Here is a 95,624-nt window from a genome sequence, read left to right as displayed (position 1 = left end):
TGGTGCCTTTGGTCTTGTCTTTGGTTGTGTGGGGGGGGGTGGTGTGGCCTCCCCCCCCCCGCGCGGGGGGGGGCGCGGGCGGGGGGGGGGGGGGGGGGGGGGCCCCCCCCCCGCGACCGGCCGTCCGTGCGGGCGGCGGCGGTGGTGGTGTCGGAGACCCGGGCGGTCTCCTGGGCGCGGTCCCCGGCGGAGTTCTGGTGCGGGGATGCGGAGCAGCCGACGGCGAGAAGGAGGGCGGTCACGGCGAAGGCGGGCATGAGGGCATGCCCGGGCCTCGTGCGTCTGCGCAAGGTCAGTCCTGAGGGTGGGGGGTGACGAAGAGACACCGACGATGGCTACTGGCGGGTAGAACCGGCCGGTAACTCGGTGTGGGCCCGAGCATGCCACGCCCGCGGACACCTGGCCTCCACAATCCGGCCACAGCCCAACGTGACCTGAACCACGGCGACTTCAGGCCGCCGTGGCCGCTTCCCGGAGGGTCAGCCCCGCTGCGCGGCGGCCCGGCGCTGCCGCTTGCCGAGGGGCGCCTGCGAGAGGTCCTCCGCCTTGGACCGGAGGTTCTTGTAGCCGTAGCCGTAGCCGCGCTCGCCGAGCCACGCCCTGGCCGCCTCCTCGGCGCGTTCGGTCGCCGCCAGGATGTCCTCCGCTTCCTCGCCGGCGTCCAGGAAGCGGAAGGTGAAGGCGGCCCGCGCGGCGATGTCGTAACTGAGATGGCCCTCGGGGGTGAAGGCCGCGCGCAGCACGTCGTGGTCGGCGGCCCGGGACAGCAACTCGGCGCGCTGCTCGGCGCCGAGGCCGTCGAAGACACCGCGGACGGTGATGCGGAAGGTGCGGGTGGTCATGGCGGGACCTTAGGCAGGGCGGGGCGCGCCGTTCCAGCGGATTTACCGCACCTCGCCGGAGGCTCCCTGACCGCCGACCTGGCCGAGCCGCAGGTTCCAGCGGCCGGGGCCGCCCGTCACCTCCGTCGCCGTCAGCGGTGGGACGTCCACACGCCAGAACGCCGTCTCGGGCGCCCCGAGCGCGTGCAGCACAACTGCCCGTACCACCTCCGGCTCCACCACCGCGATCGTCCGGCCGGTGGTACGGCCCGTCGTCTCCAGCCACTCGGTGACCCGCGCGCAGAACCCCCGGACCGATTCGCCCCCGTGCGGCGCGGCCCCCGGGTCGGACAGCCAGTGGACCAGTGCCTCGGGCTCGGCGGCGCTGACCTCCTCCAGTGTCCGGCCCCGCCAGCGGCCCGCGTCCAGGCCCGACAGCCCGGGCTCCGCCGAGGCGTCGAGGCCCAGTGCGGTCGCCGTCTCACGGCAGCGCACGCTGGGGGAGCTGACCGCCCGGCCGGCGGGCAGGGACAGCGCCACCGCCTCCGGGTTCTCGATGGAGTCACCGTCGTCGAAGCGGGCCCGCCGCAGCGAGGGTGTGATCGCCGGGGCTATGAGAATGACTCGGCAGGTCACGGGGCGGTTCCTCCTGGGGCGTCCATCGGGGGGTGCCGGACGGGCACGACAGTACGCGGTTCAACGGCGAGAGCGCGGGGGCGACGTCCGGTCACCGGCCGGATCGCAGCGCGCGGGACAGGCCCAGGGCCGCTGTGCGTACCGCCGGGGCTGGGCCGGGCGGAAGCGGTCGCAGGGCACCGCTACCGACAAGGCCGCTACCGCCGTGGGGCCGCGAAGACGGGAGCCGCGATACAGAAGACGGAGGCCGCGATACAGCTGACGCCCGGTGCGGCCTCTTCCTCCGCCTGTACCTGTCGGCATGAGCCCCGACCTCGTGACGAAGGTGGCCGACGTCCTCGACCGGACCACCCGCACCGGCACCCCCTGCGCCCTGTCCGGGCCCTCCTCCCCGAGGGCGACATCGAGACCGCCTACGCGGTACAGCGGCGGTACGTCGAGCGGGGCGTGGCGGCCGGCCGGCGGCTCGTGGGCCGCAGGATCGGGTTGACCTCGCCCGCCGCGCAAGCCTCCGAAGCTCCCGATGCCTCCGAAGGAGCCGGCGCATGACCGTGCAGGGTGCCGTCGAGAAGGTCGGCGGCGCGGCCCTCGGCAGGGCGATCATCGTGCTCAACCCGGCCGAACCTGATCACCGCATCGCCCTCGACCTCACCGCGCGCCGACCACGGCGAGGGGAAGCCTCGTTGTCAGTACCGGCTGACAGACTGGGCCTCGTGGACACTCGACGTCGGGAACTGGCCGCACGCTTCGTCGAGTTGCATCGGGAGGGCTGCTTCCTGCTCCCCAACGCCTGGGACGCGGGAAGCGCCCGTGTCCTGGAGCCGGCCGGTTTCCCGGCCGTGGCCACCACCAGTGCGGGGGTGGCCTTCTCCCTGGGCCGCCCGGACCGCGACTACGCCGGCACAGCGTCGGACGGCGACCGGGTCGACCGTACGACCATGATCCGCCGGATCGGCGAGATCGCCGCCGAGGTGCGGATCCCGGTGAGCGCGGACCTGGAGGACGGGTTCGGCGAGGTGGGCTGAGCGGTTCCGGGGGATGCCCGAGGTGGGCTGAGCCGTTCCGGCGGCGCCGGCGGTGGGACGGCTCAGCCCCTCTCGTCGGCGCCGGCGGCGCGCGGCTGTCAGTGACTCACCCAGCATCGACTCACCCGGCGTCGACTCACCCGGCGTCGCGTTCCTGCCGCCGGCCTCGGTACGCGCCGACGAGGAACACCCAGATCTCGCTGACCGTGGGGAACGGCGCGATGGCGTGCCGGAGCCGCTTCAGCGGGACCTCGCCGGTGACCGCGATCGTGGCCGAGTGCAGCAGCTCGCTGACCCCGGACCCGACCATGGTCACCCCGAGCAGCACATCCCGGTCCACGTCCACGACCAGCCGGGCATGGCCGGTGTAGCCGTCGGCGTACAGGTTGGCGCCCTGGGCCGCGTTGAAGTCGAGGTCGACCGTCTCGACGCGGTGCCCGGCGGCGGCCGCCTGCTCGGCGGTCAGGCCCACCGCGCCCGCCTCCGGGTCGGTGAAGAAGACCTGGGCGACGGCGTGCTGGTCGGCGGTGGTCGCGTGATCGCCCCAGTCCCCGTCGTCCAGCGGCCGCCCGGCGGCCCGGGCACCGATGGCGTCCCCCGCCGTCCGCGCCTGGTACTTGCCCTCATGGGTGAGGAGCGCGCGGTGGTTGACGTCCCCGAGGCCGTACAGCCACTCACCCTCGACCCCGTCGACCAGGCAGGTCGTGTCCACGTCCAGCCAGGAACCGGGGGTCAGGCCCACGGTCTCCAGGCCGATGTCGTCGGTGCCGGGGGCCCGTCCGGTGGCGAACAGGATCTCGTCGGCCTCCAGCTCGCTCCCGTCGTCCAGCGTGACGGTCACCGGCCCGGCGGGGTCCGGCCGCCGCACGGCGGTCACCTGGACGCCGGTCCGCACATCCGCGCCCGCCTCGGTCAGCCCCTGCGCGACCAGCTCCCCGGCGAAGGCCTCCATACGGGGGAGCAGCCGGCGGCGGACGAGCAGGGTGACCTGTGACCCCAGCCCCTGCCACAGCGTGGCCATCTCCACGCCGACCCCACCGCCGCCGACCACGATGAGCCGGGCGGGCACGGTGCTGGAGTCGGTACCGTGCCGGTTCGTCCAGGGCCGGGCCTCCTCGATGCCCGGGATGTCGGGCAGCACCGGGCGGCTGCCGGTGGCGACGGCCACCGCGTGCCGGGCGGCCAGGGTCTGCCGGGAGCCGTCGTCCCGGGTGACGGTGACCCGGCGCGGCCCGTCGAGCCGGCCGTGCCCGCGGAAGAGGTCGGCGCCGATGGACTTGACCCACAATGCCTGCCCGCTGTCGTCCCAGTCGGTGACGTAACGGTTGCGCCGGGCGAAGACGGCGCCGGTGTCGAGCCGGCCGGTGACGGCCTGCCGGGCGCCGTCGACACGGCGGGCGTCGGCGACCGCGATGACCGGACGCAGCAGTGCCTTGCTGGGGACGCAGGCCCAGTAGGAGCACTCGCCGCCGACGAGCTCCCGCTCCACGACGGCCACCGAGAGGCCGGCGGCCCGGGCGTGGTCGGCGACGTTCTGTCCGACCGGTCCGGCGCCCAGGACGATAAGATCGTAAGTACCGTTTGTGCTGGTTTGGTGTGGTGCGCTCAATTGCTGCCTCACATGACGATCGGTGCCGGTCCGAGCTGCTGGGTCACCACCTCGGAGGCGGCGACTCCCTGTGCCGTACGGGTGATGTAACCGCTGGGCGCGCGGAGTTGATCGCCCTACCGCCATACGCCTCACAAAGACCCGCCATAAGCGCAACCTCTGGCCGCCCGGCTCCCCTGACCGGCGCAAACGCGGTACGGCCGGGGCGGTGACAGCCGGGACGGCAGGCCGGTCCGCGCGCTTATGGAGGCCATCGGATCCGCCGATGGCCGGACCGGAATCCGCGGTGCGCCCGGGTGCTTGAGGACTCCCGTCACCTCACGGACGAGGCGACGGGACGACCGGATCGCCCCTACTTTTCACACCTGAGGACATCTCATGGGAACTGTTGATCTGACCGGACGCGTGGCCCTGCTGACCGGCGCCACCAGCGGTATCGGCGCCGCGACCGCGACCCTGTTCGCCGAACGGGGCGCCCACGTGCTGGTCGCGGGACGGGACGCGGAGCGCGGTGACAAGATCGTCGCGGCCGTCCGGGAGCGCGGCGGCAAGGCCGACTTCCTGGCGGCCGAGCTGCGGGACGTCGACTCGGTGCGGCAGCTGGCCAGGCGGGCCACCGAACTGGGCGGCGGCCGCGTGGACATCCTCGTCAACAACGCCGGCATCTTCCCGTTCGGCCCGACGGCCGAGACGCCGTCCAGCGATGTGGACGCCGTCTACGACCTGAACGTGAAGGCGCCGTTCTACCTGGTGGCCGAGCTGGCACCGGGCATGGCCGAGCGCGGACAGGGTGCGATCGTCAACGTCAGCACGATTGTCGCCGAGTACGGTCTCGCGGGCATGGCGCTGTACGGGTCGAGCAAGGCGGCGGTCAACCTGCTGACCAAGGCCTGGGCCGCCGAGTTCGGCCCGCGGGGCGTACGGGTGAACGCCGTGGAGCCCGGCCCGACCCGCACCGAGGGCACGGCCGCCATGGGCGACGACCTGGACGCCCTGGCCGCACAGGCGCCCGCCGGACGGCCCGGCGAGGCACGGGAGATCGCCGAGGCGATCGCCTACCTGGCGAGCGACGCGGCGAGCTTCGTACAGGGCGCGATCCTGCCGGTCGACGGGGGCCGCACGGCCGTCTGACACCCGGGGCGCCGGCACATGCCGGCCGGCGCACCGCCCCGCCCGTGTCGGCTGACGCGCCGACGGGTCGGGCAATGTCAGCCGCGGTTCGGCGGCGCCCCGAAGGGGCGCGGGACTGTGTCCATGTGTGGTTCCGCCGCGTGGGCGCGACCGGTCACCACGGCGCCGCAGCCGAACGGCGGCGCATCACGGCAGCTACGCGGAGCGCTCAGTCGCGCGCGGACTCGGCGCCGAACGATTCAGCCCCGCACCGCCCGGTCCAGGGCCGCGACGAAGCGGCCCAGGTCACGCCGGCGGGAGCTGGACGGCCATACCGCCCAGGTACGGCGCACCAGTGGGTGGCCGATCAGCGGTGACCACGTCACGTGGTCGGGCAGCGGCTGCTGCCAGCCCGGCGGAGCCAGCGCGAAGGCCTGCCCGGAGGCGACCGCGGCCAGCTTCACGTCGGCGATCAGGGCCTGCCCCTCGGGAGCCTCCGGACCGAGGTCGAGGCCGTGCCCGCGCAGGATCGCGGTCAGCTCGTCGTACCAGGCGGGGCTTCCGGCCCGTGGGAACCCGACCCACTGCAGGGTGTCGAGGGCGTCGAGCGGGATGCCGTCGGGACCGGCCAGCTCGGCGGCCTGTTCGACGGAGATCAGCACACCGAGCCTCTCCCGTACGACGAGCAGCGCGTCGAACTCCGGCCCCGACGGCCGTTCCCGGAGAAAGCCGACGTCGAGCTCATCGGTGCGCAGCGCGGTCAACTGCTCCGCCGTGGACAGGTGCCGGGCCTGCACCCGCGTCTCCGGATGCGCCTCGGCCAGTTCGGCGAGCGCCGGGTCGAGCAGCCCGGACGGCAGCTCCAGGGGGATCCCGACGCGCAGCGCACCGCCGCCCGGACCGGCGTACCCGGCCATCACCCGCAGCGCCTGATCGTGCCGGGCGAGCACCGCCCGTGCCTCGCCGGCCAGCGCGGTCCCCGCCTCGGTGGCCCGCACCCCGCTGTGCTCGCGCAGCAGCAGCCGCACACCCAGCTGCCGCTCCAGCCCGCTGATCGTCTGGGAGAGGGCGGGCTGACTCACATGCAGCCGCCGGGCGGCGGCGGACAGCCCGCCCTCCTCCACTACTGCCACGAACGCCCGCAACTCCCGCAACTCCATGCCGCCCATGCCATCACGCCCGCCGACGGGAGTCACGCGCTTACATGATGCTCACGCGACCTATCTTTTATGGCGATAACACTTATCTACGACCATCTACCCCAAATGGGAAACAGCGGCACTTCCCGTGCGTTGGTATCTATGACGGCGAATAACCGGGAGGCTGGTAATCGGCGTCGATGGAAACCGCAATCGAGGATCGGAGTGCTGTCATGTCGCTGACGTCATCCGAACGGACGTATGCCGCTCGCCCGGGCATCGTGAACGACGAGATCAGGAACCCCGCCGAGCGCGGCGAGCGGACGCGACACGGCGACCGCTCCGGTGCCCTGCGCGCCGCGGTGTTCGGTGTCAACGACGGCCTGGTCTCCAACACGGCCCTGGTGATGGGTTTCGCCGGGTCCGGCGTCTCCGGTACGTCTGTCCTGTTCGCCGGAGTCGCGGGGCTGCTGGCCGGTGCCTTCTCCATGGCCGCCGGCGAGTACGTCTCCATGCGCAGTCAACGCGAGGCCTACGAGCGGGAGATAGCGGTCGCCGCCCACCGGCTGCGCGCGGACCCGGGCGCGCAGGAGGCGGAACTGGCCCAGGTCTACCGGGACAAGGGGCTGGACGCGGAGGACGCCCGGCATGTCGCGGCGACCATCATGCGGGACCACGACACGGCGCTGAACACCATGGTCCGCGAGGGACTCGGACTGGACCCGGACGAGTTGGGTTCGCCGTGGTCGGCGGCGTTCTCCAGCCTCGCCTCGTTCGCCGTCGGTGCCCTGGCCGCCGTCCTGCCCTTCCTCTTCCTTTCGGGAACGGCGGCGCTGTTCCTCGCCGTCGCTCTGGCGGGCAGCGCCCTGTTCGCCGTCGGCGGCGCGATCGGCCTGCTCAACGGCCGGTCCCCGCTGCGCTGCGGGGCCCGCCAGCTCTTCGTGGGCGCCCTCGCCGCCGCGGCCGTCTTCGGGATCGGGCACGTGATCGGCGCCCGAGTCGGCTGATCTCGACCGCCGGTCCGAACTGACAGCGATTTGATCATGAAGGCGACCACCCCCGGTCGCCGGACCTTCCCCGGGAGAGTGTGTGATGACCCAACGAACAGAACGAAGAGAACTGGCAGAACAAACCGAACAGGCAGGGACAGGGAGGACCCGGGTCGCCGTCCTCGGCACCGGTGTCATGGGCGCCCCCATCGCGCGCAGTCTGCTGCGCGCCGGGTTCGACGTGACGGTGTGGAACCGGACCCGGCAGAAGGCCGAGGCGCTCGCCGGTCAGGGCGCACGGGTCGCCGGCACCCCGGCCGGGGCGGCCGCGGAGGCCGAGTTCCTGATCACCATGCTCACCGACGGCGACGCCGTGGAGAGTGCGATGACCGGCACCGACGGCGCCCTGACAGCGCTCGGGCAGGACGCGGTCTGGATCCAGATGAGCACGGTCGGCGTGCACGCCACCCGGCGGCTGGCGGAACTCGCCGAGGGGGCGGCGGAGTTCGTCGACGCCCCGGTCTCCGGGAGCTCCGAGCCCGCGGAACGGGGCGAACTGCTCGTCCTCGCCTCCGGGAACCCGGCACTGCGCCCCCGCGTGCAGCCGCTGTTCGACGCGCTGGGCCACCGGACGCAGTGGCTGGACCGTCTCGGCGACGGCAGCCGCTTCAAGCTCGTGCTCAACAACTGGCTCGCGGTCCTGGTCGAAGGCATGGCCGAGACCGTCAGCCTGACCGGCGTGCTCGGGCTGGAACCCGGTCTGGTGCTCGGCGCCCTCACCGAGAGCCCGCTGGGATCCGCGTATGCGACGGCCAAGGGCCGTGCCATGGTCGAGCACGACTTCGCCCCGGGTTTCCCGCTGCACCACGCCGGCAAGGACGCGGCTCTCGCCCTGGCGGCCGCCGATCAGCGAGGGCTCGAACTGCCGCTCACCGAAGCGCTGCTGAAGCGCTGGGACGAGGCGATCGCGTCCGGCCATGCCGCGGACGACGTGGCCTCGGCCATCACCGCGGCCGGCCCGGCCCGGCCCTGAGTCCGGTGCGGCAGGGGCCGGGCGGGGCCGCGGTGTCCGCCCTCTCTCGGCCCGTCCTGGATGATCGGACGCGGACCGCCGCCGCAGCCGGCGGCCAGGACGCGGTCGGCGGAGTCCCCGGGACGGCCGGCCGTCGGCACCCGGTGCGGGTGTGCGGAGTGAGCCCCGGCCGCGGGAAGGGGCGTGCTTCGTCGGCCGGGGGTGCGGTGTTCAGGCGTGGAGCAGGAGGTCCAGTTCGGCCGGCAGTCCGGGGGCGTCGCCGTGCGGAGACGTCGTGCCGCTGACTTCGAAGACCCACCGGTGGGAGGGGGCGCAGCCGAACATCCGCTCGGAGATGGCCGGAAGGGAGAGATCGGCGCTGGCCGCCGAGTCCCAGATCAGTGCCAGTCCCTGAAGGTCCGCCACCGGGTGGGTGATCCACTGGCTGGTGCACAGCCCGGGAAAGTCGCCGGCGAAGGCGCCGGCCTTCCCGGACGGGTATGGCCGGGCGGTGCCGGCCTCGGCGTTACGTCGGGTGTCCCACCAGGCGATGACGACGTGCATGGGGCCTCCAGCTGCAGAGTGTCTGGCGTGCGTGTGGTCACGGTGTCCCCGTTGACACCCGTGCGTGGCGTTGGTCCCGTCCGGGAGAGCCGGTCGCCGGTCAGAGCTGGGAACCGCCGGTGGCGTCGATGACCTGCCCGGTCACCCAGCGGGCGTCGTCGGAGGCGAGGAAGGCGACCACGTCGGCGACGTCCTCGGGGCGGCCCACCCGGCCGAGAGCCGAGAGTGCCGCCGCGGACTCCTCGGCGGCGGTGTTGCCGCGCAGCCAGGAGGCGTTGATGTCGGTGTCGATGATGCCGGGCGCCACCGAGTTGACCGTGATGCCGCGACCGCCGAGCGCCTTGGCGAGCGTGAGGGTGAAGGCGTCGACGGCCCCCTTGGTCATGGCGTACGCGATGATGTCGGTGAGTGCGATACGGGTCGCTCCGGACGAGGTGTTGATGATCCGCCCGCCGTCCCGCAGGCGCTTGAGTCCGTGCTGCGTGAGGAAGAAGGGCGCGCGCATGTTGACGGCGACGGCCTCGTCGAACGCCTCGGCCGTGGTCTCCGCGATCTCGCCGCGCGGTGTGACGCCGGCGTTGTTGACCAGGATGTCGAGGTCGGTGCTGCCGGAGAGTTCCAGGACCTGGCTGTCGTAGCGCTCCCAGAGGGTCTCCACGTCACCGGCCCTGCCCAGTTCGGCATGGACCGCGAAGGCGGCGCCGCCCTTGGCCCGGATCGCTTCCACGACCTCGTCGGCGGCCGCACCGTTCCGGCCGTAGTGCACGGCCACCAGCGCCCCGTCGCCGCCGAGTCGCTCGGCGATCGCCCGTCCGATCCCGCGGCTGCCGCCCGTCACCAGTGCCGTCTTCCCCGTGAGCGTGCCCATGAGCTCCCTTTCGCGTCTAATTTTTGTAGCGATGACTACGTAATAAGCCTACCTCAATTTCTTAGCGATCGCTGTAAAATCCATGTATGACGACGACCAAGCGCGGCAGGCCGCGGAGTTTCGACCGTGAGACCGCACTCGTGCAGGCCACGCTCCTGTTCTGGCAGCACGGTTACGAGGGCACGTCCATCTCCGACCTGACCGCCGCCATGGGGGTCTCGCCGCCGAGCCTGTACGCGGCCTTCGGAGACAAGCGCACCCTGTTCGGCGAGGTCGTCGACCGCTACGGCAGCACCTTCGGCGCGTTCATGGAGAACGCGCTCGCCCAGGAGAGCGACGCCCGCGCGGGTTTCGCCCGGATGCTGGACGAGGCGGCGGTGTCCTACACCGACCCCGAGCACCCGGCCGGCTGTCTGGTCATCACGGCGGCGACCAACTACTCCCCGCAGACCGCCGACGTCGAGCGGGACCTGCGCACCCGCAGGGCGGCGAACGTCCGGTCCTTCGAGGAGAGGCTGAAGGACGCCAAGGCCCGGGGGTCGCTCCCCGAAGGGGCCGACACCCGGGCCTTGGCCGTCTACTTCGCCGCCGTCGTCCAGGGCATGTCACAGCAGGCGCGGGACGGGGCGACCGCGGAGGAACTGCGGCACGTGGCCGAGTACGCCATGGCTGCCTGGCCCGAACCGGCGTCCTGAGCCGATGGGCGCCCCGCCGCCCGCCGGCTAACGGGCGGGCGGGTCCTCTCCCGCCCGGCACAGGCGGGCCACGACGTGCGCGTAGTTCTCGTCGAACCTCAACTTCTCGAAGGCCAGGTCGAGTTCACGTTCGAGTGTCTGGTTGGCCCGGCTCCACAGACTGAGACCGGAGTCCGTGGCCGAGATCCGGGTGGTCCGGCGGTCGCAGGGCCAGGCGATCCGGATCGTCCAGCCCGAGCGTTCCAGCTGGGTGAGCATCCGGCTCGCGGTCGAGACGCTCACGCCCAGCTGCCGGGCGACGGCGCCGACCGTCACGGACCCCGGCCGCTCGCGTACCAGCACTCCCAGGGCCATCAGCGGTCCCACGCCGACGCCGTGACGGTTGGTCAGCGTGCGGTCCAGCTGCGCTTGCAGCAGGGAGAACATGGGCACGACCCGCGTCCACAGCCGGGAGACGTTGTCGGGATCGGCGGCATGGTGTTCCTTGTCGTGCGGCTCGGTCACAGCTTCGCTGTCCTCGGTCTTCCGGGTTCTGTCTCTGGGTGCCTCCCGCGCTCCGGGCGGCTGGTCAGGGCAGCAACAGGAGCTTGCCCCGCACGCCGCCGGCGGCCAGCAGACGGTGGGCCTCGGGCGCGTCCTCGAACCCGAGCTCCTTCGCGGTGCGCAGCCGCAGCCCCCCGCCGTCCACCAGGGAGCCGAGCGCTGCGAGCCCCGGGCCGTCCTGTTCCACATGGGAGACGGCGACGTGGATGCCGCGTTCCGCCGCGGGCACCCGGGTGGGCACGACCGAGACCGCGCGTCCGTTGTCCCGTACGGCGCCGATCGCCTCGGGCAGGCCGGCGGTCTCCAGCAGGCCGTCGACGCCCGGCACGGGGATGCGCGCCGCGCTCACCACCCGGTCCGCTCCCAGCGCGCGGGCGTGGTCCTCGTCCCGGGCGGAGCGCACCTGGGCCACCACGGTCAGACCGCGCAGCCGGGCCAGCTGTACCGCCAGGCCGCCGACCGCGCCGAGGGCGCCGGTGACCAGCAGCGTGGCCCCGTCGGGCAGTGCGAGGGCGTCGAGCGCCTGCCGTGCGGTGAGGGCGGCGAGCGGCAGCCCCGCCGCCGTGGTCAGCGGAACCGACGCGGGAGCGGGTGCGACGATGTCCGCCGGGAGGGCGACCGTCTCGGCGTAGGTGCCACGGCCGGTGGCCATCTGCGCGGACATCGCCACGACGGGGTCGCCGACGCGGAAACCGGTCACGTCGTCGCCGACCGCGGTGACGGTACCCGCCACGTCCCAGCCGAGGATCATCGGCGGCCGGAAGGCGCTGTGTTCGGCGTGCGCGCCGGCGCGGGTCTGGAGGTCGACCGGATTGACGGCGGCCGCGGCGACACGGACGAGAACGCCGTCCGGTTCCGGTACCGCCGGTTCCGGGACGTCGGAGACCGACAGCCGCTCCGGGCCTCCGTAGGTCGTCAGGACTACAGCACGCATGGATCTGCTCGCTTTCAGGACGGGACCAACTCGGGGATCCGGGGCGGCAGCCGGTCGGTGACGGAGGCGGCGAGCGTACGGACGCTGATCAACCGGACCGCGTCCCGGTCCGCCACGAGCCGCGCCCGGCAGCCGTGCGGGATCAGCGCCAGCTGTCCCGCCCGCAGGGCCCGTTCGCCGGAGGCCGTGACGAGCCGCGGCTCGCCCTCCAGCACGAGCAGCGCCTCCTCCACCCCGTGCCGCGGGTCCGCCGTGAGGACGGCGCCCCGGGGGAGCGACCAGTGCTCCACCGCCTCGCACTCGCTGTGCAGCATCCCCCGGCGCACCAGGCACGTCCAGGCAGCCGTCGCGTCGGCACCCGAGTCGGTGTCGACGGAGGTCCGCACCGCCTCGGCAGTGGTCGAGATGATCACGACGCCTCCGCGCGGTGGCCGGGCAGCGCCAGCGTCACGATCAGCAGCCGCAGCGGGGTGACCGCCTCGAACTCGGTGGACGTGCCCGCGCCCAGGGTGACGCAGGTGTCCGGCGACAGGCCGGCCGTGGTCCCGTCGGCGGTGGCCCGGCCCTCGCCGCTGTGCACGAACACGGCGAGTTCCGCGTCGGAGGCGCCCAGTTCGGTCCGTCGGCCCGGGTCGAGCTCGACGCTCTCCACCCGGCGCAGGGGACCGGTGAAAACGCCGGCCGTGGAGATGGTCCTCTCCTCGAAGAGGTCGTGGATGACTGCGTCGCCCATGGGGGGAACTCCCGGGTGGCTGAGATCGGCTCCGGACAGGACGGCGTCGGTGCCGGGTGCGAGCGTTTCGATGACCCACCAGTCGAGGTCGGCGTCCCCGGTGTTGCGCAGCCCGTGCACGTTGCCGGGGGCGGTCAGGGCCAGCGATCCCGGTCCGACGCGGTGGGGGGCGCCGTTGAAGAGGAACTCCCCGTGTCCGCGCAGGACGAGGTAGATCTCCTCGGTACGGGTGTGGCGGTGTTCTCCGCTGAGTCCGCCCGGTGGGACGGAGGCCCATTCGACGGCCTCGGTGGCGGAGTCGAGCTGGCGGCGGCCCGCGAAGCACTTCCAGCGGGTGCGCCCGACAGCTCCGTGGACTCCGTGGACCGTCGCGGCACCCGCGACGGTCCCCACCGAACGGAAGGCGAGGGGACGGCCGCTCGCCGCCGAGCCGGTGACCGCCCGGTGGTGGGCGGTGGTGGGGGTGGTCACCGGGAGACTCCCGACGCGAGCGTTCCGAGCGCTTCGGCCGCCGCGCCGAGTTCGGCCTCGGTGACGTCGTTGACGAAGACGGCGCTGCCGATGCCGACCGGGAGCGGCAACCGCTGCTTGCCGTCGCGGTGCCGCACGGTGTCGCGCAGCGCGTCCCCGAGCACCTGAGGCGTGCACAGGGCGTGCCGGGTCGGCAGTCCGAGCCGTGCCATCACGTCGAGGATGCGGTCACGCTGGTAGGCGCTCACGAGACCGCGGCGCTCGGCCAGGACGGTGGTCAGCGCCATGTCGACGGCCACGGCCTCACCGTGCAGCAGGGCCGGCAGCGCGTGCATCTCGATGGTCGGGCTGAAAGTGTGGCCGTAGTCGACGACCCGCTCCAGCACCTTCTCCCAGAGGTTGGGCTGGAGCTCCTCCAGCATGCCCTGGATGGCCCGCTCGACCACCTCGGTCGCGGGGTCGAGGTGCAGACCGCGGGCCGCGAGGCGCTGATCCACCGGGACGTCGGCCGGTGTGGGGCCGGCGGCCGCCGGGCTCTGCAGCTTGGTGCCCAGGAGGTCGGCGCCGTGCTGCTCCAGCAGATCGAACAGGCGGGCGTCCTTGATCAGGGCGATCTTGAGGATCTCGGCCAGGCCGTTGCTGATGTGCCGTTCGCCGAGCGTGGCCAGGAACGACCGGTCCAACAGGGTGCGATCCGCCGGGAAGTAGGTGCCGAGGCGGTTCTTGTGTCCGTTGTGGTTGACCCCGGTCTTGGCACCGACTCCCGCGTCCACCAGGCCGATCAGCGTGGTGGGGATGCGGATGAACGGCGTGGAGCGGCGGTAGAGGCTGGCGGCGAAGCCGACGATGTCCATGAGGACGCCGCCGCCGATCGCGATGACGGGTTCCCGCCGGCGGTCGATGCCGAAGGCGTCGAACTCCTCGGCGACCCGCAGTACCGCGCTCATCGACTTGTGTGTCTCGCCGTCGTCCAGGACCAGCACGCGGTGGTCGACACCGTGATGCTCGAAGTACGCGCGGATACGCTCGCCGTAGAGGGAGTCGACCGTGCGGTCGGTGACGACGAAACGACGCTGGCCGCCGCTGCCCGAGGCGTCCTCCAGGATGGTGGAGTCCTCGGGGTCGAGCAGGTTCTCGCAGGCGCGTATCTCGTATTGGACCGGGTTGCTGGTCTGAACCGACCAGTGGGTGACCGGGCTGCCCACGGCAAAGAGACCGTCATTTTCCCGGGTGGTCTGGGTTTCTTGCTGCATCAGGCTTCCGCCTCCGACGAAGAGTCTCGGTTCGGGTCCGTCGCGAATCCGGTCGGGGCAGCTCGCTCGAGTGTCCGCGCGGCAAAGCCCTCCGGGCCGCCTGCGCAGGATCTGGCCACTTCACCGTGGCCTGCCCCCCGTCGCCGACACGACCCTGACACACCGTTCGATGCGCACGCAAGAACATCTTGGGGTGGTCAGGGCGGCTGCCGTCCGAAAAGAGGCTGTAAGGCGAAGACGGATCCGGATCTATCAGTGCTTTTCCTTGGGCAGTGGCATCTCGGGATGGCTGGAAGTACTCGGACTATGCATGCTTTCGCAAGGAGGTGGGTCGGCTGTCGTGCCGTCGCGCGGGGCGGGGGGACAGGAAAAGCCCCCGTCGGTTCGACGGGGGCGCGGCGGGGGGTCGTACGTCCTACTGGCCGAGGGTCGGCGCGTACCGCAGCCTGGCGACGACCGAACTGGTCCTGCTGTCCACGGAGGCGACTTCCAGCGCCATGCCGACCTCGTGGCGGAAGAGATTTCCGATGTCCGCGACCATGGACCGGCCGGCGTCCGTGACGCGCACCACCACGCCCCTGCGGTCCGTCACATGGGCCCCCTTCTCGGCGAGCCCCCGTCCCTCCAGGCGCTGTGCGGCGCGCGTGGCCGACGACTGGTTGAGGCCGAGGAGCTGGGCGAGTTCATTCATGCGGATGCCTGCCGGATCGCCGTTGCTCAGCGCCCGCAGGGCGAGGAAGTCCGTCAGGCCCAGGTCGAAGTCCTCGGAGAGTCTCCTGTCCAGCGTCGTCCCGACCTCCGCGACGAGGACGGACAACTGGCTCCAGAGTTCGACGCTGTCTTCCTTACGCGTTCGCATGATGTCGCCTTCTTCAGGGTGCCCGAGGTTCCGTCCCCCGCCGAAGGGACCTTCGGGCACAGTGAGGGGGAGGCAGGCCCGGTCCCACGGGAGAGCGGGACGGCCAAGCCATTGCCAGGGTACGAGGCGGTAGCAACCAAGAAAACCCTTCGGCAGTCCGGCTTTTACATGCCTGCACAAAGAGATCCGCAGGGCTTGAATCCGTGACGGTTCGACGGCTTGCCTCTGATCTGAACAAGCCCTGGTCAGACGTGATGCGAGGGCTTGAGATCGGCTTGAGTCCTCATGGGTGATCCTTGCGTGCGCATCGACATTGCCGTTACTGTCGCCATCGGCCGGCCCCGTTCGTGAGCAGGTGGCCGGAGTCCGAGCATTCGTGTGCCGCGCGGTGCCCCGCACCCGGCACGCCATTCCAAGGGGGAACCATGCTCAACGCCGCCATGGCGTCGTCATCCGCGCCGGTGCTCTCCGGTCTGCCCACCGCACGAGCCGTGGACCACTACGCCTTCACCGTGCCGCACCTCGACGAGGCCATCGCCTTCTTCACGGGCGTGCTCGGGGGTGAACTCTGCTACCGCGAAGGGCCGGTCGAGGATCCCTCGGGCGACTGGATGACCCGGAAACTGGGTGTACATCCCCGGGCCTGCGCTCAGGTCGCCCTGGTCAGGCTCGGCCCGTACACCAATCTGGAACTCTTCCAGTACAGCACCCCGGACCAGATCGTCTCCCCGCCCGGCCCGAACGACGTCGGCGGGCATCACCTCGCCCTGATGGTGGCGGACCCGGACACCGCCGAGGAGCACCTGCGCCGGGCGGGCACCGTCCGCCTCGGCCCGTCGGACGTCCTCGACGGGGCCCGCCGCTGGTTTCTGACGCCCTGGGGGACGCTGCTCTCGCTGCGCGGCCCCGGGCAGCGGACCGGCCGGAGTTTCGTACCCGCGCTCGCGCCGTACCCGAACACCGTGCAGCGATCGCTGGGCCTGCTGGGCGTGGAGCACGTGAGTTACACGGTCGCCGATCTCGACGCCGCCACCGCCTTCTTCACCGAAGTGCTGGGAGCGGAGCCGGTGGAGAACTCGGACGGGGCGGCGGACCGGTCGGGCGGACACTGGCCGCCCGGCGCCGAGCAGTCGCGGCGCACACTGCTCCGTACCGGCCCGACCGCCAACTGCGAACTGATCCAGAGCGGCACGAGCGCCCTGCGCTCCCGGCCCCCGCGCAACAGCGACATCGGCGGCCACCACCTGGCCTTCTACGTCGACGACGTGGACGCCGCCGCCGGCTGGCTGCGTGCGCAGAAGGGCGTGGTGCTGATGGGCGAGCCGGAGACGATCACCCAGGGCCCGATCGCCGGCGACCGCTGGCTCTACTTCGGCACCCCGATCGGCATCCAGATGGAGATCATCAACATGCCGGACGGATCGCTGCCGTACGAGACGCAGACCTCGGCCCGCCGCGCCACGCCCGGCGACCTGCGCTGGCACGACCGCCCCTGACAGGAGGGGCCCGAGCGGTCCGCGCTCGTCGATGAAACGTTTCCGCAAAGTCGTCCCGAGCGCTCGGCCACGGGGGTGCTCCCGCCTGTACCCGCCCACAACGGGCCCGCTCGGCGCTCGTTCGACGACTTTCCACCACCCAGGGGGAATCTTCATGAACACACTCGCCCCGTTACGCCCGGCCGGCCCACTGCGCGGAGCGGCCGCCGACGTGGCGCTCTGGCTCGACTGCCGGCGCACGTCCCGGGAGGGGGCGCACCGGGCCCGCGCCGAAGCGGCGCACCCGGTCCACGACATGCTGCCCCCCGTCTCCGGAACCGCATCGCCCGAACGCCGGTCCGCGGACGGCACGGTCGTCGCCGGTCCCGTCCACGGAGTTGCCGCCTACCGGCGGTTGATGGACGAGCTGCTCTCCGGGGCCACGGCCTCACCCGCGGCGCGTCCGGTCGCCGTCGAGTACTCCCTCCCGGCCGTCGACGCCCTGGTCAACGCACGCCTCGACCTGATAGGCGGCTGTGAGGCCAAGGCCATGCGGTTCCGCGCCGGGATAGCCGGGGCCCACCTGCTGTACGAGACGCTGCGGCGCGACCTGTGCTCCCCCGACTGGATCCGGGCAGCGGACCGCGGGGTACCGGCGCCGTTCCTGTTGTGGACCACCGAGCCCGGCGCCGGTCCCGACCAGGGCGCCGAGTACGCGGGGAAGTGCCTGTTTCCCGGGACGGCCGTGGCGCTCTCACCCGGCGCGCTGCGGGCCTTCGCGCAGCACGCCGCCGTCACCGGACCGACCGCCGCCGACCTGGTGGAGGCCCGTCGCGTGGCAGGCGTCCTCGACTGGTTCGGCATTCGCCTCGACGCACTCGTCGGCTCCGGCACACCGGGCACGCCGCCCGGCTGACCCCGACGGCCGGTTCTCCGGTCACGCCTCACTCGGCGGCACCGGGCACGCCGCCCGGCTGACCCCGACGGCCGGTTCTCCGGTCACGCCTCACTCGGCACGCCCACGCCGCCGACGCCGTAGGGCGCGCTCTCCGCTGTCACTTTTCCTCATCGTCCCAAGGACTCACTCATGCCTTCGCCTGCTCCCCTTCCCCCGGACTCCTCGGCCGCACCGACTGCCGCGGTCCGTCCTCAACCCACCGGAACACCGGCGCGCCCAGGAGTGCACCGCCGGACGATCCTGTCCGGCACGGCCGCTGTGAGCGGTGCCCTCGCGGTCACCGCCGCCGGTCTGGGCCCCGCGGCCGCGGCCGGGACGGAGCGCGCGTCCGCCTCCGTGGATCCGGCCCCCGCCACGGTGCGTCCGGCGGACCAGCGCTACGCCGACCTGCGGCGCGGCACCAACCAGCGCTGGGTCGGCAGCCCCGAGCAGATCGTCCTGGCCACCTCCACGGCCGACGTCGTCCGCACCGTGCAGCAGGCGGTCGACTCCGGCAAGCGCCTGGCCGTGCGCAGCGGCGGCCACTGCTACGAGAACTTCACCACCGACCAGGACATCGCCGTCGTCCTGGACCTGTCCCGGATGGACGACATCTCCTACGACGAACGCCGCCGGGCGTTCTCCGTCCGCCCCGGCGCCACCCTCGGCCGGGTCTACGACCGCCTCTACAAGGGGTGGGGCGTCTACCTCCCGGCCGGCAACTGCCCCACCGTCGCCGCCGGAGGCCACATCCAGGGCGGCGGCTACGGCTCCATGAGCCGGCGCGACGGGCTCGCCGTCGACCACCTGTACGGCATCGAGATCGTCGTCGTCCAGGCGGACGGCACCGCCCGAGCGGTCACCGCCACGCGCGAGCCCGACGACCCCAACCGGGAGCTGTGGTGGGCGCACACAGGAGGGGGCGGCGGCAACTTCGGCGTGGTGACGCGCTACTGGCTCCGTTCCCCCGATGCCACGGGCAGTGATCCGGCCGCCCAACTGCCCACGCCTCCGCGTGAGGTGTGGCTGAGCGAGGTGGCCTGGCCCTGGGAGCAGCTGACCGAGGCCCGCTTCACCCGGCTGATGTGGAACCACGGTGACTGGCACACCCGCAACAGCGCACCGGACTCCCCGTACACGGCACTGTTCAGCCAGCTCAAGCCGTTCCACAAGTCGGCGGGCGCGGTCGTGCTCGACTCCCTGGTGGACGCCGGTGCGCCGGGCGCCGAACGCCTACTGCAGAACTACATATCCGAGGTCGGCGCCGGTCTCGGCATCACGCCCGAGGTCCGCCAGTACCGGCGGGTGCCGTGGCTGCACGCCACCCAGTGGCCCGGGTTCACCGGCCCGGACCCCACCATCAGGTTCAAGGGCAAGTCCGTCTACGGCCGGCGCACCTACACCGACGACCAGATCGCCGCCGCCTACCGTCACCTGACCCGCGACGACTTCCACAACCCGAGCGCGCTGCTCATGATCGCCTCCTACGGCGGCAGGGTGAACCGGGTCGCCCCCGACGACACCGCGGTGCCGCAGCGGGACTCCGTGCTGAAGTACCAGGTCGTCTCGCTGTGGAACGACGCGGCCGACGACGAGGCCAACATCGCCTGGGTCCGGGAGTGCTACCGCGACATGTTCGCCGCCACCGGCGGTGTGCCGGTGCCGAACGAGATCACCGACGGCTGCTTCGTCAACTACGCCGACGTCGACCTGGGCGACCCCCGGTGGAACAGCTCGGGCGTGCCGTGGCACGACCTCTACTACAAGAACGGCTACCGGCGGCTGCAGAAGGCCAAGGCCGGCTGGGACCCCACAGGGTTCTTCCGGCACGCCCAGTCCGTGCTGCCCGCGTGATCCCGTCCACCACTCCCACACGTCGAGGTGAACCTCGTGTCCGCTGAATCCGCCGTGCCCGGGCGCGCGTCCCGGCTGCCCTCACTGACCGGAATGCGGTTCTTCGCCGCCTTCCTCGTCTTCCTGTTCCACCTGTCGCTGCTGGACGCCTACTCCACCGCCGGCGAGGGCCACGGCCCGTTCGCCGCCGCCCTGAAGAACGGCGGCTGGGCGGGCGTCACCTTCTTCTTCATCCTCAGCGGCTTCGTCCTGACCTGGTCCGCCCGGGACAACGACACCTCCCGCGCGTTCTGGGGACGCCGGCTGGTGAAGATCTATCCCAACCACGTCGTCACGTTCTTCCTCGCCCTGTTCTCGTACGCCTACGCGTCGGCCACCTGGGGGCGCGGCATCCCCAACTTCCTGCTGCTGCAGGCGTGGATACCGCACGACTACGTGTTCTTCAGCATCAACAACCCGAGCTGGTCGCTCTCCTGCGAGCTGGTCTTCTACCTGCTGTTCCCGGCCCTGCACCGCGGGGTGCGCCGGATTCGTGCCGAGCGGCTGTGGTGGTGGGCGGCCGGAACCGCCGCGGCGATCGTGCTGCTGCCGCTGGTCGTCCAACTGCTTCCGACCGGCGAGACGTTCGGCCCGAACCATGCCAACTCGCCGCTGTACGGCCACTCGATCGTCCAGATGTGGCTGGTCTACATCTTCCCGCCCCTGCGGGTGCTCGACTTCCTGCTCGGCATCCTGATGGCCCGGATCGTGCTCTCCGGCCGGTGGGCCGGCCTGGGCGTACTGCCCGCGCTGGCCCTCACGGTGGTGGCGTACGTGGTGAGTCTCCACGTGCCCTTCCTCTTCTCCCTGAACGCCGTCGTCGTGGTGCCGTTCGCCCTGCTGATCTCCGCCGCGGCGGCACGCGACGCCCAGGGCCGCGACACCGCGGTGAGCGGTCGCGTATGGGTCTGGCTGGGTGAGGTGTCCTTCGCCTTCTACCTGGTCCACCAGATCCTGCTGTCCGTCACACAGGAACGCTTCGGTTTCCGGGAGACGGACTCGCCCGCCGCACTGGTCGGCGTGGCCGCGCTGGTCGCCGCGGTGAGTCTGCTGCTGGCCTGGTTGCTGTACATCGGCGTGGAGCGGCCCGCGGTGCGGGCCTGGGCGCGCCGGGCCAGGGCGGCGCGGACGGCCCCGACGCCGGACCCGGTCGTCCAGCCGCCGCGGGACGACAGCGACCGGCCCGTCACCGTCGGCACGACCTGACCCCTCGCGTCCCGGCAAGGGGACCACGGACAAGGAGACCACCGACACGGGGCCACCGACACGGGGGGCCACCGACAAGGAGACCACCACCCATGCCGCTTCCCGTCTTCGCGATGATGCTCTGCACCTTCTGCATCGGTACCGCCGAGAGCGTCATCGCCGGCATCCTGCCGGCCATCGCGCAGGACGTCGGCGTCTCACTCACCGCCGTCGGCACGCTGATCAGCGTGTACGCCGTCGCGGTCGTCCTCCTCGGTCCGTTCGTCACGGGGATCACGGTCCGGTTCCGCCGGAGCGTCCTGATGCCCTGCATGATGGGCGTGTTCGTCCTCGGCAACGTGCTCGCCGCGCTCGCGCCCGGCTTCGGCTGGCTGGTCGTCGGCCGGGTGGTGAGCGCGCTGGTCCACTCCACGCTCATCGCCGCCTTCGTCGCGACGGCACGGGACATGGCGCCCGTGGGCCGCCGGGCCGCGTGGGGCGCCAAGGTCACCCTCGGCATCGGGTTGTCCAGCGTGGCCGGTGTCCCCGCCGGCACCCTGATCGGCAACGCGTTCGGCTGGCGTGCGACCTTCTGGGCCCTCGCCGCGCTGAGCCTGGCCGCCGGCGCGGCGCTCATGCGCTGCGCGGTGCCCGGCCCCGGGCCGACGGCCGTCCCGAGCAGGGGTACGGCCACCGGCACCGGCCCGCGGAAGCTCGCCGTCCCCGGGCCGATGCTGCTCGTCGCCCTGGTGATCGTGTTCGGCACGGGAGGGGTGTTCGCCCTCTACACCTACGCCTCGCCCTACCTCACACAAGCCGCGGGTTTCGGCCCGCAGGCCGTCACCGTGCTGCTTCTGCTCTACGGCGCCGGCGGCATCGTCGGCAACACGGTCGGCGGCCGGGCCGCCGACCGCTCCCCGCGCACGGCCGTACTCGTCATGCTGGGCACGGCCACGGTGAGTCTGCTGTTGCTGTCCCTGCCGGTCGCCGGCAAGGGGACCGTGGCCGGTCTGTTCTGCCTGCTGGGAGCCGCCTACTTCGCCACGATCCCCGCGCTCAACACCCAGATCGTGACCGCGGCGGGGCAGGCGTCGCCGACGATGGCGCTGACGGTCAACAACTCCGCCTTCTGCGTGGGGATCGCGCTCGGCAGCTGGCTCGGCGGCTTCCTGCTGGCGCGTGGCCACGCCCTGCCGTCGGTGGCCGCCGCGGGCGCGGCACTGACCGGCACGGCCCTGCTCCTCGCCCTCGCCGCCGCGCGCCGCCGCGGTGCGGACCCGACTTCCGAACCGGCGGTCCGGGAGACGACGGCCCCCACACCCGTCCCGCCTTCGCACGGCCCCCGATGACCCCGTTCCTGCGCCCGCTGCGGGGGCCGGCCCGCGACGAGGCGCTCTCGGCACCGCCTACCCTTGAGCCATGACCATCAGCAGCGACCGGAGCCCGGCAGTGGACATTCGTTCATCCAAAACGTACGAAATCCGCACCTACGGGTGTCAGATGAACGTCCACGACTCCGAGCGATTGTCCGGGCTGCTGGAGGAGGCGGGCTATGTCCGCGCCCCCGAGGGCGCCGACGGCGACGCGGATGTGGTCGTCTTCAACACCTGCGCCGTCCGGGAGAACGCCGACAACCGCCTCTACGGCAACCTCGGCCGCCTCGCCCCGATGAAGACGAAGCGCCCCGGCATGCAGATCGCGGTCGGTGGCTGCCTCGCGCAGAAGGACCGCGACACCATCGTGAAGAAGGCCCCCTGGGTCGACGTCGTCTTCGGCACGCACAACATCGGCAAGCTGCCGGTCCTCCTGGAGCGCGCCCGGGTGCAGGAGGAGGCGCAGGTCGAGATCGCCGAGTCGCTGGAGGCGTTCCCCTCCACGCTGCCGACCCGGCGCGAGAGCGCGTACGCGGCCTGGGTGTCGATCTCCGTCGGCTGCAACAACACCTGCACCTTCTGCATCGTCCCGGCCCTGCGCGGCAAGGAGAAGGACCGGCGCACCGGCGACATCCTCGCCGAGATCGAGGCCCTGGTCGGCGAGGGCGTCTCCGAGATCACCCTGCTCGGCCAGAACGTCAACGCGTACGGCTCCGACATCGGCGACCGCGAGGCCTTCGGCAAGCTGCTGCGCGCCTGCGGGAGCATCGAGGGCCTGGAGCGGGTCCGGTTCACCTCCCCGCACCCCCGTGACTTCACCGACGACGTGATCGCCGCCATGGCCGAGACGCCGAACGTGATGCCGCAGCTGCACATGCCGCTGCAGTCCGGTTCGGACACCGTGCTCAAGGCGATGCGCCGCTCGTACCGGCAGGACCGGTACCTCGGGATCATCGAGAAGGTCCGGGCCGCCATCCCGCACGCCGCGATCACGACGGACATCATCGTGGGCTTCCCCGGCGAGACCGAGGAGGACTTCGAGCAGACCATGCACGTGGTCCGCGAGGCCCGCTTCACCCAGGCCTTCACCTTCCAGTACTCCAAGCGGCCCGGCACCCCGGCCGCCACCATGGAGGACCAGATCCCCAAGGAGGTCGTCCAGGCGCGCTACGAGCGTCTCGTCGCCCTCCAGGAGGAGATCTCCTGGGACGAGAACAAGAAGCAGGTCGGCCGCACCCTGGAGCTGATGGTCGCCGAGGGCGAGGGCCGCAAGGACGGCGCCACCCACCGCCTCTCCGGCCGCGCCCCCGACAACCGCCTGGTCCACTTCACCAAGCCCGACCAGGAGGTCCGCCCCGGCGACGTCGTCACGGTCGAGATCACCTACGCCGCCCCGCACCACCTCCTCGCCGAGGGCGCCGTCCTGGACGTGCGCCGGACCCGCGCGGGCGACGCCTGGGAGAAGCGCAACGCCGTCGAGGCGGCCAAGCCGGCGGGCGTGCTGCTCGGGCTGCCGAAGATCGGCGTGCCGGAGCCGCTGCCGGTGGCCTCGGGGAGCGGCTGCGGCTGCGACTGACGGGAATAGGCTCGCCGGGCCGGTCCGCGCATCGACCGACCCGGGTGATGCGCCGATCGGGGTCTGACCTCGGGCGGCCGTCGCCGCTACCCTGCCGATCATGCTTGTCGCCGCAGCAGTATGCCCCTGCCCGCCGCTCCTCGTGCCCGAGGTCGCCGCGGGTGCCGCCCCCGAGCTGGACACCGCCCGTGCCGCCTGCGCCGACGCGCTGGGCGTGCTCGCGGCCGCGCGGCCCGACCTGCTGGTAGTGGTCGGGCCCGCCGAGCAGTCCGGGCGGGGCGTGTTCCCGCAGGGCAGCCGGGGTTCCTTCCGCGGCTTCGGCGTCGGCGTCGACGTACAGCTCGGAAGTGGCGAGGCCGGTGAGCGGGAGCTGCCGGCCTCGCTCGCCGTCGGCGCCTGGCTGCTGGAGCGCACCGGCTGGGCCGACGCGCCCGTCGAGGGACTGGGCGTGGGCGAGCCCCTGGAGGCCGAGCGGTGCGTCCGTACCGGCCGGGAGATCGCCGACCGGGCCGCGCGGGTGGCGATGCTGGTCATGGGCGACGCCAGCGCCCGCCGTACCCTCAAGGCGCCCGGCTACCTCGACGAGCGGGCGGCCCCCTTCGACGCCGAGGCGGCCCGCGCGCTCGGCACCGCCGACCTCGCCGCGATCAAGGCCCTCGACGCCGACCTGGCATACCGGCTCAAGGCCTCGGGCCGGGCCCCCTGGCAGGTCCTGGCGGGCGCGGCCGAGGACGCGGGCCTCGCCGGGGCGCTGCTCCACGACGAGGCGCCGTACGGCGTGGGCTACCTCGTGGCGACCTGGTCCTGACCTGAGCCGGCCTGTCCTCGCCTGACCGCTGCGCAAAACGGCGGACGGCCGGGAGTCGGGTGACTCTCGGCCGTCCGCCGATCTGCGTGGTCCGCCCGGCTCAGGGAGCCGGTGGCGGGTCGTCCGGCCGGGTCGGGGCGGTGGGGTCGGTCGCGTCCGGGTGCACAAACCGGTCCATGGCGTCCTTGGCCCTGCCCGTACCCGTCTGGATCTTGTCGCTGTACTTACCCTTGGTCTTCTCGTCGACGACCCGCGCGGCCTTGTCGATGCCGTGCTGGAGTTTGTCGATCTTGTCCTCGTGCTGGTGCGCGAGATCAGAGACCCGGTCCTTGGCCGGGCCGAGCTTGGCCTTCAAATTGTCCAAAAGACCCATGGCTACCTTCCCTATGGCTTCCCTCGCGGGCCGCTATGTGCGGGCGCCCTCGCCGACCTCGTTGTCGGCGGCCTCCTTGGCGGACTGCTGCTGGGGGATCTCGGTGCTCTCGGCGCCGGCCACCGCGACGGGCTCCGGTTCCGTCCGCGCATCCACGCTTCCGTCGCCGTCCTCGCCCGGCTCCTTCGCCGCCGAGGCCCCGGCCGTCTTCTCCACCGCGGTCTCCGCCGCGTCCTCCGCTGCGGACCCGTCCGGTTCGGCAACGGCCGGTGCCTCGGTGCCCGGCTCCTCCGTGACCTTCGGCTTCTTTCCGAGGAATCGTGCAAAAACGCCCATATCCACTCCATACGTTACTCGTGCGAGCGAAATCCCGCGTGACCCGGTGCGTCCGTTTGCGCCACCCCGGTCACCGCCTCTCGCCGGCGGCAGGAACCTCGCAACGGGCAACGAAGCCGGACACGGACTGTCACGTAACTCGTTCGAGACCCGCCGCCGAGGTTTGCGAGACTGGTGCGGTGAGCAGCGCACCCCCCGCCCCCCGTGTCATCGCCGTCGTCGGCCCCACCGCGGCCGGAAAGTCCGACCTCGGCGTCTTCCTGGCCCAACGGCTCGGCGGTGAGGTCGTCAACGCCGACTCCATGCAGCTGTACCAGGGGATGGACATCGGCACCGCCAAGCTGACGCCCGAGGAGCGCGCCGAGGTCCCGCACCACCTGCTCGACATCTGGGACGTGACCGTCACGGCCTCCGTCGCCGAGTACCAGCGGCTCGCCCGCGCCCGTATCGACGCCCTGCTCGCCGAGGGCCGCTGGCCGATCCTGGTCGGCGGTTCGGGGCTCTACATCCGCGGCGCCGTCGACAACCTGGAGTTCCCCGGCACCGACCCCGAGGTCAGGGCCCGTCTGGAGGAGGAACTCGCGCTGCGTGGCTCCGGCGCCCTGCACGCCCGGCTGTGCGCCGCCGACCCCGAGGCCGGCCGCGCCATCCTGCCCAGCAACGGGCGCCGTATCGTCAGGGCCCTGGAGGTGATCGAGATCACCGGCCAGCCCTTCACCGCCAACCTCCCGGGCCACGACTCGGTCTACGACACCGTCCAGATCGGCGTCGACGTGGGCCGCCCCGAGCTCGACGAGCGCATCGCGCTGCGCGTCGACCGGATGTGGGAGGCCGGGCTCGTGGACGAGGTGCGCGCCCTGGAGGCGCACGGGCTGCGCGAGGGCCGTACGGCGTCGCGTGCGCTCGGTTACCAGCAGGTCCTCGCGGCGCTCGCCGGGGAGTGCACGGAAGCGGAAGCGCGGACCGAGACCGTCCGTGCCACCAAGCGCTTCGCGCGCCGTCAGGATTCATGGTTCAGGCGCGACCCCCGGGTGCACTGGTTGAGTGGGGCCGCGGCGGACCGCGAGGAACTTCCGCGGCTGGCCCTGGCGTTGCTCGAACGACCGGTCACAGCCTGATCACGTCATGGCATCGGGATGCGCCACCGGTCATCGAGGCCTCCGGCGCCGTGCCATCATCGAGCTCCGATCGCAAGTGGAGTCCTAGTTGGGAGGGCGCGTGGCGATGGAGGCCGGCCCTCGCGACACCGCACAAGACACCGAGCACGTCGCCGTGGCACCGGGTGATCCGGACGAGGGCGAGGACCGACTGACGCCGGACGGTCCGGACGACACGGTGGGTGGCGGGGTGACCGCCGACGGCCCCGAGCCGGAGGAGATGTTCACCAGCGGCCCCGAGGTCGAGGTCGAGCTCCGCCCGCAGCGCCGGCTGCGACTGTGGCAGCTGGCCCCGATCGTGGGGCTGGCCGCGGTGGGCTCCCTGATGTTCGCCTTCCCCCTGGCCTTCGACTTCGGCGACAGCGGCGCGGTGATCGCGATGCTTGGTCTGCTCATCTGCTCCTGTGCGGCAGGCTGGGGCATGATGGCGGCCCGCCGGGTGGGCTACACCCTGCCGGGCTTCCCCGCGAGGGGCTCGGACCGCAGGCCCGACTGGCGTGTGGTGCTCGGATACGTGGTCCTGGTGGCGCTCGTGGTCGTCCTGGCCGTCTGGCGAGTGGCGCGACTGCGCTGAGAGGCGTCTGGCGCCACTGCGCCGAGATTCGACCGCGCTCACCGGGGCGCCCCGTCAGGGGCGCGGGGCTGTGTCGATCTGTGGCTCCGCCGCGTGAGCGTGACCAGCCCCCACCGGCCCGCAGCCGAACCACCGTGCACCCCTCCCTTACCCTCGAAGAATGAGCATCCCCTTCCTCAAGGGCCACGGCACCGAGAACGACTTCGTGATCGTCCCGGACCCGGACAACGCCCTGGACCTCACCCCGGCCGCCGTGACCGCCCTGTGCGACCGCCGGTCAGGCATCGGCGCCGACGGCGTGCTGCACGTCGTCCGGTCCGCCGCGCACCCCGAGGCCAAGGGGATGGCCACCGACGCGGAGTGGTTCATGGACTACCGCAACGGCGACGGCTCGATCGCCGAGATGTGCGGCAACGGCGTCCGCGTCTTCGCCCGCTACCTCCAGCACGCCGGTCACGTCACGGAGGGCGACCTCGCCGTCGCCACCCGCGGCGGTGTGAAGACCGTCCACATCGCCAAGGACGGCGACGTCACCGTCGGCATGGGCCGCGCCCGCCTCCCCGAGAGCGACGTCACGGTGAGCGTCGGCGACCGCACCTGGCCCGCCCGGAACGTGAACATGGGCAACCCGCACGCCGTCGCCTTCGTCGAGGACCTCGCGCACGCCGGCGACCTCTACACCCCGCCCCCCTTCAGCCCGCCCTCGGCCTATCCCGAAGGGGTCAACGTCGAGTTCGTCGTGGACCGCGGCCCCGGCCACGTCGCGATGCGCGTGCACGAGCGGGGCTCAGGCGAGACCCGCTCCTGCGGCACCGGCGCCTGCGCCGTCGCCGTGGCCACCGCCCGCCGCGACGGCGCCGACCCCGCCGTCACCGGAACCCCGGCGACATACACCGTGGACGTGCCCGGCGGGCGCCTCGTCATCACCGAACGACCCGACGGCGAGATCGAGATGACCGGCCCCGCCGTGATCGTGGCCGAGGGCGAGATCGACGCCGAATGGCTGGAAAACGCCGCGCGCTGAACCGGCCGGACGTCATGAACCGTGGTCCGGGGCGTCCCGCAACACCCGGATCCACGGTCGGCGTTGCCCCCGGTGGCGAGAAACGTCGGCCACCCCCCGAACAGGTGGCGCAAAATCGTAAACCTCCAAGTCGTCGCTCGAATGGGTGATCCGTTTCACGCTCGGCGAGAGGCGGTCAGTCGGGCCTGTTGGGCTCGGTAGCATCAAGCACCGGCACGGACGGGGGAACGTCACCAATCCCTGAGCCATGTATGCCCTGGGGCCCCGTCCGCCGGTCCACGAGCCGGAGGTGCCCATGAGTGCGGAGGCCACGAACCCTGCGACGCCCGGACCTGTAGTGCCCACAGCGGCCCGCAGGAAGGCCCGCCCCCGGATCGACCTGCGTCGGCTCGGCCGGGCCGCGCTCCTCGGCAACGCGGCCCGCGGCAAGCTGCCCGACGCCATCGGCCATGTCGCCGAGGCGCACCGTGCCCACTACCCCGACGCCGACCTCGAACCCCTGCGCCGCGCCTACGTCCTGGCCGAGTCCTCGCACCGCGGCCAGATGCGCAAGAGCGGTGAGCCGTACATCACCCACCCCCTCGCGGTCACCCTGATCCTCGCCGAACTCGGCGCCGAGACCACGACCCTGACGGCCTCTCTGCTCCACGACACCGTCGAGGACACCGATGTGACCCTCGACCAGGTGCGGGAACAGTTCGGCGAGGAGGTCCGTTATCTGGTCGACGGGGTGACGAAACTCGAGAAGGTCGACTACGGGGCCGCCGCCGAACCCGAGACGTTCCGGAAGATGCTCGTCGCCACCGGCAGTGACGTCCGGGTGATGTCGATCAAGCTCGCCGACCGTCTGCACAACATGCGCACCCTCGGCGTGATGCGTCCCGAGAAGCAGGAGCGCATCGCCAAGGTCACCCGCGACGTCCTCATCCCGCTCGCCGAACGGCTCGGCGTGCAGGCCCTGAAGACCGAGCTGGAGGACCTGGTCTTCGCCATCCTGCACCCCGAGGAGTACGCGCACACAAGGGAGTTGATCGCCGAGAACGCGGCCCGCGCGGACGACCCCCTGGCCGAGATCTCCGACGAGGTGCGCGGGGTGCTGCGCGAGGCCGACATCCCCGCCGAAGTCCTCATCCGGTCACGCCACTTCGTCTCCGTGCACCGCGTCAGCCGCAAACGCGGCGAACTGCGCGGCGCCGACTTCGGCCGGCTGCTGGTGCTGGTCAACGAGGACGCGGACTGTTACGCCGTACTCGGCGAACTGCACACCTGTCTGACCCCGGTCGTCTCGGAGTTCAAGGACTTCATCGCCGTACCGAAGTTCAACCTGTACCAGTCGCTGCACACCGCGGTGGCCCGCGCCGACGGGCAGGTCGCCGAAGTCCTCATCCGCACCCACCAGATGCACAAGGTCGCCGAGGCCGGTGTCGTCGCCCTCGGCAACCCCTACGCCCCGGCCGCCGACGCACCCGTCTCCGACGCCCCGGCCGACGGCGAGCGCGCCGACCCGACCCGCCCCGGCTGGCTCTCCCGCCTCCTCGACTGGCAGAAGGCCGCCCCGGACACCGACACCTTCTGGTCCACCCTCCGCGAGGACCTCGCCCAGGACCGCGAGATCACCGTCTTCCGTCCCGACGGCGGCACCCTCGGCCTCCCCGAGGGCGCCACCTGCGTCGACGCCGCCTACGCCCAGTACGGCGAGGACGCGCACGCCTGCATCGGCGCCCGGGTCAACGGCCGCCTCGCCACCCTCAGCACCGTCCTCAAGGACGGCGACACCGTCCAGCTGCTGATGGGCCAGGACCCGGCCTCCGAACCCTCCCGGGAGTGGCTGGAGCACGCCCACACGCCCGCCGCGCGCATCGCCATCCAGCGCTGGCTCGCCACCCACCCGGACAGCACCGAAGAGCCCCACGCCCCCGTGGCCGTACCCACGCGCCCGATCCCGGAGCCCCAGGCCGCCACGCCCCGCACCGCGAGCGCCGTGGTCGTCGACCGGCCCGACGCGACCGTACGGCTGGCCGGCTGCTGCACCCCCGTACCGCCCGACGAGGTCACCGGCTTCGCGGTGCGCGGGGGAGTGGTCACCGTGCACCGCGTGGCCTGCGCCGCGGTGGCGCACATGAAGGGCACCGGGCGCCCCGAGACCGCCGTGAGCTGGGGCGACAGCACCGCCTGCCGGGTCACCCTGGTCGCCGAATCGTTCGGCCGCCCGCATCTGCTCGCCGACCTCACCGAGGCGATGGCCCAGGAGGGCGCCGAGATCGTCTCGGCGACCGTGGAACCCCCCAGCCAGCAGCGGGTCCGCCACACCTACACCGTCGAGCTCCCCGACGCGGCCCACCTGCCCGCCCTCATGCGCGCGATGCGCAACGTGGCCGGGGTGTACGACGTCGACCGAGCGCAACACCAGTAGGTACCCGTTCGAGTGGATCGGGCGCGCGGCGTCGCCGTGGGCCGGGAGCGCGCTGGTAGCGGTGGTTCATGTCGCTCACCCTCCGCGCCCGTCGGCCCCGGCGCCGGCACACCGCCCTGCTCGCCTCCGCCGTCTCCGTCGCCCTGCTCGGCGCGAGCGCCCCGCCGGCGCCGCTGGGCATCGGCGACCGGCTCTTCCCGTACCTCGGCAACCCGGGGTACGACGTGGCGTCGTACGACCTCTCCTTCACCTATCCCGGCAGCAACGACAAGCCGCTTCAGGCCGTCACCACCATCGACGCCTGGGCCACCACCGACCTGGACCGGATCAACCTGGACTTCGCGCACGGCAAGGTCGAGTCCGTCGAGGTCGACGGCCGGGCCGCCGCCTTCGACAGCGCCGGTGAGGACCTGGTCGTCACCCCGGACCAGCCGCTTCGGCTGGGCAGCTGGACGCGGATCACCGTGAAGCACACCAGCGACCCGGTGGCCGCCAAGGGCCAGGACGGCGGCTGGGTGCAGACCACCGACGGGCTGGCCATGGCCAACCAGGCCGACGCCGCCCACCTGGTCTTCCCGTGCAACGACCACCCGTCCGACAAGGCGATGTTCACCTTCCACATCACCGCCCCGAACGGCTACACCGTCGTCGCCAACGGCCTCCCCACCGAGTCCGCCCGGGTCGGCCGGCAGACCACCTGGACCTACCGCACCGAGCACCCCATGGCCACCGAACTGGCCCAGGTCTCCATCGGCCGCTCCGCCGTACTGCACCGCACCGGCCCGCACGGTCTGCCCGTCCGGGACGTCGTCCCGAGCGCCGCCGCCAAGACCCTGGAACCCTGGCTGGCCAAGACGCCGGACCAGATCGCCTGGCTGGAGAGCAAGGTCGGGACGTATCCCTTCGAGACCTACGGCGTGCTCATGGCACAGGCGTCCACCGGCTTCGAGCTGGAGACCCAGACCCTCTCCCTCTTCGAGAAGAACCTGTTCGCCCAGCCCGCGTACCCCAAGTGGTACATCGAGTCGATCATGGTGCACGAGCTGTCCCACCAGTGGTTCGGCGACAGTGTCAGCCCGCGCGTCTGGTCGGACGTCTGGCTGAACGAGGGCCACGCCACCTGGTACGAGGAGCTGTACGCGGAGGAGAAGGGCCACCAGCCCATGATCAACCGCATGAAGGCCGCCTACGGCGCCTCCGACCGCTGGCGCGCCGCCGGCGGACCGCCCGCGCTGCCCAAGGCGCCCGACCCCGGCCAGAAGATCAGCATCTTCCGCCCCAGCATCTACGACGGCGCCGCCCTCGCCCTCTACGCCCTGCGCCAGGAGATCGGCAAGCCCGCCTTCGAGCGCCTGGAGCGGATCTGGGTCCAGCGCCACAAGGACGCCACCGCCACCACCGCCGACTACGTGAAGCTGGCCTCGTCGATCGCCAACCGCGACCTCACCGGCTTCTTCGACGCCTGGCTGTACGGCGAGAAGACCCCGCCGATGCCCGGCCACCCGGACTGGAAGCAGGTCCCGGCCCCGGCCAGGCAGTCCAAGAAGTGACGGCGGCGCGGCCCCGGAATAACACGGTGCCGGGACGGTGCGTACCGTGCGACCATCATGGGGTCGGCGCGGTACGGGTCGCGGGGAATCTCCCGGGGTACTCGTACGTTGAGAGAGTGAACGCCGATTTCGGCATCCCCATCGACGTAAGGACCCAATGACCTCCTCTTCTTCCCCTTCCCAGGACACCAGGCGCCTCGCGCAGGACTACCCCGAAGGTCTTCGGGCCGATGCCCTGATGGAAGAGGACGTCGCCTGGAGCCACGAGATCGACGGAGAGCGGGACGGCGACCAGTTCGACCGCTCCGAGCGCGCGGCCCTGCGCCGCGTGGCGGGCCTCTCCACCGAGCTCGAGGACGTCACCGAGGTCGAGTACCGACAGCTCCGTCTGGAGCGGGTCGTGCTGGTCGGGGTGTGGACCACGGGCACCGTGCAGGACGCGGACAACTCCCTCGCGGAGCTGGCCGCCCTCGCCGAGACGGCGGGCGCGCTGGTGCTCGACGGTGTCATCCAGCGCCGCGACAAGCCCGACGCGGCCACCTACATCGGCTCCGGCAAGGCCCTGGAGCTGCGCGACATCGTCATCGAAACGGGCGCGGACACCGTCATCTGCGACGGTGAGCTGAGCCCTGGCCAGCTGATCCAGCTGGAGGACGTCGTCAAGGTCAAGGTCATCGACCGGACCGCCCTGATCCTGGACATCTTCGCCCAGCACGCCAAGTCCCGAGAGGGCAAGGCGCAGGTCGCGCTCGCACAGATGCAGTACATGCTGCCGCGACTGCGTGGCTGGGGTCAGTCGCTGTCCCGGCAGATGGGCGGCGGCTCGGGCGGCGGCCTCGCCACCCGTGGTCCCGGTGAGACCAAGATCGAGACGGACCGGCGGCGGATCCGCGAGAAGATGGCGAAGATGCGCCGGGAGATCGCGGAGATGAAGACCGGCCGCGACATCAAGCGCCAGGAGCGCAAGCGCCACAAGGTGCCGTCCGTCGCCATCGCGGGCTACACCAACGCCGGCAAGTCCTCCCTGCTCAACCGCCTCACCGGCGCCGGTGTTCTGGTAGAGAACGCGCTGTTCGCGACCCTGGACCCGACGGTCCGCCGCGCGGAGACCCCGAGCGGCCGCCTCTACACGCTGGCCGACACCGTCGGCTTCGTGCGCCATCTGCCCCACCACCTGGTCGAGGCGTTCCGCTCCACCATGGAGGAGGTCGGCGACGCCGACCTGATCCTGCACGTGGTCGACGGCTCACACCCGGTGCCGGAGGAGCAGCTGGCCGCCGTGCGCGAGGTGATCAGGGACGTCGGTGCCACCGACGTACCCGAGATCGTGGTGATCAACAAGGCGGACGCGGCCGACCCGCTGGTCCTCCAGCGGCTGCTGCGCAACGAGAAGCGGTCCATCGCGGTCTCGGCCCGCAGCGGCCAGGGCATCCAGGAGCTGCTGACCCTGATCGACGACGAGCTGCCCCGCCCGTCGGTCGAGATCGAGGCGCTCGTCCCCTACACCCACGGCAAGCTGGTCGCCCGCGCCCACAACGAGGGCGAGGTCCTCTCCGAGGAGCACACCGCCGAGGGCACCCTGCTCAAGGTCCGGGTCCACGAGGAACTGGCAGCGGAACTGACGCCGTACGTTCCGACTCCGGCTGCGTGACGACTGCTCGGTGAAGGGCCCGCCCCCTTTCAAGGGGGCGGGCCCTTCATGCTTCTGGGGCGCGGGGCCGAATCGATACGCGGCTCCGCCGCGTGGGCGCGACCAGCCACTGACGGCCGTCAGCCGACAACGCGACAGACCCCACAGTGGGACGACTGCCCCTCTACCGTCCCGCGAACTCCTTGCTGACCCCCTCATACACACCCTTGGCCACGTCACCGAACCGCGGCCCGGCCAGCCACCCCGAGCTCACCGGCCCGATCGACGTGTTGGACACCAGCGCCGGCTTGCCGTCGGCCCCCGTCTCCACCCAGCCGCCACCCGACGCCCCACCGGTCATCGTGCAGCCGATCCGGTACATCGTCGGCGCCGACGCATCGACCGACAGCCGCCCCGGCTTGTCCGCGCACTGGTACAGCAAGGACCCGTCGTAAGGCTTCGCCGCCGGATACCCGGTGGCCGTGATGCTCGACACCTTCGGCACGGCCGGCCCGTCGAAGTTCACCGGAAGCGCCGAACCGACCGTCTCCTCCAGGGACTTGCCGCCACTGCCCTGCTCCGGTGTCACATGGATCACCGCGTAGTCGTACGACGCACCGTCGCCGCCCGTCTCCCCGCCCTGGTCGATCCACTGCTGCGAGGTCTGCGCCCCGTCACCCCACCAGACGCCGTACGGCGCGATCTGGGAGCGCGTCGCCTGCGTGAGCGCCGTGCCCGTCAGCCCCTGGTCGTTGTAGGACGGCACGAACGCGATGTTCCGGTACCAGCCGCCGTTCTTGCCGGCGTGCACGCAATGTCCCGCCGTCCACACCAGGTTGGACTTGCCCGGGTGGGCCGGGTCCTCGACGACCGTCGCCGAGCAGACCATCGTGCCCTCGGGGGAGTCGAAGAACACCTTCCCGGCGGTGGCCGCGTTGGCGTGGTACGCCGGCCGCACGGCCTTCGCCTCGACCGGGTCCGGCGTCGGGTCGGTCACCCCCTGGTCACCGGAGAGGTCGTTGTCGTCGACGCCCTTGTCCTTGTCCGGGTCGTTGGCGTCCCGCATCCGCTCCGGGTCCCACAGGCCCTTGATGATGGGGTTGATGAAGTCGTTGGCCTCGCGCAGCCACTCGTCCCTGTCCCAGTTCTTCCAGGCGCCGTTCTTCCACTTGTCGATGTCGATCCCGTGCTCTTTGAGCTTGTTCTTGATGTCGTCCGGGATCTTGATCTTGCCGTCGCCGGTGTCGGCCGTGGCGGACGCGGACGCCGGGCCGCCCGCGTTGTCGTCTCCGGAGCTGTCGCAGGCGGTGGCGGTCAGCGCCAGCGCCGAAGCGAGGGCGACGGCCGCCAGCGCCCGGGGCGTGCCCCCTCGAAGGGTGGACGACGGCCGGATGGATCGCATGCTGGTGACTCCCCCTGTTGGTAAGGAACTTGAGCGTCACACTATGCGCTCGCTGTGAGGGCCCGCCCATGGAAGGGCAACGGTTTCGCTACGGGCGGTCCGGTGCGGCCGTCCCCGCACTCCCGTCACTCAGACCCGGCTGACCTCGTCAAACCGCGCTGCCCCGGACCGGTGAGTTCCCGTTGGGTCGCCGGCCGAGGGACGAGTGTGCGGCCGCCGGTACCAGACGACGATCGGCATATATCACGGTGTGTCAAACGGTGGGCCGGTGCCGGTGCCGGTGCCGGTGCCGGTGCCGGTGTCCGTCGGTCTCGGCAAGGCAAGGATCTTGAGGCAACCCGTAACCCGCTGGCCGGTCCGGGGTTGGTAGCGGTGGGGGTCCCGCTGCCTGTGCCCGGTGCCCGCCGATCAACTCGCCTCTGGACAGCGGGGAGGACAGCGAGCCGTGGCCGTGACGGAGTCGGTGACCGGGGACACGTTCGGGGGAGCGCGCGCGGCGCATGAGGGGATCCTGAGACGCCAGTCGGCGCGAGAGTCGCGGGCGCGGACCTACGCGCGCGCCCTCCCCATCGTGCCGGTGCGGGCCCGTGGCCTGACCATCGAGGGCGCCGACGGCCGCCGCTACCTGGACTGCCTCTCCGGCGCCGGCACCCTCGCGCTCGGCCACAACCACCCGGTCGTACTGGAGGCGATCCGCAAAGTCCTCGACTCCGGCGCCCCGCTCTCCGTGCTCGACCTGGCGACCCCCGTCAAGGACGCCTTCACCACCGAGCTGTTCCGCACCCTGCCGCCCGGCCTCGCCGACCGCGCCCGCGTCCAGTTCTGCGGGCCCGCCGGGACGGACGCCGTCGAAGCCGCCTTCAAACTGGTCCGGGCCGCGACCGGCCGCACCGGCATCCTCGCCTTCACCGGCGCGTACCACGGCATGACCAGCGGCGCGCTGGCCGCCTCCGGCGGGGCCTGCGATGTACGGGTCGCCCGGCTGCCCTACCCCCAGGACTATCGCTGCCCGTTCGGCGTCGGCGGCCCGGGCGGCGCCGAACTCGGCGCCCGCTGGACCGAGTCCGTCCTCGACGACCCCAAGTCCGGCGTCCCGCTGCCCGCCGGGATGATCCTCGAACCCGTCCAGGGTGAGGGCGGAGTGATCCCGGCGCCCGACGACTGGCTCCGGCGGATGCGGCAGCTCACCGCCGACCGCTCCATCCCCCTCATCGCGGACGAGATCCAGACCGGGGTGGGCAGGACCGGAGCCTTCTGGGCCGTCGACCACAGCGGGGTCACCCCCGACGTGATGGTCCTGTCCAAGGCCATCGGCGGCAGCCTCCCCCTCGCCGTCGTCGTCTACCGCGACGACCTCGACGTCTGGGAACCCGGCGCCCATGCCGGCACGTTCCGTGGCAACCAACTCGCCATGGCCGCCGGCACGGCCACCCTCGCCCACGTCCGGGAGAACGGCCTCGCCGAACGCGCGGGCCTGCTCGGCTCCCGCATGCTCTCCCAGTTGCGAGGCCTCCAGGAGGAGTTCGCGTGCGTGGGCGACGTGCGGGGGAGGGGGTTGATGATCGGGGTGGAACTGGTGGATCCGGAGGGGGAGCAGGGCACGGGAGCTGCGCAGGACGGGTGCGCGCGGGCCGCGGGGGAGGGCGAGGGATACGCGGAGGCCCTGCAGGACGGCGAGGTCCGGGACTCCGGTAGGGGCAGGGCGGTGGAGATGCGGGGTGGTGCCGTGGACGGAAGCGACTCGGACAGCGGTGCTGTGCGCGGGGTCGGCTGGCGCGAAGGTGCTGTGGGCGGGGGTGGCGGGCGCGGCGGTGCCATGGGCGGGGGCGGCTGGGGCGGCGGTGCTTTGGGCGAAGGGGGCGGGGGTGGCGGTGTCGTGCCCGGCGGCGGGCGGGGCGGCGGTGCGGTGAGCGGGTGGAACGGTGCGGGCCGTCGCCGGCCGCTCCCGGCCGCTCCCGAACTGGCCTCCGCCGTGCAGCGCGCATGCCTGGAACGCGGGCTGATCGTCGAGCTCGGCGGCCGCCACGCCGGTGTCGTACGACTCCTGCCGCCGCTGACCATCACCGACGAACAGGCCGCCGCCGTCCTGGACCGCCTCGCCGACGCCGTGGCGGCGGTGGCCCGCGATCCGGCCGCCCACGGCGTACGGCCGCCCCGCCGACCGGGCGGCGGCAAGGAGCCGGCCGGTTAGCCCGCCCAACCGGAACGGGCCGACCGGCCACCGTGCCCGAGGCGACCGAGCCGAACGGATCGCCCGCAGCGAACCCACCCGCCGGACCAGCCGGAAGGCGCCCGCCCACCGGACCGCGGCCGGCAGGCCGGCTCCCCGGCGCTGCCGGACCGCCGTGAGCAGGCCGGCCGCCCGGCGCCGCCGCACCGAAGCAGTCGCCCGGTGGGCCCGGACCGAATCACCCGGCCCGACCGGGCCGCGCGTGAGATTCCACATCGTCCACACCTCTCTCGTAAGGACAGCCAGCACCCGACTCACCCCCTGGACAGCCGAGTTCGCCGCACACGACGGCCGACGGCCAACGGCCGACCCCGCACCGCCCGAGCCCCTGAGGAACCCTCTTGAACGCCACCCCCGCCCCCGACGACCACGGAGACCAAGGCCCACAGGGACGCCCCGTTCCGCTCGCTGAGTCGGTTCCCCAGCAACGCGGCCGCACATTCCCGCCCGAGCGGTCCCGCGACGACACCGGGGACCTTCTGGAACACCCTGACCCGCACATCGCCGCCCAGGCCGCCGCTGTGGAGAACCTGCTGCGCTGCTGGGCACGCGAGACGAACCTCCCCGCGCCCGACACCGGCACCCTCCGCATCCCGCTGCCCGCCAGCGGTACGGCCCTGATCACTCCGGTCCGCCACTGGTCCCCGACCGGCTGGCACCGCTTCGGCCCACCCCGCCTGGCCGGCACCCCCGACACCGCCCCGCCCGTCGACGCGCTCACCCTCGCGGCCCTGCTCAGCCGGGAGACGACGGGCGCGGCAGGGGGCACGGTGGTCCGACCTGAGGGCGGCCCCGGTCCGGTCGGCGGCGGCCCCGGTCCGGTCGGAGGCATCGTCGCCCAAGCCAACGGCAGCCCCCTCCGCCTCAACGGCAGCCCCCTCCAGCCCGACGGCCAACGCCGTCTCGCCGAAGGCGCCCCCCGCACCCAGGACGTCCCCGATGCCGGCGACCTCGTGGCCCGGGTCGCCGACTCTCTGCGCCGCACGGTCACCTTCATCGCGGACCGGCGTGCCCACCCCGCCGACGGCCCCGACCGTTTTCTCGGCGCCGAGCAGGCCCTCCTCCTCGGGCATCCACTGCACCCGACCCCGAAGAGCCGCGAGGGCCTGACCGACTCCGAAGCCCGGCTCTACTCACCGGAGTTGCGCGGCTCCTTCCCTCTGCACTGGATGGCGGTCGCCTCCTCCCTCCTCGCCACCGACTCGGCATGGACCGAGCGTGGCCGCCACGTCCCCGCGCCGCACCTCATGGAAAGCCTGGCCGGCACGGCTCTGCCTCTGCCCGACGGCTATGGCGCCGCCCTGCCCCTGCACCCCTGGCAGGCCCGTGAGGTCCGCCACCGCGAGACGACCGCCGCCCTGCTCGACGCCGGACTCCTGCGCGACCTGGGCCCCCTTGGCGTCCCCTGGCATCCCACCTCCTCCGTACGAACCGTGCACCGCACCGGCGCCCCCGCCATGCTCAAGTTGTCGCTGGGCCTGTGCATCACCAACTCCCGCCGCGAGAACCTCCGCAAGGAACTCCACCGCGGCGTCGAGATGCACCGTCTGCTGCGCACCGGCCTCGCCAAGCAGTGGCAGGCCGCCCACCCCGGCTTCGACATCGTGCGCGACCCCGCCTGGCTGGCCGTGGACGGCCAGGAAGGCCGACCCGTGCCCGGACTCGACGTGATGATCCGGCACAACCCGTTCACCCCCGCCGACGACGTGTCCTGTGTCGCTGGGCTGGCCGCACCCCTCCCCCTCGACGCCCCGGCGGCGAACGGCGGTCCCCGGCCGTACCGGTCCCGGCTCGCCCGGGTGGTTGCTCGGCTCGCCGAACGCACCGGCCGCCCCGTCGGCGCCGTCAGCGTCGAGTGGTTCCTGCGCTATCTGGAGCAGGTCGTCCGCCCGGTGCTCTGGCTCGACGGCGAGGCCGGTATCGCCCTGGAGGCACACCAGCAGAACACCCTGCTCGTGCTGGACGCCGACGGCTGGCCCGCCGGCGGGCGCTACCGTGACAACCAGGGCTACTACTTCCGTGAGTCCCGGCGGGCGGAACTCGACGCCCGGCTGCCCGGCGTCGGCGAGCACAGCGACACCTTCGTCCCCGACGAGGTCACCGACGAACGCTTCGCCTACTACCTCGGCATCAACAACGTGCTCGGTCTGATCGGCGCGTTCGGCTCCCAGCGGCTCGCCGACGAGCGCCTGCTGCTCGCGGCCTTCCGGCGGTTCCTCACCGACGCGGCCTCCGGACCCGCCCGGCTGCGCACCTCCCTGCCCGGCCGCCTGCTCGACTCACCCGTCCTGCGCTGCAAGGCCAACCTGCTGACCCGGCTGCACGGCCTCGACGAACTCGTCGGCCCGGTCGACACCCAGTCCGTCTACGTCAACATCACCAACCCCCTTCACTCCTGACCGTCCGACCGTCTTGACCACACCGACTTCCTCACCCGCCCACCGCCCACCGCCCAGCGCCCGACCTCCACCGGCCTCCGACCACTGACTTCCACCCACCGCTCTTCAATCACCGACCTCCATTCACCTCACCGACCGAGGAACATGACCCACCTCGTCTCCTGAGAGGAGCGCACCATGCCTCCCACCGACGCGAGCGCCGACGCAGGCCCCGTACCGGTCCACCCCGTCCACCCCGGCCGCTCAGGTCCCGCCGAGGACACCCGGGACTGCGAGGACACCCTGGACCTCCGCCTGCCCGCCGATCTCCTCGCCCTCTTCGCCGGGAAGACGACCGGCCCTGATCTCGGTACGACGGCCCACACCGACGTCGGCGGGACACCCGGCCCCGACAACGGCGGTGGAGGACTGCCCGCACCGGCCGCCCCGGACGGCACTCGCGCCGCCCCGACCAGCGAGTCGCAGGCCCCCGTACTCGACTCTGACCAAGCCGCTGCACTCGGTCATGACCGATCTGCCGCACTCGGACACGACGGAGCCACCACGCTCGCCGATGGACGATCTGCCGCGTTCAGTCCCGACCGACAGACCCCGCTCGGTCATGAACGACCGACCCTGCTGGGCGACGACCGACCGAGCCCGCACACTCCTGACCGGCCCACCGCGCATGTCGACGTCCGACCGACTCCGCACGCTCAGGCCCGACCGACCCCGCTCGGCCAAGACCGGCTCGGCCCACTGGACACGCTCGACCTGCTCGATCAGCTGGCGACCTGGGGCCCCACCGAGACCCCCGTCGGCGCGTTCCACCTCGTACCGGTCGACGTCGAACGCGACCTGCCGATCATCAGCCGCTGGATGAACGACCCCGCCGTGGCCGCGTTCTGGCAGCTGGCCGGCTCACGGGCGCAGACGGAGGATCATCTCCGTGGCCAGCTCGAGGGAGACGGACGCAGCGTGCCCTGCCTGGGCAGCCTCGACGGCACCCCGATGAGCTACTGGGAGATCTACCGGGCCGACTTGGACCCGCTCGCCCGCCACTATCCGGCCCGCCCGCACGACACCGGAGTCCACCTCCTCATCGGCGATGCCGCCGACCGGGGGCGGGGACTGGGGTCCGCCCTGCTCAGAGCCGTGGCCGATCTCGTACTCGATCACCGCCCCGCCTGTGCGCGCGTCGTCGCGGAGCCCGATCTTCACAACACCCCCTCCGTGGCCGCCTTCCTCGGCGCGGGCTTCCGATACGCCGCCGAGGTCGACCTGCCTGCCAAACGGGCCGCCCTCATGATCCGAGACCGATCCCTACGTCATCTGATGTAGCGCTGAGTGATGGCGCGTACACATGTAGTACGAAGCGGCCGCCGATCAAGTTCCCGGCCACCCGGAAGAATTCGGAACAACCCGCTTCCCGGCCACCCGGGAGGAAACGGCACAGGCAAACCCCTTGGCCTGCCCTTCCCTTGGCAGCCCCTTCGCAACTCCTCCTCAGCCCACCTGCCCAGGAGCACCTCGCGTGATCCCGCCCCTCGTCCCCGCCTTGATCGCCCGATTGTCAGTGCCGGGCCGTAGGGTGGTCGCGCTATGACGAAGCCCTCACTCCCTGAACTCCTGCATGCCGCTGTCACAGCTGTCGGCGGTACGGAGCGCCCCGGCCAGGTGACCATGGCCGAATCGGTCGCCGAAGCGATCGACGACGGATCCCATCTGCTGATCCAGGCCGGCACCGGCACCGGAAAGTCGCTCGGCTATCTGGTGCCCGCGCTGGCCCACGGGGAGCGGGTCGTCGTGGCGACGGCGACCCTCGCCCTGCAGAGACAGCTCGTGGAGCGGGACCTGCCGCGCACCGTCGACGCCCTGCACCCGCTGCTGCGCCGACGCCCGGAGTTCGCGATGCTCAAGGGCAGGTCGAACTACCTGTGTCTGCACCGGCTGCACGAGGGCGTGCCGCAGGACGAGGAGGAGGGACTCTTCGACCAGTTCGAGGCGGCGGCGCCGACCAGCAAGCTCGGCCAGGACCTGTTGCGGCTGCGGGACTGGGCGGACGAGACCGAGACCGGTGACCGTGACGGCCTCACCCCGGGTGTCTCCGACAAGGCCTGGGCCCAGGTCTCGGTCTCCTCCCGGGAGTGCCTGGGTGCGTCCAAGTGCGCCTACGGCGCCGAGTGCTTCGCCGAGACGGCCCGTGAGCGTGCCAAGCTCGCGGACGTCGTCGTCACCAACCACGCGCTGCTGGCCATCGACGCCATCGAAGGCGCCCCGGTGCTCCCGCAGCACGAGGTGCTGATCGTGGACGAGGCGCACGAACTGGTCTCGAGGGTCACCGGCGTCGCCACCGGTGAACTCACCCCGGGCCAGGTCAACCGTGCGGTCCGGCGCGCCGCCAGGCTGGTCGACGAGAAGGCCGCCGACCAGCTCCAGACCGCCGCCGAGGGCTTCGAGCGGCTGATGGAGCTGGCCCTGCCGGGCCGTCTGGAGGAGATCCCGGAGGATCTCGGCTACGCCCTGGCGGCCCTCAGGGACGCCGCCCGGACCGTGATCTCCGCGATCGGCACGACCCGTGACAAGTCGGTCCAGGACGAGGACGCGGTCCGCAAGCAGGCACTGGCCTCGGTGGAGTCCGTGCACGACGTGGCGGAGCGGATCGTGAACGGCTCCGAGTGGGACGTCGTCTGGTACGAACGCCACGACCGCTTCGGCGCCTCCGTGCGGGTCGCCCCGATGTCCGTTTCCGGCCTGCTCAGGGAGAAGCTCTTCGCGGACCGTTCGGTCACTCTCACCTCGGCGACCCTCAAGCTCGGCGGGGACTTCAACGGCGTCGGCGCATCCCTGGGCCTCGCCCCCGAGGGCACCGAGGGCGACGACCACCCGCAGTGGAAGGGCGTCGACGTCGGATCGCCCTTCGACTACCCGAAGCAGGGCATCCTCTACGTCGCCAAGCACCTGTCGCGCCCAGCGCGGGACGGTGACCGCGCGGACATGCTCGACGAACTGACCGAGCTGATCCAGGCCGCCGGGGGCCGCACCCTCGGCCTCTTCTCCTCGATGCGGGCCGCCCAGCAGGCCGCCGAGGAGCTGCGCGTCCGGATCCCCGAGTTCCCGATACTGCTGCAGGGCGAGGAGACCCTCGGCGAGCTGATCAAGAACTTCGCGGCGGACCCCCGGACCTGTCTCTTCGGCACGCTGTCGCTGTGGCAGGGCGTCGACGTCCCGGGCCCCAGCTGCCAGCTGGTCGTCATGGACAAGATCCCGTTCCCGCGCCCGGACGACCCGCTGATGAGTGCCCGGCAGAAGGCCGTCGAGGACGCCGGTGGCAACGGCTTCATGGCGGTCGCCGCCACCCACGCCGCGCTCCTGATGGCCCAGGGCGCGGGCCGGCTGGTCCGGGCGTCGGGGGACCGAGGCGTGGTCGCCGTACTCGATCAGCGGCTGGCCACCGCACGGTACGGCGGCTATCTGAAGTCGTCACTGCCCGACTTCTGGTACACCACGGACCGTAACCAGGTCCGGAAGTCGCTCGCGGCCATCGACGCGACGGCTCGGCAGGCGGAGACGGAGTGATGGGGGGGGGGGGGGGGGCCGGGCGCGGGGGGGGGTAAACACCACCAAAAGAGGGGGGGGGGCGGGGGGGGGGGAAGAACCAAAAACCCCACACCGCGCTCGCGCCCCCGCCCTCCCCCGCGCCCCCCTGGGGCGGCGGCCTCTGGGCGGCGGCGCCTCTCCCCCCCCCCCCCCCCCCGCACCCCACCCCCCGCCATCCGAAGAGGCGGTCGCCGGGGGGTCCGGACAGTACAAGACCCCGGAACCGGCGCAGGGGTCCCGGGGCCCGATCGAAGGGCGGGCGGAATGGCCGCCCGCCGCAGGCGTCACACGCGCCGCAGTACCGCGACGACCTTACCCAGGATGGTCGCGTCGTCGCCGGGGATCGGTTCGTAGGCCGAGTTGTGGGGGAGGAGCCACACATGCCCGTCCTCGCGCTTGAAGCGCTTGACGGTGGCTTCGCCGTCGAGCATGGCGGCGACGATGTCGCCGTTCTCGGCGACCGGCTGGCGGCGGACCGTGACCCAGTCGCCGTCACAGATCGCGGCCTCGATCATGGAGTCACCGACGACCTTGAGTACGAACAGCTCGCCGTCGCCGACCAGCTGCCGAGGGAGGGGAAAGACGTCCTCGACGGATTCCTCGGCGAGGATCGGGCCACCGGCGGCGATCCGGCCGACCAGCGGGACGTACGACGCGGCGGGCTTGCCGGCGGTGTCCGTGGGCTGCACGCTCACGGCCTGGTCGGAGCCGCGTACCTCGTACGCACGCGGGCGGTGCGGGTCGCGGCGCAAGAAGCCCTTGCGCTCCAGTGCCATCAGCTGGTGCGCCACCGAGGACGTGCTGGACAGGCCGACGGCCTGACCGATCTCTCGCATCGACGGCGGGTAGCCCCGCCGCTGCACCGAGTCCCTGATCACCTCGATCACCCGGCGCTGCCGGTCGGTGAGGCCCGAGCTGTCCGCCCGGATGCCTGGAGGTCGGCCCGGTAGGGAGCGCTTGTGCCCCTCGGGATTCACGGCTTCGTTCATGGCATGCACCGGGTCGAGTCGGCCCTGGGAGCGGTCCTGGGCGGTGATGGTGGCACTGTCTGCGGTCGTGGTCACGTCGGCCCCTCTCGATGGTCTCCCTGCTGGACAACGGTAGTTGCTTTCGAAAGGTTGCGCCAAACACACGTTCGAGTGAAAAAACGCAGTTCACCGTACGCGATCACATGTCTCGGTGTATGGCTCACGCGACACCCAGCGGACAAAAGGTCTCATTGTTGTACTCTTCACCGCCGGGCTGATGGCCTTGCGGGTGTGTCCAGTCTGCCATCCGGACCCTCGCCGACCGGGAGGACCGCCCCCATCTGCGCCGGAGTCGCACGCGACCTCCGTGCGGCGCCCACGGTATCTCCGTATCCGCCGTAGCGGTACGTGTGCGACACGCGCAACCTGGCGATGTATCAGCCAATCACCACATCTAGTGGTTGGATTGCTACAGCAGCCCACAAGTTGTGGTCCCCCGGGTCTCCGGTCTCTCTGAGATCGCCTATGCTTGGGGCTGCTCCGTGGGGCCCGGGTGGTCCAGCGAGGCCATTGAGTCTGCTGTGAGGAGGGTTGGAGATCATGCACTGCCCCTTCTGCAGGCACCCCGACAGCCGTGTGGTCGACAGTCGTACGACCGACGACGGCACGTCGATCCGCAGGCGCCGCCAGTGCCCTGACTGCTCCCGTCGTTTCACGACCGTGGAGACGTGCTCGCTCATGGTGGTGAAGCGGTCCGGAGTCACCGAGCCATTCAGCCGTATCAAGGTCATCAATGGCGTGCGCAAGGCGTGCCAGGGACGACCTGTCACCGAGGACGCACTCGCCCAGCTCGGCCAGCGGGTCGAGGAGGCGGTGCGGGCCACCGGAAGTGCCGAGCTGACCACCCACGACGTGGGTCTGGCCATACTCGGCCCGTTGCAGGAGCTCGACCTCGTCGCCTACCTGCGATTCGCCTCCGTCTACCGGGCTTTCGACTCGCTCGAGGACTTCGAGGCCGCGATCGCGGAGCTCAGGCAGGCGGCGCAGGACCCCGTCGCGGACGACGAAGACGCGGGAGCGGGGAGCCAGGAGGACGATCACGGGCCGGGCGGTACCACCAGGGCGCCCGAGCCCGTCCACCTCGCCGGCTGACGGGCGGACCGGAACCGGGGGGAGGGCCCGAATCCGGTTGTCGGACGGCGATCCAGGACTTGTCGCGGGTGGCAGCTGAGACTGCCCGCGGCGTCAGTACAGAACAGCGTGTCACGGGAACATCGTGGCATTTCAGGGCGTTTTTGCCCGTAGAGGGAGGCGGCATGACAGAGACGGCGAGCGGTCCGGCACGGAGTTCCCGCGCGAAGGGCACCAAGGCCACCAAGGGGCTGCGTATCGAGCGCATCCACACCACCCCCGGCGTACACCCGTACGACGAGGTGAGCTGGGAGCGCCGTGACGTCGTCATGACCAACTGGCGCGACGGCTCGATCAATTTCGAGCAGCGTGGCGTCGAGTTCCCCGACTTCTGGTCGGTGAACGCGGTCAACATCGTCACCAGCAAGTACTTCCGGGGTGCCGTCGGCACCCCGCAGCGCGAGACCGGCCTCAAGCAGCTGATCGACCGCATCGTGAAGACGTACCGGAAGGCCGGCGAGGACAACAAGTACTTCGCCTCGCCCGCCGACGCGGAGATCTTCGAGCACGAGCTGGCGTACGCCCTCCTGCACCAGGTCTTCAGCTTCAACAGCCCCGTGTGGTTCAACGTGGGCACGCCGCAGCCCCAGCAGGTCTCCGCCTGCTTCATCCTGTCCGTCGACGACTCCATGGAGTCGATCCTCGACTGGTACAAGGAAGAGGGCATGATCTTCAAGGGCGGCTCCGGTGCCGGCCTGAACCTCTCCCGGATCCGCTCCTCCAAGGAGCTGCTCTCCTCCGGCGGCAACGCCTCCGGCCCGGTCTCCTTCATGCGCGGTGCCGACGCCTCCGCCGGCACCATCAAGTCGGGTGGCGCCACGCGTCGCGCCGCCAAGATGGTCATTCTCGACGTCGACCACCCCGACATCGAGGACTTCATCCAGACCAAGGTCAAGGAAGAGGAGAAGATCCGCGCCCTGCGTGACGCGGGCTTCGACATGGACCTGGGCGGCGACGACATCACGTCCGTCCAGTACCAGAACGCCAACAACTCCGTCCGCGTGAACGACGAGTTCATGAAGGCGGTCGAGCAGGGCGGACAGTTCGGCCTGCGCGCCCGGATGACCGGCGAGGTCATCGAGGAGGTCCAGGCCAAGGACCTGTTCCGCAAGATGGCCGAGGCCGCCTGGGCCTGCGCCGACCCGGGCATTCAGTACGACGACACGATCAACCACTGGCACACCTGCCCGGAGTCCGGCCGGATCAACGGCTCGAACCCCTGCAGCGAGTACATGCACCTGGACAACACGTCCTGCAACCTCGCCTCGCTGAACCTGATGAAGTTCCTGAAGGACGACGGCCTGGGCCACCAGTCCTTCGAGGTCGAGCGCTTCGCGAAGGTCGTCGAGCTGGTCATCACCGCGATGGACATCTCCATCTGCTTCGCGGACTTCCCGACCCAGAAGATCGGCGAGAACACCCGCGCCTTCCGCCAGCTCGGCATCGGCTACGCCAACCTCGGCGCGCTGCTGATGGCGACCGGCCACGCCTACGACTCCGACGGCGGCCGCGCGCTGGCCGGTGCCATCACCTCCCTGATGACCGGCACGGCGTACAAGCGCTCCGCCGAGCTGGCCGCGGTCGTCGGCCCGTACGACGGCTACGCCCGCAACGCCGACGCCCACAACCGCGTCATGAAGCAGCACGCCGACGCCAACACCGTGGCCGTCCGCATGGACGATTTGGACACCCCGGTGTGGGCCGCCGCCACGGAGGCCTGGCAGGACGTGGTCCGCCTCGGTGAGAAGAACGGTTTCCGTAACTCCCAGGCGTCCGTCCTCGCCCCCACCGGCACCATCGGTCTCGCGATGTCCTGCGACACCACCGGCGTCGAGCCCGACCTGGCGCTCGTGAAGTTCAAGAAGCTGGTCGGCGGCGGCTCGATGCAGATCGTCAACGGCACGGTTCCGCAGGCCCTGCGCCGCCTGGGCTACCAGGAGGAGCAGATCGAGGCGATCGTCGCCCACATCGCCGAGAACGGCAATGTGATCGACGCCCCCAGCCTCAAGCCGGAGCACTACGAGGTGTTCGACTGCGCCATGGGCGAGCGTGCCATCTCCCCGATGGGTCACGTCCGCATGATGGCCGCGATCCAGCCCTGGATCTCCGGTGCCATCTCCAAGACGGTCAACATGCCGGAGACGGCGACCGTCGAGGAGGTCGAGGAGATCTACTACGAGGCCTGGAAGCTCGGCGTCAAGGCGCTCGCGATCTACCGCGACAACTGCAAGGTCGGCCAGCCGCTCTCCGCGAAGACCAAGGAGAAGGAGAAGGTCGAGGTCACCGAGAAGGCCGAGGCGACCATCCGCGAGACGGTCGAGAAGGTCATCGAGTACCGCCCGGTCCGCAAGCGCCTCCCGAAGGGTCGTCCCGGCATCACCACGTCCTTCACCGTCGGTGGCGCCGAGGGCTACATGACGGCCAACTCCTACCCGGACGACGGCCTGGGCGAGGTCTTCCTGAAGATGTCCAAGCAGGGTTCGACCCTCGCAGGCATGATGGACGCCTTCTCCATCGCGGTCTCCGTCGGCCTCCAGTACGGCGTGCCGCTGGAGACCTACGTCTCGAAGTTCACCAACATGCGCTTCGAGCCGGCCGGAATGACGGACGACCCGGACGTGCGGATGGCGCAGTCGATCGTCGACTACATCTTCCGCCGCCTGGCGCTGGACTTCCTGCCGTTCGAGACGCGCTCGGCGCTCGGCATCCACTCCGCACCGGAGCGCCAGCGTCACCTGGAGACCGGTTCGTACGAGCCGTCCGAGGACGAGGTCGACGTCGAGGGGCTGGCCCAGTCGGCGCCGCGCGCCCAGGAGCTGAAGGCCGTCGCCTCCCCGAAGGCCGAGGCCGCGGTGGCCAAGCCCGCCCCGAAGCAGGCCCACACCAGCGCCGAGCTGGTGGAGATGCAGCTGGGCATCCAGGCCGACGCCCCGCTCTGCTTCTCCTGCGGTACGAAGATGCAGCGGGCCGGTTCCTGCTACATCTGCGAGGGCTGCGGCTCGACCAGCGGCTGCAGCTGACGAGTTGACATGAAGTGACGTAAGGGGCGTCGGCCACGGCCGACGCCCCTTACCGCTGCTCCTGGTCGCTCGCCGTCACGGCCGGCCGAGGCCGCCCATGGCGCGGGTGAAGACCACGGGGTCGTCCTCGAAGCCGTGCAGGCCCGGCCGGAAACTCCAGTCGCCGGACCCGTCGCGCACGAACTCCGCGACCGCGGCCGCGGTCGCCCCGAGGACCGATCCGAAGTCGTCCTCGGCCAGCACGTTGTAGCCCTCCCGGACGCGCACCTCCGGGTTCAGGACGTTCACGAACGTCCGGTGCGCGGACCGCTGTTGGATGACGACCCCGACCACCACACGCGTGTACCGGCCGTCGAGTCGGTCGAGTTCGAGCTTCATCACCTCGTCCCAGCCGAAGCCCTTGCCGTCCTGGCTGTCGCGGTTGAGGAAGATCGTGCCATCGGGCGAGCGGCTGTCGAAGTGCACCAGGTAGGCCGCGGTCCCGTACGGGTCGCCCGCCGTGTAGGTACCGGCGATGATGTCGAGATCGGTGGGCGGCTGCCCGGTCGGGCTGGGATCCCACTTCAGGGCGACCTCGACCTTGCTGATCGCCTTGCTGAAACCGCTCATCACGCGTCCCCTTCCCCCCTGAGGTCCACTGCCCCAACTGATGGGCTGCCAAGGCTTTTTCTCCATCGTGCCACGCGCGCGGGGGCGCATGCGCGGGTGATCTCCGCCGGAGCGTGACCGACGCCACGTCCCATGGCCTTACGATGGCGCGGTGCTGGTCAAGTGGATTCGCTGCACCGTGGTGGACCGCCGCGGGTTCGAGCGGGGGCAGCGGAAATGGGCGGGGCTTCTGGGGGAGCCGGGATTTCGCGGACAGGGCGGGGGCTGGAGTCGGCAGCGAGCCGGAGTGGCGCACACCTTCGCCTTCTGGGAGAGCCGTGCCTTCTACGACTCCTTCATGGCGCGCTCGCACGACCGTCTGGCCGCGTCCCAGTCCGGCACGTACAAGGACCAGCAGGTCAAGTTGTTCGAGTACCGGTTCGATGTGAAGACCGGTTTCGAACCGCGGTTCACGGATTCCGACCTGGTCCGGGTGGCCCTCTGCCGGGTGCACGAGGAGCGCGTCGAGCACTTCACGCTGATGCAGGAGAAGGTCTGGAACCCGGCGATGGCCGGCTCGCCCGGCATGATCCGCGGCATGTTCGCGGAGGCCCCGGCGCACGAGTTCATGATCCTCTCGATGTGGCGGTCGGCCGCCGAACACGGTAAGTACCGCACCGAGCGAGTGGAGCGTCTGGCGCTGCGCGCCCAGACGGAAGCCGACATCGCGGCCCTCACGGGCGACATCGTGGAACTCGAACCGAGCTGGATCGTTTGAATCTCCAACCCTTGATTTGTGTGACCTACGCTGTATGGAGCCCATCCGAGTGCTCGATTTTCCGCCACTCGATCTAGGGTTTTGGCATGGCACGACCACGGCGCATCGTCCTTGTCCGGCACGGCGAGTCAACCGGCAATGTCGACGACTCCGTGTACGAGCGGGAACCCGACCACTCACTGGCCCTGACCGAGCGGGGCTGGCGGCAGGCCGAGGAGACCGGAAAACGCATCCGGGAGATCTTCGGCCGGGAGCCCGTCAGCGTGTACGTCTCCCCGTACCGCCGTACGCACGAGACCCTCCGAGCCTTCCACCTCGATCCGGACCTCATACGCATACGCGAGGAGCCCCGGCTGCGTGAGCAGGACTGGGGGAACTGGCAGGACCGCGACGACGTACGCCTGCAGAAGACGTACCGGGACGCGTACGGGCACTTCTTCTTCCGCTTCCCCCAGGGCGAGTCCGGGGCCGACGTGTACGACCGGGTCGGCGGCTTCCTGGAGAGCCTGTTCCGCAGCTTCGAGGCGCCGGACCATCCGCCCAACGTGCTCCTGGTGACCCACGGCCTGGCGATGCGGCTGTTCTGCATGCGCTGGTTCCACTGGACGGTCGCGGACTTCGAGTCCCTGTCCAACCCCGGCAACGCCGAGATGCGGATGCTCGTTCTCGGGGACGACGGCAAGTACACGCTCGACCGGCCTTTCGACCGCTGGCGGGACCCGGGGTCCCACTGGATGAGCGGCTAGGCTGGCCGAGATGACCGTTTCCTCCGACACTCCGAACGCCGGGCGCCTGGACCGTGCCCTGGCCAGCCTGCGCGGACTCGCCACCGGCGACGCGCTGGGCTCACAGTTCTTCGTTCCGGTGAACTACCCGCTGCTGCAGCGGCGCGAGCTGCCATCGGGCCCCTGGCAGTGGACCGACGACACGGAGATGGCCTGTTCCGTCGTCGCCGTCCTCGCCGCTCACCACCGCATCGATCAGGACGCGCTGGCCCACTCGTTCGCCGCGCACCACGACTTCGACCGGGGCTACGGCCCCGCCGTGAACCGGCTGCTCCGCCTCGTCAGGGAGGGCGGCGACTGGCGCGAACTGGCCGCCGCACTCTTCAACGGGCGGGGCTCGTGGGGCAACGGCGCGGCGATGCGGATCGCGCCCCTGGGCGCCTGGTACGCGGATGATCCGGAGCAGGCCACCCACCAGGCCGAGATCTCGGCCTACCCCACGCACCAGCACCGCGAGGCGGTGGTCGGGGCCATGGCGGTCGCCGCGGCAGCGGCACTGGCGGCGGCGCCCGGCGGCCCGCCGAGTCCCGAGGCGCTCCTCGACGGGGTCGTCGCGCTCGTCCCCAGGAGCGCCGTCGGCCAGGGCCTGCGGCGCGCCCGCGACATGCTCGACTACGACGACGAGGGCACCGTGGCGGCCGTCCTGGGCTGCGGACGGCGTACGAGCGCCCACGACACCGTCCCCTTCGCCCTCTGGTCGGCGGCACGTGCCCTCGGCGACTACGAGACGGCCTTCTGGGCGACCGCCCAGGTGGGCGGCGATGTGGACACCACCTGTGCCATCGTCGGCGGCGTGCTCGCGGGCGGCACGGCGGGAGCGCCCCCGGCCGCATGGACGGAGCGGACGGAGGCGCTGCCGGAGTGGGTGCCGACGGGGACCGGGACCGTGGTCGGCGGAAGACCGCCGGTGTAGGAGGGCCCTGTCGGCCGATGGCTGACGGCGCAGGAAGGTTGCAGTCGGCGGATGGCGGTCGGCGTACGACGGCCGCTGTCGGTGTATGGCCGTCGGCGCGCGAAGACTGTTCGGTCGGGGCATTCGTGGTCTGCGGGGCCTCGGGCTGTAAGCCCTGTGTGGTGCTGCGGGGCGCGTTGGTCCGGCCGTCTCAGCGACGCGGGGGCCCTGTTGATACCCCGGAACGGTGGTGGCCCCGATGCTCTGGGATCCCGACACTCCGGGCACGATCAAAACTCTGTGTGCCCGATGGGAACTCTCCGTGACCGTCGGGCGTTTTCCCGGCATCCGCTCCGCGCTCCGTCCGAGTGCGGACGGCGGAGAAGGCAGCGGAGTCGCGGGGGGCGGTGTTGACGGTGTGGATCGGAGTCTCTGTTCCGGTGGTGTTCGTGGTGCTGTCGGCCGTGGTGCGGATGGCCGGACCACTGCCTCTGCCGGCTGTCCCCTGGCGGCGGTCCGGCCGTCCGCGGCTTCGCGCGGCTTGGTGGGGTCAGCCCAGCCCGGGACCAGCCGTGCCTGCGAGGGCTTCGAGGTCGCTCTTGCGGACCTTGATCACCAGCCAGGCGGTGAGCAGGCCGAGCGCGGCCATCACGGCGGCGGGGACGAACGCGGTCGAGATCCCGTGCGCAAGCACCTCGTGTCCCCAGGGCGCGGGCAACTGGTGGGACTTGGCGAACTCCGCCTTCTGTTCCGGCGAGCCGTCGGTGAGGAACTTCGGCAGCTGCTTCTTCGCCTCGTCCTTGCTGGCCGAGCCGAAGACCGTGGTCAGGATCGACAGGCCCAGCGAACCGCCCACCTGCTGCATGGCGTTCAGCAGCCCGGAAGCCGCTCCGGCCTCGTGCTGGGAGACCCCGGAGACCGCGGTGACGGTCGCGGTCACGAAGTTCAGGCCCATGCCGAAGCCGAAGATGAGCATGGGCCCGAGAACCCCGCCGAGATACGAGCTGTCGGGCTTGATGAATGTCTGCCAGGTCAGGCCGACGACCACGAGGGCGGAGCCGGTCATCATGAACGGCTTCGGGCCGAGGGTGGGCAGGAACCGCTGGGAGAGCCCGGCGCCGACGGCGATCGCCACCGTCACGGGCAGGAAGGCCAGACCGGCCCGGATCGGGCTGTAGCCCAGCACGTTCTGCACGAACAGCACGATGTAGAAGAACATGCCGAACATCGCCGCGGCCAGGCTCAGCATGATCACGTACGTGCCGGAGCGGTTGCGGTCGGCGAACATCCGCAGCGGGGTGATGGGCTCCTTCGCCCGGGTCTCGATGAAGACGAAGGCCAGCAGAAGCACTACCGCGGCACCGAAGGAGCCAAGGGTCAGAGCGTCGCGCCAGCCCTCCTCCGAAGCCCGGATGAAGCCGTACACCAGGAAGACCATGCCCAGTGTGGAAGTCAGCGCGCCCGCGATGTCGAACCGTCCGGGATGCCGTTCGGACTCGTTGATGTACTGCGGGGTGAGGGCGACGATCAGCAGTCCGATCGGCACATTGACGAAGAACACCCAGCGCCAGTCGAGCCAGTCGGTGAGCATGCCGCCGGCCAGCAGCCCGATGGCACCTCCGCCCGCGGACACGGCGGCGAACACACCGAACGCCCGGTTGCGCTCGGGGCCTTCCGGGAAGGTGGTGGTGATCAGCGCCAGCGAGGTCGGCGACGCGATCGCGCCACCCATGCCCTGGAGGGCGCGGGCGGCCAGCAGCTGCCAGGGTTCCTGGGCGAGACCGCCGAGGAGCGAGGCGAAGGTGAACAGCAGGATGCCGGTCATGAACACCCGGCGCCGGCCGAGGATGTCACCGGCTCGCGCACCGAGCAGGAGCAGACCCCCGAAGGTGAGCGTGTAGGCGCTGACCACCCAGGTGAGATCCGTGGTGCTGAACTTGAGAGCGTCTTGAATGTGCGGGAGTGCGATGTTCACAATCGTCGCGTCAAGTACGACCATGAGCTGGCAGGCGGCAATCACGGCGAGCGCGATGCCGGGGCGCCCCTGCCTGCGGGCCGCACCGGGTTTCTGTTCGGGTATCAGCTGAGAGGTTGTCACTATGGGTCCCCCACGAAGGTGTTAGTGAACGCCCGCGTTCACTGTCGCGTCAACGGTAGTGAGTCCTCGGTAGAGAACGCAAGCGTTCACTTAACTGCGCGTCGCGTGCCGCGTCCCCCTTTGTCGTCGCGCGCCGCGCCTCATCCCCCGCTCCGGAATCCCCGCTTCCCCTCGCTCGCTGGAGAAACTCAGATGGTTACCTCGCGCTGGACTGCCGCTCCTCCTCAGGCGGCCTCCCCTCGTCGGCGCGGTGCGGTCCTCGAACGCGCGATCCTGGACGCCGCCTTGGAGCAGCTCAGCACGGTCGGCTGGAACGGCCTCACCATGGAGGGTGTCGCCGCCGGTGCGCAGACCGGAAAGGCCGCGGTGTACCGGCGCTGGTCCTCGAAGGAGGAGTTGGTCGCCGACGCCTTGCAGGCCGGTCTGCCACGCTTGGAGGAGGCTCCCGACCTCGGAAGCGTGCGCGAAGACCTGCTGGCTCTGTGCCGGCAGGCCCGGGACGCGATGTTCTCGCGCCCGGGCTTCGCATTGCGGTCGGTGATTCACGAATGCGATCCGATGCAGGTCGAGCGGTTCCATGGCGTGATCTTCGATGGCGTCGTGGGGCCGACCACCAGGCTGATCGGTGACATCGTCGCCCGCGGCGTAGAGCGGGGGGAGGTGCGCGCCGATGCGGCCAACGACTATGTGCTCGACGCCATTCCGGCCATGATGATGTACCGCAACAAGATTTCTGGAAGCGAATGGAGCGACCAGGAGGTCGAGCAGATGATCGACCAGTACATGCTTCCACTGCTGCTGTCGCGCGGCGTCTGACCCAGCGCTCCGGCGGCCCGCGGTCCGGTCGGGGAAGCCGGGGTGTCGCTCGGGGATCGGCGCGGCGTACCCTAAGGACGCCATGCCGTACGAACCACCTACTCACACCGTCGAGCGCTCCCTCCGCGCCACGACCGGAGCGAAGGTCATTGCCGGTGTCGACGAAGTGGGACGCGGTGCCTGGGCCGGGCCCGTCACCGTCTGTGCCGCGGTCACCGGTCTTCGCCGACCGCCTGAGGGCCTCACCGACTCCAAGCTGCTGACCGTCAAGCGCCGTACGGAACTTGCCGAGGTGCTGCGGACATGGGTCACGGCCTACGCGCTGGGTCATGCCTCGCCGGAGGAGATCGACAGTCTCGGGATGACGGCCGCGCTGCGGCTGGCCGCCGTCCGCGCCCTGGAGGCCCTCCCGGTCCGTCCCGACGCGGTCATCCTCGACGGGAAGCACAACTACCTCGGTACCCCGTGGCAGGTGCGCACGGTCATCAAGGGTGACCGATCGTGTGTGGCCGTCGCGGCGGCCTCGGTGATCGCCAAAGTTCAGCGCGACAAAATGATGGCCGAACTGGGTATCGACCATGCAGACTTCGGATTTGCGGACAACGCCGGGTATCCGTCGCCCGTGCACAAGGCCGCACTGGAGGAGCGGGGCCCCACCCCGTACCACCGGTTGTCGTGGGCGTATCTTGATGCGCTGCCCCAGTGGCAGCACCTCAAGAAGGTCCGCAGCTGGGCGGAGGGAAGCGTTCCGGAAGTCGAGGGTCAGCTCGGCTTCGACTTCTGACGTTCCAGTCGCACTGTTGTGCCACCCAGTTCACGTGACCTGCACCAACGTTTGATAGATATCAGCTCATGCCTCTCATTCCCGAGGAGCCTCAGATTCACGAGAGTGCCCAGGGTCCCCGCGCCACTCCGGCCAGTGGCCGTACCGCGCCGACCCCCCGTCCCGTACCCGGCCCCCGCCCCGCGGCTCCGTCGCGTCCCGGTCGTCCCGGCCCTCTGCGGCCGACGCCGCCGGTACAGCGCGCGCCGCGTGACATGGCCAAGCCAGGCCCGTCCGGCCCGGCCGTGCCCGCCGCGGCAGCGGCGGCCCCGCAGATCCAGCTGATCCCGGCATCGGTCGAGAGCGCTCTCGACTCCGCCGAGGAGGCAGTGGACCTGCTTCTCGACTCGGGCCGTGCCCCCGGTGACGTGCTGGTGATCACCACCGGCGCGCAGCATCCGTGGGCCGACCACGAGCTGACCTTCGGCGAAGCCTCCTACTGGGCGCAGCACGACGCGGGCGACGACGTCTTCTACACGGACGCCGCCGTCGCCTCCCGTGCCGCGACCCGCCCCGTGGTCGTCGTCGCCGTCAACGGCGGTTCCGACGCCGTCGCCGCCACCGCCCTGCCGCTGGCCCTCTCCCGGGCCGGTGCGCTGCTGATCGTCTGCGGCGACCCGCAGCGGATCAACTCGGTGCTGGGCGCCGGCGTCTGAGCCACCTCCGGCGCCTCTGGGACTCCGGAGGTACCGAAGGAGATGTGGCGACGGACTCGCACGGTGGTGCCTTCGGCATGCCCGGACGCCGGGCGAGGGGCACCGGCCGTCGGGGCGCGGCCGTTCGACGGACGGAGGATCCGGAGCGCCAGCACCGGGCCGGATCTGTCGAGTGACCGGACCCGGGGCACGTCCTCCACGGCCCGGAGTTGGGTGAGCGACCCAGCTGAGCACGCCGTACGGCATGTTTGAGGGTGCCGTGCCCGGCGGTGGGTGCTCGGCCGGTGCACCCGCGCGGGGGGCCGGCTTCAGCGGGCGGCCGCGCGGCGCAGAACCTCGGAGACGGCGCCTCCGGTGCGCGGTGGCAGGGGCGCGGACTCGGACAGGGCGAAAGGTCCGGGAGGCGAGTCGGCGTTCGGGCGCCGCCCGCCGCGACCCTCACCGAGTACCTGCCAGCCGTCGTGGGTCAGCGTGATGTACGACCCGCAGCGCAGCCCGTGCAGGGTGCAGGCGTCCCGCAGCCCCCACATCCAGGCACCGTCCTCCTCTGTCCAACGCGCGTCCCCTTCGCGGCAGTAGAGCAGTACGGCGGTCCGCACCGGGGTGCGGCGGCGCAGGTCGTGCGGGATGACCCGGCGCAACTGGGCCAGCAGCGCGTTGCGGAACATCCAGCCGTCGGCCTGCGCCGAGCGCCAGGTGAACGAGGCGCTGGCACACAGCCGTTCCTCCGGGTCGAGGACGGCCACGATCGCCGTCGCCGGCTTGGGACGGTGCCGGGCGTGCAGCCCGCTGACCACCTCACGCGGGTCGCGGAGCAGCGGTATGCCGGCGTCGGACCATTCCGCGGGCTCGAGCAGGCGGCTGGCGGAAGCGGCGGACGCGGACGTCGACAACGATGCTGCCGAGGACGGAGCGAATCCGAAGGTCACGTTCCTCCCTTCGGCTACGCGCCCACACAGCGGGCGAGATCGGATTCGGGGGAGCGCGCACCGCAGTAAGGCCCAACCGGATCACGGACGAGCCGTGCGGGGAGCGGACTTCAATTCTTCCTGTCGAACTTGATTGCGGCAACGAGCAAATGGGGCCACCGACTGTTATCTGGTGGTGCGTGGCTTATATCCCTACCCAGCGGGGCGCCGGAGGACCCGGGGACGTTCGAGTACGACACGTGCGTACGCCGCACCCGGTGCCGTATTCGAACAGCACCGGGTCGATCAGCCCTGTACGGCCAGGACCAGTGGCAACACCCCGCGCGCCCCGGACCTCCGCAACATGCGCGCCGCGACGGCCAGCGTCCAGCCGGTCTCCGTGAAGTCGTCCACCAGCAGCACCGGACCCTGGGCCGCGGCGAACGCGGCGGACAGGGCGGGTGGCACGGTCAGCGCGCCGTCGAGGGCCTTCAGACGCTGGGCACTGTTGCTGCGCGAGACGTGTGCCGCCTCTCCCGCGTACTCCACGGAACCCAGCAGAGGCAGTCTGCCGATCTCCGCGATGCGGGCGCCCAGGGAGTCGATCAGCCGGGGCCGGGAGCGCGAGGCGACGGTGACGACACCCACCGGGCGCGGCTGCGCGTCGGCCGCCCCCGGAGCCCACCCGCCGGGGCCCTTCGCCCAGTCGGCCAGTACGTCCACCACCGCGCGGGCGACATCGTCCGGCACGGCCGTGTCCGGGGCCTGGGGCGCGAGCAGCGGCCGTAGCCGGTTGCCCCAACCGATATCCGACAACCGCCCCAGGGCCCGCCCCGCCGCGGCCTGTTCACCGGCCGGAATGCGTCCCTTGAGATCGATGCCGATGGCCGGCAGGCCGGTCGGCCACATCTTCCGGGGTTCCACCTCGACGCCCGCACGGCCGAGGTCGACCCGTGCGGCGTCCAAAGCGGCCGTGGAGGTGTCAGCCGTGAACCGTGACCGCGCGCAGTTGTCGCAGCGGCCGCAGGGCTTCGCGCCCTCGTCGTCGAGCTGGCGCTGCAGGAACTCCATCCGGCAGTCCGTGGTGGCCGCGTACTCGCGCATCGCCTGCTGCTCGGCCGCGCGCTGCCGTGCCACCCAGTCGTACCGCTCCGCGTCGTACGCCCACGGCTGCCCGGTCGCGATCCAGCCACCCTTGACCCGCTTGACCGCGCCGTCCACGTCGAGGACCTTCAGCATGGTCTCCAGCCGGGAGCGGCGCAGTTCCACCAGCGGCTCCAGCGCGGGCAGCGACATGGGACCGCCGGCCCGGGAGAGGACATCCAGGGTGCGGCGCACCAGATCCTCCGAGGGGAAGGCGAGCGACGCGAAGTAGTCCCAGATCGCCTCGTCCTCCCGCCCCGGCAGCAGCAGTACCTCGGCGTGCTCGACACCGCGCCCCGCGCGGCCCACCTGCTGGTAGTAGGCGATGGGGGAGGAGGGCGAGCCCAGGTGCACCACGAACCCGAGGTCGGGCTTGTCGAAGCCCATGCCGAGGGCCGAGGTGGCGATCAGTGCCTTGACCCGGTTGCCGATCAGGTCGTCCTCGGCCTGCTGCCGGTCGGCGTTCTCCGTCTTCCCCGTGTACGACGCCACGGTGTGTCCGCGCTGCCGCAGGAACGCGGTGACCTCCTCGGCGGCGGCCACGGTGAGCGTGTAGACGATGCCGGAGCCCGGCAGTTCGTCCAGGTGATCCGCGAGCCACGCCATCCGGTGTGCGGCGTCCGGCAGCCGCAGCACACCCAGGCTCAGGCTCTCCCGGTCCAGCGGACCGCGCAGCACCAGTGCGTCCGAGCCACCACCGGTGCCCAGTTGCTCGGCCACATCGGCGGTCACGCGCGCGTTGGCCGTGGCGGTGGTCGCCAGCACCGGCACACCCGGCGGCAGTTCGGCGAGCATGGTGCGCAGCCGCCGGTAGTCCGGCCGGAAGTCATGGCCCCAGTCGGAGATGCAGTGGGCCTCGTCCACCACGAGGAGTCCGGTCGCCGCGGCGAGCTTGGGCAGGACCTCGTCGCGGAAGTCGGGGTTGTTGAGGCGCTCCGGGGACACCAGGAGGACGTCGACCTCGCCGGCCGCGATCTCCGCCTGGATCCCCTCCCAGTCCTCGGTGTTGGAGGAGTTGATGGTGCGGGCGTGGATACCGGCCCGGGCCGCCGCGCCGACCTGGTTGCGCATGAGCGCGAGCAGCGGGGAGACGATGACCGTGGGGCCGCTGCCCGCTGCCCGCAGCAGCGAGGTCGCCACGAAGTACACCGCGGACTTGCCCCAGCCGGTGCGCTGGACGACCAGGGCCCGGCGCCGGTCGGCGACCAGCGCCTCGATCGCCCGCCACTGGTCCTCGCGTAGCCGGGCCTTGCCCGTGTCGTCGCCGACGAGACGGGCGAGGACGGCGTCCGCCCGCGTCCGGAGTTCCGCGTTGCTCGTGTGCTCCATGCGTCCCATACAACAGGACGGGACCGACAGCCGGGTGGGCTGTGGACGCGCGATACGGCTTTGGCGTGTCCCTGATTCGACTTATCCACAGGAAAACCGGAATTCCGAGATCCGCGAGATCGTCGGCGCATGACGAATCACAGCGAAACCACCGGACCCTCCGAAAACGGCGACATCACGGGAGGTGCGCAGCCCCTGGGCCATCCCGCCCACGACACCCAGATCACGCTGCGTACCCCGGCCGAACTGGCCGACGCGCTGCCCTACCTGCTCGGGTACCGCCCCGAGGACAGCATGGTGCTGGTGGCCCTGCACGACCGGGGTGGCCGTGGCCGGTTCGGCGGGCGTGCCCGGCTCGGCATCCCCGCGAACAGGGACGACTGGGAATCGGCCGCACGCCAGCTGGCCCAGGGCCTCACGACGGGCAGCGAACGCCGTGGAACCCGCCCCGAGCAGATGGTCGCCTACGTCTGCCAGGAACCGTCGCCCGGCGAAACGGGCCGGGACGTCATGCACCGGCTGGCCCCGCTCGCCCAACTGCTGCGCACCGAGTGCGGCCGCCTCGACGTGCCGGTGATCGAGGCGCTGTGCGTCTCGCAGGGCCGCTTCTGGTCGTACTGCTGCCCGGCGGACGAGTGCTGTCCTCCGGACGGCGCCCCCATGGGCCTGCCCGGCACCTCCGTGCTCGCGGCCGCCGCCACCTACGCCGGGATCCAGGTGCGCGGCACTCTGCGTGAGCTGCGGGCCAGGCTGCAGCCCTGGGAGTCCGGCGCCGCGCTGGAACAGGAGGGTGCCCTGGACCGCGCCGGAATGGCCCTGGTGCCCCGCATTCTCCACGACGCCTCCCGCGCGGAAGTGGCCGAGGAGACGCTCGCCCTCGCCGAGCAGCTCATGAGCCGGTACGCTGCAGCCGTCCCGGTGGCCGGCGTCCACCAGGCGGACCTCCGCGACGACGCTCTGCTCGCGCACGGCGAGGCCGCGCTGCTGATCCTCGGACTGCAGGACCGCACCACCCGTGACCGGGCGGCCGCCTGGATGGAGGGCGACGAGGCCGGACCCGCCCTGCGCCTGTGGCGAGCCCTGGCCCGCCGGTGCGTCGGCCCCTATGGCGAACACGCCGCCGCTCCCTTGACGCTGGCCGGCTGGGTCGCCTGGTCGGCCGGCGACGACCTGGAGGCGCGGGAGGCCCTGGCGATGGCCCTGGGCGCGGACCCCGAGTACCTCTTCGCCCGCCTCCTGCACCAGGCCTGCAACGAGGGCCTGGACCCGGAGTCGATCCGCCGCTGCCTGCGCACGGAACGCGCGGGGCGCGAGGCGGCCGACAGCGTGGAGGCTGTCGGCGACAGGGCTCCGGCCGACCCGGGCACCGATCACGAGCCGACCGCCGCCTCCGAAACCCGACGTCGCCGCCGTCCGCGCACCGAAGACAGTCTCGACCCGCGGCGGCCACGGCCGGCGGGCGCCCGACCGCGACCGACGGGCGCAGGCCGCACTCGCACCCGCTCCGGGTCGTCCAGGCCGGGCGACGGCACGCGCACCCGCGCGGCGGAGAAGACCGACACCCGAGGCGGCCGGGCCGCCCGGGAGGACTCAGGCACCCGGAAGGGCCGTGGCGAGGGGGACGAATGAACGGGGGCCGGCCAGGGACGGCATACGGACGGGCGTGGGCCGGTGCTGTCCGCCGCTGGACACGGAGCCTCATCGAACCGGAGCCGTTCCGCGACTGCTCGCCCGTCGGCCGGCGCCGTGGCCTGTCGGCCCTGGGCGTCCGGAGGCACGGGTCGACCGGCCCGCACGACGTCTCCTCGCACTGTTGCCCGATCGGGTTCGGCGGGCGGGGCGTGACCAGGAGGAGCCCTCCTCCGTTCACCTGAGTGGCGGAACGCCTGGACGGGTCGTGCCGCCGCCCGTCCCCTGTCCCTCCGGAGTCCTCCGTCCGGCGCCCAGCACGTCCCGGGCGCACAGAACGCAGAAGGAGCGTCCCGTGCATCAGCCGACTCCGACCTATACCGCCGACGGCAACCGCCGACTCCGGGACGGCCCCCCACCCTGGCTCCCGCGGGCGGAAGGCCCGTCGGGGCAGCCCCGCGACCGCACGACCCGGGCCACGCCCCCACGATCGACGCCGGGTCCCCAGAGTCCGGGGTACGTCGGCGGGCTGCCGCCCACGCACACCGCGTTGATCTGCGTCGCGCTGCCCGGCCTAGCCATCTCCACGGAGCAGGGCCAGTTGACCGGCCGCGGCCTGGAGGGGTTCTACCGGGCGGGCCGGCGGCTGCTCGCACGCTGCCAGGTCCGTGTCGCCGGCCGCGAACCGCTCCCTGTGCAGGCGCGGATGGCGGGCGCGGACTCCGCACGCTTCGTGGGCACCCTGCGGGTTTCCCCGGCGGCCGGCCCGGATCCGGACGTCGTCGTGGAACGAATCCGTCACGCCGAGGGCACCGAGCGCATCACCCTGCACAGCTCCGCTCGCCACCCCCTGCGTCTGGCGCTGGAGGTAGCCCTCGGCACCGACCTCGCGGAGCTGAGCGCCATCGCCTCCGGCAGCCCCGGCCCCGAACTCCCGCCCAGCGTCCACGACTCCGGGCTGCGCTGGACCACCCCCACCGGCAACTCGTTGGTCACGGCCGACCCGCCACCCACCGACGCACTGGCCTCCGCGGGACTGCTGCGCTGGGAGTTCGAACTGCCCCCGGGCGGAACGGCGAGCGTGGAACTGCGGGTGCGCCCGGACGGCACGGGTCCCCTGCGCGCCGTGGGACGCGCCGCCACGAGCCCCCTGGCACCCGCCAGGGCCGCGGGTGACGACCCGAGAGCCGCGGCGCTTTTCAGGACCAGCATCGAGGATCTCCAGGCGCTGCTGCTCCGCGACCCGGCACATCCCTCCGACACCTACCTCGGGGCCGGGGCGCCCTGGCGCTGCGGCCTGGCCCCGGCCGAGGCGCTCGCCGCGGCCCGGATGACCCTGCCCCTCGGCACCCGCCTCGCTGCCGGCACCCTGCGCACCCTCGCCCGCACGCAACTGCGCGGTCCGGGTCCGCAGGCCGGCATGATCCCCGGCCCGCGCCGGGACGCCGGAGCACACCTGCCCCCGGGCTGCACGGGCACGGAGGCCACGCTGTTCTTCCCCGTACTACTGGCGGAGGCCCGCCGCTGGGGGCTCCCGGACCAGGAGACGCGGGAACTGCTGCCCGCGGCCGAGCGCTGCCTGACCTGGCTGCGCACCACGGTGGGCGACCACACCTACCTCTGCGACCCACAGCCCGGCGGCCCCGCGCGCAGCGAGACCCAGGCCCACGCCCACCGGGCCGCGCTGCTCGGCGCCGACCTCCTCGACGCGTACGACCGGCCCGGCGGCGCCGGACTGCGGCAGTGGGCGGGGGAGCTGAGGAAGGCGTTCCAAGCGGACTTCTGGACCGAGGACAGAAGCGGCGGCCGTCCGGCAGCGGCGTTGACCTCGGACGGCCGCCCCCTGACCCACCTGGGCTCAGTCGCCGTCCACCTGCTCGACACCGGCCTGCTCGGCGCCGGCAGACCGGCCGTCGGCCTGCTGGACAAGGTGCAGACCGAGCAGCTCGCCCGGTTGCTCGGCGGTCCGGCCATGGACTCGGGATGGGGGTTGCGCGGACTCGGGGCCAAGGAGGCGGGACACAATCCGTTCGGCCACCGGGCCGGGGCCGTCCGGGTCCAGGAGACGGCACTCGCCGTCGCCGGGCTGGCCGCCGCGGGCTACGAGAAGGAGGCGGGCGGGCTGCTGCGCGGCCTGCTGGCGGCAGCCGAGCACTTCGGCCACCGGCTGCCCGAGATGTTCGCCGGTGAGCAGCGCACCGACGGGAGCGCCCCCCTTCCGCACCCTGCGGCCTGCCGTCCGGCGGCCACGGCGGCCGCCTCCGGGGTGCTGCTCCTCACCACGCTCGCCGGCATCCGCCCCGACGCCCCGGCCGGAACAGTCACCCTCCGGCCCGTCCACAGCGCGCCCCTCGGCGAACTCGGCCTGACCGGCCTGCGGGTGGCCGGCGCACCCTTCTCGATGCGGGTCAGCCGACTCGGCCTGGCCATGGTCGAGGAGGCCGCGGACGGCCTGCAGTTGGGGGCATGACCCCGGGCAACCGCGCGCTACGTGACCGGCGCGACGAACGGGTGGGCGGGCGTCGGACGCGTGCCGGAACGAACTACGGAGTGCATACCGGAGCGAAGTGGATCAGCCGTCGAAGCGAGCGACGAAGGGAGTGTTTATCGTCAGGCAGACGACTATGATCACCGCATGCCCTACGACCCGTCAGCCTTTCCGCCCTTCGCCGTCACCGTGGACCTGGTCGTGCTGACTGTGCGCCGCCACGCCCTGTGCGCGCTGGCGGTACGCAGAGGCGAGCAGCCGTTCCAGGGGCGCTGGGCGCTGCCGGGCGGCTTCGTACGGGCCGACGAGGATCTCTCGCAGGCGGCGGCGCGGGAACTCGCGGAGGAGACCGGGCTGCGCGCTCACGACCCCGACGCCCCCGCCCAGGACGGCGGAGCCCACCTGGAGCAGCTGGCGACCTACGGCGACCCCAAGCGCGACCCCCGGATGCGAGTGGTCAGCGTCGCCCACCTCGCCCTCGCCCCCGACCTCCCCGCTCCCCGCGCGGGTGGCGACGCCAGCAACGCGCGCTGGGCGCCGGTCGAGGAACTGCTCGCGCAGGGCGGCTACGGACGGGACGGCGAGACGGTCGCGCCGCTCGCCTTCGACCATGCCCAGATTCTGTCCGACGGGGTGGAGCGCGCCCGCTCCAAGATCGAATACTCGTCCCTGGCCACCGCGTTCTGCACACCCGAGTTCACGGTCGGTGAGCTGCGCCGGGTCTACGAGGCGGTGTGGGGTGTGGCGCTCGACCCGCGCAACTTCCATCGCAAGGTGACCGGCACTCCCGGCTTCCTCGTCCCCACCGGCGGTACGACCACCCGTCAGGGCGGCCGTCCGGCCCAGCTCTTCCGTGCCGGCGGCGCGACTTTGCTCAACCCTCCGATGCTGCGACCGGAGGTCTGACCGTCCGACAGCGCGAACCCTGTCGAGGTTAAACCCTTCTATACCCGGAAAAACGGTCATTCCGCGCTATCTTCCCTAAGGTGATCGAGGCCTTCGGACTGACCAGCAATCCCCGCAAGGCGCACCCGCCCGCCGTCGACGACGTGACCTTCGAAGCGTGCGCGGGCCGCGTCACCGCACTCCTGGGCGAGGCAGGTGCGGGCAAGACCACGGCGCTCAGACTGATGCTCGAACTCCAACAGGGCCGTGGACTCACCTACTTCAGGGGTCGCCCCTTGCATCGGATCGCCCACCCCTCGCGTGAGGTCGGCGTCCTCCTCGGTGACGTCCCCGGTCACCCGGCCCGCTCCGTCCGCGGACATCTGCGCATGCTGTGCGCGGCGACCGGAGTCCCGGTCCGGCGCGCCGACGAAGTGCTCGAAGCGGTGGGGCTCGTCAGCCTGCGCGAGGAGCGCCTGGGCACGCTCTCGCGCGGCGTGGACCGCCGGCTGGGCCTGGCCTGCGCCCTGCTCCCCGACCCACACACCCTCGTCCTGGACGACCCCGCGCACGGTCTCTCCAGCCGTGAGGGTCACTGGCTGCACCGCATGCTCCGGGCGCACGCCGCGCAGGGAGGCACGGTCCTGTTCGCCACCTCCGACCCCAAGGAGGCCGCCCGCGCCGCCGACCGGGTGGTCACCCTGGAGGCCGGCAGGCTTGTCGCGGACCAGGAGGCCACCGACTTCGCCCGCACCCGGCTGCGCCCCCGCGTGGCCGTCCGCAGCCCCCACGCCGCCCGGCTCGCCGCCCTCCTCACCAAAGAGGCCCGCACGGACCACCGCTCGGTGGAGGTCGTCAGCGAAGGTGGCAACCGCCTGTCGGTGTACGGCAGCACGACGGCCGAGGTCGGCGAGGCCGCGTTCCGTCACGGCATCCTCGTCCACCAACTCGCGGACGAGGTCGGTGACATGGGGGCGGGCGCCGGAGCGGAGCCGGCCACGTACGCCGTACCGGAAGCCGTACGACGGCCGCGGGGCGAGAGCGAGCCGGCCGCGGCGGAGGAACACCGGACGGCCGACCGGGCGCCGACCACCGAGCGGCGGGACACGCCCGGTACCGATCGACGTCAGGACGCGAGCGGTTCTCCGGTCACCCCACAGCCTCGGATGTCGGCCGGATCGACGTCGGCGGGTCAGTCACGCACCGCCGACCAGGAGTCGGGCCCGGATCTGCCCGCGAACACAGCGGAGCACTTGGCCGCAGCTGAGCAGCAGCCCGAATCCAGCGGGGCATCCGCCGACGGCCCGGCGGCCGCGCCCAGGGCTCCGCACGAGGAACCGTCAGGCCGCACCCTCGTCACCGAGACCCCGACCGTGGCACTCTCGGCCCGGTCGACAGGCGCTCCCGCGGCTGCCCGGCCCGCGTCGGCCGGCACCGCGTCCTCGGCGTCTCCGGCCCCAGCCGCATCGCCCGAGCCGCCCACCCACGCCACAGCCCCGGACCCCATGTCCGCCACCGTCCCCGCCCAGCCACCCTCCACTGCCGATTCCGCCCAGCCGTCCGCGGCCGCATCCGCCCACCCACCGGCCGGCGCCGCCTCCGCGCACTCCTCGACCACTGCCGCCGTTGCTCAGGCGCCCGCCGCCGCGGCATCCCTTCACGCACCGGCAGCCGCCGCCACCGCCCCGCCGCAGGCCTCCGCCGTATCCCCCCAGTCGTCACTGCGCCCCGTTCCGGACGATCCCTCCGCCCGCGCCGCCTCCCCGCAGCCGCCGACCCCCGCCGTGTCCGGCGTAGCCCCAACCACGCAGCCGCCCGTCGAACAGCCAGAGCCCGGCGAAGCCTCGACCGCCAGGCTGCCGCGGCGGAACTCGCAGACCAGCGAACCTCCGGCAGCCGGTGGCGACCCCACCCCTCTTCCGGCCGGGTCCGTGCGACGGGCTCATGCCATCGCTCCGGACGACTCGTCGCCGCTCCCACCCACCATTGCAGTCCGCTCCGCCCCCAGCCCGCTCCGCCCCCTGCGCTACGAGCTCCGCCGGGCCGCCGGGATCGGCACCGGCTTTGTCACCTGCGGTGCTGTCCTGGTGGTGTCCGCCCTCATCACCGTCCTGCTCGCCCGGCTCGGGCACACCCCGCAGGCCCGGCTGTTCGCCGCCTGGCCGCGTGAGCTGCCGCTGCCCCCTGCGGCGCTCGGCGCGGGGCTGCTCGGGGCGCTGGCCTTCGGAGACGAGTTCCGCCACCCCGCGCTGGCGGCGGACCGCGGCACCGTGCCCCGCCGACTGGGGCTGCTCACCGCGAAGCTGGCGGTCTCCGGAGCCACCGCCGTGCTGCTCTCGTTCCTCACCCTGGGCTGCGACGCCGAGATGCTCTATGTCGTCTACGGCCGGGAACTCGCGAAGGTTCCCGCCGACTGGCTTCCGATGACCGCGAGTTGGTTCGGACTGATCGTCGGCTGTGCCTGGGCCGGTGTCCTGGCGGCGGGCGTCTTCCGGTCCACCACGGCCGGTCTCGCCGCGGTGCTCGCCGTACCCGTACTCGTCGTGCCCGTCGTGCACAAGGCGCTGCAAGGGTCGGGTGTGCGGATGGCCGCCGGACTCCCGATGCGGATGCGGGAGATGTTGCTGCTGCAGTGGCCCTTCGGGGGCGAGCGCTATCTGGTCGCGGGGGCCCGGGTGCTGGCCCAACCCGTGGGCGGGGCAATGGCGTTGTCGCTGACCGCGCTGCTGTGCGCGTACCTGTTCACCACCCTGCGGGCCAGGCTCCGATGACCACGGACCGGGCGCTTCCGATCCTCCCGTGCGCACAACTCCCCGCAGAAAGGCCATTTCTTTCCGATAAGGCGTCAATTGCGATGGGGTGAGCGATCACCCTTTCGTGTGCTTTTCACCAAAGACCTCAAGGGAGTTGGAGACAGCGCCGACAAAGGATCCGTGAGTACCCTTGCGCACACCATGATGACCGCCGCCCGCTCCGCAGACTCTGGTCTGGTCGGCCCGGGCGAACTCGACCGCTACCCGTACGTGGATGCCCCCGCCACCGATCGTGTCGGGGTGCCCTCCTGGGAGGGCCCTGACCCCGAGCTGGGCCGTGTGGGACGACGTGCCGCGGGCAGCCGCGGCCGCGGACTGCACGGTCAACTCGTCCAACAGCTGGGTCAGATGATCGTCTCGGGCGACCTGGGCGCGGACCGCCCGCTGGTGCCCGAGGAGATCGGCCAGCGATTCGAGGTCTCCCGCACCGTCGTCCGCGAGTCCCTCCGGGTCCTGGAGGCCAAGGGCCTGGTCAGTGCCCGCCCGAACGTCGGCACGCGCGTGCGTCCCGTCAGTGACTGGAACCTCCTCGACCCCGACATCATCGAGTGGCGGGCCTACGGGCCGCAGCGCGACGACCAGCGCCGCGAGCTCAGCGAGCTGCGCTGGACGATCGAGCCGCTTGCCGCCCGGCTCGCCGCCGGGCACGGGCGCGAGGACGTCCAGCAGCGCCTGTCCGACATGGTCGAGATCATGAGCCACGCGCTGGCGCAGGGCGACGCGCTGACGTTCTCGCGCGCGGACGCCGAGTTCCACTCGATGCTCATCCAGATCGCGGGCAACCGCATGCTGGAGCACCTCTCCGGCATCGTGTCGTCGGCCCTCCAGGTCTCCGGCGGCCCGGTCACCGGCTGTGAGCGGCCGAACGAGACGTCCCTGGCCCAGCATGCGCGGATCGTCGACGCGCTCGGCACGGGCGACGGCACGGCGGCCGAGGCGGCCATGCGTCAGCTGCTGACCGTCCACCCCGAGGTCGAGCGCGTGGTTCCCGCCCCGCGTGAGCACTGACCCGCGTCGAGAGCGGTGCGCTCGGTCGGTTCCGCGCTCTGGGAGTGCCGCCGGCCCCGTACCCCGCTTCCGCCGGACCCCGCCGGATCCCTCAGGGCTCCGGCGGGGTCCGGCGGCGGGACGGACACGCAGCGGTCGTATGACAGACACCGCAACGGTCGAGTGACGGACACCGCAACGGTCGAGCGGTGTATGACAGCCTCTGTTGCGGCCGTGCGGCGCACGCGTTGGCGTCCGAACCGCCCGGAGAGATCGTCGGCGACAACCTCTGCCCACGTCTGACCGTTTTGAGCGCTTACGGGGTGTGACTCGGGCCACGTAGATTGGGCGTAACGCTCTTGCGAACAACGCGATGACCTAAGAGGTGACAGCCGCGGAGGGAATACGGACGCCATTCATGGCGCTGTGTATCTTCCCGGCCCCTGCCCGCGCCGTCGGCCCATCCCCAAGCCGGCGGTCGGCTCCAGTCCGTCCAGGACGGGGCCGGAAGCCGTTTTTCAACGTTCCGAGAGGTTGTTCGTGTCGGCCAGCACATCCCGTACGCTCCCGCCGGAGATCGCCGAGTCCGTCTCTGTCATGGCTCTCATTGAGCGGGGAAAGGCTGAGGGGCAGATCGCCGGCGACGATGTGCGTCGGGCCTTCGAAGCTGACCAGATTCCGGCCACTCAGTGGAAGAACGTACTGCGCAGCCTCAACCAGATCCTTGAGGAAGAGGGTGTGACGCTGATGGTCAGTGCCGCGGAGCCCAAGCGCACCCGAAAGAGCGTCGCAGCGAAGAGTCCGGCCAAGCGCACCGCCACCAAGACGGTCGCGGCGAAGACGGTGACCACCAGGAAGGCAACCGCCACGGCCGCCCCTGGTGTGTCCCCGTCCGTAGCCGACGATCCGGCCGAGGAGGCGGGGCCCGTGAAGAAGGCCGCCGCCGCCAAGAAGGCCGCCCCCGCCGCCAAGAAGGCTGTCGCCAAGAAGACCGCGACCGCCGCGAAGAAGGCGGTCCCGGCGAAGAAGACCGCCGCCAACAAGGACGACGCCGAGCTTCTCGAGGAAGAGGTCCTCGAGGAGGCCAAGGCGGGCGCCGACGAGCCCGAGGGCACCGAGAGCGCGGGCTTCGTCCTGTCCGACGAGGACGAGGACGACGCGCCGGCGCAGCAGGTCGCCGCAGCCGGTGCCACCGCCGACCCGGTCAAGGACTACCTCAAACAGATCGGCAAGGTCCCGCTGCTCAACGCCGAGCAGGAGGTCGAGCTTGCCAAGCGCATCGAGGCCGGTCTGTTCGCCGAGGACAAGCTGGCCAACGCCGACAAGCTCGCCCCGAAGCTCAAGCGCGAGCTGGAGATCATCGCCGAGGACGGGCGCCGCGCCAAGAACCACCTCCTGGAGGCCAACCTCCGTCTGGTGGTCTCCCTGGCCAAGCGCTACACCGGCCGCGGCATGCTCTTCCTGGACCTCATCCAGGAGGGCAACCTCGGTCTGATCCGTGCGGTCGAGAAGTTCGACTACACCAAGGGCTACAAGTTCTCCACGTACGCCACCTGGTGGATCCGTCAGGCGATCACCCGCGCCATGGCCGACCAGGCCCGCACCATCCGTATCCCGGTGCACATGGTCGAGGTCATCAACAAGCTCGCGCGCGTGCAGCGCCAGATGCTCCAGGACCTGGGCCGCGAGCCCACCCCGGAGGAGCTGGCCAAGGAACTCGACATGACCCCCGAGAAGGTCATCGAGGTCCAGAAGTACGGCCGCGAGCCCATCTCCCTGCACACCCCCCTGGGTGAGGACGGCGACAGCGAGTTCGGTGACCTCATCGAGGACTCCGAGGCCGTCGTGCCCGCAGACGCGGTGAGCTTCACGCTCCTCCAGGAGCAGCTGCACTCGGTCCTCGACACGCTCTCCGAGCGTGAGGCGGGCGTCGTCTCGATGCGCTTCGGTCTCACCGACGGTCAGCCGAAGACCCTCGACGAGATCGGCAAGGTCTACGGCGTCACGCGCGAGCGCATCCGCCAGATCGAGTCCAAGACCATGTCGAAGCTGCGCCACCCCTCGCGTTCGCAGGTGCTGCGCGACTACCTCGACTAGGTCGCGGTCGTACGACGTCGAAGGCCCGGTCTCCCCACAGGGGGCCGGGCCTTCGGGCTGCGGGGCGCGGTGCACTGGATGACTCTGGGTGTCCTGGTACCACCCAGAGTGAGGAGCGTGCATGCGCCGTCCCTTTGCCCCGATCCTGATCCGACCGCTGATCCTGGCGGCCGTCGCCGCCGTAATACCGCTGGCCGGCCCGCCTCCGGCAGTCGCCGACAGCGTTGTCGTCGGCGGGTTCCCCGTCGACGTCTCCCAGACTCCCTGGACGGTCGCGCTGTCCAGCCGTGACCGGTTCGGGGGTACGCGGGCCGGCCAGTTCTGCGGTGGGGTGGCGATCGGCCGGACCACTGTGCTGACCGCGGCCCACTGCCTGGCCGACGAGGTGATCGGGGGGCCCGCCGACCGGGTGCGCGACCTCAAGGTCATCGCGGGCCGCACGGATCTGCTCTCGACGCAGGGCCAGGAGATCCCGGTGACCGTCGCGCGGGTCAATCCGCGCTACGACGCCGATGCGAACACCGGCGACTTCGCCGTCCTCACCCTCGCGCAGCCCCTGCCTGCCGACGTCGTCGTCAAGATGGCCGCCGAGGGCGACGCCGCCTACCGGCCCGGCACCGGTGCCCTGGTCTCCGGATGGGGTGACATCACGGGCGGCGGCGACTACGCGCGCCGACTGTACGCGGCGCAGGTCCATGTGCTGCCCGACCAGGCGTGCGAGCGGGCCTATCCCGGCGGCGCCGACGGCACCTACCGGGCGGATTCCATGGTGTGCGCGGGGGAGACCCTGGGCGGCCCGGACGCCTGTCAGGGGGACAGCGGGGGACCGCTGGTGGCGGAGGGGCGGCTCATCGGACTCGTGTCGTGGGGCAGCGGCTGCGGCCGCCCGGGAAGTCCCGGCGTCTACACGCGCGTCTCCGAGGTCGTACGGGCCCTGGGGTCGGACGGTGGCTTCAGCCGCTCACGAAGGCCTCACAAGCCCTCCTGAGGGCTGCTCTGGGCACATGACGACGGGCGGTCGCTCCCGAGGGAGCGGCCGCCCGTTCACCGGTCTGGGCCGGAGCTGGCTCGTCGTGTGTGCGAGAGGTCAGCGCTCATCTTCGGAGGCGGTGTTCGGAGCGGACGTCAGCCGTTCCGTCTCGTCCTGTATCTCAGCGGCGATCTTCTTGAGTTCCGGCTCGAACTTGCGTCCGTGGTGGGCGCAGAAGAGCAGTTCTCCGCCGCTGAGCAGCACGACGCGCAGGTATGCCTGGGCGCCGCAGCGGTCGCAGCGATCGGCGGCCGTCAGGTGGCTCGCGGGGGTCAGAACAGTAGTCACGTCGCCTCTTCTCTAGCTCGACGAGCTGTCGTACCAGGGTCAACATCCAACCAGCCCGAAAACGTTCCCGCTCGGGGCTTCTCCTCGAAAAAAATCTTTCGAGGTGGCCGTCTGCTGCCGGTTGGCGGCGAATGTGCCGTATTGCGTCGTCTTAGGTGCTTACGGGTTCGCGCGGTTCATCGGTCTCATCCTCCCGGCCGGGTTGCCGGTTGTTTGTGAGGACGTGCCCGGAGCCTAAATGGTTCATGCCTCGAAGGGAACGTGATATGTACTTCACTCCATCGAGGGATCGAACACGCATACGACCGTGGACTAGTGTGAGTTCACGACGAGGGTGGCGTTACAACGGCTCTACCAGGCCTCGGTACCCTCTGAACGGCGACCGAAGCCGGCCCCTTACCCAAAAGGGGCTCCACTGAAATTCAGCGAGGAGCGAACCGCGTGACCGCCGATACGTCCGTGCCGTCCACAGCGCTGCTGGCAGGAGCAGACCGGGACGGCTCCAACTACACCGCGCGGCACCTGCTCGTCCTCGAGGGCCTCGAGGCAGTGCGCAAGCGCCCCGGTATGTACATCGGCTCGACTGACAGTCGTGGTCTGATGCACTGTCTGTGGGAGATCATCGACAACGCCGTGGACGAGGCCCTGGGCGGCTACGGCGACCACATCGAGGTCATCCTCCACGACGACGGCTCCGTCGAGGTCCGGGACAACGGCCGCGGCATCCCCGTGGACGTCGAGCCCAAGACCGGCCTGTCCGGTGTCGAGGTCGTGATGACCAAGCTGCACGCAGGCGGCAAGTTCGGCGGCGGCTCCTACGCGGCCTCCGGCGGCCTGCACGGCGTCGGCGCCTCGGTGGTCAACGCGCTCTCCGCGCGGCTCGACGTCGAGGTGGACCGCGGCGGCCATGTGCACGCGATCAGCTTCCGCCGCGGTGTCCCGGGCGCCTTCGCAGGTGACGGCCCGGACGCGAAGTTCGAGGCCAAGAGCGGGCTGCGCAAGACCAAGAAGATCCCCAGGACCCGCAGCGGCACCCGGGTGCGTTACTGGGCCGACCGCCAGATCTTCCTCAAGGACGCCAAACTCACCCTGGAGACCCTCCACCAGCGGGCCCGCCAGACCGCGTTCCTGGTGCCCGGCCTGACCATCGTCGTCCGTGACGAGTACGGCCTCGGCGCGGACGGCAGCAAGGGCGAAGAGTCCTTCCGCTTCGACGGCGGCATCAGCGAGTTCTGCGAGTACCTGGCCACCGACAGGCCGCTCTGCGATGTCCTCCGTTTCTCCGGACAGGGCACCTTCAAGGAGACCGTCCCGGTCCTGGACGACCACGGCCAGATGACTCCCACCGAGGTCACCCGCGAACTCGGCGTCGACGTGGCGCTGCGCTGGGGCACCGGTTACGACACGACCATGAGGTCGTTCGTCAACATCATCGCCACGCCCAAGGGCGGCACCCACATGGCCGGCTTCGAGCAGGCCGTCCGCGAGACCCTCAACGAGGTGCTGCGCGCCAAGAAGCTGCTGCGCGTCGCCGAGGACGACATCGTCAAGGACGACGCCCTGGAGGGCCTCACCGCCGTCGTCACCGTCCGCCTCGCCGAGCCGCAGTTCGAGGGCCAGACCAAGGAGGTCCTCGGCACCTCGGCGGCCCGCCGGATCGTGAACAACGTGGTCACCAAGGAACTGAAGGCGTTCCTCACCTCCACCAAGCGGGACTCGGCGGCCCAGGCCCGGGTGGTCCTGGAGAAGGTGGTCGCCGCCGCGCGGACCCGCATCGCCGCCCGTCAGCACAAGGACGCGCAGCGCCGGAAGACCGCCCTGGAGTCCTCGTCCCTGCCGGCCAAGCTCGCCGACTGCCGCAGCGACGACGTCGAGCGCAGCGAGCTCTTCATCGTCGAGGGAGACTCCGCGCTCGGTACGGCGAAGCTGGCCCGGAACTCGGAGTTCCAGGCGCTGCTGCCGATCCGGGGCAAGATCCTCAACGTGCAGCGGTCCTCGGTGACGGACATGCTCAAGAACGCCGAGTGCGGTGCGATCATCCAGGTCATAGGGGCGGGCTCGGGCCGTACCTTCGACATCGACGCGGCTCGCTACGGCAAGATCATCATGATGACGGACGCCGATGTCGACGGCTCCCACATCCGCTGCCTGCTGCTGACGCTGTTCCAGCGCTACATGCGGCCCATGGTCGAGGCGGGCCGGGTCTTCGCCGCGGTGCCGCCGCTGCACCGCATCGAGATCATCCAGCCCAAGAAGGGCCAGGACAAGTACGTGTACACGTACTCGGACCGTGAGCTGCGCGACAAGCTCATGGAGTTCCAGAGCAAGGGCATCCGGTACAAGGACTCCATCCAGCGCTACAAGGGTCTCGGCGAGATGGATGCCGACCAGCTGGCCGAGACGACCATGGACCCGCGCCACCGCACCCTGCGCCGGATCAACCTCTCCGACCTGGAAGCGGCGGAGCAGGTCTTCGACCTGCTGATGGGCAACGACGTGGCTCCCCGGAAGGAGTTCATCTCCGGCTCGGCGGCGACGCTGGACCGCTCGCGGATCGACGCGTAGCCGCTGCGCTGGGCCTTGGCCGACGGGGCGGTGAGCTGGGCGCGGGTAAGTCGGGTGAGTCGGGCGGGGGCGACTGGGCGGCGGTGGGTCGTGCGGTGGTGAGGCCTGGCGGTGGCAGAGGCGGGCGGTGATGGCCCGGCGATGGCGAGCATGCGGGGTGACCGTGTCTCAACGGTGCTCGCTGGTGGGGCGCTTCGTTCCCTGCCGCCTGCCGCCTGCCGCCTGCCGCCTGCCGCCTGCCGCCTGCCGCCTGCCGCCTGCCGCCTGCCGCCTGCCGCCTGCCGCCTGCCGCCTGCGGCTCGTCGTCCCGCCCATCGCCGTCTCCGGGTTGTCCGCCCGTCGGCCGCTACACGGCAGCGGCAGCTGTCCGCATAGCTCCGTGCAGGGGTCTCCACCCGAGGGTGGAGAGATCCCGCTCGTTGGATTCCACCCGTGATCCACCCACGCTCCGATCTGCTGACCTGCGCATTTCCGTAGCGTCGGGGGTGTCGGCAGCTCCCGCTCCCGGCACCGCCCCTTCCCGCTCACGGAGGCACTGATGGCCGGGCTCGTCAACGCGTTGCTGATCGTGGCAGTCGTCGTCGTGGTGATCGTGCGCCAGTTCCGCGCCCGCCCGATCGACACCGGTCGGCGCTGGTGGCTGCTGCCCGTGATCCTCGCGGTCGTCGCGCTGCGCGAACCCGGCATACTCGACGCCCATCACCGCACCGAATCTGCCTTGCTGCTCGGGACGGAGTTGCTGGTGGGACTGGGGACGGGTGCCGCCTGGGCCTGGACCACCCGAGTGTGGACCGAGCCCGACGGGGTCGTATGGACCAAGAGCACCAAGGCCAGCGCGGTCGTCTGGTTCGCCGGGATAGCCGTGCGCGTCGGTCTCGTCGCCATCGGCGCCCTCGTCGGTGTCCACCAGGACAGCTCGGCCCTCATGCTCGGCTTGGCGGTCACGCTGCTGGTTCGCGCCGGCATCCTCGTCTGGCGTGCGCAGTCCCTCCCCTCCGCCCCGTCCGCGGGCGGTCCCACCCGGGCGTACGGTGACGGCATGGCCCGGGTCACCAGGAAGGAAGGCGTGTGACGGAGAACGTCTGGACGCGCTGGCCCTCGCGTGAGGCGCTGAGCCGCGCGGGGGTCACCCGGCCCCGGCGCATGCTCGCCTGGGCCGTGCGGTTGATGGTTCTCGGCCTGCTGCTGTGGGGCGCCTTCAACCAGTCGCACGTCCAGGGCTGGGACATGGCCGCGGCGGTGGCGGGTGTCGTCGTGACCGCCCTGGCCTCCTGGGGCTTCCACCGGGCCACGTACGCCCACCGGCTCGTGCCCGCCCTGCTCCTCATCGGTGTCCTCCTGGCCGTCGCGGTCGCGGCGGAGGCCAATGGATTCCGGGGACCGGCCCTCGTGATCTGGTGCGGCTGCGGCATCTCCGCCCTGGAGCGGCTGCCGATCGCGATCGCGGTGCCCGTCACATCCGTGGCCCTGGCCTCGTACTCCGCGTTCAACAACGACGTATGGCTGACCACCGCTGCCACCGTCGTCGGAATGGCACTCGCCGGCTACGTGATGAGACTCGACGCCGAGGCCCGGGGCCACGCTCAGCGACTGCTGGCCCAGGAGCGCGCGGCGAGAGCGGCCGAGGCGGAGTCGGCGGCGCTGGCGGAGCGGGCCACGATCGCGCGGGAGATCCACGATGTGCTGGCCCACAGTCTCTCGGCCCAGATGGTGCACCTGGAGGCGGCGCGGCTGCTGATCGAGCGCGGAGCCGACCGGGAGCAGATCCTCGAACGGGTCGTGGCCGCCCGGGGAATGGCCCGGGACGGACTGGCCGAGACCCGCCAGGCCCTGTCCGCCCTGCGCGGCGAGCTGACCCCGCTGGAGGAGTTCCTCACGGAGATCGTCGCTTCGACCGACGGTGCCGAGGTCACCGTCACGGGTGAACGCAGGGCCCTGCCCGCAGAGGCGTCGCAGACCGTACGACGCGTCGCCCAGGAGGCGCTGACGAACGTCCGCAAACATGCCTACGGCGCCAAGATCCAGGTACGGCTGGACTACCAGGAGCATGAAGTGACCCTGAACGTCAGGGATTCGGGCGGTCGTCCCGGCGACCTCACCGGCGCGGGCAGCGGGTACGGTCTGCTGGGTATGCGGGAGCGGGCCGAGTTGCTGGGTGGCTCGCTGGAGGCAGGGCGTGACGACGAGGGGTTCGAGGTGACGTTGAGGGTGCCCGTATGACGGAGGTGGAGCAGAAGCCCGCGCGGGTGGTGGTCGCCGACGACCAGACAGTGGTCAGGGAGGGCATCGTGATGCTCCTCGGCCTGTTGCCCGGCGTGGAGGTTGTGGGAGCGGCGGGCGACGGGGAGGAAGCTGTGCGGCTGGTCGCCGAACTCGCCCCGGACGTGGTGCTGATGGATCTGCGGATGCCCCGTTGCGACGGTGTGGAGGCGACCCGGCGGATCAGGTCGGAGTACCCGGGGACACAGGTCGTGGTGCTCACCACGTTCGCGGACGACGAGTCGCTGTTCCCGGCGCTGAAAGCCGGTGCACGTGGCTATCTCACCAAGGACGCGGGCGGCGACGAGATCGTGCGGGCGGTGCATAGCGTGCTCTCGGGAGACGCGGGACTGTCGCCGAGCATCCAACGGCGGCTGCTGGAAAGGCTGTCACAGCCCGAGCCGACGGCCGTGGCCACCGAGGCGCCCGACGGGCTGACCGTGCGGGAGACCGAGGTCCTGGTGCTGATCGCCGAGGGGCTCACCAACCAGGAGATCGCCCGCAGACTGCATGTCTCCACCGCGACCGTGAAGACACACATCAACAACCTCTTCGCCAAGACGGTCCTCAAGGACCGGGCCCAGGCGGTGCGTTACGCCTATGCGAACGGATTGGTGCGGCCACCAGCGAATTGAGTCACCTGATGGGGTGAAGAGCCGCGGGAAGAAGTGTCGGGGATCTTCCCGGTCTGTCCATCCTTGGGCATGCAGTCAAGCAACGATCGTCACCGCGACGGCGGGGGCGGTCCCGAGAGTTCGGCCGAGCAGCACGAGGACCAGGGCGAGTACGGCGCGGCTTCCCGAGAAGTCAGGTACGAGGATCCCTGGTACGACGCGCTGGCCTCCGGCTGGGGCGAGCTGGACGGCACCGGGGTACCGGCTCCCGCCGTACCGGCCGCGCGGGCGGAGCGGGAGGGGGCGGCCGTTCGCGCCCGTGACGTGTATCTGGAGGTGCAGCGCAGTGCGGCCTTCCAGGAGGTGCGCCGCCGCTACCGCAGGTTCGTGGTGCCGAGAGTCGTCGTCTTCCTCACCTGGTACGTGGGGTATGTGGTGACCGCGACGACCGCGCCGGGGCTGATGGCCAGGCCCGTCGCGGGGGCCGTGAACGTGGCGATGGTCGCGGGCCTCGGGCAGTTCCTCACCACGTTCCTGCTCACCTGGGCCTACGCCAGGCACGCGCGGTTGCGCAGGGACCGTGCCGCGCTGGAGTTGCGCTGGGACACCCAGGAGCTGACCAGGGGCGCCCGGGGTGGTGAGTCATGACGGGGCATCATCAGACGTTGGCTCTGCTGCTGTTCAGCGCGTTCGTCGCGGTGACGCTCGGGATCACGACGTGGGTGAGTCGGCGACGGCATGGTTCGGCGGAGGAGTTCTATGCCGGCGGACGGCTCTTCTCCCCGATGGAGAATGGTTTTGCCATCGCGGGCGACTACATGTCCGCGGCTTCCTTCCTCGGTGTGACCGGCCTCATCGCGCTCTTCGGCTACGACGGGCTGCTGTACGTGGTGGGCTTCCTGGTCGCCTGGCTGGTCGTGCTGTTCCTGGTGGCCGAACTGGTGCGCAACTGCGGGCGGTTCACGCTCGCCGATGTGATCGCGGCGCGGATGCGGGAGCGGCCGGTACGGATCGCGGCGGGAACTTCCTCGATCACCGTGTCCGTTCTCTATTTGGTGGCGCAAATGGTGGGGGCGGGCAGCCTGGTGGCGCTGCTGCTGGGGCGGACGAGCCAGGCCGCGCAGGCGTGGACGGTCATCGGGGTCGGCGCGCTGATGGTGATCTATGTGTCGTTGGGAGGGATGCGGGCGACCACCTGGATCCAGATCGTGAAGGCGGTTCTGCTGCTCAGCGGCACGGTGGTGCTGACCGTGCTGGTGCTGTTGCGGTTCCACGGCGACATCGACCGTCTGCTGCTCACGGCGGCCGACCGCAGTGGGCACGGGAAGTCGTTCCTGGCGCCGGGCCTCAAGTACGGCGGCAGCTGGAGCGCCCGGCTGGACTTCATCAGTCTGGGGCTGGCGCTGGTGCTGGGCACGGCGGGGCTGCCGCACATCCTGTCCCGCTTCTACACGGTGCCCACGGCGCGGGCGGCACGGCGTTCGGCGGTCTGGTCGATCGGGCTGATCGGCGGCTTCTACCTGATGACGATCGTGCTCGGTTTCGGGGCGGCGGCCCTCGTCGGACCGGACGCGGTGCGCGCCTCGAACGCCTCGGGGAACACGGCCGTTCCGCTGCTGGCGCTCGATCTGGGCGGCGGTGCGGGCTCCACAGGCGGAACGGTTTTGTTCGCGGTGGTCGCGGCCGTCGCCTTCGCGACGATCCTCGCGGTGGTGGCCGGGATCACCCTTGCCTCCTCCGCGTCCGTCGCCCATGACCTGTATGCCTCGTTGCGCAGACCGCACGCCAAGCAGCGCAGCGAGGTGGCGGTGGCGCGGATGGCCGCGGTCGGCATCGGGGTGGTGGCGATCGCCCTCGGCCTGCTGGCCCGCGACATGAACGTCGCCTTCCTGGTGGGGCTGGCCTTCGCGGTGGCCGCCTCGGCGAACCTGCCCGCTCTGCTGTACTCGCTGTTCTGGCGGGGTTTCACGACCCGCGGCGCGGTGTGGGCCGTATACGGCGGGCTGGTCCCGGCCCTGGGGCTGGTCGTACTCTCCCCGGTGGTCTCGGGAAGCCCGGGCGCGCTGTTCCCGGGTGTGGACTTCCAGTACTTCCCGTTGCAGAACCCGGGGCTCGTCTCCATCCCGCTGGGCTTCCTCGCCGGGTGGCTCGGCACGGTCACCTCGGACGAGGTTCCGGACGAGGCCAAGCAGGCGGAGACCGAGGTGCGGTCGCTGACCGGGGCGGGGGCCGTCTGACCTGCGTCGGAGCCGCTGCGGAGCCGTTATGGCGCCACCCAGGCGTACCGGTGCTCCGGGCGGCCCGTGTCGCCGTACTTCAGGGAGAGGCGGAGCCGGCCCACCTGTTCCAGGTGACGGAGGTAGCGCTGGGCGGTGGAGCGGCTGAGGCCTGTCTCGGCGGCGACCTCGTGGGCGGAGAGCGGATGGTCGGCGCGGTGCAGGACGCCGCAGATGAGATCCGTCGTGGGCTCGGACTGGCCGCTGGGCAGGCCGGGCGCGGACGGCGCCGGTGAGGTGCGCAGGGCGCCGAAGATCCGGTCGACCTGCTCCTGGCCCGTCAGGCCCCGGCCGCCGACCCGGTCGACGGTACGGCGCAGGGCCGCGTAGGAGTCCAGGCGGGTGCGCAGGGCGGCGAAGGTGAACGGTTTGACCAGGTAGTGCAGGGCGCCCAGGCGCATGGCCTTCTGGACGGTCGTCACATCGCTGGCCGCCGTGATCATGATGACGTCGGTGCGGTGGCCCTGCTCCCGCATCTGGTGGACGAGTTCGAGGCCGGTCCGGTCCGGCAGGTAGTGGTCCAGCAGGACCAGGTCGATGGTGCCGCGGTTCACGGCGGCCAGGGCCTGGGCGGCGCTGTGTGCGCGGGCGGCCACCCGGAAGCCGGGAACCTTCCCCACGTACTTGGCGTTTATCTCAGCGACGCGGAAGTCGTCATCGACCACCAGGACGTCAATCATCAGGCCTCTCCTTCAAGGCCGGCGAGCGTTAAGCCCGTGTTTCGGCTCCGCAGTTGTAGCGCGAGCAAAAAGAGCACAACAGATGCTTGCGAGCAAAAGAACGGCTTGCGCCCAGAAGACTGCTGCTGTGGTCGGGGCCACATCTACCGTCCCGGCCCATGAGCGCAGACACCAGCCCCGCCATCGAGCTGCGGGGCGCGAGTAAGATCTTCAAGACCCCGTCGGGGGGTCTGCACCCGGCTGTCCGCGACCTCGACCTCACCGTGGGGCGTGGTGAGTTCGTGGCCGTCGTAGGGCCGACGGGTTGCGGCAAGTCCACCACGCTGACCCTGGTCAGCGGGCTGGAGGAGCCCAGCGAGGGCGAGGTGCTGGTAGCCGGTGAGCCGGTGGCCGGCGTCGGCGACAAGGTCGGCTTCGTCTTCCAGCAGGACGCCACCTTCCCCTGGCGGACGGTGTTGTCCAACGTGATGGCCGGGCCCCGCTTCCGGGGCGTGCCCAAGGCGGAGGCCAGGGAGAAGGCCCGCGAATGGCTGGCTCGGGTCGGCCTCGCCGCCTTCGAGGACCGCTACCCGCACCAGCTCTCCGGCGGCCAGCGCAAGCGCGTGGCGCTCGCCGCGACCTTCGTGAACGATCCCGAGATCCTGCTCATGGACGAGCCGTTCTCGGCGCTCGACGTGCAGACCCGGGCCCTGATGTCGGACGAGCTGCTGGAGCTGTGGGAGGGCACGGGCGCCTCGGTGGTCTTCGTCACCCACGACCTGGAGGAGTCCATTGCGCTGGCCGACAAGGTCGTCGTCATGACCGCCGGGCCCGCGACCGTCAAGCAGGTCTTCGACATCGACCTGCCCCGCCCCCGCAAGGTCGAGTCGGTGCGTCTGGAGCCGCGGTTCATCGAGATCTACCGCGAGATCTGGGAGTCCCTCGGCGAAGAGGTCCGCATCACCCGCGAGAGGGGTGCCGCTCATGTCGCCTGAGGTGCTCACCACACCGGTCGTCGACACGGCCAAGACCAGCCCGGACCGCGCCCGGTCGCGGGCCCAGGCCGCCCGCAGACGCAAGGCGATCGTGTTCGCCGTGCGGGTGCTGCTCCTTGTGGCCGTGCTCGGTCTCTGGGAGGTCCTGTCCCGGGCCGAGGTCATCGACCCGTTCAACTTCTCGATGCCCTCCAAGATCTGGGACCAGATCTGGACCTGGGTGACCCACGGCACCGCGCTCGGCCCCCTGGGCGAGCAGATCTGGTACACGCTCTACGAGGCGCTGCTCGGCTGGGTCATCGGTGTCATCACCGGCGTCGTGTTCGGAATCGCCCTGGGGCGGATCGACTTCCTTGCCGATGTCCTCGGTCCGTTCATCAAGGTGCTCAACTCGATCCCCAGGATCGTGCTCGCGCCGATCTTCCTGATCTGGTTCGGACTCGGCCCGTCCTCCAAGGTCGCCTCGGCCGTGGTGCTGGTCTTCTTCCCGGTGTTCTTCAACGCCTTCCAGGGTGCCCGGGAGGTCGACCGCAACCTCGTCGCCAACGCCCGCATCCTGGGTGCCAGCGACCGTCGGGTGACCCTCCAGGTGGTCGTTCCGTCAGCCACCTCGTGGATCTTCACCAGTCTCCACGTGAGCTTCGGCTTCGCGCTCATCGGCGCCATCGTCGGCGAGTACATAGGGGCGACCAAGGGCATCGGGCTGCTCGTCTCGCAGTCGCAGAACACCTTCAACCCGGCCGGCGTGTACGCCGCGATGGTCATCCTCGCTGTCGTAGCCCTCGCTGCCGAAGGGCTGCTGACCTTCGCCGAGCGCCGCATCTTCCGCTGGAAGCCGACCGGCTCCGACAGCTGAGCCTCCACTTCTCCCCGCACCGACCTCTCACAAGGACGTGAACCCCATGCGCACCACCGCCAGATACGCCTCGCTGGCCGCCGCCGGCCTGCTCGCCCTCTCCTCGCTCACCGCGTGTGCCAACGACGCGGCCAGCACTTCCTCCACCGGCAGCAAGGGTGACGGCAAGGGTACGAAGGTCAAGATCATGGTCGGCGGCCTGGACAAGGTCATCTACATGCCGGCCATGCTCACCCAGCGGCTCGGCTACTTCGACGCCGAGGGCCTTGACGTGGAGCTGCTGACCGAGCCGGCCGGCGTACAGGCCGAGACCGCGCTCGTCGCCGGGCAGGTCCAGGGAACGGTCGGTTTCTACGACCACACGCTTGACCTCCAGACCAAGGGCAAGGCGGTCGAGTCCGTCGTGCAGTTCTCGCGTGCGCCCGGCGAGGTGGAGGTCGTCTCGACCAAGGCGGCCGGCGACATCACCTCGCCCAAGGACTTCAAGGGCAAGAAGCTCGGCATCACCAGCCTCGGGTCGTCGACCGACTTCCTCACCAAGTACCTCGCCGTCGAGAACGGGGTGAAGGTCAGCGACTTCTCGCCGGTCGCCGTCGGCGCGGGCGCGACCTTCATCGCTGCGCTCCAGAAGGGTGCCATCGATGGCGGTATGACGACCGACCCGACGGTCGCCACGATCCTGGACAAGAAGGCGGGCAAGGTCCTGCTGGACATGCGGACGCCGGAAGGCTCCCAGAAGGCGCTCGGCGGCCCGTACCCGTCGTCGAGCCTGTACATGCAGACGGACTGGGTCAACGGTCACAAGGACACCGTCCAGAAGTTGGTCAATGCATTCGTCAAGACGCTCAAGTGGATGTCCACGCACAGCGCCGCCGAGATCGCGGCCAAGATGCCCGCCGACTACGCCCAGGGCGACAAGACCCTCTACACGCAGTCCATCAAGAGCACGCTGCCGATGTTCACCGACGACGGCGTGATGCCGGAGAACGGCCCGGAGACCGTGGAGAAGGTGCTGAAGGCGTTCAACACGAACATCCAGAACGCGGATGTCGACCTCAGCAAGACGTACACGACCGAGTTCGTCGAGGCCGCCAAGTAACAAGGGCCGGAGGCGTTCAGCCGCGGGTCGCCCACACGTAACGGTGTTCGGGGCGGCCCGCGTCGCCGTATTTGAGGGTCAGCCGGGCCCGTCCTGTGCGCTCCAGGAGCTTCAGATAGCGCTGGGCGGTCTGGCGGCTCAGCCCGGTCCGTTCGGCGATCTCCTGGGCCGACAGCGGGCCCTGGGCGTTCATCAGGGACTGGCGTACCAGCTCGGCAGTGGTGGGGGAGTGCCCTTTGGGCAGGTCGGGCTCGGACGTCGTGGACAGGGCGCCGAAGATGCGGTCCACCTGGGCCTGTTCGGCCTCGCCGCCGCCGTCCAGGGTGCGCCGCAGCTCGGCGTACGCCTCCAGCTTGGCGCGCAGTCCCGCGAACGCGAACGGTTTGACCAGGTACTGCAGGGCGCCGTGCCGCATCGCCGCCTGCACGGTCGACACGTCCCGGGCCGCTGTCACCATGATCACGTCGGTTCGGTAGCCGCGCCGGCGCATCTCCTGGACCACCGCGAGACCCGTGTCGTCGGGCAGATAGTGGTCCATGAGGACCAGGTCGAGGCGGGGCAGCGTCTCCAACCGGCGCAGCGCCTCGGCCGCGTTGTGGGCCTCGCCGGCCACATGGAAGCCCGGCACCTTCTCGACGTAGGCGGCGTTCACCCGGGCGACCCGGGTGTCGTCGTCCACTACCAGGACCTCGATCATCGCGTCTCCTCGTCGGCCGGGACGAGCGCCGGTTCCGGTTCCGGCTCGGTCAGTGCCTCGGGGAGCGCGACCGTGAACTGCGCGCCCCCGCCGTCCGCCTCGCCCACGACCGCGCTGCCGCCCTGCCGTTCGGCGAGCCGGCGCACCAGCGAGAGCCCGATGCCGCGCTTGCCGTGCGCGGGCGGCTTCTTGGTGGACCACCCCTCGGTGAAGACCAGCTCCCGCTGCTCCGCCGGGATTCCGGGCCCGGTGTCGCGCACCCTGAGGACGACCGCGCGGCCCTCGGCGCGCAATTCGACCTCCACGCGCGCGTGCGGAGTGCCGGCGACCGCGTCCAGCGCGTTGTCCACGAGATTGCCGACGACCGTGACCAGGCCCCTGGGGTCGATCAGCCGGTCCGGGAGCCAGGTGCGGTCCGACACCCACAGGGCGACCCCGCGCTCGGCCGCGACGGTGGCCTTGCCGACCAGCAGAGCGGCCAGCAGCGGGTCCTGGATCTTCTCGGTGACCTGCTCGGCGGTGACCCGGTGGTCGCCCACCACCTCCCCGACGAAGTCCACGGCGTCGTCGTACATCTCCAGTTCCAGCAGCCCGAGCAGGGTGTGCATACGGTTGGCGTGCTCATGGTCCTGGGCGCGCAGGGCGTCGATCAGCCCGCGTGTGGAGTCGAGTTCGCGGCCGAGCTGCTCCAGCTCGGTGCGGTCGCGCAGGGTGGCGACGGCGCCGCCGTCGTCGGTGGGCATGCGGTTGGCGACCAGGACCCGCTGGCCGCGCACGGTGAGCAGATCGGTGCCGGTCACCCGGCCGGCCAGGACATCGGTCGTACGGCCCTCGCCGAGCGCCTCGTCGGGAGACCGGCCGACGGCCTCGTCGCCGATGCCGAGCAGCCGTCTCGCCTCGTCGTTCAGCAGGCGGATGCGGCCGCCGCGGTCGAGCGCGACGACGCCCTCCCGGATGCCGTGCAGCATCGCCTCGCGCTCCGCGAGCAGTGCCGAGATGTCGGAGAAGGCCAGGTCGCGGGTCTGCCGCTGGACCCGCCGGGAAATCAGCCAGGCGGCCAGCGCACCGACCGCGAGAGCGCCGCCGGCGTAGGCGAACAGCCCGGGGATCGCGCTGAGCAGGCGCGCCCGCACGCTGTCGTAGGCGATACCGACCGAGACCGCCCCGATGATCCGGTGCTTCGCGTCGTACAACGGCACCTTGCCACGCGCGGAGCGGCCCAGGGTGCCGTTGTCGATCTGCATGACGTCCTCGCCGGCCAGCGCCTCCCTCGGGCTGGTCGAGACATGGCGGCCGATCTCCGAGAGCGTGGTGTGCGACCAGCGGAACCCTCGCCGGTCCATCACCACGACGTACTCGGCGCGGGTCGCCTTCCGGATCCGCTCCGCCTCCCGCTGCACCGGGCCGGTCGTGCTCGGCTGCGTGGTGAGGACGCCCTCGGCGATCTGCGGGTCCTGGGCGGTGGTCTGGGCGATCGCCAGGGCCCGGCGCATCGCCTCCTGGTCCAGCTGTTTGCTCAGCGGTGCCAGGAAGAGCCCGGTCGCCAGCACCGCGACCCCGGCGGCGATCACCACCTGCATCAGCAGGACCTGCGAGAACGCCCGTCGGGGCAGGCCGAGACGTAGGCGGCGTGCGGGAGGAGTGGGGCTCATGCCCACGACGGTACGTGGGCGTGCGGGCCCGGCCGTAGGGGGTGTGGCGTGGATCTCTTGACTATTTCTTGGGGAAACCCGTCGTCGGGGGTCGCATCAGCTCCCCCTCGCGACCGCGTCACCTCCCGCCCTTGGCGGTCGCGTCAGCTCGCCAGAGCCGTCGTCGCCCGCAGTTCCCGCAGCGACACCACGTCCATCCGGGCCGGCGACCCCAGCACCGACACCCCGCAGCTCTCCGCGCGGGGCGGCAGGGAGGTGCCCTGGGCCACGCCGACCCGCCAGCGGCGGCCGTCGGTGTGGGCGACGGTGACGTCCCAGTGCGGGGCCGCGCCCTCCGTCCGTACGACGCTCAGCACGCCCGCCGCGTACTCGCCCGCCGCCTCGCGCACGGCCAGCTCGGCCGCCTGGCCGGGCCGTTCCCAGGCGGAGCACCCACGGCACCCCTCCAGCACCACACGGCCCTCCTGGGCGCCGTGCAGGACCTCCTTGACGGCATGGGCCTCGGCGCGGCCGTACGCGTAGCCGTACGGCAGCACGAGCACCGTCGGCGAGAAGCGATGACCACCCAGATGGGTGACCTCCCAGGTGCCCGCCACGCCGGACGCGGCCAGTTCGGCGGCGAGCGGGCGGCCGAGCAGGGCGCAGCAGCGGTCGCGCTTGCCGTTGGTGCAGACGAGCGCGAGAGGGCTGCCCGAGTGCGGCCGGCCGTCGAGCGCCGCTCCGAACGATCGGTGGTCGCCTGCACCGAGCGCGGCGAAGTCGAGGCCGAGCAGCCGCTCGGGGTCGCGGGTGGCGGCGCTGTGCAGCCAGACGTTCCCGGGAACCGTGTGGGCCGCGTACACCTGGCGCACGGCGGGGGTGCCCGGATCGGCGTGGCGGCCGGGGCGGCGGATGAGCGCGATCCGCACGCCGGTGCCCTGGGCGGCGGCCTCCAGGGCGCGGCCCAGCGCGGGGTCCAGATGGCTCGAAGTGAGCGCCTTGGCACCCCACGGGCCGGGCTGTTCCAGCAGCAGCCACGTCGTCGCGGTGGCGGCAGTGCCGGAAACGGGCTCGTCGAGCATCCGGGAGACGGTGGTGCACCTACTCACAGAGGTGAGCCTAACCTGACTTTGCCCGGGGTGACTTCCGGCCCCGGCCCGTTCGCCTCTCCGGTGGGCTGCGCGCGGGTGGGCTACTCCGGCAGCGGCTGCGGCGGCTTCGGACCGACGTAGTGACCGCTGGGGCGCATCCGCAGCGGGCGTTCCCCGTACTCCTCCAGGGCGTGTGCAATCCATCCCGCCGTTCGGGCGACGGCGAAGATCGTCTCGCCCGCGGTGGCGGGCATGCCGCAGGAGGCCGTGAACACGGCCAGCGCCAGGTCGACGTTGGCGTGCAGCGGAGCGTGCCGGGCGGTCGTGGCGACGACGTCCCGGGCCGCGAGCAGGGCGGGCTCCGCGCGGGGGACCTCCTCCAGGAGGCCGAACAGGACCCGCGCGCGTGGGTCCTCGCCCTGGTAGAGCCGGTGGCCGAGGCCGGGGATACGACGGCCCGCGCGGAGTTCGTCCGCGATCACCGGGACGGCGGTGCCCTGGTCGAGGACGTCGAGCAGCATCCGGTGGGCGAGGCCGCTGGAGGCGCCGTGCAGGGGGCCTTCGAGGACGCCGAGCCCGGCCGACACGGCCGCGTAGGCGTGGGCGCGTGCGGAGGCGGCGAGCCGGACCGCGAGCGTGGAGGCGGCCAGGTCGTGGTCGACGAGCAGGGCGAGCGCTGTGTCCAGGACGCGCAGCGCGGCGTCGCTGGGGTCGATGCCGGTCAGCCGGCGCCACAGCCGGTGGGCCAGCGGGCCGTCGTCGTGCCCACGCTCGCGCTGCATGGGCAACGCCGCGACCAGCGTGGGGATCAGCACGCGCGCGGTACCGAGGACGGCGTCCTCGGACAGGTCGAAGCGCAGCGGATCCTGGGCGGCCGAGGCGATCGTGGCGACCCGCAGCCGGTCGGTGGGCAAGGTGTGCTCCGGCAGCGCGTCGACGGCCCGGCGCACGACGGCGACGGTGTCCTGCGGGGCGGTGAGGGTCACGCCCGGAGTCATCCGGCCCGTCCACAGCCACTCGGCCACTTCCTCGTAGGAGTGGCGCGCGGCGAGTTCGGTGGCGTCTACGCCCCGGAAGAAGTAGCGGTCCTTCTCGATCAGTGTGATCCGGGTGCGCACCGACAGATCCCCGCCGGACCCCGGACTCCCCGCGGCATCCCGCCTGTTGCGCCGGGCGAGTGCCGCCACCTCGTCGGCGTCGAAGGTGCTGGCGCGGCCGCCGGGCTCACGCCTGCTGCTCAGCTGACCACGGCTCACATAGGCGTACACGGTCTCGGGTTTCACCCCGAGCAGCTCGGCGGTCTCCTTGGTGGTCAGCCGTCGCGCGGGACTGCCGGGAGCGGGTTGTTGATCGCGCATGGCGCCACCGTAGTCGTGTCCGACGGATATTGATTCAATCAATATTGACAGACGATGAGTCAAGCATGGACAGTCGAATCAAGTTCAGGGAGGAAAGCGGAGGCATGTCATGACCGTCAGCAGGAGTGCGTCGACCCTTGTCGAGGTGCCGCGCGGGCTCGCCGGTGTCGTCGTCACCGACACCGAGGTGGGGGACGTCCGAGGGGTCGAGGGCTTCTACCACTACCGGCAGTACTCGGCCGTCGAACTCGCCCGCACCCGTGGCTTCGAGGACGTCTGGCACCTCCTGGTCCACGGCGAACTGCCGGACGCGACGCGTGCCGCCGCCTTCGCCGCCGAGACCGCCGCGCTGCGGCACCTGCCCGACGAGGTCCGGGCGGCGCTGCCCGCGGTGGCCGCGGCGAGCGGCGGGTCCGGACCGCTGGCCGGGATGCGCACCGCGCTCTCGCTGCTCGGCGCGGCGCAGGGTTTCCGGCCGGTGTACGACATCGACGCGGACCGGCGGCGGGCCGACACGGTCGTCGCCTGTGCTGCCGTACCGACACTGCTCACCGCGCTGTACCGGCTCGGCCAGGGGCTCGACCCGGTGGAGCCGCGCGCGGACCTGTCGTACGCGGCCAACTACCTGTACATGTTGACGGGTTCGGAACCGGATCCCCGGCGGGCGCGTGCGGTCGAGCAATACTTGATCTCAACCATTGATCACGGATTCAATGCATCAACATTCACGGCGCGCGTCATCGCGTCGACCGGCGCGGACGTCGCGGCCTGCCTCGTGGGAGCGGTCGGCGCGCTGTCCGGGCCGCTGCACGGGGGCGCGCCCAGCCGGGCGCTGGACACCCTGGACGCGATCGGGACACCGGACCGGATCGACCCGTGGATCCGCGGACGGGTCCTGGCCGGCGACCGCGTGATGGGCTTCGGGCACGCGATCTACCGTACGGAGGACCCGCGTTCCCGCATGCTGCGCGAGATCGCGCAGGACTTCGGCGGCCCCCGGGTCGCGTTCGCCGTCGAGGTCGAGCGCCATGTGGAGCGCATTCTCGCCGAACTGAAGCCCGGCCGCGAACTCCACACCAACGTCGAGTTCTACGCCGGCGTGGTCATGGAACTCTGCGGCCTGCCCAGGGAGATGTTCACCCCGACGTTCGCGGCGGCCCGCGCGGTCGGCTGGAGCGCCAACATCCTGGAACAGGCGGCCGACTCGAAGATCATCCGGCCGGTGGCACGGTATGTGGGACCGGAGCCGAGGGTGCCGGCCGCGGTTCGGTAGGCCTCTGCGGCGATCGTCACGCACCGTCGTCTCCCGGTCGGCATGCCTGGGGCGACGGGCGCGGCTTTCGGCGGCAGGCCGTTTCCTATCCTGGATGGGCCCACACCCCCGCCCGCATGAAAGAGGCCCCCCGTTGGAGCACCACCGCAGCCCCCAGCAGATCCCGGTCGTCGTGCTCGCCGGATTCCTGGGCTCCGGGAAGACCACGCTCCTCAATCACCTCCTGCACCGCAGCGGAGGCAGCCGGATCGGGGCGATCGTCAACGACTTCGGGGCCATCGAGATCGACGCGATGGCCGTGGCCGGCGCCCTCGGCGACTCCACCGTCTCGCTCGGCAACGGCTGCCTGTGCTGTGCCGTCGACGCGAGCGAACTGGACCGGTACCTGGAGCGGCTCGCCGACCCGGCCACCGGTATCGACGTGATCGTCATCGAGGCGAGCGGTCTCGCCGAGCCCCAGGAACTCGTCCGGATGCTGCTCGCCAGCGAGCACCCCGGCATCGTCTACGGCGGCCTTGTCGAGGTCGTCGACGCCGCCGAGTTCGACGACACGCGCGCGAAGCACCCCGAGATCGACCGGCACCTCGCCCTCGCCGACCTGGTCGTCGTGAACAAGCTCGACCGGGCCGGGCAGGGCGGCGAACGTGTCCTGGGGCTCGTGCGGTCGCTCAGCGACCACGGGGCCGCCGTCGTGCCGGCCACCAACGGCCGTATCGACCCCGAGTTCCTCTTCGACTGCCGGCCCGGCGAGGAGCGCATCGGGCAGCTGTCCTTCGACGACCTGCACGGGCACGAGAGCGGCGCCGGGCACGAGGGACACCTGCACACCCGGTACGACAGTCTGTCCTTCGCCTCCGGCCGGCCACTCGATCCCCGCAGGCTCATGACCTTCCTCGACAGCCGGCCCGAAGGGCTGTACCGGATCAAGGGGTACGTCGACTTCGGGCCGTACGACACCGGGAACCGGTACGCCGTGCATGCCGTGGGGCGGTTCCTGCGGTTCTACCCGGAGCCCTGGGGGCGGGACGAGGAGCGGGCGACTCAGCTCGTGCTCATCGGCTCCGGCATCGACGTGCCCGCCCTGCACAAGGAACTGGACGCGTGCACGAACGACGCCCCGCACGCCGACGAGCACGGCATGTGGGGCGTCCTGCGCTATGTCCCGGGCCTGGAGGAAGGCCCTGAGGAGGAGGGTTACGAGGCCTAGACCGGGCCCGCCACCACCGACACCGTCTTCGGCAGCGACACACCCGAGCCGTCCCGGCGCGGGTCGGCCTCCGGGAGCTCGGCCGGCGTGCCGTTCTTCTGGGCCGCCTTCGCCGGCACCGGGCCCGCCCAGGCGAAGGCCAGGCAGTCCTCGCCCTTCAGGAACCGCTGGCAGCGCACCCCGCCGGTGGCGCGGCCCTTGCGCGGGTACTGGTCGAACGGGGTCAGCTTGGCCGTCGTCTGCACCGAGTCGTCGAGCGTGCCGCGCGAACCGGCCACCGTGAAGACCACCGCGTCGGCCGCCGGGTCCACCGCCGTGAAGGAGATGACCTTCGCGCCCTCGATGAGCTTGATGCCCGCCATACCGCCCGCCGGCCGGCCCTGCGGGCGCACCTGGGAGGCCTGGTAGCGCAGCAGCTGCGCGTCGTCCGTGATGAACACCAGGTCCTCCTCGCCGGTGCGCAGTTCCATCGCGCCGACGATCCGGTCGCCCTCCTTGAGGGTGATGACCTCCAACTCGTCCTTGTTGGACGGGTAGTCGGGGACCACGCGCTTGACCACGCCCTGCTCGGTGCCGAGGGCGAGACCCGGCGACGACTCGTCCAGCGTGGTCAGGCAGACCAGCGACTCGCCGTCCTCCAGGGAGAGGAACTCGGACAGCGGCGCGCCGCCCGCGAGGGTCGGGGCGGTCGCCGTCTCCGGGAGCTGCGGCAGGTCGACCACGTTGATGCGGAGCAGACGGCCGGACGAGGTCACCGCGCCGACCTCGCCACGGGCGGTCGCCGGGACCGCCGAGACGATCACGTCGTGCTTGGCCCGCTTGCCGTCGGCGTCCTCCGGGAACGGCTCGCCGTTCGTCGTGCGCGCCAGCAGGCCGGTCGAGGAGAGCAGCACCCGGCACGGGTCGTCGGCCACCTGGAGCGCTACCACGGCCGCCGGGGCGCCCGAGGCCTCCAGCAGGACCGTGCGCCGCTCGGTGCCGAACTTCTTAGCCACCGCGGCCAGTTCGGCCGAGACCAGCTTGCGCAGCTCCGCGTCCGACTCCAGGATCCGGGTCAGCTCGGCGATCTCCGCGGTGAGCTTCTCCTTCTCCGCCTCCAGCTCGATGCGGTCGTACTTGGTCAGGCGCCGCAGGGGGGTGTCCAGGATGTACTGCGTCTGGATCTCCGACAGCGAGAAGCGCTCCATCAGACGCTGCTTGGCCTCCGCGCTGTTCTCGCTGGAGCGGATCAGCCGGATGACCTCGTCGATGTCGACCAGGGCCGTGAGCAGACCCTCGACCAGGTGGAGGCGGTCGCTGCGCTTGGTGCGGCGGAACTCGCTGCGGCGGCGGACCACGTTGAAGCGGTGGTCGAGGTAGACCTCGAGCAGTTCCTTCAGGCCCAGGGTGAGCGGCTGGCCGTCCACCAGGGCGACGTTGTTGATGCCGAAGGACTCCTCCATCGGCGTCAGCTTGTAGAGCTGCTCCAGGACCGCCTCGGGCACGAAGCCGTTCTTGATCTCGACGACCAGACGCAGCCCGTGCTCGCGGTCGGTGAGGTCCTTGACGTCGGCGATGCCCTGCAGCTTCTTGGAGTTGACCAGGTCCTTGATCTTGGCGATGACCTTCTCGGGGCCGACCGTGAAGGGCAGTTCGGTGATGACCAGGCCCTTGCGGCGGGCCGTCACCGCCTCCACCGCCACCGTGGCCCGGATCTTGAAGGTGCCACGGCCCGTCTCGTACGCGTCCCGGATGCCCTCCAGACCGACGATCCGCCCGCCGGTGGGCAGGTCGGGGCCCGGGACGTGCTTCATCAGCGTGTCCAGGTCCGCGTTCGGGTACCGGATCAGATGGCGGGCGGCCGCGATCACCTCGCCGAGGTTGTGCGGCGGCATGTTCGTCGCCATGCCGACCGCGATGCCCGACGAGCCGTTCACCAGCAGGTTCGGGAACGCGGCGGGCAGCGCCACCGGTTCCTGCTCCTGGCCGTCGTAGTTGGGCGTGAAGTCGACCGTGTCCTCGTCGATCGACTCGGTCATCAGGCTGGTCGCCTCGGCCATCCGGCACTCGGTGTACCGCATGGCGGCCGGCGGGTCGTCGTTGCCCAGCGAGCCGAAGTTGCCGTGGCCGTCGACCAGCGGGACGCGCATCGAGAACGGCTGGGCCATGCGCACCAGCGCGTCGTAGATCGACGCGTCGCCGTGCGGGTGCAGCTTGCCCATCACCTCGCCGACCACGCGCGCGCACTTCACATAGGCGCGGTCGGGGCGCACACCCATCTCGTTCATCTGGTAGACGATGCGGCGGTGCACCGGCTTGAGACCGTCGCGGGCGTCCGGCAGGGCGCGCGAGTAGATGACCGAGTACGCGTACTCGAGGTAGGAGCCGCGCATCTCGTCCACGACGTCGATGTCGAGGATCCTCTCCTCGTACGAGTCGTCGGGCGGCGGGGTCTTCGTGCTGCGGCGGGCCATCGCTGCCGGCTCCTTGCTCATGCGTGAACGGGATCTGACGCTGACCATTGTGGACCGCGGTACTGACAACCCGGGCCAGGCCCCGGTCTCCGCGGCCCGCCCCGGTGCCTCGGAGGCGTTCGGGAGCGAGTCGGACGCAGGCTACGCGATCCGCTGTGGGCGTACGTGGTGCGGGAACTTCGCCGGGTCCCGGCGCGCTTGCATACAGTGGCAGGACTGGCAGAAAAACCGCGGTCCGAGACCGCTTCCGCGAGTGACGTGAGTGACGCGAGTGAAGGGACGTACATGCCCATGGGTCACACGACCACGGCCGAGACAGGCTCCGGAGGCCTGACAGCGACCGAGCACCGCTTGGCCAACGGTCTGCGCGTGGTGCTCTCCGAGGACCACCTGACCCCGGTCGCGGCGGTCTGCCTCTGGTACGACGTCGGTTCCCGGCACGAAGTCAAGGGACGTACCGGCCTGGCTCACCTTTTCGAGCACTTGATGTTCCAGGGCTCCGCCCAGGTGAAGGGCAACGGCCACTTCGAGCTCGTCCAGGGCGCCGGCGGTTCGCTCAACGGCACCACCAGCTTCGAGCGCACCAACTACTTCGAGACCATGCCCGCCCACCAGCTGGAGCTCGCCCTCTGGCTGGAGGCCGACCGCATGGGCTCCCTGCTCGCCGCCCTGGACGACGAGTCGATGGAGAACCAGCGGGACGTCGTCAAGAACGAGCGCCGCCAGCGCTACGACAACGTCCCCTACGGCACCGCCTTCGAGAAGCTGACCGCGCTCGCCTACCCGGAGGGCCACCCCTACCACCACACGCCGATCGGCTCGATGGCGGACCTGGACGCGGCCACCCTGGAGGACGCGCGGGCGTTCTTCCGTACGTACTACGCGCCCAACAACGCGGTTCTGTCGGTCGTCGGCGACATCGACCCCCAGCAGACCCTCGCCTGGGTCGAGAAGTACTTCGGCTCCATCCAGGCGCACGACGGCAAGCCCGCCCCGCGCGACGGCTCGCTGCCCGACATCATGGGCGAGCAGCTGCGCGAGGTCGTCGTGGAGGAGGTGCCCGCGCGTGCGTTGATGGCCGCCTACCGGCTCCCGGAGGACGGCACGCGCACGTCCGACGCGGCCGACCTGGCCCTCACCGTCCTCGGCGGCGGCGAGTCCTCCCGCCTCTACAACCGCCTCGTACGGCGCGACCGTACGGCCGTCGCCGCCGGCTTCGGCCTGCTGCGCCTGGCCGGTGCGCCCTCCCTGGGCTGGCTGGACGTGAAGACCTCCGGCGACGTCGAGGTACCGGTCATCGAGACCGCCATCGACGAGGAGCTCGCCCGGTTCGCCGAGGAGGGCCCCACGCCCGAGGAGATGGAGCGCGCCCAGGCCCAGTTGGAGCGCGAGTGGCTGGACCGGCTGGGGACCGTCGCGGGCCGCGCGGACGAACTGTGCCGGTTCGCCGTCCTGTTCGGTGACCCGCAGCTCGCCCTGACCGCCGTCCAACGCGTCCTCGCGGTGACCCCGGAAGAGGTCCAGGAGGTCGCCAAGGCCCGGCTGCGGCCGGACAACCGCGCGGTGCTCGTCTACGAGCCCAAGTCCCCGGAGGCGGTCGAGGACGCCGACGTACCCGAGGACCCCGAGGCCGAGGCCACGGTCGAAGCCGGCGACAACAACGAGGAGGCGGCGAAGTGAGCGAGCTCGCCACCATGGACTTCCACCCGCAGCCCCAGCCGGGCGACGCCCGGCCCTGGGCTTTCCCGGCCCCCGAGCGCGGCACCCTGGACAACGGGCTCACCGTGCTGCGCTGCCACCGCCCCGGCCAGCAGGTCGTCGCCGTCGAGGTGCTCCTGGACGCGCCCCTGGACGCCGAGCCGGCCGGCCTGGACGGCGTCGCCACGATCATGGCGCGCGCCTTCTCCGAGGGCACCGACAAGCACTCCGCCGAGGAGTACGCCGCCGAGCTGGAGCGGGCCGGTGCCACCCTGGACGCCCACGCCGACCACCCCGGTGTCCGGCTCAGCCTCGAGGTCCCGGCCTCCCGCCTGGCCAAGGGACTCGGGCTGCTCTCCGACGCGCTCAGGGCACCTGCCTTCGCCGACAGCGAGGTCGAGCGGCTGGTCCGCAACCGCCTCGACGAGATCCCGCACGAGCTGGCCAACCCCAGCCGCCGGGCCGCCAAGCAGCTCTACAAGGAGCTCTTCCCGTCGACCGCGCGGATGTCCCGACCGCGCCAGGGCACCGAGGACACCGTCGAGAAGATCGACGCGGCCGCCGTACGCGCGTTCTACGACCGGCATGTCCGCCCTGCCACCGGCACCGCGGTCGTCGTCGGCGACCTGACCGGCATCGACCTGGACGAACTGCTCGGCGAGACCCTGGGCGCCTGGCGCGGCTCCGCCGCCCAGCCCCGGCCGGTGCCCCCGGTCTCCGCCGACGACACCGGCCGTGTCGTCATCGTGGACCGCCCCGGAGCCGTCCAGACGCAGCTGCTCATCGGCCGCATCGGCGCCGACCGGCACGACCGCGTCTGGCCCGCCCAGGTGCTCGGCACCTACTGCCTGGGCGGCACCCTCACCTCCCGCCTGGACCGCGTCCTGCGTGAGGAGAAGGGCTACACCTACGGCGTCCGCGCCTTCGGGCAGGTCCTGCGGTCCGCCCCCGACGGCAGCGGCGCCGCGATGCTCGCCATCAGCGGCTCCGTGGACACCCCGAACACCGGCCCGGCGCTCCAGGACCTGTGGACGGTGCTGCGCACCCTCGCCTCCGGGGGCCTCACGGACGCCGAGCGCGACGTCGCCGTGCAGAACCTGGTGGGCGTTGCGCCGCTCAAGTACGAGACGGCGGCGGCCGTCGCCGGCACCCTGGCCGACCAGGTCGAGCAGCATCTGCCCGACGACTTCCAGGCCACGCTCTACCGGCAACTGGCCGCCACCGGCACCGTGGAGGCCACCGCGGCCGTCGTGAACGCCTTCCCGGTCGACCACCTGGTGACCGTCCTCGTCGGCGACGCGGCGCAGATCAAGGAGCCGGTCGAGGCCCTCGGCATCGGCGAAGTGACGGTCGTCGCCGCGGAGTAACGCGACGAGCGGCACGCGCGCGTGAAGCGGGGGGGGGTGTTTCGTGCGGAAAATCCGCGCCGCCAATTAGCGGTTTTGGGGGGGGTTTGGGGGCGTCGGGGTGGGGGGGGGGGGTAAAATATCATGGAGGGGTTTGTTG

The 95,624-nt window shown here is 71.4% G+C and carries 77 protein-coding genes and 1 pseudogene; 51 read left to right on the top strand and 27 right to left on the bottom strand.

Annotated elements, in window-relative coordinates; all coding sequences use genetic code 11:
• Positions 1 to 479: 479 nt before the first annotated feature.
• Entirely contained in the window at positions 480 to 842 is a 363-nt protein-coding gene (locus ACWGJB_RS35040; RefSeq protein WP_453384068.1) for a DUF6204 family protein, read from the bottom strand.
• A gap of 42 nt (positions 843 to 884) precedes the next feature.
• Complete coding sequence (locus ACWGJB_RS35035; protein ID WP_453384067.1) at positions 885 to 1,457, bottom strand: histidine phosphatase family protein; 573 nt, start codon at positions 1,455 to 1,457, stop codon at positions 885 to 887.
• A gap of 301 nt (positions 1,458 to 1,758) precedes the next feature.
• Between ACWGJB_RS35035 and ACWGJB_RS35030 the strand changes: the two are divergent.
• Positions 1,759 to 1,964: pseudogene (locus ACWGJB_RS35030) on the top strand (2-keto-4-pentenoate hydratase); the annotation flags it as partial.
• Between the two features lie 38 nt (positions 1,965 to 2,002).
• Positions 2,003 to 2,482 carry an isocitrate lyase/phosphoenolpyruvate mutase family protein gene (locus ACWGJB_RS35025; RefSeq protein ID WP_453384066.1) on the top strand — a complete coding sequence of 160 codons (480 nt, stop codon included), beginning with the start codon at positions 2,003 to 2,005 and terminating at the stop codon, positions 2,480 to 2,482.
• Between the two features lie 136 nt (positions 2,483 to 2,618).
• Here ACWGJB_RS35025 and ACWGJB_RS35020 read toward each other — a convergent pair whose 3' ends face one another.
• Complete coding sequence (locus tag ACWGJB_RS35020) at positions 2,619 to 4,091, bottom strand: dihydrolipoyl dehydrogenase family protein (RefSeq protein WP_453384065.1); 1,473 nt, start codon at positions 4,089 to 4,091, stop codon at positions 2,619 to 2,621.
• A 378-nt stretch (positions 4,092 to 4,469) separates the two neighbouring features.
• Here ACWGJB_RS35020 and ACWGJB_RS35015 point away from each other — a divergent pair, with 378 nt between their 5' ends.
• Entirely contained in the window at positions 4,470 to 5,222 is a 753-nt protein-coding gene (locus ACWGJB_RS35015) for an SDR family NAD(P)-dependent oxidoreductase (RefSeq protein ID WP_453384064.1), read from the top strand.
• Between the two features lie 239 nt (positions 5,223 to 5,461).
• On the opposite strand, the gene ACWGJB_RS35010 is transcribed toward ACWGJB_RS35015, so the two are convergent.
• Positions 5,462 to 6,397: a LysR substrate-binding domain-containing protein gene (locus ACWGJB_RS35010; protein ID WP_453384063.1), complete on the bottom strand. Its 936-nt coding sequence runs from the start codon at positions 6,395 to 6,397 to the stop codon at positions 5,462 to 5,464.
• Between the two features lie 176 nt (positions 6,398 to 6,573).
• Between ACWGJB_RS35010 and ACWGJB_RS35005 the strand changes: the two genes are divergently transcribed.
• Together ACWGJB_RS35005 and ACWGJB_RS35000 are read left to right on the top strand one after the other, a co-directional pair.
• A complete protein-coding gene (locus ACWGJB_RS35005) occupies positions 6,574 to 7,347 on the top strand; it encodes a VIT1/CCC1 transporter family protein (RefSeq protein WP_453384062.1) in 774 nt (257 codons plus the stop codon).
• A gap of 85 nt (positions 7,348 to 7,432) precedes the next feature.
• Complete coding sequence (locus tag ACWGJB_RS35000) at positions 7,433 to 8,362, top strand: NAD(P)-dependent oxidoreductase (protein ID WP_453384061.1); 930 nt, start codon at positions 7,433 to 7,435, stop codon at positions 8,360 to 8,362.
• A 210-nt stretch (positions 8,363 to 8,572) separates the two neighbouring features.
• On the opposite strand, the gene ACWGJB_RS34995 is transcribed toward ACWGJB_RS35000, so the two are convergent.
• Both ACWGJB_RS34995 and ACWGJB_RS34990 read right to left on the bottom strand, forming a co-directional pair.
• Positions 8,573 to 8,905 (bottom strand): hypothetical protein, encoded by a 333-nt coding sequence (locus ACWGJB_RS34995; RefSeq protein ID WP_453384060.1) that lies wholly within the window; start codon positions 8,903 to 8,905, stop codon positions 8,573 to 8,575.
• Positions 8,906 to 9,005: 100 nt separating this feature from the next.
• Positions 9,006 to 9,773 (bottom strand): SDR family oxidoreductase, encoded by a 768-nt coding sequence (locus tag ACWGJB_RS34990; protein ID WP_453384059.1) that lies wholly within the window; start codon positions 9,771 to 9,773, stop codon positions 9,006 to 9,008.
• A gap of 86 nt (positions 9,774 to 9,859) precedes the next feature.
• On the opposite strand from ACWGJB_RS34990, the gene ACWGJB_RS34985 reads away from it, so the two are divergent.
• Complete coding sequence (locus tag ACWGJB_RS34985) at positions 9,860 to 10,468, top strand: TetR/AcrR family transcriptional regulator (protein ID WP_453384058.1); 609 nt, start codon at positions 9,860 to 9,862, stop codon at positions 10,466 to 10,468.
• 27 nt (positions 10,469 to 10,495) lie between these two features.
• Here ACWGJB_RS34985 and ACWGJB_RS34980 read toward each other — a convergent pair whose 3' ends face one another.
• From ACWGJB_RS34980 to ACWGJB_RS34955, 6 genes are all read right to left on the bottom strand, one after another.
• Positions 10,496 to 10,972 carry a MarR family transcriptional regulator gene (locus tag ACWGJB_RS34980; protein ID WP_453384057.1) on the bottom strand — a complete coding sequence of 159 codons (477 nt, stop codon included), beginning with the start codon at positions 10,970 to 10,972 and terminating at the stop codon, positions 10,496 to 10,498.
• Positions 10,973 to 11,036: 64 nt separating this feature from the next.
• Entirely contained in the window at positions 11,037 to 11,945 is a 909-nt protein-coding gene (locus ACWGJB_RS34975) for an NADP-dependent oxidoreductase (protein WP_453384056.1), read from the bottom strand.
• 14 nt (positions 11,946 to 11,959) lie between these two features.
• Positions 11,960 to 12,358, bottom strand: a complete 399-nt coding sequence (locus ACWGJB_RS34970; RefSeq protein WP_453384055.1) for a cupin domain-containing protein — start codon at positions 12,356 to 12,358, stop codon at positions 11,960 to 11,962.
• Positions 12,355 to 13,149 carry a cupin domain-containing protein gene (locus ACWGJB_RS34965; protein ID WP_453384054.1) on the bottom strand — a complete coding sequence of 265 codons (795 nt, stop codon included), beginning with the start codon at positions 13,147 to 13,149 and terminating at the stop codon, positions 12,355 to 12,357. Before ACWGJB_RS34965 ends, ACWGJB_RS34970 begins: the two co-directional genes overlap by 4 nt.
• Complete coding sequence (locus ACWGJB_RS34960; RefSeq protein ID WP_453384053.1) at positions 13,146 to 14,402, bottom strand: sedoheptulose 7-phosphate cyclase; 1,257 nt, start codon at positions 14,400 to 14,402, stop codon at positions 13,146 to 13,148. Before ACWGJB_RS34960 ends, ACWGJB_RS34965 begins: the two co-directional genes overlap by 4 nt.
• 415 nt (positions 14,403 to 14,817) lie before the next feature.
• A complete protein-coding gene (locus tag ACWGJB_RS34955) occupies positions 14,818 to 15,261 on the bottom strand; it encodes a MarR family winged helix-turn-helix transcriptional regulator (protein ID WP_453384052.1) in 444 nt (147 codons plus the stop codon).
• A 425-nt stretch (positions 15,262 to 15,686) separates the two neighbouring features.
• Here ACWGJB_RS34955 and ACWGJB_RS34950 point away from each other — a divergent pair, with 425 nt between their 5' ends.
• The 7 genes from ACWGJB_RS34950 (at position 15,687) to ACWGJB_RS34920 (ending at position 24,508) form a co-directional block, all read left to right on the top strand.
• Positions 15,687 to 16,757: a VOC family protein gene (locus tag ACWGJB_RS34950; protein ID WP_453384051.1), complete on the top strand. Its 1,071-nt coding sequence runs from the start codon at positions 15,687 to 15,689 to the stop codon at positions 16,755 to 16,757.
• A gap of 154 nt (positions 16,758 to 16,911) precedes the next feature.
• A complete protein-coding gene (locus ACWGJB_RS34945) occupies positions 16,912 to 17,652 on the top strand; it encodes a hypothetical protein (RefSeq protein WP_453384050.1) in 741 nt (246 codons plus the stop codon).
• Positions 17,653 to 17,916: 264 nt separating this feature from the next.
• Complete coding sequence (locus ACWGJB_RS34940) at positions 17,917 to 19,527, top strand: FAD-binding oxidoreductase (RefSeq protein WP_453384049.1); 1,611 nt, start codon at positions 17,917 to 17,919, stop codon at positions 19,525 to 19,527.
• Between the two features lie 36 nt (positions 19,528 to 19,563).
• Positions 19,564 to 20,772 carry an acyltransferase family protein gene (locus tag ACWGJB_RS34935; RefSeq protein WP_453384048.1) on the top strand — a complete coding sequence of 403 codons (1,209 nt, stop codon included), beginning with the start codon at positions 19,564 to 19,566 and terminating at the stop codon, positions 20,770 to 20,772.
• 92 nt (positions 20,773 to 20,864) lie between these two features.
• Positions 20,865 to 22,100 carry an MFS transporter gene (locus ACWGJB_RS34930; RefSeq protein ID WP_453384047.1) on the top strand — a complete coding sequence of 412 codons (1,236 nt, stop codon included), beginning with the start codon at positions 20,865 to 20,867 and terminating at the stop codon, positions 22,098 to 22,100.
• A gap of 70 nt (positions 22,101 to 22,170) precedes the next feature.
• On the top strand, positions 22,171 to 23,700 hold the full coding sequence (gene miaB / locus ACWGJB_RS34925; protein ID WP_453384046.1) for a tRNA (N6-isopentenyl adenosine(37)-C2)-methylthiotransferase MiaB: 1,530 nt from the start codon (positions 22,171 to 22,173) through the stop codon (positions 23,698 to 23,700).
• A gap of 100 nt (positions 23,701 to 23,800) precedes the next feature.
• The gene (locus ACWGJB_RS34920; protein WP_453384045.1) at positions 23,801 to 24,508 is read left to right on the top strand and encodes a class III extradiol dioxygenase subunit B-like domain-containing protein; all 708 of its coding nucleotides are present in this window, start codon (positions 23,801 to 23,803) and stop codon (positions 24,506 to 24,508) included.
• A 100-nt stretch (positions 24,509 to 24,608) separates the two neighbouring features.
• On the opposite strand, the gene ACWGJB_RS34915 is transcribed toward ACWGJB_RS34920, so the two are convergent.
• Positions 24,609 to 24,881: an antitoxin gene (locus tag ACWGJB_RS34915; RefSeq protein ID WP_453384044.1), complete on the bottom strand. Its 273-nt coding sequence runs from the start codon at positions 24,879 to 24,881 to the stop codon at positions 24,609 to 24,611.
• A gap of 33 nt (positions 24,882 to 24,914) precedes the next feature.
• Complete coding sequence (locus ACWGJB_RS34910) at positions 24,915 to 25,217, bottom strand: hypothetical protein (protein ID WP_453384043.1); 303 nt, start codon at positions 25,215 to 25,217, stop codon at positions 24,915 to 24,917.
• Positions 25,218 to 25,396: 179 nt separating this feature from the next.
• Between ACWGJB_RS34910 and miaA the strand changes: the two genes are divergently transcribed.
• From miaA to hflX, 6 genes are all read left to right on the top strand, one after another.
• Positions 25,397 to 26,335: a tRNA (adenosine(37)-N6)-dimethylallyltransferase MiaA gene (gene miaA / locus ACWGJB_RS34905; RefSeq protein ID WP_453384042.1), complete on the top strand. Its 939-nt coding sequence runs from the start codon at positions 25,397 to 25,399 to the stop codon at positions 26,333 to 26,335.
• A 106-nt stretch (positions 26,336 to 26,441) separates the two neighbouring features.
• Positions 26,442 to 26,948, top strand: a complete 507-nt coding sequence (locus ACWGJB_RS34900; protein ID WP_453384107.1) for a hypothetical protein — start codon at positions 26,442 to 26,444, stop codon at positions 26,946 to 26,948.
• A 160-nt stretch (positions 26,949 to 27,108) separates the two neighbouring features.
• A complete protein-coding gene (gene dapF / locus ACWGJB_RS34895; RefSeq protein WP_360495675.1) occupies positions 27,109 to 27,972 on the top strand; it encodes a diaminopimelate epimerase in 864 nt (287 codons plus the stop codon).
• 295 nt (positions 27,973 to 28,267) lie between these two features.
• Positions 28,268 to 30,385, top strand: a complete 2,118-nt coding sequence (locus ACWGJB_RS34890) for a RelA/SpoT family protein (protein WP_453384041.1) — start codon at positions 28,268 to 28,270, stop codon at positions 30,383 to 30,385.
• Positions 30,386 to 30,453: 68 nt separating this feature from the next.
• Entirely contained in the window at positions 30,454 to 31,935 is a 1,482-nt protein-coding gene (locus ACWGJB_RS34885; RefSeq protein WP_453384040.1) for a M1 family metallopeptidase, read from the top strand.
• Between the two features lie 157 nt (positions 31,936 to 32,092).
• The gene (gene hflX, locus ACWGJB_RS34880) at positions 32,093 to 33,586 is read left to right on the top strand and encodes a GTPase HflX (protein ID WP_453384039.1); all 1,494 of its coding nucleotides are present in this window, start codon (positions 32,093 to 32,095) and stop codon (positions 33,584 to 33,586) included.
• A 163-nt stretch (positions 33,587 to 33,749) separates the two neighbouring features.
• Here hflX and ACWGJB_RS34875 read toward each other — a convergent pair whose 3' ends face one another.
• The gene (locus tag ACWGJB_RS34875) at positions 33,750 to 34,967 is read right to left on the bottom strand and encodes a trypsin-like serine peptidase (protein WP_453384038.1); all 1,218 of its coding nucleotides are present in this window, start codon (positions 34,965 to 34,967) and stop codon (positions 33,750 to 33,752) included.
• 445 nt (positions 34,968 to 35,412) lie between these two features.
• Here ACWGJB_RS34875 and ACWGJB_RS34870 point away from each other — a divergent pair, with 445 nt between their 5' ends.
• The 4 genes from ACWGJB_RS34870 (at position 35,413) to ACWGJB_RS34855 (ending at position 43,154) form a co-directional block, all read left to right on the top strand.
• Positions 35,413 to 37,158 (top strand): diaminobutyrate--2-oxoglutarate transaminase family protein, encoded by a 1,746-nt coding sequence (locus tag ACWGJB_RS34870; RefSeq protein ID WP_453384037.1) that lies wholly within the window; start codon positions 35,413 to 35,415, stop codon positions 37,156 to 37,158.
• 380 nt (positions 37,159 to 37,538) lie between these two features.
• Positions 37,539 to 39,596: an IucA/IucC family protein gene (locus ACWGJB_RS34865; protein ID WP_453384036.1), complete on the top strand. Its 2,058-nt coding sequence runs from the start codon at positions 37,539 to 37,541 to the stop codon at positions 39,594 to 39,596.
• Positions 39,597 to 40,211: 615 nt separating this feature from the next.
• Entirely contained in the window at positions 40,212 to 40,916 is a 705-nt protein-coding gene (locus ACWGJB_RS34860; RefSeq protein WP_453384106.1) for a GNAT family N-acetyltransferase, read from the top strand.
• A gap of 261 nt (positions 40,917 to 41,177) precedes the next feature.
• The gene (locus tag ACWGJB_RS34855; protein ID WP_453384035.1) at positions 41,178 to 43,154 is read left to right on the top strand and encodes an ATP-dependent DNA helicase; all 1,977 of its coding nucleotides are present in this window, start codon (positions 41,178 to 41,180) and stop codon (positions 43,152 to 43,154) included.
• A gap of 305 nt (positions 43,155 to 43,459) precedes the next feature.
• Here ACWGJB_RS34855 and lexA read toward each other — a convergent pair whose 3' ends face one another.
• Positions 43,460 to 44,239 (bottom strand): transcriptional repressor LexA, encoded by a 780-nt coding sequence (lexA, locus tag ACWGJB_RS34850; protein WP_362579448.1) that lies wholly within the window; start codon positions 44,237 to 44,239, stop codon positions 43,460 to 43,462.
• A 504-nt stretch (positions 44,240 to 44,743) separates the two neighbouring features.
• On the opposite strand from lexA, the gene nrdR reads away from it, so the two are divergent.
• Both nrdR and ACWGJB_RS34840 read left to right on the top strand, forming a co-directional pair.
• On the top strand, positions 44,744 to 45,295 hold the full coding sequence (gene nrdR / locus ACWGJB_RS34845; protein WP_453384034.1) for a transcriptional regulator NrdR: 552 nt from the start codon (positions 44,744 to 44,746) through the stop codon (positions 45,293 to 45,295).
• 164 nt (positions 45,296 to 45,459) lie between these two features.
• Positions 45,460 to 48,354 carry a vitamin B12-dependent ribonucleotide reductase gene (locus ACWGJB_RS34840; RefSeq protein WP_453384033.1) on the top strand — a complete coding sequence of 965 codons (2,895 nt, stop codon included), beginning with the start codon at positions 45,460 to 45,462 and terminating at the stop codon, positions 48,352 to 48,354.
• Positions 48,355 to 48,429: 75 nt separating this feature from the next.
• On the opposite strand, the gene ACWGJB_RS34835 is transcribed toward ACWGJB_RS34840, so the two are convergent.
• Positions 48,430 to 48,963, bottom strand: coding sequence for a TerD family protein (locus ACWGJB_RS34835; RefSeq protein ID WP_453384032.1), 534 nt, complete (start codon positions 48,961 to 48,963; stop codon positions 48,430 to 48,432).
• Positions 48,964 to 49,114: 151 nt separating this feature from the next.
• Between ACWGJB_RS34835 and ACWGJB_RS34830 the strand changes: the two genes are divergently transcribed.
• From ACWGJB_RS34830 to ACWGJB_RS34820, 3 genes are all read left to right on the top strand, one after another.
• Positions 49,115 to 49,720, top strand: coding sequence for a YdbC family protein (locus ACWGJB_RS34830; RefSeq protein WP_362579437.1), 606 nt, complete (start codon positions 49,115 to 49,117; stop codon positions 49,718 to 49,720).
• An 86-nt stretch (positions 49,721 to 49,806) separates the two neighbouring features.
• Positions 49,807 to 50,466 carry a histidine phosphatase family protein gene (locus ACWGJB_RS34825; protein ID WP_453384031.1) on the top strand — a complete coding sequence of 220 codons (660 nt, stop codon included), beginning with the start codon at positions 49,807 to 49,809 and terminating at the stop codon, positions 50,464 to 50,466.
• A gap of 10 nt (positions 50,467 to 50,476) precedes the next feature.
• On the top strand, positions 50,477 to 51,418 hold the full coding sequence (locus ACWGJB_RS34820; protein ID WP_453384030.1) for an ADP-ribosylglycohydrolase family protein: 942 nt from the start codon (positions 50,477 to 50,479) through the stop codon (positions 51,416 to 51,418).
• Positions 51,419 to 51,947: 529 nt separating this feature from the next.
• On the opposite strand, the gene ACWGJB_RS34815 is transcribed toward ACWGJB_RS34820, so the two are convergent.
• Entirely contained in the window at positions 51,948 to 53,495 is a 1,548-nt protein-coding gene (locus ACWGJB_RS34815; protein WP_453384029.1) for an MFS transporter, read from the bottom strand.
• A gap of 192 nt (positions 53,496 to 53,687) precedes the next feature.
• On the opposite strand from ACWGJB_RS34815, the gene ACWGJB_RS34810 reads away from it, so the two are divergent.
• From ACWGJB_RS34810 to ACWGJB_RS34800, 3 genes are all read left to right on the top strand, one after another.
• The gene (locus tag ACWGJB_RS34810; protein ID WP_453384028.1) at positions 53,688 to 54,311 is read left to right on the top strand and encodes a TetR/AcrR family transcriptional regulator; all 624 of its coding nucleotides are present in this window, start codon (positions 53,688 to 53,690) and stop codon (positions 54,309 to 54,311) included.
• A gap of 82 nt (positions 54,312 to 54,393) precedes the next feature.
• On the top strand, positions 54,394 to 55,095 hold the full coding sequence (locus ACWGJB_RS34805; protein ID WP_453384027.1) for a ribonuclease HII: 702 nt from the start codon (positions 54,394 to 54,396) through the stop codon (positions 55,093 to 55,095).
• A gap of 68 nt (positions 55,096 to 55,163) precedes the next feature.
• Complete coding sequence (locus ACWGJB_RS34800; protein WP_453384026.1) at positions 55,164 to 55,790, top strand: hypothetical protein; 627 nt, start codon at positions 55,164 to 55,166, stop codon at positions 55,788 to 55,790.
• 308 nt (positions 55,791 to 56,098) lie between these two features.
• On the opposite strand, the gene ACWGJB_RS34795 is transcribed toward ACWGJB_RS34800, so the two are convergent.
• Entirely contained in the window at positions 56,099 to 56,719 is a 621-nt protein-coding gene (locus tag ACWGJB_RS34795) for a hypothetical protein (protein WP_453384025.1), read from the bottom strand.
• A gap of 285 nt (positions 56,720 to 57,004) precedes the next feature.
• Positions 57,005 to 59,170 carry a RecQ family ATP-dependent DNA helicase gene (locus ACWGJB_RS34790; protein WP_453384024.1) on the bottom strand — a complete coding sequence of 722 codons (2,166 nt, stop codon included), beginning with the start codon at positions 59,168 to 59,170 and terminating at the stop codon, positions 57,005 to 57,007.
• 129 nt (positions 59,171 to 59,299) lie between these two features.
• Between ACWGJB_RS34790 and ACWGJB_RS34785 the strand changes: the two genes are divergently transcribed.
• The 7 genes from ACWGJB_RS34785 to ACWGJB_RS34755 all read left to right on the top strand — a co-directional run bounded on the left by ACWGJB_RS34785 (position 59,300) and on the right by ACWGJB_RS34755 (position 71,057).
• Positions 59,300 to 60,799: a DUF4192 family protein gene (locus tag ACWGJB_RS34785; RefSeq protein WP_453384023.1), complete on the top strand. Its 1,500-nt coding sequence runs from the start codon at positions 59,300 to 59,302 to the stop codon at positions 60,797 to 60,799.
• Between the two features lie 553 nt (positions 60,800 to 61,352).
• Complete coding sequence (locus tag ACWGJB_RS34780; RefSeq protein ID WP_453384105.1) at positions 61,353 to 63,269, top strand: glycogen debranching N-terminal domain-containing protein; 1,917 nt, start codon at positions 61,353 to 61,355, stop codon at positions 63,267 to 63,269.
• A gap of 165 nt (positions 63,270 to 63,434) precedes the next feature.
• Positions 63,435 to 64,193, top strand: coding sequence for an NUDIX hydrolase (locus tag ACWGJB_RS34775; RefSeq protein WP_360488650.1), 759 nt, complete (start codon positions 63,435 to 63,437; stop codon positions 64,191 to 64,193).
• Positions 64,194 to 64,273: 80 nt separating this feature from the next.
• Positions 64,274 to 66,943, top strand: a complete 2,670-nt coding sequence (locus ACWGJB_RS34770; RefSeq protein WP_453384022.1) for an ATP-binding cassette domain-containing protein — start codon at positions 64,274 to 64,276, stop codon at positions 66,941 to 66,943.
• A gap of 162 nt (positions 66,944 to 67,105) precedes the next feature.
• A complete protein-coding gene (locus ACWGJB_RS34765) occupies positions 67,106 to 67,993 on the top strand; it encodes a FadR/GntR family transcriptional regulator (protein WP_453384021.1) in 888 nt (295 codons plus the stop codon).
• 519 nt (positions 67,994 to 68,512) lie between these two features.
• Positions 68,513 to 70,069, top strand: a complete 1,557-nt coding sequence (locus ACWGJB_RS34760) for an RNA polymerase sigma factor (RefSeq protein WP_453384020.1) — start codon at positions 68,513 to 68,515, stop codon at positions 70,067 to 70,069.
• 121 nt (positions 70,070 to 70,190) lie between these two features.
• Positions 70,191 to 71,057 carry a serine protease gene (locus ACWGJB_RS34755; RefSeq protein ID WP_453384019.1) on the top strand — a complete coding sequence of 289 codons (867 nt, stop codon included), beginning with the start codon at positions 70,191 to 70,193 and terminating at the stop codon, positions 71,055 to 71,057.
• A gap of 99 nt (positions 71,058 to 71,156) precedes the next feature.
• On the opposite strand, the gene ACWGJB_RS34750 is transcribed toward ACWGJB_RS34755, so the two are convergent.
• Positions 71,157 to 71,387, bottom strand: a complete 231-nt coding sequence (locus ACWGJB_RS34750; RefSeq protein WP_453384018.1) for a DUF7455 domain-containing protein — start codon at positions 71,385 to 71,387, stop codon at positions 71,157 to 71,159.
• Between the two features lie 441 nt (positions 71,388 to 71,828).
• On the opposite strand from ACWGJB_RS34750, the gene ACWGJB_RS34745 reads away from it, so the two are divergent.
• The 6 genes from ACWGJB_RS34745 (at position 71,829) to ACWGJB_RS34720 (ending at position 79,062) form a co-directional block, all read left to right on the top strand.
• On the top strand, positions 71,829 to 73,952 hold the full coding sequence (locus ACWGJB_RS34745; RefSeq protein WP_453384017.1) for a DNA gyrase/topoisomerase IV subunit B: 2,124 nt from the start codon (positions 71,829 to 71,831) through the stop codon (positions 73,950 to 73,952).
• Positions 73,953 to 74,490: 538 nt separating this feature from the next.
• Positions 74,491 to 75,024 carry a DUF1453 domain-containing protein gene (locus ACWGJB_RS34740; protein WP_453384016.1) on the top strand — a complete coding sequence of 178 codons (534 nt, stop codon included), beginning with the start codon at positions 74,491 to 74,493 and terminating at the stop codon, positions 75,022 to 75,024.
• Positions 75,021 to 76,172, top strand: a complete 1,152-nt coding sequence (locus ACWGJB_RS34735; RefSeq protein WP_453384015.1) for a sensor histidine kinase — start codon at positions 75,021 to 75,023, stop codon at positions 76,170 to 76,172. The genes ACWGJB_RS34740 and ACWGJB_RS34735 overlap by 4 nt, the downstream gene beginning before the upstream one ends.
• Positions 76,169 to 76,846: a response regulator gene (locus tag ACWGJB_RS34730; RefSeq protein ID WP_453384014.1), complete on the top strand. Its 678-nt coding sequence runs from the start codon at positions 76,169 to 76,171 to the stop codon at positions 76,844 to 76,846. The genes ACWGJB_RS34735 and ACWGJB_RS34730 overlap by 4 nt, the downstream gene beginning before the upstream one ends.
• A gap of 69 nt (positions 76,847 to 76,915) precedes the next feature.
• Positions 76,916 to 77,473 (top strand): DUF485 domain-containing protein, encoded by a 558-nt coding sequence (locus ACWGJB_RS34725; RefSeq protein ID WP_453384013.1) that lies wholly within the window; start codon positions 76,916 to 76,918, stop codon positions 77,471 to 77,473.
• Positions 77,470 to 79,062, top strand: a complete 1,593-nt coding sequence (locus tag ACWGJB_RS34720) for a solute symporter family protein (protein WP_453384012.1) — start codon at positions 77,470 to 77,472, stop codon at positions 79,060 to 79,062. The genes ACWGJB_RS34725 and ACWGJB_RS34720 overlap by 4 nt, the downstream gene beginning before the upstream one ends.
• 26 nt (positions 79,063 to 79,088) lie before the next feature.
• Here ACWGJB_RS34720 and ACWGJB_RS34715 read toward each other — a convergent pair whose 3' ends face one another.
• Entirely contained in the window at positions 79,089 to 79,781 is a 693-nt protein-coding gene (locus ACWGJB_RS34715) for a response regulator (protein WP_453384011.1), read from the bottom strand.
• A 158-nt stretch (positions 79,782 to 79,939) separates the two neighbouring features.
• Between ACWGJB_RS34715 and ACWGJB_RS34710 the strand changes: the two genes are divergently transcribed.
• From ACWGJB_RS34710 to ACWGJB_RS34700, 3 genes are read left to right on the top strand one after another with little or no spacing between them, the layout of a single operon-like run.
• Complete coding sequence (locus ACWGJB_RS34710; RefSeq protein WP_453384010.1) at positions 79,940 to 80,755, top strand: ABC transporter ATP-binding protein; 816 nt, start codon at positions 79,940 to 79,942, stop codon at positions 80,753 to 80,755.
• The gene (locus ACWGJB_RS34705) at positions 80,745 to 81,611 is read left to right on the top strand and encodes an ABC transporter permease (protein WP_453384009.1); all 867 of its coding nucleotides are present in this window, start codon (positions 80,745 to 80,747) and stop codon (positions 81,609 to 81,611) included. Before ACWGJB_RS34710 ends, ACWGJB_RS34705 begins: the two co-directional genes overlap by 11 nt.
• Positions 81,612 to 81,657: 46 nt before the next feature.
• Complete coding sequence (locus ACWGJB_RS34700; protein ID WP_453384008.1) at positions 81,658 to 82,710, top strand: ABC transporter substrate-binding protein; 1,053 nt, start codon at positions 81,658 to 81,660, stop codon at positions 82,708 to 82,710.
• A gap of 16 nt (positions 82,711 to 82,726) precedes the next feature.
• Here the strand turns inward: ACWGJB_RS34700 and ACWGJB_RS34695 are convergent, their stop codons facing one another.
• From ACWGJB_RS34695 to ACWGJB_RS34680, 4 genes are all read right to left on the bottom strand, one after another.
• Positions 82,727 to 83,407 carry a response regulator gene (locus tag ACWGJB_RS34695; protein WP_453384007.1) on the bottom strand — a complete coding sequence of 227 codons (681 nt, stop codon included), beginning with the start codon at positions 83,405 to 83,407 and terminating at the stop codon, positions 82,727 to 82,729.
• Positions 83,404 to 85,059: an ATP-binding protein gene (locus ACWGJB_RS34690; protein WP_453384006.1), complete on the bottom strand. Its 1,656-nt coding sequence runs from the start codon at positions 85,057 to 85,059 to the stop codon at positions 83,404 to 83,406. The genes ACWGJB_RS34695 and ACWGJB_RS34690 overlap by 4 nt, the downstream gene beginning before the upstream one ends.
• Positions 85,060 to 85,202: 143 nt before the next feature.
• Positions 85,203 to 86,147 (bottom strand): sucrase ferredoxin, encoded by a 945-nt coding sequence (locus tag ACWGJB_RS34685; protein ID WP_453384005.1) that lies wholly within the window; start codon positions 86,145 to 86,147, stop codon positions 85,203 to 85,205.
• 83 nt (positions 86,148 to 86,230) lie between these two features.
• Positions 86,231 to 87,487 carry a citrate synthase gene (locus tag ACWGJB_RS34680; protein ID WP_453384004.1) on the bottom strand — a complete coding sequence of 419 codons (1,257 nt, stop codon included), beginning with the start codon at positions 87,485 to 87,487 and terminating at the stop codon, positions 86,231 to 86,233.
• 109 nt (positions 87,488 to 87,596) lie between these two features.
• Between ACWGJB_RS34680 and ACWGJB_RS34675 the strand changes: the two genes are divergently transcribed.
• Both ACWGJB_RS34675 and ACWGJB_RS34670 read left to right on the top strand, forming a co-directional pair.
• The gene (locus ACWGJB_RS34675) at positions 87,597 to 88,760 is read left to right on the top strand and encodes a citrate synthase/methylcitrate synthase (protein WP_453384003.1); all 1,164 of its coding nucleotides are present in this window, start codon (positions 87,597 to 87,599) and stop codon (positions 88,758 to 88,760) included.
• A gap of 94 nt (positions 88,761 to 88,854) precedes the next feature.
• Positions 88,855 to 89,967 carry a CobW family GTP-binding protein gene (locus tag ACWGJB_RS34670; protein ID WP_453384002.1) on the top strand — a complete coding sequence of 371 codons (1,113 nt, stop codon included), beginning with the start codon at positions 88,855 to 88,857 and terminating at the stop codon, positions 89,965 to 89,967.
• On the opposite strand, the gene ACWGJB_RS34665 is transcribed toward ACWGJB_RS34670, so the two are convergent.
• Entirely contained in the window at positions 89,964 to 92,420 is a 2,457-nt protein-coding gene (locus ACWGJB_RS34665; RefSeq protein ID WP_453384104.1) for a DNA gyrase/topoisomerase IV subunit A, read from the bottom strand. The genes ACWGJB_RS34670 and ACWGJB_RS34665 overlap by 4 nt on opposite strands.
• 285 nt (positions 92,421 to 92,705) lie before the next feature.
• On the opposite strand from ACWGJB_RS34665, the gene ACWGJB_RS34660 reads away from it, so the two are divergent.
• Both ACWGJB_RS34660 and ACWGJB_RS34655 read left to right on the top strand, forming a co-directional pair.
• Complete coding sequence (locus ACWGJB_RS34660) at positions 92,706 to 94,100, top strand: M16 family metallopeptidase (RefSeq protein WP_453384001.1); 1,395 nt, start codon at positions 92,706 to 92,708, stop codon at positions 94,098 to 94,100.
• Positions 94,097 to 95,485, top strand: coding sequence for a M16 family metallopeptidase (locus ACWGJB_RS34655; RefSeq protein ID WP_453384000.1), 1,389 nt, complete (start codon positions 94,097 to 94,099; stop codon positions 95,483 to 95,485). Before ACWGJB_RS34660 ends, ACWGJB_RS34655 begins: the two co-directional genes overlap by 4 nt.
• The last annotated feature ends 139 nt before the right edge of the window (positions 95,486 to 95,624 follow it).

Source organism: Streptomyces sp. NPDC054813 (assembly GCF_053611365.1).
The sequence above is the reverse complement of the archived record's forward strand: the minus strand, read 5'-3'. Positions and strand labels throughout refer to the sequence as shown.

Bases quoted from the DNA above. Each gene is read 5' to 3' on its own strand.
- ACWGJB_RS34720 (WP_453384012.1), top strand. From the start codon at position 77,470: ATGACGGGGCATCATCAGACGTTGGCTCTGCTGCTGTTCAGCGCGTTC.
- ACWGJB_RS34775 (WP_360488650.1), top strand. From the start codon at position 63,435: ATGCCCTACGACCCGTCAGCCTTTCCGCCCTTCGCCGTCACCGTGGAC.
- ACWGJB_RS34975 (WP_453384056.1), bottom strand. From the start codon at position 11,945: ATGCGTGCTGTAGTCCTGACGACCTACGGAGGCCCGGAGCGGCTGTCG.
- ACWGJB_RS34915 (WP_453384044.1), bottom strand. From the start codon at position 24,881: ATGGGTCTTTTGGACAATTTGAAGGCCAAGCTCGGCCCGGCCAAGGAC.
- ACWGJB_RS34955 (WP_453384052.1), bottom strand. From the start codon at position 15,261: ATGCGAACGCGTAAGGAAGACAGCGTCGAACTCTGGAGCCAGTTGTCC.
- ACWGJB_RS34705 (WP_453384009.1), top strand. From the start codon at position 80,745: ATGTCGCCTGAGGTGCTCACCACACCGGTCGTCGACACGGCCAAGACC.
- ACWGJB_RS34670 (WP_453384002.1), top strand. From the start codon at position 88,855: ATGGGCCCACACCCCCGCCCGCATGAAAGAGGCCCCCCGTTGGAGCAC.
- ACWGJB_RS34785 (WP_453384023.1), top strand. From the start codon at position 59,300: ATGACGAATCACAGCGAAACCACCGGACCCTCCGAAAACGGCGACATC.
- nrdR (WP_453384034.1), top strand. From the start codon at position 44,744: ATGCACTGCCCCTTCTGCAGGCACCCCGACAGCCGTGTGGTCGACAGT.
- dapF (WP_360495675.1), top strand. From the start codon at position 27,109: ATGAGCATCCCCTTCCTCAAGGGCCACGGCACCGAGAACGACTTCGTG.
- ACWGJB_RS34715 (WP_453384011.1), bottom strand. From the start codon at position 79,781: ATGATTGACGTCCTGGTGGTCGATGACGACTTCCGCGTCGCTGAGATA.
- ACWGJB_RS34990 (WP_453384059.1), bottom strand. From the start codon at position 9,773: ATGGGCACGCTCACGGGGAAGACGGCACTGGTGACGGGCGGCAGCCGC.
- ACWGJB_RS34945 (WP_453384050.1), top strand. From the start codon at position 16,912: ATGAACACACTCGCCCCGTTACGCCCGGCCGGCCCACTGCGCGGAGCG.
- miaB (WP_453384046.1), top strand. From the start codon at position 22,171: ATGACCATCAGCAGCGACCGGAGCCCGGCAGTGGACATTCGTTCATCC.
- ACWGJB_RS35025 (WP_453384066.1), top strand. From the start codon at position 2,003: ATGACCGTGCAGGGTGCCGTCGAGAAGGTCGGCGGCGCGGCCCTCGGC.
- ACWGJB_RS34730 (WP_453384014.1), top strand. From the start codon at position 76,169: ATGACGGAGGTGGAGCAGAAGCCCGCGCGGGTGGTGGTCGCCGACGAC.
- ACWGJB_RS34900 (WP_453384107.1), top strand. From the start codon at position 26,442: ATGGAGGCCGGCCCTCGCGACACCGCACAAGACACCGAGCACGTCGCC.
- ACWGJB_RS34855 (WP_453384035.1), top strand. From the start codon at position 41,178: ATGACGAAGCCCTCACTCCCTGAACTCCTGCATGCCGCTGTCACAGCT.
- ACWGJB_RS34680 (WP_453384004.1), bottom strand. From the start codon at position 87,487: ATGCGCGATCAACAACCCGCTCCCGGCAGTCCCGCGCGACGGCTGACC.
- ACWGJB_RS34800 (WP_453384026.1), top strand. From the start codon at position 55,164: ATGCCTCTCATTCCCGAGGAGCCTCAGATTCACGAGAGTGCCCAGGGT.
- ACWGJB_RS34675 (WP_453384003.1), top strand. From the start codon at position 87,597: ATGACCGTCAGCAGGAGTGCGTCGACCCTTGTCGAGGTGCCGCGCGGG.
- ACWGJB_RS34665 (WP_453384104.1), bottom strand. From the start codon at position 92,420: ATGGCCCGCCGCAGCACGAAGACCCCGCCGCCCGACGACTCGTACGAG.
- ACWGJB_RS34755 (WP_453384019.1), top strand. From the start codon at position 70,191: ATGCGCCGTCCCTTTGCCCCGATCCTGATCCGACCGCTGATCCTGGCG.
- hflX (WP_453384039.1), top strand. From the start codon at position 32,093: ATGACCTCCTCTTCTTCCCCTTCCCAGGACACCAGGCGCCTCGCGCAG.
- ACWGJB_RS34950 (WP_453384051.1), top strand. From the start codon at position 15,687: ATGCTCAACGCCGCCATGGCGTCGTCATCCGCGCCGGTGCTCTCCGGT.
- ACWGJB_RS34985 (WP_453384058.1), top strand. From the start codon at position 9,860: ATGACGACGACCAAGCGCGGCAGGCCGCGGAGTTTCGACCGTGAGACC.
- ACWGJB_RS34710 (WP_453384010.1), top strand. From the start codon at position 79,940: ATGAGCGCAGACACCAGCCCCGCCATCGAGCTGCGGGGCGCGAGTAAG.
- ACWGJB_RS34885 (WP_453384040.1), top strand. From the start codon at position 30,454: ATGTCGCTCACCCTCCGCGCCCGTCGGCCCCGGCGCCGGCACACCGCC.
- ACWGJB_RS35015 (WP_453384064.1), top strand. From the start codon at position 4,470: ATGGGAACTGTTGATCTGACCGGACGCGTGGCCCTGCTGACCGGCGCC.
- ACWGJB_RS35040 (WP_453384068.1), bottom strand. From the start codon at position 842: ATGACCACCCGCACCTTCCGCATCACCGTCCGCGGTGTCTTCGACGGC.
- ACWGJB_RS34910 (WP_453384043.1), bottom strand. From the start codon at position 25,217: ATGGGCGTTTTTGCACGATTCCTCGGAAAGAAGCCGAAGGTCACGGAG.
- ACWGJB_RS34890 (WP_453384041.1), top strand. From the start codon at position 28,268: ATGAGTGCGGAGGCCACGAACCCTGCGACGCCCGGACCTGTAGTGCCC.
- ACWGJB_RS34920 (WP_453384045.1), top strand. From the start codon at position 23,801: ATGCTTGTCGCCGCAGCAGTATGCCCCTGCCCGCCGCTCCTCGTGCCC.
- ACWGJB_RS34660 (WP_453384001.1), top strand. From the start codon at position 92,706: ATGCCCATGGGTCACACGACCACGGCCGAGACAGGCTCCGGAGGCCTG.
- ACWGJB_RS34725 (WP_453384013.1), top strand. From the start codon at position 76,916: ATGCAGTCAAGCAACGATCGTCACCGCGACGGCGGGGGCGGTCCCGAG.
- ACWGJB_RS34790 (WP_453384024.1), bottom strand. From the start codon at position 59,170: ATGGAGCACACGAGCAACGCGGAACTCCGGACGCGGGCGGACGCCGTC.
- ACWGJB_RS35005 (WP_453384062.1), top strand. From the start codon at position 6,574: ATGTCGCTGACGTCATCCGAACGGACGTATGCCGCTCGCCCGGGCATC.
- ACWGJB_RS34875 (WP_453384038.1), bottom strand. From the start codon at position 34,967: ATGCGATCCATCCGGCCGTCGTCCACCCTTCGAGGGGGCACGCCCCGG.
- ACWGJB_RS34700 (WP_453384008.1), top strand. From the start codon at position 81,658: ATGCGCACCACCGCCAGATACGCCTCGCTGGCCGCCGCCGGCCTGCTC.
- ACWGJB_RS34995 (WP_453384060.1), bottom strand. From the start codon at position 8,905: ATGCACGTCGTCATCGCCTGGTGGGACACCCGACGTAACGCCGAGGCC.
- ACWGJB_RS34825 (WP_453384031.1), top strand. From the start codon at position 49,807: ATGGCACGACCACGGCGCATCGTCCTTGTCCGGCACGGCGAGTCAACC.
- ACWGJB_RS34930 (WP_453384047.1), top strand. From the start codon at position 20,865: ATGCCGCTTCCCGTCTTCGCGATGATGCTCTGCACCTTCTGCATCGGT.
- ACWGJB_RS34805 (WP_453384027.1), top strand. From the start codon at position 54,394: ATGCCGTACGAACCACCTACTCACACCGTCGAGCGCTCCCTCCGCGCC.
- ACWGJB_RS34740 (WP_453384016.1), top strand. From the start codon at position 74,491: ATGGCCGGGCTCGTCAACGCGTTGCTGATCGTGGCAGTCGTCGTCGTG.
- ACWGJB_RS34835 (WP_453384032.1), bottom strand. From the start codon at position 48,963: ATGAGCGGTTTCAGCAAGGCGATCAGCAAGGTCGAGGTCGCCCTGAAG.
- ACWGJB_RS35000 (WP_453384061.1), top strand. From the start codon at position 7,433: ATGACCCAACGAACAGAACGAAGAGAACTGGCAGAACAAACCGAACAG.
- ACWGJB_RS34840 (WP_453384033.1), top strand. From the start codon at position 45,460: ATGACAGAGACGGCGAGCGGTCCGGCACGGAGTTCCCGCGCGAAGGGC.
- ACWGJB_RS34690 (WP_453384006.1), bottom strand. From the start codon at position 85,059: ATGAGCCCCACTCCTCCCGCACGCCGCCTACGTCTCGGCCTGCCCCGA.
- ACWGJB_RS34960 (WP_453384053.1), bottom strand. From the start codon at position 14,402: ATGCAGCAAGAAACCCAGACCACCCGGGAAAATGACGGTCTCTTTGCC.
- ACWGJB_RS34695 (WP_453384007.1), bottom strand. From the start codon at position 83,407: ATGATCGAGGTCCTGGTAGTGGACGACGACACCCGGGTCGCCCGGGTG.
- ACWGJB_RS34820 (WP_453384030.1), top strand. From the start codon at position 50,477: ATGACCGTTTCCTCCGACACTCCGAACGCCGGGCGCCTGGACCGTGCC.
- ACWGJB_RS34810 (WP_453384028.1), top strand. From the start codon at position 53,688: ATGGTTACCTCGCGCTGGACTGCCGCTCCTCCTCAGGCGGCCTCCCCT.